The organism is Halobellus sp. MBLA0158 (genome assembly GCF_041477585.1).
GTDB lineage: Archaea > Halobacteriota > Halobacteria > Halobacteriales > Haloferacaceae > Haloquadratum > Haloquadratum rubicundus.
The window spans coordinates 1,109,013-1,219,049 of sequence record NZ_JBGNYA010000001.1; the positions used below are offsets into that span (position 1 = coordinate 1,109,013).

Genomic DNA, 110,037 nt, shown 5'->3' on the forward strand with positions numbered 1-110,037 from the left:
ACGAACGGCGGCTCGTAGACCACCGTCGGCACCGCGTCGTCCTCGATGAGCGAGCGGATCAGCGCCCGATCGTCGCCGAGGACGACGATGCAGTCGAGGGTCGGCCCCAGTTCCTCGACGTACTCGACGGCGGTGTCGCGGCAGCGGACGACGACGTCGACCGAGAGCTCCTCCTCCAGCGTCTCGACCACCACCTCCGTGTTGGCGTCTATCTCGCCGTCCCCGTCGAACTGCCGGCTGTCGCCTCCCGGTTCGACGTCTGTGCCCCCCCTCGTCCATTCCCCTCCGGAGTCGCGTTCGACCTCGTCGGATCCACCGTCGGTCGCATCGCCGGTGGGCCTGACGAGAAGCACGCGTCCGTCCGCGGGGTCCCCCGACATACACTCGAAGGTCGAACGTCAACGCTTTAAGAGGTTCGGTCGGCTGACTGTTCCTCCGGAACGAGACGCGTTCCTACGGCACACCTGCCGTCCCTCGGTCCGAGGCGCCGCTTCGCACGGTCCGAGGTGAAGCGGGCGATTCGTCTGATTTCCGGGAAGTTCCGCGGATCGGACCGTGCTCGTCGCGGGGTTCGATGGCCGTCGTGTGTGCGGGCGCCGGCACTCGACGCCGTCGTCACACGTGCTCGTCGAGGAAGTCGACGACCGCGCCGTAGGCCTCGATGCGGTTCTCCAGTTTCGAGATGCCGTGGCCCTCGTCCTCGAAGATGAGCTCCCGGACGGGGACGTGCTCGCGGGCGGCCTCGACGAGCTGGTGGGCCTCCGAGACCGGCACCCGCGGGTCGTTCGCGCCGTGGAGCACGAACAGCGGCGCGCGGATCTCCTCGATCCGGTTGAGCGGCGAGATGGATTCGAGGAACTCCCGGTCCTCTTCGAGGGAGCCGTACTCGGCCTCGCGGAGCTCGCGCCGCCACTCGCCGGTGTTCTCCAGAAACGTCACGAAGTTCGCGATGCCGACGACGTCGACGCCGGCCGCCCACAGGTCCGGGTACTCGGTCATCGACGCGAGCACCATGAAGCCGCCGTAGGAGCCGCCCATCGCGACGACGCGGTCGGGGTCGATCGCGGGGTGATCCACGAGCCACTCGACGCCCGCCTCGATGTCCCGCACCGAGTCCATCCGCTTTTCGACGTCGTCCAGGTGGCCGTAGGCCTTCCCGTAGCCCGCCGAGCCGCGGACGTTCGGCTCGAAGACGGCGTAGCCGTTGGCGAGGAAATACTGCGTGACCGCGCTGAACGAGGGGCGGCGCTGGGACTCGGGGCCGCCGTGGATGTCGACGATCACCGGCGTCTCGCCCGCGCTCGTGTCGGACTCGGGGAGGGAGAAGAACGCCGGGATGTCGCGGCCGTCGAACGTCGGGTAGTGGACGAGTTCGGGCTCGACGAAGGTGTCCCGCGGGATGCCCGCGGTGGCGGCCCGGGTCCAGCGCTCGGCCGGGAGCCGGGACCCGTCGGCCGCTTCGATCGCCGTTTCCGCCCCCGCGTCGATCACGTAGACGTTCGCCGGATCGCCCCGACGGGTCACCGTCACGGCGAATCGCTCGCCGCCCTCGTCGAAAGCGACGCCGCCCACGACGCCCTCGGGGAGGTCCGGCGCCGGGCGCTCGTCGATCTCGGGGGCCGGCTCCGATCCCGCGGGCGCGACGAGGTCGCCGACGGTGAGTTCGGTGTAGCCGTCGACGTTCGTCGAGTAGACGACTCTTCCAGTCCGGTCGTCGACGGCGACGCCGTCGATCTCCCAGTCGGGGTCGCTCGCGACGAGCGCGAACTCGCCCGTCTCGACGTCGACGGACCACAGATCGAGGGTGTCGCTGTCGCGGTCGGAGACGAGGTAGAGCCGCTCGCCGTCGGGGCCCCACTCGGCGCTCTGAAAGCGGACGGTCCCCTCGTGGGGCGTCAGGTGGGTCAGCTCGCCCGTCCGGAGATCACAGACGGAGACGTCCTGATCGAAGTTCGAGTACGCCTCCGCGACGATGAGCCGCGAGTCGTCGGGCGAGAAGCCGCCGACGGTCAGCCAGCCGTCGCCCTCGGCGACCAGTTCGGCGCCGTCGCCGACCTCGTCGCGGCCCTGCACGTAGACGTCGAAGACGGACTCGTCGCGGCGGTTCGACGCGAACGCGAAGCGCTCGCCGTCGTGGCTCCACCCGCCCCAGCGGTGCTTCGCGTCCGGGTGGGCGGTGAGGTTCGTGATCGACCCGTCGTGGAGGTCGTACCGGAACAGCTGCGCCCGTTCGTTGCCGCCCTCGTCCATCCCGAAGACGAACTCCTCGCGCGTGGGCGACCACGAGACGAAGGTGACGCGCTCGTCGAAGAACGTCCGCTGTTCGGGCCAGCCGCCGGGCTCGGTCGTCGTCCAGACCTGCGGGACGCCCGTCGTGTCCATCAGGAACGCTAAGCGCTCGCCGTCGGGGGCGAACGAGGCGCCGTAGGCGCTCCGGACGTTGAGATACCGCTCGATGTCGTGGGCCATACCGCCGGCTACGCCCCGGGAGACCAAAGCGTTCGGGTCCGCCCTCGACCCGCGCGACGGGTCGGTCGCCGTCGGGCGGTCGGCTCAGATCATCCCTTCGGCCTTGAGCCCCTCGATGACGTCGTCGACGAGCGACTCGACGTCGTTGTAGGGGAAGTCCTGGTGCGAGCCGAGCTTCGCCGCCATCTCCATCGCGGTGAGGGTCACGTCGCCGGCCTCGAACTTCGTCCCGGGGCCGTCCGGGAGCGTCGGGACGAGGTCCATCTGACTGCTGACGGGGAAGTCGGCGCCACTGAACGCGTCTGTGAACTGCTGGCGGAGTTCCGCCTCGACGTCTGCCATAGCCGTGAGGTGCCACAGGACCCGCAAAAACGTTCCGGAACCACCGCAAACGCGTTGAGAGTTGCTTCCCAAATCGGGACAGTCGGCCGTGGTATTCATTTCGGTCGCGGTCCAACGGCGATCGATGCCAGAGGCCGAAGTCGGCGTCGAGATGACAGACGAGGAGATCGCGGCGTTCCTCACGCGGCAGGGACACGGTGTGCTCTCGTTCGCCGGCGAGGAGCCGTACAGCCTCCCGATCTCCTTCGGCTACGACGTCTTAGAGCACCGCTGTATCTTCCAGCTCGTCTTCCACGACGAGAGCACGAAGCGCGAACGGATCGCGTCCTCGTCCCGCGTCACCCTCGTCTCCTACGAGTGGCGCGGCCCCGACGACTGGCGGAGCGTCATCATCGACGGCGACCTCCGCTGGATCGACGACGAGTCGCCGGAGGTCCTCGACGCCTCGGAGGTGTTCGCGGAGTACGCCTCGCTGGCGGGCCTCGCCGTCTTCGACCGCCCGACGCCCGACCTCGACCCCGAGTGGTACGAACTGGAGATCGAATCGATGAGCGGCCGGCACGCGCCGGCGGTGGCGTCGATCGACGCGATCGAGTGACCGCTCGCGGCCGCTGTGGCCGCCGCGCGGGGAGACAAACCAAAGTATTCACTACAGGCGACTCCCAACGCCCGAGTATGACTGACGGCAACGCGGAGATGTCCCGTCGCGCCTTCCTCACGACGGCGGCCGGTACCGCCGCGACAGCCGGCGCCGCGGGGACCGCGGCGGCACAGGAGAGCGGCGGCGGTGGGGGCAGCACGACCACCGTGACGGTCGGGCCGGGAGGCGATCTCGTGTACGAGCCCGGGACGAACGAGCCGCTCCAGATCACGCCGGGGACGACGGTGGAGTTCGTCTGGGACTCGGACAACCACAACATCGTCGTCGACAGCCAGCCCGACGGCGCGAACTGGCAGGGCCACGAGACGATCGAGAATACCGGATTCACCTACACGCACACCTTCGAGACGCTCGGCACCTACGAGTACTACTGCGCGCCGCACCAGAGCGCGGGGATGGTCGCCACCATCGAGGTCGTCGAGTCGATCTCGACGCCCGCGCCGTCGAACGTCCCCGAAGTGCCCGACTCCGCGAAGACCCTCGGCGTCGCGACGACGTTCGCGATGGTCGCCACGCTGGGGCTCGCGTTCTTCTTCCTCAAGTACGGCGGCGACTACGAACTCGACGAGGAGTAGTCGTCCGGTCCCGGGCCGCCAGCGGCCGGGACGATCCGCTCGCTCGCCCGCGCGACCGCGACGTTGCAGCCGGCGGCAATCGCGCCGACCACCGCGCCGACGACGGCGGCGACCACCGAGCCGACGACGCCGACGATCGCGACCGTGATCAGGAACTCCGGATCCCGAAGCGCGGCGACCGCGCCGGCGACGAGCGCGCTCCCCGCCACGAGTCCGACGCCGACGCCCGCGCCCCCGATGCCGCCTCGCCGGAGGAGCGCCCGACGGGAGCCGTCGCGGTCCCGGAGGCTCCGCTCGGCCAGGACCCACCGGACCGCGGCGACGACGAGCGCCCACAGATAGCCGAACGCGGCCAGTCCGGGGACGGTGCCGGCCCCCGCGAGCGCGCCGGCCAGCCCGCCGGAGAGGTGTGCGGCCAGGACGACGACGAGCGAGAGCGCCGCCAAATCGAAGGTCGCCACGGTCCACGCCTCGAACCGACTGGCGCCGTCGGCCCCGGCCCGCTCGTCCCGGTCACCCATGGGCGAGCACCTCCGCGAGTGCGACCGTAAGCCCGAGGCCCCAGCCGGTGACGGCGTACAGGGCGCGGAGCCGATCGCGGGCGGGCGAGGCGAGCCCCGAGGGGGCCGCTTCGAGCCGTTCCACCGCGAGGGAGCGAACCGCGGAGACGACGACGAGGCCAGTCACGACCGCGAGCTTGACGGTCAGGACCGTCCCCCATCGGGTCTCGGGCCCCGGCGGCCCGAGCGCGCCGAGGTTGCCGACGCCGGTGGCGATCATCACGCCGAGGGCGCCCCAGAAGAGCCGTTCGTACCGACGGAGCGCCGGCAGGGGGTCGGCGTCGTCGCCGCGGAGCAGCAGCCACGCGACGCCGACGCCCCCGAGCAGGGCGGCCATCCCGAGGACGTGCGCGAGTCGGACGAGGAGGTGGAGGGCACTCGCCATACCCCGCCGTACACCGACGGGGACCGTAACTCCCCGGGACGGTCACGCCATCGGACTTCCGTCCCTTCGTCTCGGAACTTTCAGAAGTCTCAGAAGTCTCAGAAGAACCCGTAGTCGTCGATCTCGTCCTCGTAGACGCTCTCGTAGCCGTCCAGCACGGTCTCGTGGTCGTACCGCGCGAACGCCTCGTTCACCGTCCGGCGGTCCTGCCCGGCGGCGGCGACGACCTCGTCGGCCAGCTCCTGGGGGCTCGTCACGAGCGCGCCCCGCTCGCGGCTCTCGACCAGTTCGTGGGCGCTTGAGCGCGCCTGGTACTCGACGATGCCGACACAGCCGCAGGCGAGACCCCAGAGCAGTCCCCTGGGGAACGGATCGACGGTCGCGGTCTGGGCGAAGACGTGCGCGCCCTTGAGGATCGGGACGAACTCCTCGGGGTCGAGCGCGCCCAGGAAGGAGACGCGGTCGTCGATCCGGAGTTCCGCGGCGGTCTCCTCGGCGGTCCCGCGCTCGGGGCCGTCGCCGACGACGACCGCGCGCCAGTCGCGGTCCCTGAGCTCTGCGAGCGCCAGCAGGAACGACTCGACGTTCGCGTGCTCGTCGAGGCGGCGCGCGTACACGAGGTCCGCGCGCGTGTCGACCTCGGCGTCGCGGACGAGGTCGAAGTCGATCGACTCGGGCACGATCTCCACCTCGTCGGCGGTCGCGCCGTACTCGCGGACGTCCGTCTTCACGAGCCGGGAGGGCGCCAGTACCCGACTGGCGCTCTTCACCGCGCGCCGGCACATCCGCTCTGTGTCGTCGTCGCGTCGCGCCCACCAGTCGACGACGACCGGGACGCGGAGGACGCGCGCGGCCGTCCGCGCGGCGGCGACCTGCGAGGGCGGGCTGTTGGCAGCGTGGATCACGTCCGGGTCGGCCCGCCGGAGGGCGAACGGCAGTTTCGACGCGAACGCCCGCGCGGAGGGGGTCTCCGTGACCGCGACGTACTGGACGTCGTGCTGTTCGAAGGCGTCGAGCGGTCCCTCCCACCACTGGGCACAGAGGAAGACGACGTCGTGGCCGCGCGCCGCGAGGCGCTCTGCGACCCGCCGCGCCCGCCGCGTCGCGCCGTCCGAGCGGCGTTGATCGGGATACAGCGAGACGAACGCGACGCGCATACCCGAGGGTTTCGTCCGGGCGATAAAAATCCTCGACATTCGGTCGGTCCGTCGCGCGCTAGCCACCGTCGCCGCCGTGCGCCAGCGGACTGGACGCTCACTCGTCCATATAGATCGGCGCGGGCTCTTCGCCCGGTCCCGGCGGGGCGATGTCGGTCCGCTCGACGACGTTGCGGACGACCGAGTCGTCGAGGTCGTCGGCGTCGGGGTAGTTCACTTCGATCATATTGCCTGCGGGGTCGCGGATGTAGAACTGGACCGCGCCGGAGGGGACGACGTAGACCGGCGGCTCGCCGTCGACGAACCCCCGGTCGATCTGCGGCAGGGGCTCGACCGCGGCGCGGCCGTGGTCGCGGACGGCCCGGTAGACGGCCTCGAAGTCGTCGACGTGGAGGGCGTGGTGATTGAACGCCGGGGGCTCGGCGTCGCTCTCGACGATGTGGAGCTGGAGGTCGCCGACCGCGAACCACTGCACCCGCTCTTCGAAATCAGGCGTCGGGATGCGTTCCAGGCCGAAGACCGACTCGTAGAACTCGACTGACTCTTCGAGGTCGTCCGCGACGATGCTGACGTGCGTGTAGCGTGCTTCGACCACGGTGGGGGAGAGACGACAGGGGGGACCAAAACGGTTCGGTCGGTGTCGGAGGCGGGGGACCGGCTGTGGGGATCCGGCCCGCGTCGATCAGCCCACCAGGAGCACGGCCGCGGCGGCGGACTCGACGTACTCCCAGGAGAACGCGTGGTTCAGGAGGAGGTACGTGACGACGCCGAGCGAGAGCGACAGGAGCCACGCGCCGGCGGCGATGCGTCCGACGCGGCGGTGCGGCGTCTCCGCGCGGAGCTCTTCGGGGGTGTGGGTCGCCCCGAGCACGATGGCGTACAGCACCACCGGCACCGAGATGATCGAGAGGACGATGTGGATCGCGAGCATCGCCAGATACGGGTAGTAGACGAAGGCCGGGCCGACGAACTCCTTGGTCCCGCCGCCGCCGATCTTGGTGAGGTACAGCACCAGGAAGACGAGGATCAGGACGAACGACGTCACCATCGCGGCCGCGTGTTTTTGCACCTCGTTCCGACGGATCCACCGCCACCCCGCGGCGATCACGAGGACGTTCACGGCGTTGACGAGGGCGATCGCGTCCGAGAGCGTGTTCACCGCCGAGAGCGACAGGTCGGGGAAGACGCTCTGGGGGACGGCCCCGAGGAACGTCCCGACGACGGCGGCGTATCCGACGATCGAGAGGACGACCGTGACCGCCAGCGGGTGCCGCTTGACCGCGTTGTCGGCGCTCGCAGTTGCCATACTGGAACGTCCGGACTCGGCACTATTCCGTCTTCGGATCCGACTCTGACTGGGGAGTGGTTTCTGAGACAGACAGCGCCGACAAGACCTCGCAACCATCACGGGCTGTGGAGGTCCGGCCGCTGTCGTTCCCGCCTCAGATCACGCCGGTGAACGCCGCGGCCTCGCGCGCGGCGGCGTCGCTGACGCCGTCGCCGAGGATCGTGTACCGGTCGCGGATCGTGTGCGCGGTCGTCACCGCCTCCAGGAAGGTCTCGTCGTCGATGCCGAGTTCGGCGGCCGTCGTCGGCGCGCCGACGTCCTTCAGGGCGTCGCGGATGTCGGCCCACTCCCCGCGCTCGCCGGAGTGGAGGTACTCGGTCACGACGGCGGCGACGCCGACCTGGTGGCCGTGGAGCGCGCGCCCCGGGACCAGGCGGTCGAGCTGGTGGGAGATCAGGTGCTCGGCGCCCGAGGCGGGTCGCGAAGAGCCCGCGATCGACATCGCGACGCCCGAGGAGACGAGCGCCTTCGCGACGAGCCACGCCGACTCCTCGAACTCGGGCTTGATCGCGTCGGAGGACTCGACGAGCATCTCCGCGGTCATCTGCGAGAGTGCGCCGGCGTACTCGCTGTACTCGACGTTCTTGAGCCGGTGGGCGAGCTGCCAGTCCTTTACCGCAGTATAGTTCGAGATGATGTCCGCACAGCCCGCGGTGGTGAGGTCCCAGGGCGCCTCCGCGAGGATCTCGGTGTCGGCGACGACCGCGAGCGGCGGGTCCGCGGCGACCGAGTGCCGGGTGTCGCCCTCCGGGATCGACGACCGCCCCGAGACGATGCCGTCGTGGCTGGCGGCGGTCGGCACGGAGACGAAGCCGCAGCCCAGCCGGTCGGAGGCCATCTTCGCCGTGTCGATCGGCTTGCCGCCGCCGAGCCCGACGAGGTAGCCCGCGTCTTCGGCCTCCGCGACGTCGATGACGCGCTCGACGGCGTCGAAGCTCGCCTGGTCGACGGTGACCGTCGCGGAGTCGTCGAACTGGGCCCGGACCCGGTCGCCGGCCAGCTCGTTCGGCGTCGGGCTCGTCACGACGAGCGGCCGACCCGAGAGATACAGCTCCGCCAGCGCAGCCGAGAGGTCGTCGAGGACGCCGTGTCCGACGAGCACGTTCCGCGGGAGCTTGATCCACGTCGTCTTCTCGAACATAGCTCACGTATTCTGCGGCGCGGCTTAGAAGATACTGGTCCGCGCTCGAAATTCATCCGCCGCTCAGTGAATCTCCGAGCGCCGGCGGCCGATCAGAGGAACGTCCCGGCGCTCTCGGCTAAGAACAGCAGGCCGAATCCGGCGAGGACGACCGCGCTCAGCCCCGCGACGATCGGCGCGAACGCCTCAACGCGCCGCTCGGCGCCGACGAGCGCCGCCGGGAAGCCGGTGATCCAGAGGACGATCCCGCCGAAGAAGCCCGCGATGAGCGCGGGCGAGCCCGTACTGACCACGAGAGTCCCCGCCAGCGCGTCCCCGACGTAGGGGGTCTGCGCCAGCACGTCGACCGTGCCCGGCTGGAGCAGCCCCACGCCGATCGTGAGCCAAAAGAGGATCTGGTAGGGGTTCGTCAGCGCCAGCACGAACGCCTTCCGGAAGCCGGTCCCGACCCGCGGGTCAGACTCGTCGGCGGCGCCCGCGCCGGGACGGAACGACGATCGGACGTCGCGTGCGGCGCCGTACGCGAAGTACAGCATCAGGAATCCCCCGACGCCGACCATCGCCGCGCGCAAGAGCGGGAACTGCTCGACGAACGTGACGACGCCGAGCGCGGCGAGTACGAAGAAGATCGCGTCCGCGCTCATCGCGCCGAGGCCGGCCTTGAACCCCGCGAGCCAGCCGCGCACGACGCTCTCTTCGGCGATGATCGCGTTCATCGGTCCGGGCGGGGCCGCGAGCGCGACCCCGAAGACCGCGCCCGCAGAGAGGGTCGCGAGGAGACTCGTCATTGCGCCAAGGGACGACCGGAATCGAGAAAAGAGGTCCGAAGCGGCTCCGTGAGGGCCGTATGCCACCCTGGCTCACACGAGCGCGAGGACGGCCGTGCTGATCGTGCTGACGACGGTCTCCCAGACGGAGAAGCCGGTCACGATCGAGAGCGCGGTGTCGAGGCCGAAGAAGGCAAAGAGCGCCGCCGAGGCGAAGTGGGCCTTCCGCATATCGACCCGGTGGGCGAAGGTGTGGAAGAAGTACGCGTTGGCGAGGCTGACGGGGATGATCGCGAGCATCTCGCCGACCCAGATCGCGGAGGTCGCGCCGTACTGGACGGCGAGTCCGATCGTGACGAGCTGGGTCTTGTCGCCGAACTCGCCGGTCACCATCATCACGAAGATCGGGACGAATCCGCCGAAGGAGCCCGACAGGCGGTCGATCGGCGCGGGGAGGTCGAGCGCCGCCAGGTCGGCGAAGCCGCCGTCGGTTTCGGTCGCCCCACTCTGTGGATTCGGCCCCGACGGCGCCGAGCGGTACAGGAGGACCGCGAACGTCAGGAAGAGCCCCGCGGTAATGGCGTCGAGGACGACCGGCGGGAGCGCCGACTGGAGCGCGCGCCCGAACAGGATCTCGAGGGCGGTCCACCCGGCGAACGCCGAGCCGGCGGCCGCGACCACGACGAGCGGATTGTACCGCGTCGAGAGCCCCGCGATGATGAACTGGACCTTCTCGCCGGGCAGCACCGCAAGCTGTGCGATGAACGCGACGACCAGGATCTCGGCGTAGGTCGTCACGCGTCGGTCACCTCAGCTGGATCGGTCGGGGCCGCCGCGTCGGCGACGGGTCGCACGTAGATCGCGTCCGCGACGGACTCCGGCAGGCTCTGTTCGCCCTCGGTTTCGGTCCGGACGGTGAGCATCCCGAACGGGGCGACGTCGACGATCTCCAGCTCCGTGCCGGGGGTCACGCCGGCGTCTTCGAGATACTCCAGTTCCTCCCTGTCGCGGTCGCTTACGCGGGAGACGACCACCCGATCGCCGACTTCGTGCGCCGAAAGCGCGGAGGCGCCGTCGTCCTCTATCGGTGCCAGGTCGGCCGAGGGAATGGGGTCGCCGTGGGGGTCGACTACCGGGTCGTCGAGCGCCTCGGCGACGCGCCGCTCGAACTCCTCGCTGATGTGGTGTTCGAGGGCGTCGGCCTCGTCGTGGACCTCGCTCCAGGAGTAATCGAGGTGTTCGGCGAGGTACGCCTCCAGCAGCCGGTGGTGGCGGAGCACCTCCAGCGCCACGGTCTCGCCCTCTGGCGTCAGTTCGGCGCCCTTGTACTTCTCGCGGGCGACGAGGCCGCGCTCCTCCAGTTTGTCGAGCATGCTCGTCACCGTCGCCGGCGTCTTCTCCAGCGCGTCGGCGACGGCGGAGGTGGAGACCGGCGGCCCCGACCGGGTCTGAATCTGATAGATCGTCTTGAGATAGTCCTCCATCACGTCGCTCAGCATACTCCGATTTAGACGACTCTAAAAATATTAGTCTATCGGTCGAAACAATATCTTATGTCGAGTAGATACGATAGATGACGGACGCTCGATCAGCGTTGACGCGAGAAAGTTAGATTCCTTTCCCCATCAGGTGGCTCCGGAGTACGTCTGCGGTTTTCGTCCCGGATTCGGTGTTGACGACGACGACGTCGTCGCCGGAGCCGAGCGCGCCGTCGTCGGCGAGCGTCCCGGCGCCCGCGAGCGCGACGCCGCCGGCCGCGCCGACCTCCACGCCGGCCTCCTGGGCCGCGACGACCGCGCTCTCCAGGCTGTCGTCGTCGTCGACGGCGACGAACCCGCCGCCGGTCGCCTCGACGGCCGCGAGCGCCGCGGCCGCGCCCTTCGGCTCCGGAATCTCCAGCTCGCCGACGATCGTGTCCGGCGACTCCCAGGGCTCTACCGTCTCGTCTCCCCGCTCCGCGGCGGCGACGAGCGGCGCGCAGCCCGACGGCTGGACGGCGTAGACCGGCGGTAGCGCGTCGATCAGGCCGATCTCTCGGAGCTCGCGGAAGCCCTTCGCGACGCCCGCGACGACCTCGCCGGTCCCCGCGGGGACGACGACCGCGTCGGGGAGGTCCCACGACGCGGACTCCGCGATCTCGAAGGCGACCGTCTTGAGCCCGTCGTGGCGGTGGGGGTTGTCGAACTCCTGGAGCGTGTACCACTTCGACTGCAACTGCTCGTGGAGGGCGGCCTCGGCGTCCGGGTAGCGGCCGCCCGCGATGCGCATCTCGCCGCCGTGGACGTTGACCATCGCCTTGTTGGAGAACGGCGCGCGCGAGGGGACGAACGCGTACGAGCGGATCCCGGCCATCCCCGCGTAGGAGGCCGCCGACTGCCCCGCGTTCCCGGGCGTCGCGAGCGCTGCGAGGTCCGCGCCGGCCTCACGGGCCGCCGTCACGGCCGGCGCGAGGCCGCGGTCTAAGACCGTCCCCGTCGGGTTCCGGCTCTCGTCTTTGATCGACAGGCTCCCGAGGCCGGCGTCGTCGGCCAGCGTCGGCGCCGAGACCAGCGGCGTACCGCCCTCGCCGGCCGTGACCGGATTCGAGAAGGCGAGCAGGTCGGCGTACCGCCACATCGACCGCGGCGCGTCGGCGAGCGCGCCGCCGGTCCAGTCGACGGCGTCGTAGTCGTAACGCGCTTCCAGCCGCGCGTCGGCGTCGCTCTCGCCGGTCGCCGTCGCGTCGTACCGCTCGCCGGTCTCCACACAGAACAGACCGCGAAACGCCTCGCTCGTTCCCATACCGGTGCTACTGAACGGACGGCCAAATCCCTATTCATCCGGTCATCTGGGTGCAGCGGGAGTGCGGCCGCTCGACCCCTGCGCCGTTCGACGGCCCCCGGCGACGGCCCCACTCGCAGTCCCTATGTGGGTGCCGACCGAAGGACCGCGTATGACTCAGGATTCCGTCGCGGTCGTCGGGGGCGGACTGGCGGGCCTCGTCGCGGCGCGGCGCCTCGCCCTGTCGGGCGCCGAGGTGACGCTGTTCGATCGCCGGTCGTCGGTGGGCGGTCGCGTCCGCACGGAGCACCGGGAGGGATTCACGCTCGACCGGGGCTTTCAGGTCCTCTTCACGGCCTATCCGGCCGTCCAGCGCGAACTCGACCTCGGCGCGCTCAACCTCCGGTACTTCACCCCCGGCGCGGTCATCGCCCGCCCCGGATCGCGGTCGGTCCTCTCGGACCCCCTCCGGGACCTCCGGGCGCTCCCTGCGTCGGTTCGGAACGACGAGGTGACCCAGACCGACAAGGCGCGGACGCTGCTGCTCAGACAGCACGTCGGCACCCGGACCGAATCGGAAATCTTCCGGAGCGCCGACCGGTCGATCCGCTCGTACCTCCGCGAGTGGGGCTTCTCCGAGTCGTACATCGAGCACTTCGTCGCGCCCTTCTACGGTGGGATCACGCTCGATCGGTCGCTGTCGACCTCGAAACGCGTCTTCGAGTACACGTTCAAGGCGCTCTCCGATGGCCGGATCGCCGTGCCTGCCGCGGGGATGCAGGCGATCCCGGCGCAGTTGGCCGAGCGGGCGGAAGCGGCGGGCGCGACGATCCGCCGCGACGCCCGCGTTCGCGCGGTGACCGACCACGGCGACGGCGCCACGGTCGAGACCGAATCGGAGGCGCTCGACGTCGACGCGGTCGTGGTCGCCACCGATCCGAAGGAGGCGCGGCGGCTCACGGGCGTCGACGACGTGCCCACCGACGCCCGCAGTTGCGTGACGCAGCACTACCGGCTGCCCGAAGGCGTCGCCCCGACGACGCGGCGGAAGCTGCTTCTCAACGCCGCCGATCCGTCGCCGAACACGATCGTGCCGATGTCCGAGGTCGCGCCCGAGTACGTGCCCGAGGGCGAGGCGCTGGTCAACGCGACGTTCCTCGGCGAGGCGGCGCTCGACCGCGACGCCGACGCCCTCGCCGAGGAGACGCGGCTGACGCTGGAGGCGTGGTACCCCGACCACGACTTCTCCGAGCTGGAGCCGGTCCGGACCCACTGGATCGAGTTCGCGCAGTTCGACCAGCCGCCGGGCGTCCACGAGACGCTGCCCGGGACGCGGGCGCCCGGCGGGCGGACGTACCTGGCGGGCGACTACACCGCCTGGTCGTCGATCCAGGGGGCGATGCGGAGCGGCCGCGAGGCGGCGCGGGCGGTCGAGCGCGACCTCTGAGCGCCTCGGCCGCGACGGGGACGCGCGGCTCGCGGCCGAGGAGACCGCGGGCGAGCTTCTCAGAGCAGTTGCCGGAACTCCCGCAGCGGCGGGAACGCGAGCGCTTCCCCGGCGTCGGCGTCGTAGACGATCGGTCGGGCGCCGTCCAGCCGATCGAGGAGCGGCGACTGGAGGTCCGACCCGCGCGCGTCGTTGACCTCGACGCCCGCGGCGGCGCGGGAGAACGCCGGCAGCATCAGCACGTCGGCGCCGTGGTGGGCGTCCGGCGCGTCGAGGAAGCAGGGTCGGCGGTGTCCCTCGATCGCGATCGCCGGGTGGTCGTGGCCGATCACGTATCGGTCGGCGTCGGTCTCCGGCCGCTCGTGCCCGTGACAGACGACGACCCGCGGGTCCTCGGAGACGACGTAGGCGTCACGGACGTCGTCGCGGACGCGGTCGAGCGCGGCGTCGTGATTCCCGCGGACGAACACCGGCTCGCTCCCCGCGTCGCGGCAGGCCCCAGCGAGCTCGGCGACCGTCTCGCGGCTCCGCTCGGTGACGGTCCCGAACCGGTGGAGCACGTCGCCGGCGAACACGACGGTCCCCGGGTCGAACGCCGCGAGGCGCGCGTCGAGCCGGTCCCGCAGGTCCCGCCGCTCGCCGAGGGGGAACGCGACGTCCGAAGCCGACGCGCGGCCCACGTGGAGGTCCGCGACGACGAGCGCGTCCGCGTCCGGGAGGAAGACGCTTCGCTCCCGGTACTCGATCGTGTCCACGGCCGGTCTTGGGCGCCCGTCAGCAAGTCAGTACCGGCACGTCGCGGACGCTATGCTCTCGGCGTCGCGGCGGCTATCGGTGTGGCGAACAGGCGACACGGACCGGACTGAGGCCCGGTGGGGCCGCGCGGCGCGGTGTGTCGCACACCCGCTGACGCGCCGCGGCCGCGACTACGTCACGGGCGGTCTGGCCGCCTCTCGGTATAAAAACGTCAGTCGCTGGCGTGTTCCCTGGCGGTCGCGTACGCCTCTTGCAGCCGCTTGAACTCGGCCTCCGAGCCGCCGTGGTCGGGGTGGACGGACAGCACGCGGTCGCGGTAGGCGTCTCGGACCTCCTCGACCGTCGCCGGCCGCGAGACGCCGAGGTGCTCGAAGGCGTCCTGGACCGGGTTCGATCGGTCTGATTCCGACTCGACGCCGACGGTCGGCACCTCGAAGGGGAGCCGCCGGCCGAGCGCGCGGACCGGCATCTCGTGTTCGCAGAGTACCGTGTAGGTCCCGGCGCGTTCGAGCCGGAAGTACGCCTGCGCGTCGAAGGTGAGCGCGACGTCCCGCTGGGGCAGGTAGAACTCGACGGTCTCGCCGCCGATCTCGTAGTCCTCCGCGAACGGCTCGTCGATGTCGCGGAGGTACCGCTGGATCTCCGCGCGGCGGCGGGCCGACCCGTCGATGCGTTCGGCCCTGGGCGCCGGCTCGTCGGGGAACAGGCGGCCGCCGACGAGGAACACGCCCGCGGCGATCACGGAGGCCACGCCGCCGCCGAGCAGCCCGAAGACGAGCCACGGCGGCAGCAGCGAAACCCACTCCGGAAGCACAGTCGGATCGTGGGGTGCGGTCCTAAAGAACTTCTCGCCTGTGCCATCCGTCACGGGGGCTTCGGGTCGTCTCGGGGACCGATCGAGCCGCCCGGCGGGAATTGAGTACTCGGAGCCGAGTTTGTTTAATTCACCGTTGCACGCTTCGGAAAGTACTTTAGGGATATCTGCGGAATTGCACACACTGATGGCTGTAGCTTGGCTGGACGACGTGCGGTCCACCGACGTCGATAGCGTCGGCGGGAAGGGGGCTTCGCTGGGCGAACTCACCGCCGCGGGGCTGCCCGTCCCGTCGGGGTTCGTCGTGACCGCCGGTACCTATCGGGAGTTCATCGAGGACGCCGGCATCGACGAGGAGCTGTTTTCCGCCGTCGACGTCGACCACGAGGACACCGAGGCGCTGCGCGAGGCACACGAGCGCGCACACGAACTGATTATGGAGACCCCGGTGCCGGACGACGTCCGCGAGGAGATCATCGCGGCGTACCGGGACCTCGGTGACGGCGAGCGGTTCGTCGCCGTCCGCTCGTCGGCGACCGCCGAGGACCTCCCGGACGCCTCCTTCGCGGGCCAACAGGAGACGTTCCTGAACGTCCGGGAGGACGCGCTGGTCGAGCGCGTCAAGGAGTGCTGGGCGTCGCTCTTCTCCCAGCGCGCGATCTACTACCGGAACCGCCAGGGCTTCCCCCACGAGAAGGTCGACATCGCGGTCGTCGTCCAGGAGATGGTCGACGCCGAGAAGTCCGGCGTCCTCTTCACCTCTCACCCCTCGACGGGCGACCCCCAGATCATCATCGAGGCCGCCTGGGGCCTCGGCGAGGCCGTCGTCTCCGGATCGGTCTCTCCCGACAACTACGTGATCGACCGCGAGACGGGCGAGGTGGAGACGATCACCGTCGCCGACAAGAAGACGATGATGATCAAAGACGAGGAGACCGGCGAGACCATCGAGACCGAGGTCCCCGACGACAAGCGGAGCGTCCGCGTCCTCGAAGACGGAGAGATCGACGAGCTCATCGAGCTCGGCGAGCGCGTCGAGGACCACTACGGCACGCCCCAGGACGTCGAGTGGGCGGTCCACGAGGGCGAGATCTATATGCTCCAGTCGCGCCCGATCACCACCATCGACGACGAGGACGAGGCGGCCGCCGACGTCGAGGCCGCGGGCGCGGACGGCGGCACCGAGGCCGACAGCGCGGACTCCGGCGACGTGCTCCTCCGCGGGCTCGGCTCCAGCCCCGGAATCGCCTCCGGCGAGGTCCGGATCGTCACGAAGCTCGACCACCTCGACCAGGTCGGCGAGGGCGACATCATCGTCACGGAGATGACGATGCCCGACATGGTGCCCGCGATGAAGCGCGCGGCCGGGATCGTCACCGACGAGGGCGGGATGACCTCCCACGCCGCCATCGTCTCCCGCGAGCTCGGCGTCCCCGCGGTCGTCGGCGCCGGCTCGGCGACCCGCGACCTCGAAGACGGCCAGCTCATCACCATCGACGGCGACAAGGGGACCATCCGTGAAGGCACAGAGCCCGAGGAAGAAGAGACCGAGCCGATCGAGGACGCGCGCCCGAAGACGCCCGTGAAGCCGATGACCGCCACCGAAGTGAAGGTGAACGTCTCGATCCCCGAGGCCGCAGAGCGCGCGGCCGCGACGGGCGCCGACGGGGTCGGCCTCCTCCGGACGGAGCACATGGTGCTGTCGCTCGGCAAGACGCCGACGAAGTACATCGCCGACAACGGCGAGCGCGCCTACGTCGACGAGCTCGTCGACGGCATCCGCACCGCCGCCGAGGAGTTCTACCCGCGGCCGGTCCGCGTCCGGACGCTCGATGCGCCCACCGACGAGTTCCGGCAGCTGGAGGGCGGCGACGACGAGCCCAGAGAGCACAACCCGATGCTCGGCTACCGCGGCATCCGGCGCTCGCTGGACAACCCCGACCTCTTCAAGCACGAACTGGAGGCGTTCCGCCGGATCTTCGATATGGGCTACGACAACGTCGAGGTGATGTTCCCCTTGGTCAACGACGCCGAGGACGTCGCCCGCGCCCGGAACCTGATGAAACAGGCCGGCGTCGACCCCGAAAAGCGGACCTGGGGCGTGATGGTCGAGACGCCCGCCGCCGCGCTCGAAGTCGAGTCGATGGCCCAGGAGGGCATCGACTTCGTCTCCTTCGGGACGAACGACCTCACGCAGTACACCCTCGCGGTCGACCGCAACAACGAGCGCGTCGCCGACCGCTTCGACGAGCTTCATCCCGCGGTCCTGTCGCTCATCGGCGACACCATCGAGACGTGCCGCGAGCTCGGCGTGAAGACGAGCATCTGCGGGCAGGCCGGCTCGAAGCCGCAGATGGTCCAGTTCCTCGTCGAGAAGGGCGTCTCCTCGGTGTCGGCCAACATCGACGCCGTCCGCGACGTCCAACACGAGGTAAAGCGGGTCGAACAGCGGCTCATCCTCGATTCGGTCCGCTGAGCCGCCGCGCCGACGTCCGGCGCTGACACAGCCATCCTCACCTTTTCCGGCCGCTCGGGGTCCAATCGCGGATCCGCCACCCGGGGTTCCCGTAACAGAATACCTAAACGCGGCGGGGCCGTACCCGTCGCTATGCAGCGGGCGGCCCCGCAGGAGTTCGACCGCGTTCTCTCGTCGATGTGTACGGAACCACACCCCGACGCGAGGGCGGCCGCAGAGCGGTTTCTCGCGACGAATCCCGGCGACCCGGCCACGTACAACGAGGTCGCGCGCTTGGAGGCCCGCGCGGTGACCGAACTCGGCCGGCTCGCCGGCCTCGACGTGCCGCCCCAGACCGCGCCCGCCGAGCGGCCGCACGACGCCGACGACTCCCAGACCGTCGACGGCGGCGCGGAGTCGGTGCCGACGCGCTCGGGCGGGGACGGAAGCGGCGTCCGCGACCCCGACGCGGCGCCCCACGGCTACGTCACGAGCGGCGGCACCGAGGCCAACATCCAGGCCGTGCGGTCGGCGCGGGAGCGACGTGGCGTCGCGAACCCGAACCTCGTCGTCCCCGAGAGCGCGCACTTCTCGTTCACGAAAGCGGCGGACCTTCTGGAGGTCGAACTGCGGTCGGTGCCGACCGACGCGGACCACCGCGCGGACGTCGAGGCGGTCGCCGCGGCCGTCGACGAGGAGACGGTCCTCGTCGTCGGCGTCGCCGGCAGCACCGAGTACGGCCGGGTCGATCCGATCCCCGAGATCGCGGCCGTCGCCCACGACGCCGGCGCGTACTGCCACGTCGACGCCGCCTGGGGGGGCTTCCTCCTCCCCTTCACGGACCACGAGTGGAACTTCGCCCACGCGGGGATCGACTCGCTGACGATCGACCCCCACAAGTGCGGCCAGGCGGCGATTCCCGCCGGCGGGCTCCTTTTCCGCGAGGCCGCGGGGATGGACGCGCTCGCGGTCGACACGCCGTATCTGGAATCCACCTCGCAGGCGTCGCTGACGGGCACCAGGAGCGGTGCGGGCGTCGCCAGCGCCGTCGCCGCCATCGACGCGCTGTGGCCCGACGGCTACCGCCGCGAGTACGAGCGCGCCGACCGGCTGGCGCGCTGGCTCGCCGGCGAACTCCGCGACCGCGGCTACGACGTCCCCGAGGTCGAACTCCCGATCGTCGTCGCCGACCTGCGCGGGAGCACCTTCGAGGCGCTCCGGGAGCGCGAGTGGCGCCTCTCGCGGACGGGCTCGGGGCTCGCGCGGATCGTGATGATGCCGCACGTCACACAGAGCAGCCTCCGGGCGTTCCTCGACGACCTCGACGCCGTCCGGTAGCCTGATCCACGCCGCCGCGGTTCCGCGATCGTTCCGAAACTCAAGACTTACCTCCCCGTGCGTCTCACTCCCCGACACACGTGTCAGTCCCCGCCACGGCATCCCTCCTCGGACCGGTCGCGCAGACGGCCAGCGCTGTCGGCGTCGCGGTGGCGGGCGACCTCCTGCCGGAGTTCGGCTGGCTCACCCAGGCGGTCGAGACCGCCACGGGGTGGCCCGGCGTCGGCATCATCTTCGTCTACTCGTTCCTGATCGCGTTCGCGCTCCCGGGCGTGAGCGAGGTCGTCCTCCTGGCGCCGCTGGACCTCGGCCTCGGCGAAGGGGGACGCCTCACGGTCATCATCCTGACGAGCGCGGTCGGCAAGGCCGCGGGCAGCGTCTTCGCCTTCCACATCGGCCAGGAGGTCAAGGAGGCCGGGCCGGTCATCCGCTTTCTCCGCAACTCCCGGTTCGACGTGATCGAGTGGTCCGAGCGCCGCACCGTCGAGATCGCCCAGCGGTGGGGCTACGCGGGGCTCGCGGCCGCGCTGTCGGTCCCCTTCTTCCCCGACACGCTGTCGATCTACGCGTTCGCCGTCCTCGAAGAGGACTACGCGAAGTTCGCGGCCGCGACCTTCGCCGGAAGCGTGGGGCGGCTCGTCGTCACCCTCGTCGGCGTCGGGACGGTCCTGTCGATCGTCTAGACGGCGCCGGGACGGACCGCCGCGCCGACCGGCCGCGACTTCGAACCAGCGGGATTTTGGTCCCGCCCCGTTCATCACCGTGTATGAGCCACGAGGACTTCCCCACCGACGAGCCGACGGTGGTGACCTGCGGCCTGCCGTACGCCAACGGCGACCTCCACATCGGTCACCTCCGCACGTACGTCGGCGGCGACATCTACAGCCGTGCGCTGAAGCGACTCGGACAGGACACCGCCTTCGTCTCCGGGTCGGACATGCACGGCACGCCCGTCGCGGTCAACGCCGAGGAGGAGGGCGTCACGCCCGAGGAGTTCGCGCTCCGGCACCACGAGCAGTACGAGGCGACCTTCCCGAAGTTCGACGTCGAGTTCGACAACTACGGCCACACCCACGACGAGACGAACCTCGAAACGACACGGGAGATCGTCCGCACGCTGGAGGAAGAGGGCTACGTCTACGAGAAGGAGATCCCCGTCGCCTACGACCCCGGGGCCGACCAGTGGCTCCCCGACCGCTTCGTCGAGGGCACCTGTCCGTACTGCGGCGAGCACGCCCGCGGCGACGAGTGCGACGAGGGCTGCGGCCGCCACCTCGAACCCGGCGAGATCGAAGACCCCGTCTCGGCGATCACGGGCAACCCCGCCGAGTACCACGAGCGCGAGCACAAATTCTTCGCCGTCTCGGACCTCCAGGAGTATCTCTCTGGCTTCCTCGACCGACTGGAGGGCACCTCGAACGCGCAGAATCAGCCCCGCGAGTGGATCGAGGGCGAACTCCAGGACTGGTGTATCACCCGCGATATGGACTGGGGCGTCGACTACCCCGGCGACGAGGACCTCGTCCTCTACGTCTGGGTCGACGCGCCGATCGAGTACATCTCCTCGACCAAGCAGTACACAGACCGCGTCGGCAGCGACGTCTTCGACTGGGAGGAGGCGTGGCGCGACGAAGGGGAAATCGTCCACATCATCGGCCGCGACATCATCCAACATCACACCGTCTTCTGGCCGGCGATGCTCCACGCCGCGGGCTACACCGAGCCCCGCGCGGTGATGGCCTCGGGGTTCATCACCCTCGAAGGCAAGGGCTTTTCGACCTCCAGAAACCGCGCCGTCTGGGCCGACGAATATCTGGAAGAGGGCTTCCGCCCGGACCTCCTCCGCTACTACCTCGCGACAAACGGCGGCTTCCAGCAGGACGTCGACTTCTCGTGGGCGAAGTTCCGCGAGCGCGTGAACAACGAACTCGTCGGGACGGTCGGCAACTTCGCGTACCGCTCGATGCTCTTCGCCGCCCGGGAGTTCGGCGGCACGCCCGACGCCGACCTATCGGACGACGTCCGCGAGCGCATCGAGGCGGCGATCGATGACTTCCGCGCGGGCGTCAACGACTACTCCGTCCGCGACATCGGCGAGAGCGCGGTCCGCCTCGCGCAGTTCGGCAACGAGTACATCCAGAAGCACGAGCCCTGGAAGCTCGACGACGACGATCCCGAGAAGGCCCGGGTCATCCGCGACTGCGTCCAGATCGCGACCGCCGTGGCCGTCCTGTTCGAGCCGGTCACGCCCGAGGCCGCAGAGCACCTCTGGGAGGACCTCAACGCCGACGGCGACGTCCACGCGGTCGGCGTCGAGGCCGCACTCGACGCCCCCGGCGAGGAGTTCGACGAGCCCACGGAGCTCTTCGAGAAGATCCCCGAAGAGCGCGTCGAGGAGCTCAACGAGAAGCTCGAAGCGCGCGTCGCGGAGGCGACGGCCGACGAAGACGACGAGAGCGGCGAGGAGGACGAGGATTCCGACGACGCCGCGGCCGACCTCGAACCGATCGCCGACGAGCGGATCGGCTTCGAGGACTTCCAGGACCTGGACATCCGCGTCGGCGAGATTCTCGACGCCGAGGGCGTCGAGGGCGCGGACAAGCTCGCGAAGCTGACCGTCGACATCGGCGTCGAGGAGCGCCAGATCGTCGCCGGTATCAAGCAGCTCCACGACCTCGATTCCCTCCCCGGGACCAAGATCGTCGTCGTCGCAAACCTGGAGAAGGCCGAACTGTTCGGCGTCGAGTCCAACGGAATGCTGCTCGCGGCGGGCGAGCAGGCCGATCTGCTGACGACCCACGGCGATGCCGAGCCCGGCACGAAGATCCGGTAAGACCCCCCTGACCGCAACGAATTTCTCCCCGGGGCCGGATGTGCGGACGATGTACTTCGGTCTCACGGGCGCAGACGTGGCGCTCGAACGCGGCCCCCCGATCCGGCTCTCGCCGGGGCTGGCCGTCGCCCGGTTCCGCTTCGCCGGGGACGCGCCGCCCGGAATCCGCGCCGGCATCGAGCGGGTCGCCGTCCACGAACAGGGCGACGACTCCTTCGAGGTCCGCTTCACCGGCTGGACCGACGGGGCGTACGTCGTCGACCGCGACGTGCTCGGAGAGATCGTCGCGTCGCTCGAAGCCGAGGACGACTACGGCGAGTGGCGGGCCGACTGGGACAGCGCCCGTCCGGACTGGATCCCGCCGTCGATGGCCGAGCAGTGAGGCGCCGTCGGATCGCGAGCGATCCGTCGAACATTTTTACCACGAGCGTACTCATTTTGTCGAGTTTTTATTAGGCGGTCGACTGTACGGGACGCTATGCGAAAAGCGAAGATCGTCTGTACGCTCGGCCCGGCGTCCGACGAGGAGCCGACGATCCAGGCCCTCGCGGAGGCGGGGATGAGCGTCGCGCGGCTCAACGCGAGCCACGGGACGCCCGACCACCGCCGGGAGGTGATCCGGCGGATCCGCGCGGTCGACGACCGGACGGAGCGCCCCCTGGCGGCGATGGTCGACCTCCAGGGGCCCGAGGTCAGGACCGCGCCGCTGGAGGAGCCGATCCAGCTCGAAACGGACTCGGAGGTCCGGTTCGTCGAGGGCACGGACGCGACGCCCGAGACCGTCGGGCTCTCGTACTCGATCGCCGCCGCGGAGCCGGGCGATACGGTCCTCCTCGACGACGGCCGCATCGAGACCACGGTGCTCCGCGTCGAGGACGACGCCGTCGTCGCCCGCGTCGACTCCGGCGGGAAGCTCGCCGGCCGCAAGGGCGTGAACCTCCCAGGCGTCGACCTCGACATCGACCTCATCACGGAGCGCGACCGCGAGGAACTCCGCGTCGCCGCCGAGACCGAGGCCGACTTCGTCGCGGCCTCGTTCGTCCGCTCGGCGGCCGACGTCTACACCATCAGCGACGCGCTTGACGAACTCGGCGCGGACATCCCCGTCGTCGCGAAGGTCGAGCGGGCCGGCGCGGTCGAGAACTTAGAGGAAATCGTCGACGCCGCCTACGGCGTGATGGTCGCCCGCGGCGACCTCGGCGTCGAGATGCCGCTCGAAGACGTCCCGATCATCCAAAAGCGGATCATCCGCCGGTGCCACGAGACGGGAACGCCCGTCATCACCGCGACGGAGATGCTTGATTCGATGATCCACGCCCGGCGGCCGACCCGCGCGGAGGCCTCCGACGTCGCCAACGCCGTCCTCGACGGCACCGACGCGGTGATGCTCTCGGGCGAGACCGCCATCGGCGACGACCCCGTCCGCGTCGTCGAGACGATGGACCGGATCGTCCGCCAGGTCGAATCCAGCGACGAGTACGCCGAGGGCCGCGAGGGGCGGATCCCGACGCCCGACGGCGACTCCCGCACGGAGGCGCTGGCCCGCTCGGCGCGCTACCTCGCCCGCGACGTCGGCGCGAGCGCCATCGTCGCCGCCTCCGAATCGGGCTATACGGCCCGGAAGACCGCGAAGTTCCGCCCGGCCGTCCCGGTGGTCGCGACGACGCCGACCGATCGGGTCCGCCGCCAGCTCGCGCTCTCGTGGGGGGTCATCCCGACCTACTCGCCGTACCGCGACGGCATCGACCAGATGATGGACGACGCGGTCGACGCCGCGCTCGACGTCGACGCCGCCGCCTCCGGCGACACGCTCGTCGTCCTCTCGGGGATGATGACCGAACTGGAGGGCACGAACACGACGAACATGTTGAAGCTCCACGTCGCCGCCGAGGCCGTCGCCACGGGCCGGAAGGTCGTCGGCGGCCGGATCGCGGGGCCGCTCGCGGTCTCCTCGGACGGCGACCTCTCCGGGGTCCCCGAGGGCGCGATCCTCGCGCTGCCGGCGGACTTCGACGGCGAGTTCGACGGCGACGCGGCGAAGCTCGGCGGGATCGTCGACGCGCGGCCGGGGATGACCGGCTACCCCGCGCTCGTCGCCCGCGAGCTCGATCTGCCGATGATCTCGGGCGCGCCGCTGCCGGAGCGGCTCTCGCCGGGCACGACCCTGACGCTGCACGCCGAACGCGGCATCGTCTACGAGGGCGACGTGATCAGACACCGCCGCGAGCCCGACCGCGGGCGTCGCGGGCGGTAGGGATTTCCGGGCGCGGCACCTACCTCGGGTGATGAGCGATCACGACCCGGACCGCGACCGGACCGCCGAGGACGACCCCGTTCGGAGTCCGGTCGGCTTCGACCCCGATTCCGATTCCGATTCCGGTTCCGACCCCGACGCGGCTTCGACGATCGGCACCCAACTCGACGAGGGGCTGACGTTCGAGCGTCCGCCGATCGAACCCGAGCGCCCGAAGCCGGAGAACGCGCTGTTCGTCGTGCTCGGCGTGCTCGGCACCGTCGTCCTCCTGGCGTCGGCGTTCGCGCCGGGCCTCATCTGACGGCAGAGAATTATCACTTCTGATGCTGTGACCGTAGCGCTTTATGTGGTATGCGGGGTAGCAGAGAGAGACAACCGACCCGCCGATGTCCCACGCTATGCTTCCCCTCACCATCGTTTGCTGCCTCCTCGTCGGTGCGGTAGCCCCGGTTTCGGGGCTCGCCGCAGTGCCGGCGGCGCCGGCGCCCACGCCCACGCCGGTCGCAGCGATCGACGCGGGTCCACTGCGCGCACAGACCGAGGACGCCTCGGGCTCGTTCGGCCAGGACAATCTGACGGTGACCCGCGGCAACGAGGTCACGATCTCGGTCTCGCACTCGGGCCCCGCGAACCTCACGATCGGCGGGTCCGAGTACGGCTTCGATGTCACCGTCCAGCTCGGCGGTAGCGGCTCGACCGAAGTCGTCCTCGACACCCGCGCGACGACCGCCGCGGACCCGAACGAGTTCATCGAGGGCGGCTCGCCGACGATGCACTCGGATCCCCTCGAGGAAGCGATCGAGCCCGAAGACTACCTCCTGCGGCTCGAAGTCGACGGCGTCGAACAGGACCTCGCCACGCTCACCGTCGAACCCCGCGGCGAGACGACTGCGGCGTCCTACCGCGCCCCGGCGTCGTTCACCCCCGAGGAGTACACCGGCGGCGGCGAGGACGGCGACGCCGACGTGGGGACGCTGACGAGCCAGATGAGCGCGGGCGAGACCGTCGCCCGCGGCGACTACGCCGTCGTCCGGTTCGAAGAGAGCGGCCTCGAAACCGCGCTGAACGCGAGTGATCTCACCGGAAGCGCGGCCGCGAACGGCCTGAAGGTCAACTTCACGCAGACCGACCCCGGCCCGAACCACGCGGCCCGCGAGTACGTCGCGACGGCGGGCGCAAACGTCTCTGTGCTCCCGAACTTCGAGAACGACCGGATCTACGTGCTCTGGAACACGAGCGGCGTCCCGATCGAGGACCGGTCCGGGCGCAACCGCTACCGCGCGGCGCTCACGCTCACCGACGAGAGCGGCCTCGTCGCCTCGGAGACGACGCTCGCGACGACGGCGTTCGCCCTCGAAGCGCCGTCGGTGTCGCTGTCGCCGGAGGGCGATGCGACCCACTACCCGTGGGAGAACGACACCTTCACCGTTACGGGCCGGACGAACCGCGCGCCCAACACGACCCTCGAAGTCCGACTGCGCTCGGACGACCCGAACGCCTTCCTCCAACTCCGAGACGCGACTGTCGGCGGCGACGGCCGCTTCGCGGCCGACTTCGACCTCGGCTCGGTCTCCCGCGGCACGAACGCGACGCTGTGGGTCCGGGAGTACTTCCTCCAGACCGCCCAGGACGTCTACCTGGTCGCGCCCGATCCGAGCGTCCGGATCGACGACCAGACCGCCAACGGCACGTCGCTGACCGTCGCGAGCGCGGAGATCCCCTCCGGCGGCTTCGTCCGGCTCGAAGACGTCGACGGCGAGTCGGTCGGCCGGAGCGACTACCTCGAACCCGGCCGTCACGAGAACCTCGCCGCGGAACTGAGCACGCCCCTGTTCGAGTCTCAGCGGCTCCGCGCGGAGCTGGTCCGGGCGGACGCGAACGGCTCCTACCGGGCGAACGCCGAGGCGTACGCCGACGACGGCGTCGTCGTCAACGACACCGCGGTGATCGACTTCCCGCCGGCGCCGACCGAGACGCCGGCGGCGACACAGACCGCGACGGCGACGGCGACGCCCACGCCGACCGAGACGCCGTACCCCGTCGTGACGCGGACGCCGCTCGCGCCCGCCGGCGCGACGCAGTCGAGCCTCCCGCTGTCGCCGGGCGTCGCCGTCGCCGCGGTGCTCGCGCTCGGCGCGCTCTTGGCCCGCCGCGGCCGCGGAGGTGAGTCGTCGTGATCCCCGAACTGGAGCCCGATGAGTTCGTCTCGTTCCTCGGCGACCTGTGGCGCGAGCGCGGCTGGAACGTTTCGATGAAGGAGCGCGCCGACGAGACCCACTTCGTGATCGGCAAGCGCGGCGACGGCAAGCGCGGCGTCATCTACGTCTTCCCGACGACGACCGCGACCGTCACCGAGCGGCACCTCAAGCAGTTCGTCACGTTCTGTCGGAAGCGCGGCATCGACGTCGCCGTCGTCGCCACCCAGGGCGCCTTCGCGGAGGGCGCCCAGCGCATCGCCGGCCAGCGCGGGGTCCACCTCCTCGACCGCGAGACGCTCGAAACCACCGTCTCGGAGGGCGGCTTCGACGACCTCCTCGCCCAGTACACCGAGACGACCGGTCTCGCGGCCGTCTTCGAGCGCCTCCGCGACGTCGGCGTGCCCGTGCCGGAGGGGCTCGAAGACCGCCTGCCGGACGTCGGCGCCGCGGTCGCGGGACTCCGGGCGAAGGTCGGCCTCACCGCGGAGGGATCGGGCGACGAATCGGACGGTGGCGACGGTGGCGGGACCGACGGAGACCCCGGGGACAGGTCCAGACTCGACCAGGTGACGGACCGGCTCGGCGGGATCGCCTCGGGATCGGTGCCGGCGGGCGTCGTCCCCGTCGTGCTCGTCGTCGCGTTCCTGATCGGCGCGACCATCGGCCCGGCGGTCGGCCTCGGCGGCGGGCTCTTGGGCTCGGGCGGCGATGCGGGCCCCGGCGTGTCCGCGATGTCGACCGCGGGCGCGAACGCGACGGTCGACGCACGGTGGAACGCCGAGACGCGCGACGGCCTGAGTGTCAACGGAACCTCCTTCGAGCCGCCCGACGGGCAGACGTTCCTGCTCGTTCGCCTGAACGTCACCAACGGCGGCGACAGCCCGATCCAGCTCCAGCAGTCGGCGTTCGCGGTCGAAGTCGCCGGCCAGCGCTACGGCCGGCAACCGCTCGATGGCGTGACGGGCTTCCCGAGCGCCGGGCTCTTCGAGCCCGACGAGAGCCGCGAGGTGTGGCTCGTGTTCAGCGTCCCGGCCGACGCAGAGAGCGCGACGCTCGTCTACGACGGCGAACTGATGCTCCGGTTCGAGCGCGACTCGGCGATCACGCCCGAGGCGACCGTCCCGGACGACGGCTGATACTGTTCCGCAGACGACGCGGGCTCGTCGATCGACACCCGCGGTCCGAGCGCTTCACTGACGTCGCTTACGATCGTAGCGTTTGCAAGTCTTCACTCACTCGATCGCACGCTGTCGTGCGATCGGACGTGTGATCAGTTGCAAACGCTACGATAGCGTGATCCCACCTCGCGTCCCGTGATAACGCTTAATCGTGCGCCATCCCAAGCCCGCGTATGTTCGACCGAGCGCTCGCGGTCGCCCTCCAGCTCTCGATCCCGCCCGAGACGCTGCCGCTCCTCCTCGTGGCGGCCGGCCTCGGCGTCAGCTTCCTCGAAGCGTTCGCGCCGGGAGCGCACTTCATCGTCCTCGGGATCGCCCTGCTGGCGGCCGGACTGGTGGGGCTCGTGCTCGGGCCGCTGGCCTCACCCGTCGTGCTCGCGGTGCTCGTGCTCGTCTTCGGCGGCCTGGCGCTCTACGGCTACCGCGAACTCGACATCTACGGCGGCAAGGGCACGGCCCAGACGAGCGACTCGACGAGTCTCCGGGGGCGGACCGGCAGAGTGACAGAGCGCGTCACGCCCACCGAGGGCGAGGTGAAGCTCGACGAGGGCGGCTTCAATCCCTACTACGCCGCGCGCTCGGTCGACGGCGAACTCGACGTCGGGACCGAGGTCGTCGTCGTCGATCCCGGCGGCGGCAACGTCGTCACCGTCGAGTCCGTCGCCGCGGAGTACGACGAGATCGACCGCGCGCTCGAACGCGGGCGTCGCGAGGGCGCGGCGGACGCGGCCGGCGGCGACGGCGGCGGCTCCGGTGAGATCGACGCCGACGCCGGCGCTGGCGCCGACGCGAACGAGAGCGCGGGGTCGGAGTCGGAGCCGACGGATGCCGAAGATCCGGACGTCGAGACCGAGCGGAACTGACGGTCCGGGCGTCCCGTCCCGCCATCGCCGGGGTCGCGCCCCGCGCCCCTCGCGCCGGCCCGCGAATCCCGGAGCGGCGGTATTTAATTGCCCGCGCTACCAGCACGCAGACGACCCTGGTCCCCACCCCGTATGACCGACAGCGCCCTCCCGATCGACCGACGGACGCTCGCCGCGCTCCTGCTGCTCGCCGTCGCCCTCTCCGCCTTCGTGTGGGCGTCGGGGGCGTCGGTGACGGACGGCGAGCCGCGAGTCAGCGAGAACGTGAGCGAGCGGTACCGCTCGATCGACTCCCTCGAAGCGACCCGATCGATCGTCGTCGAGCGCAATCGGAGCGTCTCCCGCACGGTCGCCGACGTGACCCTCGTTCCGGGCACCGACCGCGAGCGGGTCCGGTTCCGCGGCGATGGCCCGCGTCGGTACGAGCACCGGCTCTCCAACGGGTCGGTCCTGTGGCTCTACGATGCCGACCGGCGAAACGTCACCGTCATCAATATCACCGGCCCGCCGGAGCGCACGACGCGGGCCGCCCGGATTCAGCAGTACGTGGCGGCGGCCGGGCTGACGGACGCGGCCGGCCGGCCGCAGCAGCCGACGGTCGCGCCGCTGCCGGTCGTGCCGCGCGACCGCGGGGCCCGACCGCAACCCAGGGCCGCCGACACCTACACCGTCGACTACGTCGAGACCGACTCGGTCGACGGCCGGGAGGCGTACGTCCTCAGCGTCGCGCCCTCGACGAACCGCAGCGACGTCGGCTACCGGCAGCGGCTCTGGCTCGACGCGGAGCGGTTCTATCCGCTCCGGACGCGGACCGTCTGGACCGCCGACGGGGCCCGGCGGTCGGTGACGACCACCTACACGAACGTGACGTTCGACGCGCCGGTCTCGGCGGACGCCTTCTCGCCGGACTTCGGACCGAACGCGACGGTCGAGCGGCTGGAGACGCCGGAGACCGAGTGGTACCGGAGCGTCGCCGACCTCTCGGCGCGGAGTTCGATCGCGGTCCCCGAACCGTCGGTGCCGGCGGACTTCTCGCTCACGTACGCGACGCGCACCACCGGCCGCGTGCGGGGCGTGGGGCTCCGGTACGCCGCGGACGGCCGCCAGCTCACGGTCGCCAAGTACAACTTCACCTACGCGCCCGACGAGGGCGAGACGGACCTCGTCGTCGACGGTCGGCCGGCGACGCTCGACCGCGGCCCGACGACCTCGCTGTCCTGGTCGTGCGAGCAGTACCGGTACACGGTCCGCGGGACGGGCGTCGAGACCGAGCGGCTGATCGCCGTGTCCCGGTCGATCGGGTGTCCGAGCGGGTGAACGCTTTCGGGCCGTCGCCCCCGCGGCGCCCGGCGCGCGACGGCGTTTTCTGACCCGGAAACTGCGGCTGCCGTTATATTATCTCTCGGGCTCTTCCGTCGAACGCGATGGACACGCGCTGCGGGCGCGAGGTGCCGCCCCGCTCACGTCCCCGCCGCCGTCCGTCGTCGCCGCCGCGGTCGCTACCGCGGCCCCGCTGACGTGCTCTCGATCCCTCCGCCGGGCTCCCTCCGTGCCCCGGCACCGACGCTCGACTCCCGGCCCGCCGTCTGCGCGGGCAGCCCTCCCCAAATCGGCCCGCCGCGGGTGGCTCCGACGACTGCGTGGTGGAACTTCAGAGTCGGAAGTCCGGGGCGGTATTTATTCGGGCGGCGGTCCTCCGGTCGACGCGTGAGCGAGGACCCGGACCCCGGCGACATTCTCGACATCCTCAGCGACGACTACGCCCGGGCGATCCTCGCCGCAACGAGTGTCAAACCAATGTCCGCACAGCAGCTCGCCGACGAATGTGAGATGTCCGAACCGACGGTGTACCGGCGGGTCGAGCGGCTCAGAGAGCACGACCTCCTCGAAGAGCGCACGGAGGTCCGAAGCGACGGGAACCACTACGGCGTCTACGCGGCCACGCTCTCGGAGCTCTCGATCGAACTGGAGGAGGGGCGCTTCGAGGCCGACGTGACCCGACGCGAGCCGGCGTCGTTCCCCGGCGAACGGGAGTCAGACACCGCGGACCGATTCAGGAAAATGTGGGAGAACCTCTGATATGCTCGGGCTGTCCGCGCTCGTCGACTGGCTGATCGTCGCGCTCGCGCTCGGGTCCACGCTCGTCGGCGGCTACGTGGGCTATCAGGCCTACCGCGGGTATCGCCGCCACGACAGCCGGACGATGCGAGCGCTCTCGCTGGGGCTGCTCCTGCTCACGACCGTCGCGTTCAGCATCGCCTTCGTCGGCTCCGTGCTCCTCCGGGAGGGCTATCTCGACCTCCGGTACCAGCGTCCACTGACACTCGTGACGCGGACCCTGCAGTTCCTCGGCGTCCTCCTCATCGCCTACTCGCTCCACGCTCGGAAGTGACGCGCCGCGCCCGCGATTCCCGGGCCGGCACCGTCGGCGGCCCGGACCGACGATCACGGTACCTCCGCTAGTCGGGGGTAACTTCAGACTGAGAAACTCCGCGCTGGGTCTCTTTGTGGTCCGATACGCAGTGGGGTGTACGATGGATTCGATTCGAGACCCGAACGACGTGCCGCGCGGCTCTCGGAACCGACAGCTTGCCCCCAGCGTGAGGTCGAGACGCGACCGACGGACCGAGCGCCGCGAGACGCCGGCGTCGGTAGCGTGAGGCGATGTCAAGCCTGTTACCTGCCCACGGCTCGGTCGAGCGCCCCGCGCCGGACCGCACCGAGGTCGTCGTCGACGGGACCGGCTCGGGTGCGGTGCTTTCGGTCCTGGCCTCGGAGACGGCGCAGGCGGTCCTCTGTGCCCTCGACGCGGGGCCGAAGCCGGTCTCCGAGATCGCCGAGGCGGCCGACACGTCGCTCCAGAACGCGCGCTACCACGTCGGGCGCCTCCGCGAGGCCGGGTTCGTCGAGCCCGTCGACACGTGGTACTCCGAGAAGGGCCGCGAGATGACGGTCTACGGCCTGCTGGTCGATCGGCTCGTGCTCCGGTTCGAGTCCCGGTAGTCGACCGGATCGAGACCTACGGCCCCCAAAACGACCGGCGACGGCTGTTCGGACGGCCGCCGTCGGCCGGCGACCGGCCCGGGCCAACGCTTATCACCGCCACCTCCCAAGTTCGGCTATGGCACTCGGTCCCGCGTTACTCCAACTCGGCATCGGGATCCCGACGATCGGGATCCTCGTGCTCCTCCTCGCGATCGTCACCGTCTACCAGATGGTCGAGATCGTCGACGCCTACGAGAAGAAGGCGCTGACGGTCTTCGGCGAGTACCGGAAACTCCTGGAACCGGGGATCAACTTCATCCCGCCGTTCGTCTCGCGGACGTACGCCTTCGATATGCGGACCCAGACGCTCGACGTCCCGCGTCAGGAGGCGATCACCCGCGACAACTCCCCCGTGACCGCCGACGCCGTGGTCTACATCAAGGTGATGGACGCCAAGAAGGCGTTCCTCGAAGTCGACGACTACAAGCGCGCGGTCTCGAACCTCGCCCAGACCACGCTGCGGGCGGTCATCGGCGACATGGAGCTCGACGACACGCTCAACAAGCGCCAGGAGATCAACGGCCGGATCCGCCGCGAGCTCGACGAGCCCACAGACGAGTGGGGCGTCCGCGTCGAGAGCGTCGAGGTCCGCGAGGTGAACCCCTCCCAGGACGTCCAGCAGGCGATGGAACAGCAGACGTCGGCCGAGCGTCGCCGCCGCGCGATGATCCTCGAAGCCCAGGGCGAACGGCGCTCCGCCGTCGAGCAGGCCGAGGGTGAAAAGCAGTCGAACATCATCCGGGCGCAGGGCGAAAAGCAGAGCCAGATCCTCGAAGCACAGGGCGACGCCATCTCGACGGTCCTCCGCGCGAAGTCCGCCGAATCGATGGGCGAGCGCGCGATCATCGAGAAGGGAATGGAGAGCCTGGAGACGATCGGCCAGGGCGAGTCGACGACGTTCGTCCTGCCGCAGGAGCTCACCAGCCTCCTGGGCCGCTACGGCCGGCAGCTGACCGACTCCGACGTCCAGGAACAGGCGGGCCTCGACAGCCTCGACTTCGACGAGGAGACGCGCGAACTGCTCGGGCTGGACGACATCGAGGAGATCCTCGGCCAGATCGACCAGGCGACCGAGATGGACGTCGAAGAGCTCGAACAGGAGGCCGAGGCGATCAAGCAGGGCGCCGGGACCGACTTCAAGGACGCCGATGCGGTGATCCAGGAGGCCGGCACCGTCGAGGAGCCGTCGATCAAGGACCCCGACGAGGTCGTCGCCGAGGCCGACGCCGAGGCCGCGGAGTCGGGGTCGCCCTCGGCGGAGCCCGACGACGCGGCGGACGAGTCGTCCGAGGAGCCGGCCGTCGAGCGCGAGACGGAGTAGCCGGACCGGCGATCCCGTCGCTATCGCCCCGAACGAAGCGCTTTTGTCCGCATCTCCCCTTCATCAACCGACTCGATGCCCAACCGGGAGGTCGACGAGGAAAAGCGGGCGACGCTCAGGCGCTTTGCGGCGCTCGGAGCGGCCTCGCCGCTCGCCGGGCTGGCATCCGGCACCGCGGCCGCGGACTCGGAGACCACGAGCGACGCCCGCGACGCCATCGTCGGCTTCGTCGCCTCCGCGCCCGGCGCCCACTTCTCGAAGATCCGCGACGACCTCCAGCTGGGAACGGGCGAGACCCAACACCACCTCCGGAATCTGGTCGAAGAGGGGGTCCTCGACTCCCGCCGCGACGGCGACTACAAGCGCTTCTTCCCCGCCGGTCGCTTCTCGGCGTTCGAACAGACCGCGCTCGGGTACCTCCGGCGGCGGACCCCCCGCGGGATGCTCATCGAACTCCTCCGGAACCCGGACGCCACGGGCGCGGACCTGGCGGCCCACCTCGACGTCTCGCGGGCGACCGTGAGTGGCTACGCCCGCGAACTCGACGAGGCCGGATTGCTCTCCCGGGAGGACGGCTACGCCGTCGAGCGCCCGGAGACGCTGCTCGTGCTCGTCGTCAGGTACGCCGACTCGTTCGGCGCCGACGCGGTCGCGCTGGCGGGCGAGACCGACTCGCTCGTGCGGTACGACCCCTGACGTCGGCGCCGCTCACCGTGTCACCTTCCAGGTCGTCCCCGAGGAGTAGCCCCACTTCTCGATCGTCAGGCCGACGTCGCTGTCGAGGATCGCCCGCATATTCGCGCCGACCTCCTTCGCGGAGAGCTCTAGGTCCTCGGCGATCAGGCGCGATTTGAAGTAGGTCCGCTCGTCCACGTTCGCTCGCAGGTATCCGAGGATCCGATCCTGCTTTTCGTTGAGGTTCGCGGCCGGGCTCGCGGCGGCTGTCGCGCTCATACCCACCAGTACACCCGCTCGGCCTATGAGGGGTTTGGTACGGTCGCTTAACCCCGCGCTGTGATGCGGTTTCGACGGATCGGTCGCCCGTTTCGTTCCGCCTTCGGGCGCCCGTCGGTACGGTCGCCTAACACGGATTCGGAGCCGATCCGAGGCAGAAAGTTCATACCCGCTGCACGGCCAGAAGCCACCAATGGACGGTCCCCGCGACGGCTCCGGACGCGACTCAGCTCCGCGGCCTCACGCCACAGAGAGCGGCGTGCGCGCCGACGGAGGCGATGCCGCGGACGGCGATGTCGCGGCCGATCGCGGCGGGCCGGAAGCGGTCTCGGTGAGCGTCGTCCTGCCGGCGTACAACGAGGCCGACACGATCGAGGCCACGGTCGAGACGACCCTGCGGACGCTCGCGTCGTTCCTGGCGCCGGGGTCGTTCGAGGTCATCGTCGCCGAAGACGGCTGTGCGGACCGCACGCCCGAGATCGCCGACCGCCTCGCCGCCGAGGACGACCGCGTCCGCCACTTCCACAGCGACGAGCGACTGGGGCGCGGCGGCGCGCTCGAACGCGCCTTCGAGGCGGCCGACGGCGACGTGTTGGTGTACTTCGACACCGACCTCGCGACCGATATGCGCCACCTCGAAGAGCTGATCGAGCGCGTCCGCTCGGACGAGGCCGACGTCGCGACCGGCTCGCGCTGGATCCCCGGCAACGTCGCCGACCGGCCGCCGAAGCGCGGGGTCCCGAGTCGGGTGTACAACGGCCTCGTGCGGACGCTGCTCCGGTCGGACCTCCGCGACCACCAGTGCGGCTTCAAGGCCTTCAGCCGGGAGGCGTTCGACGACCTCAAGACCGAGGTCGAAGACGACCACTGGTTCTGGGACACCGAGATGCTCGTCCGCGCCCAGCGCCGCGGGTTCGCGGTCGCGGAGTTCCCCGTCGAGTGGACGCCGAAGGGCGACACGAAGGTCGACCTCGTCCGCGACGTCTTCGGGATGGGCAGCCAGATCGTCCGCACGTTCTGGCAGCTGTCGGTCCGCCCGCGGCTCTCCCGCCGCGTCGGCATCGTCGCGGGCGCGGTCTTGGCCCTCGTCGCGCTGGTGTTGATGACGCAGTACATCGACTTCGAGACCGTGCTCACCGAGGTGGGCGACGCCGACCTCGCGCTCGTCGGCGCCGCTGCGGTGATCTACGTCCTCTCGTGGCCGCTCCGGGGCTACCGCTACCGCGACATCCTCGCGGAGTTGGGCTACCACGAGCGGGTGGGGTTCCTGACCGGCGCGGTGTTCATCAGCCAGACCGGGAACCTCGTGTTCCCGGCGCGGGCGGGCGACCTCATCCGGGCGTACGTGGTGAAGGCGCGCCGCGGGATCCCGTACCCCTCGGGGTTCGCGTCGCTGGCGGCCGAACGCGTCTTCGACCTGCTGACGATCACCTCGATGGCGGGCGTCGTCCTCATCGGCTACACCGCGACCGGCCAGACCGCGGAGCTCGCCCGGACGATCACGGGCGCGGAGGGCGCCGGCCGCGTCGCCGTCATCGTCGCGCTCGGCGTCGGTCTCGTCGCGCTGGCGGCCGTCGTCGGGATCGCGCTCTCGGCGCGGAGCGACCGCGACTTCGTCCGCGCGCTCGTCTACCGGGTGAGCACGGACTCCTACGCGGACTTCGTCGCGGGCGTGGTCGGCCGGTTCGTCGACGACCTCCAGACCGTCGCGGGGACGCGCCGCGGCTTCTCGCGGGTCGGCGCGGCGAGCGTGGCCGTCTGGACGCTCGACGTCGTGACCGCGCTCCTCGTGCTCGCGGCGTTTCAGCCGGAGCTCCCGCTCGTCGAGCTCGTCGCGGTGAGCTTCTTCGCGGTCAGCGTCGGCAACCTCGCGAAGGTGCTGCCCCTCTCGCCCGGCGGCGTCGGGCTCTACGAGGGCGCCTTCACCCTCCTCGTCGTCGGACTGACGCCGCTGTCGGCCGAGCTGGCGCTCGGGGCGGCCGTGCTCGATCACGCGGTGAAGAACCTCGTCACCGTGATCGGCGGCTACGCCTCGATGCTCGGGCTCAACGTCTCGCTGACGACCGCGGTCGAAGAGACCCGCGAGGTCCGCGAGCACGGCGAGGAGGCGCCCGAACTCGATTAGGTTAGTACAGGTCGCTCAGGAACGGGCTCGCGGCCGCGGTGACGGCCGACGCCAGCGCGTCGGTCCGGGTCATCGCGCCGCCGGTGAACGCGCCCGCGGCGCCCTGCTTCCTCGCGACGTCGGACTCGCCGAGGACGTCGTCCATCACCGGTCCCAGTTCCTCGCCCGCGCGGACGCGCTCGGCGATCGAGTCCGGGAGCGGGAGACTCGGACCCGCACCGATGCCCCGCCGGTCGCCGTCGTCGATGACGGCCCTCATCACGAGGAACGCGGGCTCGCCGTCTCCCTCTTCTACGCCGGCCACGCCGCCTTCGATCCCCACGCCGAGGTCGTAGCCGCCGGCGTCGAGGACCGCCGCGGCTCGGTTCTCCGCACCCCGGCGGGTCTCCTCGCGGCCCGTCGGCTGCTCGGAGACGCCGGAGGGGACCGGCTCCGCCTCGACGGTCGCGTCCGGGAAGACCCGGGCCGTCGCGTCGCGCTTCACGGGGTTCCCGCTGCCGACTCCGATTCGCATACCGACGGGTGGTGCGGCGTGGAGTATACGCGTGTCGCTTTCGCAGTCCGGCGGGCTGCTGGCCTCCCTTTGCTCGCCCTCAGCCGTCGCCGTGGAGCACCGTCGCGAGCCGCTCGATGCCGTCGACGAGGGCGGGGCTCGGCTGATTCAGGAGGTCGTCGTCGAACACGTGGACCGGCGCGTCGACGTCCCAGCCGCGCTCAGCGAGGACGTCAGGGTCGACCCGATCGCCGTGGCCGCAGTGGTGGACGACGACGTGGTCGGGATCGGCGCCCGCGACCCGCGCTCTCGTCACTTCTTGTGACCGTTCTCCCGGCTCGCAGAAGGGGTAGCGGCCGCCCGCGGCCGCGACCGCGTCGGGGACCCAATTGCCGGCGGCCATCGGCGGGTCGCCCCACTCTTCACAGTAGACCACGGGCCAGGCGTCGCTCCCGCGTTCGGGGACGCGGCTCCGGACGGCGTCGATCCGGTCGCGCAGTTCCGTCGCGAGCGCGCTCCCCGCCTCGGGCCGGCCGACCGCCCGCCCGAGCGCCTCGACGGAGTCGACCACCGCCGCGAGCGTGTCGGGCTCGACGTGGCAGACGTCGTAGCCGCGGTCCTGGAGTTCGTCGCGGACCTCGCGCTGGAGCCCGTCGGCGGTGCAGACGACGTCGGGATCGAGATCGGCCAGCCGGTCGTAGTCGGGGTTCAGCCACCCCCCGACGACCGGGCGGTCGAGGTCGCAGTGGGCGGTCACGCCGACGACCGCCTCGTCGGCGCCCATCGCCGTCAGGGACGCCGTCGTGCTGGGCGCGAGCGAGACGATGCGCTCGGGTGCGCCGACGGCATCCGTGTGCGCCTCTCTTCGGCCGGCCGCTTCGGACGGCACCATATCCGTTCGAGCGGGGCCGACGCGCAAGTGCGTTGCGGACGGCCGCGGGGCCGGGAGCCCGCTCCGGTCCCGGTGGTATATAAATTATCATGGTCGTTTTTCTGGGATGCCTCGGGAGGGGCTGTGCGCGCCGTTCGGGCAGACGATTCCGAACGCTTTTTATAATCTCCGTCGGTGGAGTTGGTACGGACCGCTCCGGGCCTTCGTACTGATCCCTGGCACGGGGCATTCGTCGCGACACCGATGAGCGAGCAGAGTACCTACACTCGCGTGAACGCGAGAACGAGAGACGAATCGCGAACGAACGAGGGACGAGACGGCAGCTCGGCCGGCCAGCGCTGGGTCCGTCCCGACGAGGAAGAAGAGGTCGAAGAGGAATCCGAAGACGAAGAGCTCACCTGCCCGGAGTGCGGCGGCAACGTCGTCGCCGACGACGAACACGGCGAGACCGTCTGTGACGACTGCGGCCTCGTGATCACCGAGGACTCGGTCGACCGCGGCCCCGAGTGGCGCGCCTTCGACGCCAAGGAGAAAGACCAGAAGTCCCGCGTCGGCGCGCCGACGACGAACACGATGCACGACAAGGGGCTGTCGACCAACATCGACTGGCGCGACAAGGACGCCTACGGCAACTCCCTGTCGTCGAATCAGCGCCAGAAGATGCAGCGGCTCCGCAAGTGGAACGAGCGGTTCCGCACCCGCGACTCGAAGGAGCGAAACCTCAAGCAGGCGCTCGGCGAGATCGACCGGATGGCCTCGGCACTGGGTCTCCCCGAGAACGTTCGGGAGACCGCGTCGGTCATCTACCGCCGCGCGCTCGACGAGGACCTGCTGCCCGGCCGCTCCATCGAGGGCGTCGCCACCTCGTGTGTCTATGCCGCGGCCCGGATGGCGGGCGTTCCCCGCTCGCTCGACGAAATCGCGGAGGTCTCCCGCGTCCCCAAGAGCGAGGTCGCCCGGACCTACCGCTACATCGCCCGGGAACTCTCCTTAGAGGTCAAGCCCGCCGACCCCGAGCAGTACGTCCCGCGGTTCGCCTCCGAACTGGGCCTCTCCGACGAGGCGAAGCTCCGCGCGCGCCAGCTCCTGAAGAACGCCAAGGAGAAGGGCGTCCACTCCGGCAAGTCGCCGGTCGGCCTCGCCGCCGCCGCCGTCTACGCCGCGGCCCTGCTGACGAACGAGAAGACGACCCAGGCCGCCGTCAGCGACGTCGCCGACATCTCCGAGGTCACGATCCGCAACCGCTACCACGAGCTTCTGGAAGCCGAAGAGAGCATCGGCCTGGCCTGATCGACGGCCGCGAGTTCGCAGCGCCGCCGACGTACCCGACTTCGGATCCGGACCGGATCCGGACGTTCACTTTTAAGACCTCCCACCTCGTCGCCCACTGATATGACGCACACGCGACGCCGTGCCCTGATCGCGACGCTCGTCGCCGTCCTCGGCGCCAGCGTCGGCGTCGCGGGCGCCGGCCACCTCTACCTCCGGCAGTGGCGCCGCGCCGCCGCCTGGTTCTCGGTCGTCGTGGGCGCGACGATCGTGCTGCTCTCGGTGTTCGTCGACCCGGCGACGCTCAGCCTCTCGGATCCCGCGGCCGTCGCGAACGTCGAGCCGGCCTCGCTGCCGACGGCGGTCACCGCGCCGGTGTTCGCGCTCCTGCTGTTGAACGCGCTCGATGCCTACCGCCTCGCCGCCCGCGGCCCGCAGACCGCGGACGCGCCGCAGTGTCCCGCCTGCGGCGGCGAACTCGACCCCGAACTCGACTTCTGTCCGTGGTGTACGACGCGGCTCGAATGGGAAGCGGAGTAGTTACTTCTCGATGATGCTCTCTTCGACGGCCTCGCCGAAGTGTCGCGCGGTCTGCTCGTAGTAGAGCCGCACCTCGTCGCCCGCTTCCAGGTCGGTGACTGCCTTCCGCCCCTCGCGGGTGTGGACCTTGATCGTCTCGGCGTTCTGCAGGAGGGTCTCGACGCGGTCGCCGTCGACCTCGGCCTCGATCCGGAACATCGGGCGCTTTTCGATCTTCACGCGGCCGACGACGGCCTCGCGGGTCTTCCCCTCGCTGTCGACGACCTGGACCTCGTCGCCGCTCTTCAGCTCGGAGAGGTACTTCGTGCCGCCGTCGGGTGTCCGGACGTAGGCGTGGACCGCGCCGGCGTTGACGCGGAACGGCCGCGAGGCGACGTAGGGCGACTCGGCGGTCTCGGCGTGGACGAAGAACAGCCCGCGGCTCATGCTGCCGACGAGCATCCCTTCGTCGTGTTCCATCAGGTTCCCGGTGTCCACACAGACCCGGTCGGCCATCCCGGTGCGCTCGACGGCGGTCACCTCGGCCCACTGGAGGTCGAGCGTCTCGCGCTCGGCCTCGTCGCGGATCTCGACGGTCTTTCTGATCTCGTCGGGATCGTCCGAGTCCAAGAGCACCCCGTCGGCGCCGAGTTCGAGCGTCTCGAAGGCGGTCTTTGCCTCCTCGGCGGTCGTCACGCCCGCGATGAGGTCGGTCTCCTCGCCGATGCGCGCGATCAGATTTTCGAGGGGGATGATCGTCCAGTCCTCGCCGACGACGATGGTGTACTCCGCGTCCTGGGCGGCCTCCTCGGCGAAGGCCTCGTAGTCCTCCGAGAAGATCCGGACGTAGGCGCCCTGCGCGCGGTCGTCCTCGCGGCGGAGCGTCGTGAGGTCCGCCGACCCGGCGAAGTCCGGCGGCAGGTCCGCCGTGCCGTCGCCCTCGCCCTTCTTGCCCACGATGTAGGCGTCGGCCTCGCCCTCGGCGTCGACGTCGTCGATGGGGGTCTCGTCGGCGTCTGTGTCCTCCTCGACATCGTCGATCAGCGCGGTGCCCGAGTCGGTGCGGAACGCCGCCACCGAGACGTCGCCGAGCGAGCGGACGCGGTCGACGTCGGCCTCGTCGACGAGCACCCAGTCCACGCCGGCTTCGAGGCCGGCCGTGATCCGTCGCTTGCGTGTCTCCCAGTCGCCGACGGTGTCGTCGGCCTTGAGCCAGACGCTGCGTGTCATTACCGGCCCAACTCGGCCGGCGCGCTTGAACGTGGCGACTCTGCGGAGGCTTGCCGCGGCGTCAGTCGCGGAACGCCCCGTCGACAGCCGAGACCGGTCGCGGTTCGGCCGGCTCGCCCTCGGGCTCCCGGAGCCGGCGGTGGTACCAGACGACGTCGTGCCAGCCGTCCAGCTTGAACCCCGCGGCCGGGAAGCGGCCGACGCGCTCGAAGCCGCGGCGCTCGTGGAACGCCTCGCTCTCGGGGTTCGGCATCCCCAGCGCGGCGTAGGCCGCGCAGTAGCCCTGTCGCCGGAGCGTGTCGAGCAGGCGGTCGTAGAGCCGCGTCCCGATCCCGGAGCGGTGGGCCTCGCGGTCGACGTAGACCGACGTCTCGACGGCCCACCGGTAGGCCGGGCGCTCGCGGAGCTGGCTGCCGTAGGCGTAGCCGACGATCCTCGACTCGGCCTCGCTGTCGCCCGTCCCGTCGCGCGGGTCGTTTTCGTCATCTTCCGCGTCACTCTCTGCGTCGTCATCGTCGACGGCGACGTACCACGGATACTCGTCGGCGTCGCGCTTCTCGCGGATCTTCGCTCGCACCTCTGCGACCGCAGGCACCTCGGTCCGGAACGTCGCCGGCGAGTCGCGGACGTAGGGCGCGTAGATCCGCCGGACCGCGGCCGCGTCGTCGGGGGTCGCGGGGCGGAGGCGAACGTGCCCATCAGCGTCGTCGCGCATACTGTTCCGAGGGCGGCCGAGCGTAACCGCTCTTGCGGTTCGCGATTCTCGCCTCCCGCGCTTCCCGATCGCTCACCGACCGCGGGACGTCAGAGCGCGTACAGCGACGGGAGGAGCGAGAGTCCGACCAGCAGTTCGAGGAGGTTGTTCAGCGCGTGGAACAGCCAGGCGCCGACGAGGTTGTCGAAGCGGAGGCGGAGCCACGTGAGCAGCGATCCGAGGAGCGCGGCGTTGAGGACGCCGGCGATTCCGGCGGTGAAGACGTGGACGACGGCGAACACCGTGAGCGACGCGGCCCCGACGACGAGCGGTCGGTATCCCCGCTCGATCCCGACGCCGACGAGGAGGCCGCGGTACAGCAGTTCCTCCGCGACGGGCGCGACCACGACCGCGCCGAAGCCCACGGCGAGCGCTCCCGCGGCTGTGGTCACCGTCGCCGGCGCGTACCGCGCGACGCCGAGCGCGTCCGCAAGCATCGTCGTCGCGGGCCACCCGACGAAGACGCCGAGGGCGGTCGCCACCGCTCCGGCGGCGATCTCGCGGCGGGACGGCGTCCGGAAGAGCGCGGCCGCCGCGAACGGCGCCGAGTCCAACGCGACGAACAGGCCGCCGACGACCGCGAGGTTCGCGACGCCGTACACGAGCGTCGGGAAGTGCGGCGGAAACCCCGGATCGGCGCCGCCGGCCGCGACGTAGCCCGCCGTGATGACGAGCGCCGTCAGCGCGATCGGCGCCACCGCGGCGAGCGCCCACGCGGAGCCGACGGTCTCGAAGGCGCCGGCCGTCCGTCGGAGTCGATCCCCCGGAATCCGTAGCGAGGCGAGGGTCGGAGGGCTCATTCGGGCGTGGCTGTATCTACGATGGTCCCTGAATCTATCGGTTGGCTATCACGTCCATATTGACTCCGGACCGCGCGGGCGCCGGCGGTCCCGGAGAGTGAGCGTTTTACCGCTCGGTCGTCTTTGCTCTGCTATGACCGATCCGGCCGACATCTCCGTGACGCTCGTCGACGGCTACGTCGACGAGCCGGCGCACTTCGGCGTGCCGCCGTACATCTCCACGTATCCGCGCTATGCGGCCGGGGCGCTCGTCGACGCCGGCGTCCGCCGGGAGCGCGTCACCTACCACACGATCGACGAGCTCCGCGAGGACCGGGGCAAGTGGGCCGACGTCGCCGACGCCGACCTCTTCGTCTACATCGGGGGGATGACCGTCCCCGGAAAGTACGTCGGGGGGACGCCCGCCGAGCCCGACGAAGTCCGGGAACTGGCCTGGACCGCCGAGGGCGTCTCGGTGATGGGCGGGCCGATCCGCTTCGGCGTCGGCGAGGAGAACGCCGGCGCCCAGGAGATGGAGCGCCAGGACCTCGACTACGACTTCCTCGCGATGGCCGATGTCGAGGCCGCGCTCTACGACCTCGTCCGAAACGACTTGGAGGGCTTCGAGAACCGCTACCGCGACACCGACGAACTGGACCGCTGGGCCGAGAAGGGCGCGTTCGTCGTCGAACAGCACCCCAATCACCCGGACTACCTGATCTGCGAACTGGAGACCTCCAGAGGGTGTGCCTACCGCTGTTCGTTCTGCACCGAGCCGATGTACGGCGACCCCTCGTTCCGCCAGCCCGAGTCGGTCGTCGGCGAGGTGGGGAACCTCTACGACCGCGGCGTCCGGCACTTCCGGCTCGGCCGCCAGGCCGACATCCTCGCGTACGGCGGCGACGGCGAGGCGCCCAATCCCGAGGCGTTGCGGGAGCTGTACGGCGGCATCCGGGAGGTCGCGCCCGACCTCGGGACGCTCCACCTCGACAATATGAACCCGATCACGGTGGTGAAGTGGCCCGAGAAGGCGCGGGAGGGCATCCGGATCATCGCCGAGCACAACACCCCCGGCGACACCGCCGCCTTCGGCTTGGAATCGGCCGATCCCGTCGTCCAAGAGAAGAACCACCTGAACGTCACCGCCGACGAGTGCTTCCGGGCGATCGAGATCGTCAACGAGGAGGCCGGCTGGCGTCCCGGCGACGACCCCGACGACGCGCCCACCCACGGCGACGGCGCCGCGAACCGCCTGCCCAAACTGCTGCCCGGCATCAATCTCCTGCACGGGCTGAAGGGCGAGCGCGCGGAGACCTTCGAGCACAACAAGCAGTTCCTGGAGCGCGTCTACGACGCGGGCCTGATGGTCCGCCGGATCAACATCCGGCAGGTGATGGCCTTCGAGGGGACCGAGATGGCCGACGAGGGCGCCGACATCGCCCGCGAACACAAGAAACGCTTCAAGCAGTACAAGCGCGAGGTCCGCGAGGAGATCGACCGGCCGATGCTGCGCCGCCTCGCGCCCGTGGGTACCGTCCTCCCCGACGTCCACCTCGAATACCACCAGGACGGCCGGACGTTCGGCCGGCAGCTGGGGACGTATCCGCTCTTGGTCGGGGTTCCGGGCGAGCGCGAATTAGGACAGACGATCGACGCCGCGGTCGTCGACCACGGCTATCGGTCGGTGACGGCCGTTCCCTACCCGCTGGATCCGAACGCGGCCTCGATGGACGAACTCACGGCGATTCCGGGGATCGGCGACAGCACGGCGGGCGACATCGTGGTCAATCGGCCCTACGAGTCGGCCGCAGAGGTTCCGTCCCCCGAAATCGACTTCGCGACGTTCACCGGCGGCTATCCGGTCGATCGACGGGCGGACTGACGAGTCGGCGTCGTCCGCGCCGTATCTCGCCGAAGCCCTACCCGCGGTTCGTCTCGACCGCGGTCCCCCGAGATCGCTCCGCGTGTTCGACCCCGGCCGACGGGTCGTCGACGGTGCCGTTCTCGGTCCGGACGAGCGTGTCGAGCCGCCGCTCGAACTCCTCGTCGGAGATCTCTCCCGCGGCGTACCGCTGCTTGAGCGCCTCCACGGCGTCGTTTCCGGCGGATCTCGTTTTCGTTTCCCGGCCGGATGGCGGCGCGAGGAGCGACGCCGCAGCGACGGCCGGGAGGGTCAGCGCGAGGATTCCGAACAGCGCGATGAGGGCGTTGTACACGAGCCCCGTTTTTACGCCCGAGATGATTGCCACCGCGGCGTAGGCACAGAGGGGAGCGGCGACGCCGGCGACCGCGGCGACCCGACGCCGCCACCGACGGCTGTCGGGCGTGTATCTGGCGAGCGTGCTCGACGGCGTTGCGTCGCGTGGAGGGCGCATATTCGGTGCAGTGTCGACACTCGCACAAAACTGTTTTCCGGCCGAGAGCGGCGTTCGCGACGCACGAGGCCGGACGCAGTGGCGCCGTTACAGTTCCTCTTCGATCACTTCGCCGACCGCGAAGTTCGACTTCACTTCCGTGACCTCGATCTTCACGCGGTCGCCGACTTCGGTGTCGGGGACGATGATGACGTAGCCGCGCTCGACGCGGGCGATGCCGTCGCCCTGCTTGCCGATGTCCTCGATCTCGACGTAGCGCAGTTCGCCGGGCTCGACGGGGGGCTGGGGCTCCGACGAGGGGCGCTCGGTCTCTGTCGTCTCCGGCGTGGACTCGGTCGAGCGAGAGATGAGAGCGACGCGGTAGGTCTCGCCGGGATCGATCGACCCGGTCTCGACCTCGCGCTTCGGTACTTCGACCACGTATCGGTCCTCTTCGGCGCGAACGTCCGCGTTGAACAGACACAGGAGCTTATCTGAGATTTCCACCGTATAGACCTCCGGTCGTACATTCCCGTGAATCGTTAAAGTAGTACCGCCCGTCACACCGGCCCCGCAGGTCGGTTTTCGGCCGCGTGGCTCAGCCGCCGCCGAAGTCGCCGAAGGTCGTCTGGAGCCCGGCCGCCATCGTCGACTTCCGCCGGAGGGTGCCCAGCGAGATCGGCAGGTGCTCTCCGACGCCACGGACCGCCCCGCCGAAGGTCTCTGCGGTCCCGTACTCCTCGCCGAAGGCGTCGCGGACGGCCTCCCGCACCTGCCAGACGCCGACCGGGCCCCAGTAGTCCTCGGAGACGTGCCGGAGGACGAGCGCCTTGGCCTGTCGCCCCCGATCGTCGAGGTGTTCGAGGACGCCCAGGCGGGCGGCGTGGTACGCGCCCGCGGTCTCCTCGACGTAGCCCGTCCGCCCCTCGCGGCCCTCGCTGTCGGCGGCGAGGTACATCCCCGCCTCGGGGTCGGGGTTCCAGACGCTGCCGGGCGCCTTCATCTCGACGAGCTCGTACTCCCACTTGCCGGGCGCGAGGATCACCCAGAAGGCGTTGCCGAGGAACTCGTTGCGGTGGACCTCCACGCTCCCGATCTCGGGGTTCGTCCGGATCCGGCCACGGAGGTACTGGCCGACGGTGTCGTCGACGGCGGTGATCGACCACCGCGTGGGGACGAGTCGGCGCTGTTGGGTCTGGCCGAGCGCGCCCGCCGAGAGGATCGTGTTGATGTCGTAGACGTCGAAGCCGCGCCGGTAGAGGTAGGTCATCGCGCCCTGGGCGTTCCAGTCGTCGTCCTCCAGGGTCTTCTCGACGAGTCGCGGCACGTGGGGGTTCTCCGCCAGCTCCGCGGACTGGGCTCGCGCGCGCGGCCCCACGGGCGTCGCGACGTCCTCGACGCCGACGTCGAGGTCGACGTCGGGCTTCTCGTCGAGACCGATCTCGACGGTCACGGGGCGGTCCGCGATCGCGACCTCGCGCTGTGTCCCCAGAAATCCGTTCCAGGAGTCGGCGACGTTCGTCACCTCCTGGGCGCGGTTGGAGTTCAAAAGCGAGGTCCGCCGCGCGAAGACGTCCGAGATGGAGACGCCCTCGTCGTACCACGCCCCCGAGGTCTCGAAGCGCTCGGCGTCGTCGTCGTGGCCGACCGGCGAGAGCAGCCCCGTCGACACCTTCGGATAATTGGAGGTGCCGACGAAGATCGACGGCGAGACGCCGCCGTACAGCGAGTCGCCCTGGACGGTCTCCTCGAAGCGGTCCTGGAAGGTCTCGAGGTGGTCGAGGATGTCGTAGGACTTCTCCTCGGCGAGCCGTCGACGCTCCGCCCGCTCGTTGCGCTCGATGTCGACGTACTCCTCCAGGTCCATTACCTGACCGTGAGCCGGCGACGAATATGAAGCTTCGGCGTGGCGATCGCTCGCGAGCGTCGGTGCCGGGGTCGCTTTCCCGACCGTGAACCGAAAGGTATCTTGCACAGAATATGAATTACTAAGCAAGATGGACGACGCACGCGACCTCACGCAGGGCATCCGCGAACATCTCGGGCAGTTCTCGCTGCACGTCCTGCTCGTGTTCGCGACGGGGCTGACGATCGGATCCGAGCGCGCGGTCGTGCCCGTTCTCGGCCGCGACGCACTCGGCGTCGAGTCGCTGTTCGTGATCGGTTCGTTCGTGGTCTCCTTCGGGTTCGTGAAGTCCGTGCTCAATCTCTACGCCGGCAAGTGGGGCGAGGAATACGGCCGCAAGCCCGTGCTCGTGGCCGGCTGGCTGACCGCGCTGCCGCTTCCGGCGATCCTGATCTACGCGCCGAACTGGGCGTGGATCACCGTCGGCAACGTCCTCCTGGGGATCAATCAGGCGCTGACCTGGAGTATGGCCATCAACGCCAAGATCGACCTCGCGGGCCCCGACCAGCGCGGCCTCGCCGTGGGGATCGACGAGGCGTTCGGGTACACCGGCGTCGCCGTCGGCGCCTGGGTCACCGGCGTGATCGCCGCGCAGGCGGGTCTCCGGCCGGCGCCGTTCTACTTCCTCGCGGCGGTCGTCGTGGTCGCGCTCCTCGTCTCGGTCGTCCTGATTCGGGAGACCGTCCAGTACGCCCGAGCCGAGGGCGACGACGACCACCACGACGCGAACCTCCCGTTCCTCGCGGTCCTGAAGCGCGCCACCTACGGCGACCGGACGCTGTTCGCGGCGGCGCAGGCCGGTCACGTCGAGAACTTCGTCGACACGCTGTTCTGGATCGCCGTCCCGCTGTACCTCACGAGCCGCGGGCTCGGCCTCGACGCCGTCGGCGTCGTCGTCGGCGTCCACAGCGCGATGTACTTCCTCCAGATCGGAACGGGCGGCCTGGCCGACCGCATCGGGCGCCGCTGGCCCGTCATCGTCGGGATGTTCGTCGCCGGCGCGGGCGTGCTCGGGATGCCGCTCGTCGAGGGCTACCTCCCGTGGGCGCTCCTCGCGGGCCTTTCGGGCCTCGGAATGGCGCTCCTGTATCCGAACCTGATGACGGTCCCGGGCGACGCCGCGCACCCGACGTGGCGCTCGGCCGGGATGGGCGTCTACCGGATGTGGCGCGATTCCGGGTACGGCGTCGGCGCGATCCTGATCGGGCTCTCGATGGAGTTCCTGTACGTCGAGGCCGCGTTCTACCTGACGGCGGGACTGATGTTCCTCTCGGGCGCGGTCGTCCTCCTGTGGATGGAAGAGACCCACCCGGAGTTCGGGACCCACGAGCCGCCGGCTCCCGCACCGGAGTCGGGTTCGCCGACGAGCGACTGAGATTCTTCTCCTGTGGCCGTCGGCTCGTAGGTGGAAAAACCGCGACAGAACGGGCGCCTAACTGTGGATGCCCATCGCTTCGATCTGCTCTTGGTACCGATTTCGGATCGTGACCTCGGTGACCTGAGCGACGTCGGCGACCTCGCGCTGGGTCTTCTTCTCGTTACACAACAGCGAGGCCGCGTAGATGGCCGCGGCGGCGAAGCCCGTCGGCGACTTCCCCGACAGCAGGCCCTTCTCGGAGGTCGTCTCGATGATCTCGTTGGCCTTCGACTGGACCTCCTTCGAGAGGTCGAGCTCCGAGCAGAATCTGGGCACGTACTTCTTCGGGTCGACCGGCTTCATCTCCAGGCCGAGCTCCTGGGAGATGTAGCGGTAGGTCCGGCCGATCTCCTTGCGCTCGACGCGGGAGACCTCGGAGATCTCTTCCAGGGAGCGGGGAATACCCTCCTTGCGGCAGGCGGCATACAGCGCGGAGGTGGCGACGCCCTCGATCGAGCGACCCCGGATCAGGTCCTCGTTGAGGGCGCGTCGGTAGATCACCGAGGCGACCTCCCGTACCGATCGCGGCACGCCCAGGGCGGAGGCCATCCGGTCGATCTCGGAGAGCGCGAACTGGAGATTGCGCTCGCCCGCGTCCTTCGTGCGAATGCGCTCCTGCCACTTCCGCAGGCGGTGCATCTGCGAGCGCTTCCGCGAGGAGATCGAGCGGCCGTAGGCGTCTTTGTCCTTCCAGTCGATCGTCGTCGTCAGCCCCTTGTCGTGCATCGTCTGGGTCGTCGGCGCGCCGACGCGGGACTTTTCCTGCCGCTCGGAGTGATTGAACGCCCGCCACTCCGGCCCGGGGTCGATCTGCTCTTCCTCGACGACGATCCCCGTGGGCTCGTGGATCAACTCGCCGTCGCCCGTCCGGACGAGGTCTTCCTCGTCCATGTCCTCGATGTCGATGTCGTCTTCCGCTTCGTCCGCCTCGTCTTCACGTTCGCCCTGCCATCGCGTCCTGTCTGCGTCCTGTTCCCGCTGGCGGGTGGGCCGTGTCATCGCATTTTTATATTCGCTATCTCGATACAGTTAAACCCTCGGCTGATTCGGACCGAACGCTTCTTTCATCCCTGCCGAGTTCGTCCGGTATGCCGAGCGTCAATCTCGATCCCGACGTCGCCCGCGAGCGGCTGGAAGCCGCCGGCGTCGAGGTCGAACCGGGCAACACCGACCACGAGCGGTGGCGCGCCGAGCGCGGCGACGCCAACGCTGTCGCCTACGACGACACGGTCGTCGTGCAGGGGTCGCGGCCGACAGATCTCCTCGCCGTGCTCCGCGAGGATCGGGGCGGCCGCGCGCACGTGTACTTCGACGGCGCCAGCCGGGGGAATCCCGGTCCGGCGGCGGTCGGCTGGGTGCTCGTCACGAGCGACGGTATCGTCGCCGAGGGGGGCGAGCGGATCGGCGAGACGACGAACAACCGCGCCGAATACGAGGCCCTGGAGCGCGCGCTCGAAGCCGCGCGGGAGTACGGTTTCGACGAGATCGACGTCCGCGGCGACGCCCAGCTGATCGTCCGGCAGGTCAGGGGCGAGTACGACACCAACAACCCCGAACTGCGGGAGCGGCGGGTCCGCGTGCGCGAACTGCTGGAGACCTTCGACCGGTGGTCGATCGAGCACGTACCGAGAGCGGTAAACGACCGCGCCGACTCACTAGCGAACGAGGCGCTCGACGATGGCTGAACGAAGCGACGGCGACACCGGACGGCACAGCGCGGACGGCGAGCGGAGCGAGGGCGACGGCGACGCCGAGGTCCCCGACGACGTCGTCGAAGAGGCCGAGCGACTGACGCGGCTCGCCGACGAGGCCGCCGTGGAGGACGCCGCGGAGGCCTACCGCGACCGCCGGGACGATCTGGTGGCCGACCACGACTTTACGGCGCGCGTCCGCGACGAGGACGACACTCTCGTCCTCTACCCCGAGGAGTGGGTCGAGGACGGAACGGTGCAGTTCGACCGGATCGACGACACCGACCGCGCGGTCGAGGTGTCGCTGTCGGGGCCCGACCACGGGGCCGAGTGGGACGCCATCGAAGAGCGGAACGAGGCCATCGTCGACGCGATCGAGGCGGCACACGGCCCCGACCACGCCGCCAACGTCCGCGCGTTCGCGGACTTTATGGGCAATCACTATCTGAAAGCGGTGGACGACGCGACCCGCGACGAGCGCGAGGAGTTCCTCACGGAGTACTACCCACGCAACGCGTGGCCGTCGAAAAAACAGGAATCCATCGTCGCCGAGAGCGTCCGTCTCGCGACCGAGACCGACCTCGACGACGTGCCCGGAGCCTGAGTTCGATTACCGGTACGACTCGACGAGTTCGACGAGTTCGTCCGCGCGTTCGTCGTCGGCGACGAACTTCGCGAACATCCAGTCGAACTGATCGACGAGCGCGTCGTGGCCCTCCTCGGTGAGTTCGTACTGGTTCGTCCGCTTGTCGAGTTCGCTCTTTTCGACCAGCCCCATCTCGACGAGGTCGTCGAGGTTGGGGTAGAGCCGCCCGTGGTTCACCTCGGTCCCGTAGTAGGTCTCGAGCTGCCGTTTGATGGCCAGGCCGTACATCGGTTCCTCGGCCAGGATCACGAGGATGTTCTGCTGGAACGCCGTGAGGTCGCGCACCACACTTTCGGTGTCAGTAACTGCTTGTGCCTCTGACATACTACCAGAAATGCCGTCGGGATATTTAACACTTCTTAACTCACCATTTAGCCGCCACTAATCCACCTCCTGTACCCCTCAAACCGCCCGATATCGGGCGATATGTCGAATTCGAACAACCGCCTTGGTCGGACTCCCGTCCACCAGCAAGATTCTCTGAGTATTCCCCAGAGAATAATTAATGTCGCCGTATGTCGCTCAACGGCCGTGAGAGGCCGTCACAAGGCGCTCGCCCGGCGGCGATGCGAAAGGACTTTTTGTTCGTTCGGTGACGCAGTAGGTATGACGAACCTCTGGGAAGACCTCGAAACGGGACCGGACGCGCCGGACGTCGTGTACGCCGTCGTCGAGTGCCTGAAGGGAGAGCGGAACAAGTACGAGTACGACAAGGACGTCCCCGGCGTCGTCCTCGACCGCGTGCTCCACTCGAACGTCCACTACCCCTCGGACTACGGCTTCCTCCCGCAGACGTACTACGACGACGAGGACCCCTTCGACATCCTCGTCCTCGTCGAGGACCAAACGTTCCCCGGCTGCGTCATCGAGGCCCGCCCCGTCGCCCTTATGCGGATGGACGACGACGGCGAACAGGACGACAAGGTCATCGCCGTCCCCGACGAGGACCCCCGCTACGACGAGGTCCAGGACGTCGAGGACCTCTCGGATCAGCAGAAGGCCGAGATCTCCGAATTCTTCGAGACGTACAAGAACCTCGAGGAGGGCAAAGAGACCGAGACCCTGGGCTGGGAGGACGCCGCGGCGGCCAAGGACGCCATCGAGCACTCGATGGACCTCTACGAAGAGCACTTCGGGTAGTCTGGCCCGACATCGACTCGGACTCCGAGTCCGACACCGATTTCGACCCCCGTTCTTTCGCTACTCGTCGACGCCGAGCCATAACTGCTGAGAATACCGCCCGATCACCGCGATGTGTTATGCGTATGGGTAATCTTTTGGGTGCGTGCGCACAAGATACGGACGTGATGTCAGCCGAAACCACGCGCCTCGGCGTCGCGCACCCGACGGTCGTCCCCGGCAACCATCCGGGCGCCGGCGACGCGGACGAGGCTCCGGCCGACGAGGACACAGAGCGCGCCGCCGACCAGTCGTCCTGACGCCCCGGTTCAGAGTACTCACTACGAGTCGATCCGCGACAGCGCGAGTTCCTTCGCCGTGTCCCCGTCGCTCGGCTCCGACTCGCGGAGCTCGATTTCTGCGACCCACTTGATCTGCTCCCAGCAGTCCGTGCCGGACTCGGTGGGGACGAGCCGCGCCGGTCCGCCGTGTTCGACCGGCAGCGCCTCGCCGTCGAGTTCGGTCGCGAGCACGGCCGTCGCGAGCCTCTCGATCGGGAAGGAACACGCGTACTCACCGTCCATCGCCCGGACGAGCGCGTGGCTCGCCGCCGACGTCGGACCGGCTCGATCGATGAGGGTTCCGACGCGGACGCCCCGCCAGGTGAGGTTGGCCGCGGTCCAGCCCTCCACGCACGCGAAGTCCTCCTCGAACGTCTCGGCCGGCAGCGCCGCCACGTCCGCCCTGTCGAGGTCGAGCGGGCGGTCGACCGCCCCGGTGACTCGGAGCGTCCACCCCTCGGGATCGACCTCCTCGGGCACCTCGTGTGATTCGAGTCCCGTCATGCGCACCCGTCGGTTCCCCGCGGCCAAAACCGTTGCCGCGAACGGGTTCGGGACGGCCCGGTGGCGGCCGGCGGACGGGCCGAGGGGAACCGCTTTTACTTGCGCCGGGACTACGAGGAGTGATGGCTACCTGCGACGAGTGCGGGAAGCACGAGAATATGCCGTACCAGTGCCGCCGGTGCGGGGACACGTTCTGTGCTGAACACCGCCTCCCGGAGAACCACGACTGTCCGGGCCTCAACGACTGGAACGACCCCTCCGGCGTCTTCGACAGCGGCTTCGACGACTCCGTCCAGAACCGCGGCGGTCGGTCCTCGTCTGCGGGGCTCAGAGAGCGGCTGTTCGGCACCGGCGGCCCGCTCGGGTACTTCCGCGGGAATATGAGCTACGTCTTCCTCGGCGCGATGTGGATCACCTTCGCGCTCCAGTACTTCGTCTTCCCCTTCCTCCTGGGCGCGGGACCGCGGAGCGCGCTCTGGCAGGCTACGTTCGTCCTCTCGCCGGGCCACGTCGAGTACGTCTGGACGTGGCTCACCTCGATCTTCGCCCACGGCGGCTTCACCCACATCGCGTTCAACAGCATCGCGCTGTACTTCTTCGGCCCCGTCGTCGAGCAGTACCTCGACACCAGGCGCTTCACGGCGCTCTTCTTCGGCGCGGGGATCGTCGCCGGACTCGCCCAGGTGTTTTCGACGCTCCTCACCGTCGGCCCGTTCGGCGCGGGCGTCGTCGGCGCCTCGGGCGCGATTATGGGCGTGCTCGGCGTGCTCACGGTGCTGAATCCGAACCTCAAGGTGTACCTCTACTTTATCATCCCGATGCCGCTGTGGGTGCTCACCTTCGGCTTCGCGGCGTTCAGCATCGTCGCGGGCTTCGGCGCCGCCAGCGGCGTCGGCGTCGTCGGCGGCAACGTCGCCCACCTCGCTCACCTCGGGGGGCTGATCGTCGGCCTCGCGTACGGCGCCCGCGTGAAGGGCCGCGTCGGCGTCCCGAACTCCCTCCAGTTCGGTGGCGGCGGCGGTCCCGGTGGCCCGGGTGGCCCCGGCGGTCCGGGCGGCCCCGGACGGCGACCCTGAGATGGAGCCCGTCCGACCCGAGTTCGTCCCCGATCCCGACGCGAGCCGCGCGGAGATGGAGGCGCTCCAGCGCGAGGTCGCCGCGGCCGCCGTCTGGGAGGACGACTTCGACTTCGCCGCCGAACGGGTCTCCGCGCGCGGCGACAGCACGCTCGCCGAGGCCGCAGACGACTCGACGGAGCGCCCGCTCGTCGCCGGCGTCGACCAGGCGTTCCTGGAGGACCGCGCCGTGAGCGTCGTGGTCGTCCGCCGCGGCGACGAGGTGGTCGAACGCGCCCACGCGGTGACGGACCTCGAAATCCCGTACATTCCGGGCCTGCTCTCCTTCCGCGAGGGCGGACCGATCCTCGCCGCGTTCGCCGAACTGGACGCCGACCCCGACCTCGTCGTCTTCGACGGCAGCGGTCGCATCCACTTCCGACAGGCGGGCTTGGCGACGCACCTCGGCGCGACGCTCGACGTTCCGAGCGTCGGCGTCGCGAAGGGCCTGCTCTGTGGCGCGCCCGACGACGACCTCGACGAGCGGCCGGAGGGCTGGCGGACGCCGATCCGCGCGGACGACTCGGTGGAGAACGCCGCGGACGGCACCGTCATCGGCCACGCGCTCCAGTCGCGGCAGTACGACACCCGGCCGGTCGTCAATCCGATCTACGTCAGCCCCGGCCACCGCGTCGCGGTCGGGACCGCCGCCGACCTGGTGGAGCGGCTCTGTGACGGCTACAAGCTCCCGGAGCCGACGCGGCTGGCGGACGCCTACGCCGACGACGTGAAGGCCGAGTACGCGTAGGGCGGTACGGCGATCGTTTGAGTCTCCACAAGGGCCTTTCCGTCCTGCCGCGTGTGTCCGCGTATGCGACGCGCCAGTGCCGTTGCGGCGACCCTCGCGCTCCTGTTGCTCACCGCCGGCTGTCTGGGCGGCGCGCCGTCGTCCGGCACCGACTCGGCCACGCCGACCGACGCCGCGCCGTCGGGAAGCCCGACGCCGACGCCCGATCCGACGCCGGGCGCGACGCCCACCGACGAGTGGACCTCGACCGAGCGGGCCTCGGAGATCCCCGACGCCGACAAGGCCGTCCACGTCGAGAACAGGTGGAACCGCTCGGTCGAACTCCGGATCCGCGTCGTCCGCGAGGCCACGAACGAGACCGTCTACGACGAGACGGCGACGTTCGAGCCGGGGGCCGACCGGGACGTCTACAACGTCAGGGAAGCGAACCCCGACGGCATCGAGTCCTTCAGGGTGACCGCGACCGGGCTGAACGCGACGGGGAGCGTCACGATCGAGACGAGCGCCTGCTACACCGGCGCCTACGTCGAGGTAACAGACGAGGGCGAACTCTACCCCTTCCACGGCATCTGCTGATCGGCGGCGACAGCGACTCGAAAACACTTATTCGTGCGCTCGCACTCCCAACGCGTATGAGCGAAATCGTTGTCAGCCTCCCCGACGGGTCCGAACTCTCCGTCGCGGAGGACGCGACCGTCGAGGACGTCGCCTACGAGATCGGCCCCGGGCTGGGGCGGGACACGGTCGCGGGCGTCGTCGACGGCGAACTCGTCGACAAGGCCGACCCCGTCCACGACGGCGCGGAGGTCGTCATCGTGACGGACCAGAGCGACGAGTACCTCCGCGTGCTCCGCCACTCCGCGGCGCACGTCTTCGCCCAGGCGCTCCAGCGCCTCTACCCCGAGGCCAAGCTCGCGATCGGGCCGCCGACCGACGAGGGCTTCTACTACGACGTTACCAACGTCGATCTCGACGCCGACGACCTCGCGGAGATCGAAGACGAGATGGAGGCGATCATCGACGAGGACCTCCCGATCGAGCGGGAGCTCCGCGACCGCGAGGCGGCCTTCTCGACGTACGCCGACAACCCCTACAAGCGCGACATCTTGGAGACCGAGGCCAAAGACGAGGACCCCGTCTCCTTCTACGTCCAGGGCGACTTCGAGGACCTCTGTCAGGGCCCGCACGTCGACTCGACCGGCGAGATCGGCGCCGTGACGCTGCTCAACATCTCCTCGGCGTACTGGCGCGGCGACGAGGACAACGACACGCTGACCCGCGTCTACGGGACGGCCTTCGAGTCCGAATCCGACCTTGAATCGTACCTCGAACGCCGCGAGGAGGCCAAAGAGCGCGACCACCGCAAGCTCGGCCAGGAGCTCGACCTCTTTTCGATCCCGGACATCACGGGCCCCGGGCTCCCGCTCTATCACCCGAACGGCAAGCGGATCCTCGACGAGCTCTCCGAGTACGCCCGCAGTCTGAACCTCGACGCCGGCTACGACCCCGTCGAGACGCCGCACCTGTTCCGGACGGAGCTGTGGAAGGAGTCGGGCCACTACGACAACTACGTCGACGACATGTTCCTGCTCGACGTCAACGACGAGGAGTACGGATTGAAGCCGATGAACTGTCCGGGCCACGCGACCATCTTCGATCAGAAGTCGTGGTCGTATCGGGACCTCCCCGTGCGGTACTTCGAGGACGGGAAGGTGTACCGGAAGGAACAGCGCGGCGAGCTCTCGGGGCTCTCGCGGGTGTGGTCGTTCACCATCGACGACGGCCACCTGTTCTGCCGGCCCGAGCAGATCGAGGCGGAGGTCAATCAGGTGATGGACCACATCTACGAGGTGCTGGAGACCTTCGACCTCGACGCCCACGTCGCGCTCGCGACGCGCCCGGAGAAGTCCGTCGGCGGCGACGAGATCTGGGAGCAGGCCGAGTCCCAGCTCCGGTCCGTACTGGAGAATCAGAACATCGACTACGACCTCGAACCCGGCGACGGCGCCTTCTACGGCCCGAAGATCGACTTCGCCTTCGAGGACGCCCTGGGCCGGAAGTGGGACGGCCCGACGGTCCAACTGGACTTCAACATGCCCGAGCGCTTCGAGCTCTCCTACACGGGCGAGGACAACGCCGAGCACCGGCCGGTGATGATCCACCGCGCGCTGTACGGCTCCTACGAGCGCTTCTTCATGGTCCTCATCGAGCACTTCGACGGGAAGTTCCCGCTCTGGCTCGCGCCCGAGCAGGTCCGGATCCTCCCGATCAGCGACGATCAGTTGGGCTACGCCCACAGGGTCAAAAACGAACTCGGCGACTTCCGCGTGGAGGTCGAGGACCGCTCGTGGACGCTCGGCCGGAAGATCCGCGAGGCCCAGGAGGACCGCGTCCCGTATATGATCATCGTCGGCGACGACGAACAGGAGGCGGGGACCATCTCGGTCCGCGACCGGAAGGAACGCGAGCGGGGCGACGTCGACGTCGAGACGTTCCGCGCGCACCTCGAAGACGAGTACGCGGAAAAGCGCGTCGAGCCCGACTTCATCGGGGAGTGACGATAGGCATTTGACGGTCAGTCGGCGTCGTGGCCGAACTCGGCGACGACGCTCGCGCTCCGGCACTGGTACTGCAGCCCGAAGATCCGATTGACACCGCAGCCGAGCGATCGCGGGAGCCGCCGCACGAGTCGGTGACGGAGGCTGTCCGGGTGGAAGCCGACCCGGCCCATCCGGCCGCCGAGGCGGTGGTGGATCGTCCGGTGTTGGACCAGCGCGAACCCGGCGAAGATGCCGAGGAAGCCGAGGACGGTCGTCCCGCTCACCGCCTGCCCGAGGAGCGCCCAGCCGCCGAGGGCGGCGACGACGGGCTGGAAGTAGCCGACGAGGTTGGTCTCGCTCGGGCCGATCCGCGCGTGGAGCGCGAAGTAGAGCAGGAAGCCGATCACGCCGGAGGCGACCGTCAGGTACGCGAGCGCCGCGAGCGCGGTCGGCGTCCAGGCCACGTCGGCGGGCGACTCGCCGGTCGCGACCGATCCCGCCAGGAGCGCGAGCGAGCCGACGAGCATCGCCCATCCCTGCATCGACACGTCCGCGAGCGTCGTTCGGAGCGGCGTCGACAGCACCGATCCGAGCGCGAAGCTCGCGGCCGCGACCAGCAGGAGGCCGATGCCGAGCACGTCGGCCCCGAGCAGATTCGCGGGGTCGAGATCGGCGACGATGGCGACGCCGACGAGTCCGAGGAGGAAGCCGCCGGCCGTGACCGCGTCCAGCGAGTCGTCGAGGACGAGCGCCGCGAAGACGGCGGTCAGGACCGGCGAGAGGCTGACGATCACGGCGGCGACAGAGCCCGGCACCGCGGTCTGGCCGAGGTACAGGAGGGCGTGGTACGCCGCGACGAGGAACCCCCCGACGACGGCGACGTTCAGCCATTCGGTCCGGCCGCGGGGGCGGATCCGCTCCCGCGTGACCGCCGCGTAGCCGAGGACCAACACCCCGGCCAGCGCGTACCGCGCCCCCGCGAAGAACAGCGGCGGCACGGCTTCCAGTCCGGCTTCGATGGCGACGAACGACAGCCCCCAGATGGTCGCGAGCGCGCCAAAGAGGAGGGCATTCGGTGAGAGATATCGGGAACCACTGCGTCGAATCATAGAGATATCTCTTCTAAATGGCGTAGATATTTGAATTTTACTACAAAATAGGAGTGATAAATAGTTTCAAATTTCAAATATTGCCATTTTCTCGTGTGAATCGGTGTCTCGGCTGTCGCGGGCGCCGCGGCCTCCCGCGGGTAGCGTTCAAGTGCGTCGACCGTCTACGGGACGTAGACAGTGCAGGTGACAGACACCGAGGTCGCTCCGGCGGTGAACGCATGACCCGAGACAGCCGCGTCGTCGTTGCGAAGCGGGTCGACGGCGGCGACGACGCCGACCTGAGCGAGATCACAGAGCTCGCGCGCGCCGCGGGCTACGAGGTCGTCGGCACGCTCTCGCAGTCGCGCGACGAGGACGCCGCCTACCACTTCGGCGAGGGCAAGGTCGACGAGCTCGCGGCGCTGGTCGCCGAGACGAACGCCGAGGCCGTCATCGTCGACAACCGCCTGGGTCCGTACCAGACCTACAACATCGGCGGCAAGCTCCCCGAGGGCGTCGAGGTGATCGACCGCTTCACGCTCATCCTGGAGATCTTCGGCCAGCGCGCGAACACCCGCAAGGCCCAGCTGCAGGTCGAACTCGCGGAGCTCCGCTACGAGCTTCCGCGGGCGGAGGCCAAGACGTCGCTGGCCAAGCGCGACGAGCGCCCCGGGTTTATGGGGCTCGGCGAGTACGACGAGAGCCGCGAACAGGACATCAAGGCCCAGATCTCGCGGATCAAACAGGAGCTCGACGCCATCGCCGACAAGGAGGAGACCCGCCGCGAGCAGCGCCGGGAGTCGGGCTTCGACCTCGTGGCGCTGGCGGGCTACACCAACGCGGGCAAGTCGACGCTGATGCGCCGGCTGGCCGACGACCTCGACGTCGGCGAGAACGAGGGGCTCCACCCCGATCTCGATCCGACCGCCGAGTCCGAAAACCGCCTGTTCACCACGCTCGGGACGACGACGCGGCGCGCCGACACCGGGACGCGGGACGTCCTCCTGACCGACACGGTCGGCTTCATCTCGGACCTGCCGCACTGGCTCGTCGAATCCTTCGAGTCGACGCTCGATTCGGTCTATCGCGCCGATCTCGTCCTGCTCGTCGTCGACGCCTCCGAGTCGATCGAGGAGATGCGCGAGAAGCTCGTCACCTGCCACGACACCCTCTACGAGCGGAACGAAGCTCCGATCGTGACCGTCCTCAACAAGATCGACCGCGTCGACGACGATGAACTGCTGGAAAAGCGCGAGGCGCTGTCCGCGCTCGCGCCGAACCCCGTCGCCGTCTCGGGGCTCACCGGCGAGAACGTCGACGAACTCACAGACCGGATCGAGGCCGAACTCCCCGACTGGCGCGAGGAGCGGCTCCTTCTGCCGCTGTCGGACGACGCGATGAGCCTCGTCTCGTGGCTCTACGACCACGGGCACGTGCGGGAGGAGGAGTACACCGGCGAGGAGGTCCTCGTCGAGTTCTCGGCGCGGCCCGCCATCGTCGAACAGGCCCGCGCGAAGGCGGGCGAGATCAGGCGCGCCGACGCGCCGGACGCGGAGACCGAAGCCGCTCCCGTCGCGGACGGCGATGGCTCCGAGTCCGAGGCGAGCCTCGACGGCCGGTAGGCAAAGTGATCAGTCGTCGGCCGACTCGCCGAGCCGCTGTTTCTCCTTCCTGACGACGTGGACGTCGTCGATCCGGGTGTCGGGGTACTGGCCGTCTTCGTCCTTTTCGGCCGCTTTGACCATGTCCCAGACGACGTTGAGCCCCGTCGTGACGCCCTCTAAGGCCTCCATCTCACAGCCCGTCTTCCCCGTGGTCTCGACGGCGACGGTGAGGACCACCCGCTCGTCGCGGACGTCGAAGTCGGTGTCGACGTTCGTGATCGGGATCTGGTGGCACATCGGGATCGTCTCCCAGGTGTGTTTGACCGCCTGGACCGCGCCGATCCGCGCCGTCGCGAGGACGTCGCCCTTTCCGATCTCGTCGTCGCGGATGGCGCCGATCGTCGACTCGGTCAGATGGATGGTCCCGCGGGCGACCGCGCGACGCTCCGTGTCGGGCTTCGAGCCGACGTCGACCATCTGGACGTCGCCGGTCTCGTCGACGTGGGTGAGCTCCGGTTCCTCGTCCCCGTCGCCGGCGTCCGATCGCTCGTCGCTCATTCGTCGTCCCCCCACAGCGCCGCGGGCAGCCGATCGATCAGGTCGGTCGCGACCAGCCCGTAGCCGTTCTCCTCGACCGCCGCGTCCCCCGCTCGGCCGTTCGCGTACGCCGCGACGGCGGCCGCCTCGAACGGCGGCAGGACGCAGGCCAGCGCGCCGGCCGCGCCCGCGAGGACGTCGCCGGTGCCCCCGACGGTCATCCCCGGGTTCCCCGTCCGATTCACCCGCCGGTCCCCGCCGTCGGCGATCACGTCGTAGGCGCCCTTCACGAGCAGGACGTGGCCGAGGTCGGCCGCGAAGTCCGCGACGAGGTCCGCGCGCGTCCGCCAGTCTTCGTCGGTCTCGCCCCCCATTTTCCGCAGTTCCCCCTGGTGAGGCGTACAGAGAAGCGTCGCGTCCGTGTCGACGGTCGGGACGATTTCGAGGGCGTCGGCGTCGACGACGGCGGTTTCTTCGTAGGCGTCGAGGAAGTCGCGGACGGCCGCCAGCGTCTCCTCGTCGCTGCCGAGTCCGGGACCGAGCACCGTGACGTCGTGTGCCGACGCGAGGGTGAGAAGTTCGCCGACGTGCGCCGGGGAGAGCCGTTCGCCGTCGTACGGCCGGAGGATGAGGCTCTCGCTGTACCCCTGGATCTCGCGGGCGACCGACGCGGGGCAGGCGACCCTGACGAGGTCCGCGCCCGCCCGGAGCGCGGCCTGGGCGGCGAGCGCCGGCGCGCCGGTGTAGGGCCCGCCGCCGACGACGAGCACCTCGCCGAAGTCGCCCTTGTGGCTCCGGTCGGGCCGGCCGAGCGCGAGCAGGTCGCCCGGACCGGTGAACAGCTCTGCGGCCTCGGGGATGCCGATGTCCGCGACCGTGACCGCCGCATCGACGGCGTCGAGGCCGGGCTTGCGGTCGTGGAACGTCACCACCCGGTCGGCGTCGACGGCGATGCCCGCGGCCTCGCCCGTGTCGGCGTCGACGCCGGAGGGCACGTCGACCGCCACGACGGTCGCGTCGGCGTCGTTGATCGCGCTCGCCGCCGTCGCTTCGGGTTCGCGGAGCGCGCCGGTCACGCCCGTCCCGAGCATCGCGTCGACGACGACGTCGGGGTCGCCGAGGTCGAGATCGGCCGAGTCGGTCACCGCGCGGGCGTCGTACTCGGCGGCCCGGAGCGCCTCCCAGTTCTCGCGGGCGATTCCGGTCGCGATCGTCTCGGGCCGGCCGAGCAGGTGGACCGCGACGTCGTAGTCGTCGAGGAAGCGGGCCGCGACGAGCGCGTCGCCGCCGTTGTTGCCGCGCCCCGCGACGATCGCGACCCTCGCGCCGGGATCGGCCGATCGACGGACCGCGCGCGCCACCGCGTTGCCGCTCGACTCCATCAACTGCTTCCGGGGGACGCCGAGGGCCTCGGCGTTCCGATCCACCGCGGCCATCCGCTGGCTCGTGATCATTGCCCGACCCTCCGAGCGAGAGCGGCTAAAAAGCCGCGGGTGGGGGCGCGGCCGGCTTCGCTTCAGCGTGATCGGATCGATCACGCGTGATCGGATGTGTGTCGGAAATCCGAAACGTTTAGGGTAGCGAGGTCGGTATCGCGTGGTATGTCGGGGCTACTGCCGTCAGAGACCGACAGGCGTGCCGGCGAGGACGACGGCGACGTCCGCGTCCTCCCGCTGGAGGACGACGAGGCCGCACGCCTCATCAACTGTCTCTCCTCCGACACGGCCCGCGCGACGCTCTCGGCCCTCCAGGATCGTTCGGCCACCGCCTCCGAGCTCGCCGACTCGGTCGGAACGTCGCTCCAGAACGTCCGCCACCACCTGGAGAACCTCCGCGACGCCGATCTCGTCCGCATCGTCGGCACCCGGTACTCCGTGAAAGGACGCGAGATGAAGGTCTACGCGCCCGCGCGCGAGTCGTTCGTCGTCTGCGTCGGTGATCCGTCCGAAGACGATCCGGGATACGAGTAGGCCCCCGCCGCGTTTCGGCCCTCACCCGCACCCTCAAATAGGGTGACAGATCCACTCACCGACACCGATATGAGCGCGGCCCAGCGAGTCCCCGACGTGAGTTGGCAGGCGGTCTTCGGTCACGACGAGCCCTACCCGGAACAAGCCGACGGCATCGACGCCGCGATCGACGCGGCCGACGACGACGGCTTCCTGGTCGTCGAGGGCGCCTGCGGGACCGGCAAGACGATGCTCGCGCTCACCGCGGGGATCGACCGCGTGCGCGACCCCGACTCGAAGTACGAGCGCGTCCTCGTCCTGACGAGCGTCAAGCAGCAGCTCCGCCAGTTCGAGGCCGACCTGGAGACGATCAACGCGAACCTCCCGACCGACTGGCGCCCCGTCTCGGGGCTGACGCTCGTCGGCAAGGCCGACGTCTGCCCGTACAGTCGCGAAAGCGTCGCCGGAATCGACGACGAGACGGTCTACGACCGCTGCGAGGGGCTCCGCGAGCGGACCCGCAACCTCGTCGGTGAGGACGGCCAGACGTCGACGGGGACGCTCGTCTCCGAGGCGAAGGCGACCCAGACCGGCCTGTTGGACTCGGGGGCCACCCAGGGCCCCGAGTACTTGTCGACGGCCGGCGAGCCGACGCCGTTCCTCCCGGAGACCGCCGAGTACGCCGACACCGAGTACTGCCCGTTCTACGCGACGTTCCTCGACGACCTCCCGGAGGACGGCGACCCGGTCGAGGCGGTCCCCTTCGACCTGACCGACTGCGGCCACATCGACACCGACGAGCTGGTCCGGCTGAGCGCCGGCTACGGGACGTGCCCGCACTCGGTGATGGGCGCGGTCCTCCCGCACGTCGAGGTCGTCCTCGGGAACTACTACCACGCGTTCGACCCGCAGACGGTGGGCTCGTTCACCGGGGCGCTCGTCGACGACGCGACGTTCGTCGTCTGCGACGAGGCGCACATGCTCGAACCGCGCGTCCGCGACCTCGTCAGCGACGGGGTCGGTCTGACGACGCTCCGGGACGCCGAACAGGAACTGACGCGCGTGATCCAGCCCGTCGAGTTCGACGACGCGGGGAAGGACGCCGCGGGCGGGAGCGGAAGCGACACCGGGAGCGCCGACGCCGACCTCGTCCGGGGCGAACTCGCGGACTCGGACGTGACGCTGCGCGAACTCCGGGAGGTCAGGGCGTTCGTCTCGGACCTGCGCTCGGAGGTCGACCGCCGCGTGAAGGCCCACCTCGACCGCTCGCTCCCGGACTGGCGGGCGGACGTCTCGCGGCTGGAGGACGACGAGATCCCCCTCCGCGACCCCGAGGCGCCCGCGGTCGACGACCTGACGGAGTGGGCCGACGACGCCGGCTACGACGGGGGGACGTGGGTCCGCGCCGAGTCGGTCGGCGCCGTGGTCGCGCGGATCCTGAACGAGGCCGAAGACGAGGACGTCCGCCGGGCCGCGCCCGCGGCCGGCCGCGCGCTGGCGAACTGGAAGCGGTGCGATCACGTCTCGTACTTCCGGGAGATCGAACTGGAGCGGACGTGGGACGAGACCGAATCTCAGAACTCCTGGCGCCGCGCCTACAACGCCCGGCTCGCGCTCCACAACTGCGTCCCCGGCGAGACGATCGCCGAACGGCTCGGGGAGTTCGGCGGCGGCGTGTTGATGTCGGCGACGCTCGAACCGATGGACGTCTTCCGGGAGGTCACCGGCCTCGACGCGCTCGCCGAGCGGGGCCGACCGGTCGAAGAGCGGACCTACGGGCTCTCTTTCCCGGCGGCGAACCGCGCGTCCTTCGCCGTCGACGTCCCGAAGTTCACCCACGAGAACCGCGGGCGGCGGGGCGAGTCGAACCCGACGCGGCGGGCGCACGTCGACGCCGTCGCCGAGATCGCGCGCTCGCCGGGGAACGTCCTCGTCGGGATGCCGAACTACGGGGAGGCGTCGTGGATGGCCGAGGCCCTCGCCGATCGGCTCGACCGGCCGGTCCTGCTCGACGAGTCCTCCGGCGACGACGCGACGGAGGCGCTCAAGGCGGAGTTCTTCGGTGGCGAGCCGAAGGTGCTCGTGACGAGCCTCCGCGGGACGCTCACCGAGGGCGTCGACTACCGCGGGGACCGGCTCGCGGCCGCCGCCGTCTGCGGCGTCCCGCTGATCGACACCTCAAGCCCCCGGACGCGAGCGCTCCGGACGGCGTACGACCGACGGTTCGGCGGCGGAGGGTCGGACGGCCGGCGCGGACGGAGCGGTTTCGAGACGGCGCTCACCGTCCCGGCGGTCCGGAAGGCGCGGCAGGCGATCGGCCGCGTGATCCGCGGCCCCGAGGAGGTCGGCATCCGCGCGCTGATCGACGCGCGCTACGCTCGCGCGTCGTGGGACAGCGTCCGGGAGTACTTACCCGAGACAGAGCGCGAGGAGTTCGATCCGGTGAGTCCGGATATGCTCGGGTACGGCGTCGATCGCTTCTGGTCGCGCGCCGGCGAGGAGTAGCGACGTCAGACCCGCTATCCGTCGTACTCGGCCTTGCACTCGGGAGAACAGAAGTGGCGGGAGGCGACGCGGCCGTCCTCGACCCAGGTGACGACGCGGTGGGTCGGCGACTGGATGATCTTCTCTCCGCAGGCCGCACACTCCGGTGCGTCGGCTTCGTCGACGTCTTCTCCGAGTTCGGAAGTCGGGTCTACCATTCTCTCCGAGTCGTTGGCGCTCCGGCCCACTTGATACTGTCGAACGGCCGGGAGCGCGCCGTCGCGCGCCGGCCGCCGCGCGGGTCTGCGGTGCCCGCCGAGGGTTTCTCGCCGACAGTAGTAGTTTAATACGTCCGAAGCCTGGCTACGAGTGTGGACTGAGATGTCCGATCCTTCCGGCCCCCCAGAGAGTCGCAGTTCGGCGCCGCACGCAGAGCACTCCGCGGTACGGACGCCGGACGGCCGATTCGAGCTTCGCTGCGTCGTCGTCCGCTACGAGCGGCGACCGGACCGGTGTACGGTCTATCCGCGGCGCGAGAGCTGCTGTGAACACGTCGACGCGTGGTTCTCGGCAGACGCCGACGCGTTCGTCCCGCTCGACGAAATTCGCTGAGAGGGCGGTCGGCACACGGACGTTTTTCGCCGTTCAGACGTTGATGTCCTCGAACTCCTCGTTGACGATGAACCGCCCCTGCGGGGTGAGGTCGACCGGCGGCTCCTCGTCGGTGATGAGGTCGTCCTCGTGGAGCGATTCGAGCCTGGCGTCGAGTTCGGCCTCGCCGATGTCGAGCAGCGACGCCAGATCGATGTCTTCGCTGGTGGAGTAGAGGCCGACGAGCACCTCCAGTTCCTGTTCTTCGATCTCGACGTCGCGGACGTCGCTTTTGATCCAGTGGTAGATCAAGCGGAGGTACCGCCCGAGGATGTTCATCTTCCGCCGCGAGGTCATCGAGATCTCGGAGGTGACAGTCTGGCCGTTCTCGACGTGTTGGACCGAGAGGACGAGCAACGTCTCGTCGTCGTCGGTCGTTCGCTCCATCACCTCGAAGAAGATGACCGAAGCGAGGTCGATCGAGAACGGTTCGTCCTGATCGGTCTTGATGTCGCCGCCGGTGAACGAGACCGATTCGTAATCGAGGTGCAGCCCGGTCTTTCGGGTCGGGGTGTCCATCACGCGACCGCCGACCTTGGCCGGGTGGGTGACGAGCGCCGTCGAGCCGTTGAGCGTCGCTCGGAAGAGCAACAGGGAGAACTTCTCGATCAGCTCGCGGTCCCCGCCGATGACGGTCGTCCGGCGGTAGTCGCCGTCGATGTAGCCGACCATCACGGTGTAGTCGAAGAACTCCTCGACTTCCGGGGGCACCTGCCCGACCGCGATGTCGAAGATCGAGGTGATCGGCACCGTCGTCTTCGTCTCCGAGGTCGCGAGGACGAGCCGCCGCCCGCTCATCAGGACGCGTCCCTTCACGGGGTCGAAGGCGGCGTCGCCGCCCGCGACGAAGTTCGCGACGAAGTCGACGACGATCGACTCCCCGTCGGGCGTCTTGGGGCGGCTTCTGCCCGTCGATTCGGATTTGGATTTCGCCTTGGATTTGGCGTTCCCGCCCGCGTCGCCGCCGGACGCCGATTCGTCCTCGCCGCTCTGCTTCCGGTAGGCTTCGAGCAGTTCCGACCGGCCCTGCGCCGCCTCGCCGTGCTCGGCGCGCTGGTCCGTTCCCTCGTCGGATCCCGTCGCCGTCATACGCTGATCAGCCCCCCGGCGAGCGACGACGTCAGGACGGCGCTCCCACAGCCGATCCACACGAGGATGACGAAGTGGAGGTACGCGTTCGTCTTGTGGCCCCCGTCGACCATCCGGATCATCAGCGACGAGAGGACGGCGTTGAAGAGGATGATGAGCGAGAGGAGGTACTCGATGATGGGGATGTCGTAGACGCCCGCGTAGATCAGCTGGCCGAACTCGAACTGCGCGAGGTTCATACTCGACGAGAACGTCGCGAGAATCTCGACGATCTCCAGCCCGATGAAGAAGGCGAACGCCGCCGACGCGGTGATGCCGTACAGCACGCCGATAAGCGTCGTGGTCTTCTGTTGTCGCTGCCGGCGGAGCTTGATGACCTCGTTCATATTGTTCGAGATGAGTTCGCCCAACTGCTTCGGCGTCCCGCCCATCTGCCTGCCGACGAGGTACATCTCGGAGAACTTCTGGATGAGGTACGAACTCGTCTCGGCGGTGAAGAGGAACCACGACCGGTCGGGTTCGACGCGCATATTCAGCCGGACGTAGAGCCGGTCGATCTCCCGCGACAGCACGCCGAAGTCCTTCTCGCGGAGCGTCTCCAACACGGCGCGGGTGGTCGACTGCTTCGCGCTCTCGGAGGCGCCCAGCGCCCGGATGAAGCCCGGGTACTCCTCGTCGCGCTCTTTGATCCCGTTTTCGTGGTGTCGCGCCACGAGCCCGGGCACCGCCAGCGGCGTCACCGGCGCGGCGATCAGCACCGGGACGGGCGTATCGAGCATCACCCGCTGGACCGCCTGTCCCACCGGCGTCCAGCCCATCGTTCCGACGCCCAGGATCGTGATGAAAAGGAGGCTCAACGCGACCGCGCCGTAGAGCGCGATGTCGATCTGGCGGTCGATCTTCGTCCGGTACTCGTCCTGCTGGTACCACAGCGGGTCGTACGGCGACATCGTCCGGATGACGAAGTAGAACCCCAGCTGGACGAAGACGAAGAGCACGATGACGGCCGCGATCGTCATCGTGGCGTCGGTCCCCGTGAGGATCGGGAGCACGATCGCGTTGATGATCGCGAACGTCATCGACAGAATCATCGAGAGATAGAGGTCCTTCATCACTTCGAGGTTCCCGAGCGCGCCCTCGTAGACGGTGATGTACTTCTGGATCATCGTCTGCTGTTCGCCGAGCAGGAAGTCGTCGAGGCTCTGGCCGGCGTTCAGCGAGTACGCCAGCCGGTCGAGGAAGTCGCCGAGCTCCTTCGAGGGAACGACCCGCGCCCGCCGCTGGAGCGCGTCGTCGAGCGACTGATTCCAGGTGTCGACGAGTTCCGTGATCCGCCGCATCTCGACGGCGAGCTCGCCGTACTCCTCCTCGCGGCCGAGCTGTCTGAACACGGCCACGCGGTCGATGTTCGTCGTCGAGAGGACCGTCAGGTGCGTGATGACGAGGTGGAGTTGGTTTTCGAGCCCGCGACGCTGCTGCTCTACGAGGAGCCGCGGGTACAGGAGCCCCGCCAGCAGCATCAACAGCCCGAGCAGGAAGATCGGGATCCGAACGAGTACCGGCAGCGGCAGCAGCACCGCGCCGGCGACGCTGACGACGAAGAGGACCGCCGTCGGCAGGAGGACCGTGAGCGCGTACTTCCGGTTCTCCATCGGCATCCGCTCGTAGGAGTCGATGACAGACGAGAAGAAGCGCTCTAGCTGCTCCCGCTGGGCGCTGAGACCGACGTTCGTGTCGGTGCCGCCGGAGCCCGAGCCGGCTTCGGTCTCGCTCATCGGTTCGCCTCCGTCGCGGTCGATTCCTGCTCGGCGCGTCTCATCCTTCGATCCTCGTCATATCGAACGGGAGCCCTTCCGTGCCGTCCCGCTGGAAGTCCTGAATGAGTTCGTTGACCTCGTGGTAGCCGACGATGTTCTCCTGGATCGCCCGCCGGATGATCTCGGTCCGGAACTCGATGTCCTCGTAGATCTTCCGGGTGTCGTCGTACCCGAGCAGCGTGGCGATCTTCTCCTCCATGATGAAGGAGTTGTTCCGCCCCTGGAAGACGATCTCGTCTTCGACGGGGTCCCAGTAGAACGCCTCGCGGGTGACGACGCCGCCCATCTCCTTGGAGTACCCCTCGATCTCCTGGACCGAAGTCACCCGGCGGAGCGTCTCGTTGCCCCGCTTCACCCGGTTCTGGAACAGCGCGATGTCACAGTTCGACATGAACGTCTCGGGGACGTTGATCGGGTCCCCGGTGAACCGCTGGATCATCGAGACGATGTCGGACGCGTGGAAGGTCAGCATCACCGGGTGGCCGGTCTGGGCCGCCTGGAACGCCATCCGACCCTCCTCGCCACGGACCTCCCCCACGATGATGTAGTCGGGGCGGGAACGGAGCGCGGCCGCGACCAGGTCGAACATGTCGACCTCCGAATCGGCGCCGCGTCCCTCACGCGTCAGGAGCTGCTGCCAGGTGTCGTGCGGCGGCAGCACCTCGGCGGTGTCCTCCGCCGTGTAGATCTTGGAGTCCCGCGGGATGAACGACGTGATGGCGTTGAGCGTCGTCGTCTTCCCCGAGGCGGTCTCGCCGACGACGAACACCGTCCGCTCGTTTTCGAGCGCGATCCAGAGGTACGCCGCCAGCTCCGGGGAGAGCGTTCCCCACTTCGCGATCTGGAACACCGACAGCGGGACGTCGTCGCCCTGACGGATCGTGAGCGAGGAGCCCTTCAGCGAGACGTCGTCGGAGTAGATGATGTTGATACGCGACCCGTCCGGGAGCGTCGAGTCGACGATGGGGTGTGCGTCGGAGACGGGGTCGCCGATCCGCTCGCCCATGTTCCGGAGCCAGTTGTCGAACTGCTCCGAGGAGTCGAACTCCACGGTCGTCTCCAGCAGCCCGAACTCCCCGTGGTCGACGTCGACCTGGCGGGGCCCGATGACGTGAATGTCCTCGTTCGCCGGGTCGCGCATAATCGGTTCGAGCGGTCCGAGCCCGACGATGTCGCGGACGAGCCGGTAGCGGACCTTCTCGTAGGTCTCCTCGGTTACTTCGAGCGGCCCGAGTTCGAGCCGCTGGACCAGCTCGGCCAGCCGCCCGTGGTCTTCGGTCTCTAAGGTGACGATCTCTTCGAGCAGTTCCTGGATCCGCTCTTCGTATTCTGTGTCCTCCGTCGGCGCGGGCTTTGCGACCGACCGTTCGAGGAGCTTGTCCTTGACCTGGCCGAAGAGGTCCTGTTCGTTGTCGTCGAGTTCCGGCTCGATGGTGTAGTACTTCGTCGTCTCCCCGAAGTTGCCGTACACCTGGCAGTAGACGGGGCCGCCGAGGTGGTAGATGATGTTCGGCCGCCGCGACTCGTAGCCGTCCGGCTCGTCGACGAGCATCGGGAACTCGCCGGTGATCTGCCGGAAGCGCTTGAGGTGGTCGCGGAGGTGCCCCCACTGTTGTGCGTGCCGCTTCAACTCGCTGTCGATGCTCGCAGAGCCGTGTTCCGTCGCCATTAGGCAACACTCCTGGACTCGATGACGATGCCGATGCCCGAACGGACCGAGAAGCCGACGCGGTCGCCGACCTGCTGGCCCATCCCGGCGAAGCGCTTCACGAAGATGTTCCGTCGGACGTCGTTACCGACCTCGACCATCTCCAGTTCCAGGTAGACGTCCGCGATCGACCGGAACGGGCCGATCGCCTCCTCGTCGACCGTCGAGGGGTCGACCGTGAGCACGATCGTCTTGCCCTTCGTGGTCAGATCGCGGAAGAAGGAGATGATCTCTAGGGCGGCCTGCCGCTCTTCGTTCTGGCGGACCAGCGCCTCGAACTTCGGGTCGTTCCGGAGGATGGCGTCGAAGGTGTCGACGATGATGACGTCGCCCTCCCAGAGCGTGTCCGCCTCCATCATCCGTTTGAGGAACTGCTTGCGCTCGTCGTCGCTCTCGCCGCCGGTGAGCGCCCCGCGGGCGTCGATCTCGGCGGGAATGAAGAGGATCTGCTCGTCCAGCAGGGGCTTGACGACGTCGTAGGTGAGAGAGTGCATCTGGTCGAGGAAGCCCCGGACACCCAGCTCGGTCGAGATGAGCGTCGTCACCACGCCCTCCTGGGTGAATCCGTAGGTGAACCGCTGTGAGAGGACGCTCTTTCCGGCCCCGTAGTCGCCCTCGATGAGGACGATCGAGCCCTTGGGGATGCCGCCGCCGAGTTCCTTTTCGAGCCGGTCGTGGTCTTTCAGTCCGAGCGAGTATTGGTTCGATGCCATAGATTAGACGTTGAATCTGAAGGTCTCCTCGTCTCCGTCGACGACGAGCGTGGCCTGGTGGTCGCCGGTGCCCTCCAAGCCGCTGAGTCCACCGATCTCCACCTCGACGACGCCGTGGGGCGTCCACTCCGGGCCGCCGTCGACGACGCTGACGGTGACGTTCGTCCGGTACTCCGCGTCGAAGATCACATCGAAGGTCTGGTTCGTCGCCGGTAAGGTCCGTCTCCCGGTGTTCTTGACGTACAGCGTGACCGTGTCGTTGTCCTGGTCGTACACCGTGCTGTCTGAGTTGCTGATTATCTCGACGTCCGTCCGGATGTTCTCTGCGACGTCGGCGCCGCGGTCGTCGAGTGCGCCGCTGATGCCGGTGACGGTGTCGATGAGGACGCCCGCGACGCCCGCCGCGATGACGATGCTCGCGATGAAGAGGATCAGGCTCGGGACGGAGACGTCGGCCATCTAACTCCCCTCCACCGTGGTGTTGGTCGACGAGACGCCGTTCTGTGCGACGACTGTGACGCCGTCGGGCTGTGCGACGTTCCTGACGGTCAGCGTGAGCGTCTGACCGGCGGCCCAGACGTCGGTGTCGCCGTCGCCGTCGACGGAGGTCTCGTCCGGGACCGCGTACTCGTTGTCGACGAGGAGGCTCGTGTCCGCGACCGACAGGGTCGTCGTCCCGTCGTTCGTCGCGTTGACGACGAGGTCGTTGTTGCCGCTCGCGTTGTAGACGACGCTCGTCACGTCGATCGCCGTATTCCGGCGGTCGAGCAGGTCTTCGGACTTCTCGTCGCGGGCCTCCGAGAGCTGCTCTGCGCTGCCCGCGGCCGCCGTGTAGAGCGTGCCCGAGGCGATCAGGACGCCGAGGAAGATGACGGCAGTCGACCCGCTAACGCCGAATCCCACGGGACCCACCTCCGAGCGCCGACAGCTCCTCGAGGAGCCGCGCCTCGTTGACATCGCCGGCGAGTCGGCTGATGTACGTCAGACTCTCCCTGTGGTGTTCGACCCGCAGGTCGCGCGGGCGTTCGGTCTCCCCGGCGGTGGCGGCGTTGCGGACGTGCTCGCACATCGTCCGCTCGACCTCCTTCGTGATCCAGTCCTGGGACCGGTACTGTCGCAGCGCCCGCGCCGCGCCGATCGCTCCGCCGACGTCGACGAGGAACCGCGTCCACTCCAGGACGACCGATTCCGCCGTGTACCGCGCCGGCAGTTCGGTGAGGTACGCGTCGGATTCGGCGGCCGCCTGCTGGGTCGTTCCGTTCGTCGCCGGCGTCTGTGACGACGCCGCTTCGGTCGGTTCGGGCTGCGTCGATGCTGCCGATTCCATCGTTCCGTTTTGTGCTGCGTCCGCCGCGGACTCGGTCTCGGCCTCCGCCCCGGCGTCGCCTTCGGCCTCGAAGAGCGACTCGTCGGGATCGACCTCCTCAGGTTCGTCGTCCGCTTCGGCCTCGAATCCGTCGCCGTTTTCGAGTTCGTCGCCGACGTGGTTCTGCATCCCCTCGAACTCGTCTTCGTCTTCCTCTTCTTCGGCGTCTCCCTCGGCGAGTTCGTCCTCGGCCTCGGCATCCTCTTCGTCTTCGAGGTCGTCCCAGCCCTCGTTCTCTTCGTACTCCTCTTTCAGATCGTCGAAGCTGGCGCCGCCGCCGGCGCCGCCATCGTCGCCCTCGTCGGCGCCGTCGTCGTCGAGCGCTTCGGCGGGATCGGCCCGCTCTTCCTCGGCGAGTTCGTCCTCGGCGGCGAGTTCCGCTTCGTCCTCTTCGGCGTCGAGGTCGCCGAAGTCCTCGTCGAAGAACGACTCGGCGTCGGCGTTGGCGACCTCGGTGTCGAGGTCCTCTTCGCTCTCTTCTTCCATCTCGAAGAGGCCGAACGCGCCGTCGCCTTCGAGGCCGCCCATCTCGCGGGCGTCGTCGACGAAGGGATTGATCCCGCGGGTGACCATCTCGTAGATGTCGAGCAGCTTCCGGATGGTCTCGTCGAGCTCTTCGACGGTCTCGCCGATCTGTTTGTTCTCCTCGCGGACCGTGTTCATCCCCGAGGAGATGGAACTGACCTCGTTTTCGAGCTCGGAGATGCGGTCTTCCATCTCGGCGATGGTGTCGGCGTCGACCTCCGAGCCGCCGAAGTCGTCGCCGCCTCCGCCGCCACCGTCGAAGCCGCCCATCTCGCCGTCGAGGCCGTCCATCCCGCCGTCGTCGAAGCCGCCCATCTCGCCGTCGAGGCCGTCCATCCCGCCGTCGTCGAAGCCGTCTCCCATCCCGTCGCCGAGGTCGTCGCCTCCGCCGTCGAGGTCGCCCATATCGCCGTCGAGGTCGCCCATATCGCCCATCTCGCCGTCGAAATCGTCCAGGTCCTCGTCGAAGCCGAGCCCGTCTGTGGCGAGCGTGTCGGACTCCTCGTCGTCGCCGTCCATCCAGTCCATCACGCCCATTCCGATCCCTCCCGGTCGCCGAATTCGGCCGGTATCCGACACGACTGTCGCGGCGGATCACAGCCTCCTACGGACCGAATCGGGCCGCCCGTCCGCCCGGTCCGGTCGTCCGGTCTCGATGGAACAGGTAGCATTGCCCTGAATGTCCCAGCATCGGTACAAGAAGGTTCGCTCCAAATTATCGCTCGTGATAGAACCGGTGTGGCTGGGTGTCGGTGTCGCCGCTCTGTGACGGAATCCAGGGGCGAAGAATTATCCGGGTGCGGGACCGACGCATCACCTAACACCTACCAGGGAGTGATCTCACGTATGCCAGAATTCGTCAAGACCGGCGTGGAGGGGCTCGACTCGATCCTCAACGGGGGTATCATCGAGAACGCGGCCGTCCTCGTCAGCGGAAACCCCGGTACCGGAAAGAGCCTGCTCGGCCTCCAGTTCCTCTACAACGGCGTTGATATGTTCGACGAAGGCGGTATCTACCTCACCTTCGAGGAGACGAAAGACGACATCAGCCAGGCCGCCGAATCGATCGGCTTCGAGAAGTGGGACGAGTTCATCGAGGAGGGGCGTATCAAGATCTACGACAAGCGGACGCTGCTGCGGAGCGGCGACTTCTCAGACACCCTCGATACGATCCTCGACGACCTCCAGGACACCCAGTACGACCGGCTCGTGTTGGACTCGCTGACGATGTTCCAGCTCTTCTTCGAAGACGAGAAGGAACAGCGCCAGTACCTCCTGAAGTTCATCGACATCCTGAAAGACAGCGGGCTCACCTCCATTCTGACGATGGAACAGTCGGCGGTGTTCCCCGAGACCGAGATCGGCCTTGAGAACTTCCTGACCGACGGCAACATCTACCTGATCCAATCGCCTGCCGGCTCGACCTCGAACCGGTACGTCTGGGTGGCGAAGATGCGCAAGCAGGCGATCAAGAACTCGATGTTCCCCCTCGAAATCGAGGAGGGCGGGCTCAAGGTGTACGAGCAGGCCGCCGGGTTCTCGATGGTCGGCGAGTCGGCGCCGATGTTCGGTGACGGTGACGCGGGCGGCGGTGGCGGATTGGAGTAATTCGAGAACTGCTCGTTCGAAGAGAGCGTTTAGTCTGTTCAGCTGATATTCGTTTTCTCGGAATACGGCAGCGCTGCCGCTCCTCGTATCCTATTTCGAGAAAATGATGAGAATTCGTTCGTCGTCGACGCGAAGCTAGCTCTGGGTTTAGAGCTTGACGGGTTCGCCGGGGTTCTTGCCAGCGAGTTGCTGGGGCATCGTGAGGATGACCTGGGTCGTCCCACCAGTTCGGCTGGTAATCTCTAACTGGACCTGCTCACCAGTCGAGAGCCCTTCTCCAGTTTCACTAGTAGTTTCAATAGCTGACGTGTCGATCGTCACCTCGTAGCGATCAGAGGGACTGTTAAGCACTCCGAACGACCCATCGTCGTCTGTAACTTTCGACAGGGCAAACATCGTACCAGTCCCGTCTGCGTCACCGTCAGACTCGGTCGTACTTGGAGTCTTATTTGTTAGAGTTTGTACATTATCTGCGCTGAGGTATTTGATAGAGGTAGTGTTCATATCGACACTACTGGAGCCGGCAGCGAGACGCACGGTCATCGTAATGTTGGCGATATCTTCATTGTTGCCAACGGTCCCGTGCGTGTTGATCACATCGACGCGATTCGTGACCTTGTTCACACTCTCTTGACCAGCGTCCTCGGCAGTAGCTTGGAGGAAGCCAGCGGTGTTCACCAGGACGCCGGCCGCGATCGCAGCGACTAGCACCATCGCGATAAACACGATGAGCGTACCGATACCGACTTGACCGCGTTCATCTTTGTTGAATATTTCAAACATTTGTATCACCTAGAGGGGAACCGGATCGTTGTTCTGCTTGCCGGCGAGTTGCTGGGGCATCGTGAGGATGACCTGCGTCGAGCCACCGGAGCGACTCGTCAGTTCGAGTTCGACCGAGTCGCCAGTCGAGAGGCCACCGGTACCACCTTCGACGAGCGAGGTGTTGATGACGATCTCGTATCGGTCCGCCTGACTATTCAGTACGGGATACGATGCATCGTCGTCATCCTCAAGCGCATATGCCGTGAATTCGGTCGAATTCAGACCGTAAGGATCGCTTGCCGTCCACTTGGATACGTTTCCGAGATCCTTGCCACCGTTCGTCGTCGCATTCTTGTATACGAGATTTTCGGCAGTCCCTCCACTCACGTAGTTTATGGTGGAACTTTCGAGTGAGACGCTCCCGGACCCGGCGGCGAGCCGAACCGTGAGATTCAGGCTGTCAACTGCGAACCCGTCTCCGGTATCGTTAACGATTCCGTGTGTGCTTACGACGTCCATACGATTTGTGACCTTGTCGACGCTCTCTTGGCCAGCATCCTCGGCGGTAGCTTGGAGGAAGCCAGCGGTGTTCACCAGGACGCCGGCCGCGATTGCGGCGACCAGGACCATCGCGATGAACACGATGAGCGTTCCGATCCCGACCTGACCACGGTCGGTGTCGATGTTTTCGAACATAGTGTGTTGTCTCCAGTCTGGCCCCCGCGCCTCCTCCCCGGAGGTGAGGACCGTCACTCTGCCAGAATCTCGATCCATACATAATGGTATGGGGCCAGATATCAAATTTGATTCTACCTCCGTCACTCAGGCTGATCGATAATATTAGCACAAAAATGAAAATCAGTTAAACACAAATCCTCAGCGCGGTCTGTCCTGGGTTTAGAGCTTGACGGGCTCGCCGGGGCTCTTGCCAGCGAGCTGCTGGGGCATCGTGAGGATGACCTGGGTCGTCCCGCCTGTCCGGCTGGTAATCTCTAACTGGACCTGCTCGCCGGTTGAGAGCCCTTCACCATCTTCACTGCCACTTTCAATAGCTGACGTGTCGATCGTCACTTCGTAGCGGTCTGATGCGCTGTTGAGGACACCGAAGGAGTCGTCATCGTCCGCCACGTTCGTGAGGCTGAACGCGGTGCTAGTTCCGTCTCCATCGGTATCAGTTGCACCTGAAGTTTTATTTGTTAGGGTTTGTACATTATCTGCGCTGAGATATTTGATGGAGGTAGTGTTCATATCGACACTACTGGAGCCGGCAGCGAGACGCACGGTCATCGTAATGTTGGCGATATCTTCATTGGTGCCAACGGTCCCGTGCGTGTTGATCACATCGACTCGGTTCGTGACCTTGTTCACACTCTCTTGACCAGCGTCCTCAGCAGTCGCTTGGAGGAAGCCAGCAGTATTCACTAGCACGCCGGCCGCAATCGCGGCGACGAGGACCATCGCGATGAACACGATGAGCGTACCGATACCGACCTGACCGCGTTCGTCTTTGTTGAATAGTTCAAACATGTGTATCACCTAGAGGGGGACCGGATCGTTGTTCTGCTTGCCGGCGAGTTGCTGGGGCATCGTGAGGATGACCTGGGTCGAACCCCCAGAGCGGCTCGTGAGTTCCAGTTCGACCGAATCGCCAGTGGAGAGGCCACCGGTGGTTTCCTCAACTACAGATGTATTAATGACAATCTCGTACCGATCGGCTTGGCTGTTCAACACCGGGAATGATGCGTCGTTATCGTCTTCTAGCGGGTACGCGGTAAATTCGGTCGAATTGAGACCTCGCGCACTTCCTGTCTGGCTCTCGCTCACGTTGAGGAGCGTGCCATCCGGTGCAGTCTCGTTATTATAGACGAGGTTTCTGGCGGTGGACCCACTCACGTAGTTTATTGTGGAACTTTCGAGTGAGACACTCCCGGACCCGGCAGCGAGCCGAACCGTGAGATTCAGGCTGTCAACAGTTAGCTCGCTCCCGGCATCGCTAACGATTCCGTGTGTGCTTACGACGTCCATACGATTCGTGACCTTGTCGACGCTCTCTTGGCCAGCGTCCTCAGCAGTCGCTTGGAGGAAGCCAGCAGTGTTCACCAGGACGCCGGCCGCGATTGCGGCGACCAGGACCATCGCGATGAACACGATGAGCGTTCCGATCCCGACCTGACCACGGTCGGTGTCGATGTTTTCGAACATAGTGTGTTGTCTCCAGTCTGGCCCCCGCGCCTCCTCCCCGGAGGTGAGGACCGTCACTCTGCCAGAATCTCGATCCATACATAATGGTATGGTCTTAGAAATCAGATCTGATATTGGTGTCTTATCGACTGAAACGGCAGAACTGACCACTTAGATGCAGAAAACAGAACTCCTCAACAGTTCACCACCGACAATATTAGCTGCATCTCGGCCTGTAGCTACATCCGCATCAACCTCGGCCGTTCTATTGTTCCCCAACAGACGGTTGATCTCCGATATTACGCGTTGCTCTCGCCACTCACGTGGGCGAATTTACTCGCTGGAGATTTGCCGCCAGACGTCGTCGAGCTTGTTCTTCACTTCGGGTCGGTCCGTGACCTCGATGTTGAGTTCGTTCTCGTTGAACTCGATTATGATTTCGTCGACCTCCCGCCGGTAGACGTTGGTCCGTCGGTGTTCGTCCGAGAGAACGCGGTCGTGCAGTTCCAGCAGTCCCGCCCCAGTGAGTTCCTCGATCCGACGATAGCAGGTCGCGATCGGGATATCGAGCATATCGCTGAATTCCTGGGCGGAGTGGGCTTCGTCGGCAGCGCGCAGGATATCGGGATTGTACTCGTTCCCGAGCGCTGACAGCGTCCTATCGGACTCCATAGATACTCCCCTATTCTACGTGGAATTACCTCAATGTGACGGTCGGTGAAATATCGGTATTGATACTGAAAACTGACGGCGAGAGCGTCAGTATCGTTCATTTACGGGTGAGTCGTTCGTTCACGATCGGCGCGAAGGGCTCGATTCGGTTTCGCACAGCGCAAATCGAGTCTGTTCCGCCGACCGAGCTGAGTTTTACGCCTGCGATGGGCTTATTATCGCGCCGACGACACCACGAGGTATGGCCCCGGCGGACCCCACAGACGACGCGCATCCACACGCGCGTGAAGATGAGGGTGTCGTCAGGCCCGACGAACTCGACTACACCGCCTCCGAGCGGGTCGCAGAACTCGACGAGGGGCGATACGTCGTCGCGACCGACAACGACGAGACGCCCTCGGTCGACGATGGCGACGAGGAGGCGGTCGAGGACCGGGGCAGCCTCGCCCGCCAGCAGATGGCCCGTTACGTCTCCGAACAGGACGCGGACTACGGGTTCGCCCTCACCGCGGCGTTCGACGGCGAGGTCGCTCACCACGAGCACTTCTCGGACGACGTCGCGACCGCGTTCGGCGAACTGACCTCGTGGTACGTCGACCAGATCGACACCGACGCCTCGACGCGAAAGGCGCTCGCGATCCTCCTCTTGGCGTCGGACACGCAGGTCTCCTACCCCACGAAAGCGCTGGCGTCGGTGCTCAACCGACACGGCCTCAGCCTCGACGATTCGATCGCGGACCTCGTCAGCGCGCTCCGCGGCGAGGGGCTCCAGATCCCGTCGGACCCGCCCGAGGAGTGAGCCAGACCGCTCCGTTCGGCCGTCGCTCTCCCGTATCATCACTGATAATGGGGGCGATGCGTTTATACAGCGTTTCTCGGAAGGAGGGATATGGCACGCAGCGTACTGGTGGTCGACGACTCGGCGTTTATGCGGAACCTGCTGAAGCAGTTGCTGGAAGACGACCACGAGGTCGTGGGAGAAGCCGAGAACGGCGTCGAGGCGGTCGAGCTGTATCGGGAACTCGATCCCGACGTCGTCACGATGGACGTGGTGATGCCGATCCGCAACGGGATCGAAGCCACCTCCGAGATCAAGTCGATCGACCCCAACTCATCGGTGATTATGTGTACGTCCGTCGGACAGGAAGAGAAGATGCGGGAGGCCGTCGAAGCGGGCGCTGACGGCTACATCACGAAGCCGTTCCAGAAGCCCAACGTCCTCCAGGCCATCGACGACGTGGTGGGCGTCGAAGCATGAACCTCGACATCCAGTCGCTTCGCACGTTCAGCGACCTCGCGCACTCGGGCGCCGAGGAGGCGGCCGGCTCGCTCACGACGCTGACTGGGTTCGACGCGCGCGTCGCCGTCACAAAGATCGAGATGGCGACCAGAGACGACGTCGAGCGGGAGTTCCGCGAGCGCGACCTCGTCACCGTCCACATCGGCTTCTCCGGGGCGATCGCGGGCCACACGATCCTGGCGTTCGACCGCGACCGCGCGGTCGAACTCGTCGACGCGCTCGTTCCAGGGGCGTCCGACGATCCCGACAGCGAGCTCGCTACGAGCGGGCTGAAGGAACTGGGCAACATTATGCTCGGCGGGTTCATCGACGGCTGGGCGGACTTCCTCGGCGAGGGGATCGACATCACCACGCCGACCTACGTCGAACTGGACGCCAATCGCTCGCTCCAGGACGTCGTCGACGGACCCGCAGCTGGCGACGGCGGGGTCGCCGCCACGAACGGGACCGGCGGCGCCACCTCGTTCGAGACCGAACTCGACACGGGCCACGTGCTGGCGTTCCGGAACCACCTCGAGACGGTGAACGAGGAGGCGGGCTTCTACATCTACATGCTTCCCACCCACGACTCCGTCGAGACCATCGTCGACGCCGCCGGCGAGGACAACGACGCGATCCCCGTCGAGACGTTCACCTCCTTCTCCCGGATGATCACCGAAGGCGCCGGGCAGGCCTCCGAGGACCTGACCGCGATGACCGGCATCGACACCTCTGTCGACGTCAGCCGGCTGAGCTTCGTCCCGGTCGAGGGGGTACCGATGGAGCTGACAGACGAGGCCCGGCGCGGGGTCGTCCTCGAATTTATGGGGACGCCCTCCGGGTACATCGCGATCCTGTTCGACCACGACTCCGCCGAGAGCGTCGCCGACGCGCTGATGCCGGGGATGGACGCCGACCCGGCGATGCGGCAGAGCGCGATCCAGGAGATCGGCAACATCGTCACCTCCGGGTTCTTGGACGGCTGGGCGAACGCCCTGGAGACGACGATCGACATCTCGCCGCCGACCTACGTCGACGACATCGCCTCGGCGATCGTGGACCCGCTCGTGACCGAACTCGCGCGGACCCAAGACTACGCGTTCCTCATCGACTCCGCGATCGTGACGCCCGACGAGACGTTCACCTGCGACATCTACGCGCTGCCGGACGAGCGGGAACTGCGCGCGGCGTTTGACCAACTCGCGCCCGAACCCGAACCGAACTGAGGCCGCGATCCGGTCTCCCTGTGGCCCGGCCGGGCCATCTCCCTCCGAACAAATCAATGAAGGTATACACGACTGACCGATCGACCGATCGATCACGCAGCGAGCGCGTCAAGGTCGGCGTCGCCGACTACGCCGTCGCCGAGACGGGCTCGGAGCTGGTGACGAGCGGCCTCGGCTCCTGTGTCGGGATCGCGCTCGTCGACCCCGAGGCCGGCGTCGCGGGCCTCGCCCACGCGATGCTCCCCAAGGCCAGCGACGGCCGACACGAGACCGACGGCGGAAACCGCGCGTCGTCGGACGGCCCCACGCCGCCGTCCGAGACCCCGAACGAAGCGAAGTACGTCGATACGGCCGTCCGCGGCCTCCTGCGCTCGATGGTCGACGCCGGCGCCGACCGCTCGCGCGTCGAGGCCCGCGTCGCCGGCGGGAGCGCGATGTTCGATTTCGACTCCGGCGACGGCGGGATCGGCGAGCGCAACGTCGCCGCCGTCGAGGAGGTCCTCGCGGACCACGACATCCCGATCGTCGCGACCGACGTCGGGGGCGACCACGGCCGGTCGCTGTCGCTGGACGCTGCGACCGGCGCGCTGTCCGTCCGTCGGGCGCACGACGACACGCGCGTCCTCTGAACCGTTCTCGCCACTGAGTCACGGGGTCGAATCCCGCCTCCAGAAATCGAATCTGATAATTTCGCAGGTACGTTTATGAACGCGCCACGAAATCGTCGAGTGAGACCACAGCGGCGGGCGCGCCGCGACAACCCAGGCTATGACCATCGATCCCGACGACTACGACCTCCGAGAACTCAGGCGTATCGCGGACGAGCGGCGGAACGACCGCCGATCGGACGACTCCGACGACGCGGGCGGCTCCCGTTCGCGGTCCGAGGACCGCCGGCAGTCCAACGGCCGCGACTCGCTCGATCGCCCGGACCGGCGACGGCGCGATCGCCGCCGCAACGGCCACCACCGCGGTAACGGCACGGCCGACCGGCGCCGCAACGGCCGCAACGGCCGCGACGACGCCGAGCGCCGCAACGGCACCGAGGGCGACGTCTCGGTCCGGCCGCGCGAGGACGTCACGCCGCCGCGGCGCGGCGACTCCGACCACGCCGACGGCCACGACGAGGTCGTCCGGGCCGACCAGATCGCTCGGGACCTCGGCTTCGGCCGCAACGGCGAGACGCGTGATGGTCGATTCGACTACGGGCGCCGGGACCGCGGGCGTTCGAACGGCGTCTCGCGTCCACGGTCCGGTCGCGGCGACTTCGACCGCCACGACGACGTCGGGCGGTTCCAGTTCGACACCGAGATCCGCGAGCGGCCGCGCGGCCGCGCCGGCGAGGCGCTCCGCCAGAATCAGCTCGAACAGCTCCTCGTCCACGAGACGGCCGCCGCCGAGCGGCTCTCGAAACCGTATCTCACGTCCCTGCCGGACGCCTACGCGGCCGAGCGGATCGTCTTCGACTGGCTGGAGTTCCTCGTCCTCAAGGGCGGCTTCAAGCGGACGATGGACGCCATCCGGTATTACCACACCGTCGACTGGCTCACCGAAGACGTCGAGGCCGAACTCCAGGACTACCTCGTCGGGTTCTCTGGCGAGGTCACGGACACCTCCGAGTTCGACGTCGACGACCACCACCTGAGTCTCGTCTACATCGCGCGCCTCTCGTCGATGCAGTAGGGTCGACGCCCGCCGATTCTGTCATTCTCCTGACCAACAGGGTTTTTAATCCGTTGGCGCTCGGTTCCGGTATGGCCGACGAACAAGACGCGCCGTCCGAGGACGAGACGGACGACAGCGCAGCGGAGCCCGAAGGGCCGACGCCGGTAGGCGTCAAGCTCGGTAGCACACGAACCGTTCTCCAGTACGTCCGCGACGGCGAGGTCACCACCGTCCGGACGCTGACCTGCCTCGCCACGTTCGAGGACGCCCTCACGGGCGAGGAACAGGTCCTCTTCGGCGAACAGGCCGCCCAGGAGTACCCCGACAAGGTGGAGTATATGCTCCGTTCGGGCCTCCCCGAGGACGACGAGCGCGCGGAGCTCGCCGCGAAGTTCTTCAACGAGGTCGTCGCGAGCGAGGGCCTCGACGCCGACAGCGCCGTCGTCTACGCGATCCCGACGATCGACAACGAGCCCGGCCTGGAGAACCTCAACCGCGTGATCGAAGAGAGCCCCGTCGGCGACGCCCTCGTCCGGAGCTTCCCCGAGTCGCTCTGCGGCGCGATCCCGGCCTTCGGCGACGACCTGGAGGCGATCGACGAGGTCTTCGCCGCGGTCAATATGGGCTCGACGAACCTCGAAGCCTCGGCGTACCGCCACGGCGAACAGCTCTCGCCGTTCGTCTCCGGCGCGGTCACGGGCAACGAGGTCGACCGCCGGATCGCCAATGCCGTCGAGGAAGAAACCCAGGGCCGGGTCAACATCGACCTGACGACCGCCCGCGAGTACAAGGAAGAACACGCCGACTTCGACGACTTCCAGCCGTTCACGGACGTCATCCAGCAGCCCGGCGGCGGCGCCCACGAGTTCACGATCGAGCGCTCGGTGATGGAGCCGCTCTCGGACTACGTCGACGACGCCGTCGACGAGGTCGCGAACAACTTCCTCGCCCAGCTCGCGAACGACCACATGAAGCCCTACCAGCTCGCGCTCTCGAAGCCGATCGTCCTCACCGGCGGGATGGCCTGCATCCCCGGCATCGTCGACGTCTTCGAAGAGCGCCTCTCGGCCGAACTCGACCGCGACGTCGACTGCATCGCCGCCGACCGGCCGGACCTCGCGCCCGCCGAGGGCGCCCGCCGGATCGCCGAGCGGCTGATCGACTGATCGACTGATCGATAGACCGACTGACCGGCTGATCGACCACGGCTGACGCCCGGCGGACGGACTCCGTCGGTCGATTCTCACTCCCTGGCAGTCACCCAAACGACTACCCCGCGGGTCGGCGTACCCTCGCGTATGTACGAACGCATCCTCGTTCCGACCGACGGCAGCGACTGCGCCGACTACGCGGTCGAGCACGCGATCGACATCGCCGAGCAGTACGGCGCCGAGCTCCACGTCCTCTCGGTCGTCGACTCCCGCGACGTGAGCCACAGCGCACCCGCGATCAGCCCCCAGCAGGTCGAAGAGACGCTCCGCGAGCGCGCGGAGTCCGTCGTCGAGGCCATCGCCGACCGCGCCGCCGACGCCGGCGTCGAGGCGGTCACCGTTGTCGAACCCGGCATCCCGGACGATGTCGTCGTCGACTACGCCGTCGACAACGACTGCGACCTGATCGTGATGGGGACTCACGGTCGGACCGGCCTGGAGCGGTACCTCCTCGGGAGCGTCACCGAGCGGACGGTCCGCCGTTCCGCGGTCCCGGTGCTCACCGTCCGCGCGAGCGACGAGTAGCGCGGCGTCGGGGTCGCGTCGCTCGATGAGCGGCCGCGGCGCCCCGAGGGCGATATATATACGCCCCGAGGTCTATCTCGGGGTATGGAGCTCCGTCGCCTCCTGCGCGGGCGCGTCGAGTGGTCCCGCCTGGAGGAGGTCGCCCGCGAGATCCGCGACCGCTACGGCCGCGAGGAGGTCCGCGTGCGGTTTCTCGACGCCGACAACTGGCTGTCGACGCCGATGGTCGTCGACGACCGATGGTTCGTGAAGGTCATCTCCCAGCAGAACTCCATCGTCCACGCGCTCTTCACCACGGGTCGGAACCTCGGGGCGTTCTCCTCGGGGACGGAGGGCTTCTTCGAGCACTTCGCGACCCCGGTCGAGATGGCCCGCCACGAACTCGAAGCGACGGAGCGGATGCGCGAGGTCGGCCTCAACGCCCCCGAGCCGGTCGAGGCCTTCGAGGTCGACGGCCTCGGCGTCCTGGTGCTCGAATACCTCCCCGACTTCCGGACGCTCGACGAACTCGACGAGGAGGCGGAGGCCGATCTCGCGCCGGCGCTCTTCGAGGCGCTCGCGACGATGCACGACCACGAGCTCCTCCACGGCGACCTCCGGGCGGAGAACGTCCTCATATTGGACGGCGAGATCTACTTCATCGACGCCACGAACGTCCGCGAGGAGGGCGCGCCCGACGCCAAGGCCTACGACCTGGCGTGCGCCCTCGGCGCGCTCGAACCGCTGATCGGCGGCAAGCGCACCGTCGACGCCGCGGAGTCGGCCTTCTCGACCGAAGACCTCCTCGCCGCCGCGCGCTTTCTGGACTTCGTCAACATCCGGCCCGACCACGACTTCGACGCCGCCGTCCTGAAAGGCGAGATCGACAAACGCGCGTCGTCGCCGTAGCGGTCGCTCCGGCCGGTCGAAGTCGAAGTCGAATGGATTGGCGTGGCCGGAGCGCGGAAGGGAGGTGGCGGGAGTGGGCGCACAGTCTCCCTCTCCGGGAGGAGGGAGCTGAACGCGTGGCCACAGCGGACCCCGAACACTGTGGCGGATGCGGCGGGTGTGTGCCGACTTCGACGAGAAAAGCGTCGGTCGTCGGCGATGGGAGATAGCGCGGCGACGTCAATAAACCCACCGGGATGGGCCGACGCTCCGAGCCGCCCTCACGCGTCGCGATTGGCCTCACGCGTCGGCTTCGACCGCCCGGCGAAGCGCGCGTTCGAGGTTCTCCAGTTCGGCGTCGAGGTTGCGCTTGAAGAAGCCCTCGACGCCGGGGACGCGGCCGTCGACGACGAACTCGTTGACGAGCTTCGTGCCGCCCTCCGTGGGCTCGATCGTGTGCTCGCCGGTCACGCGCAGCACCGAGGACTTCCCGACGAACTTGACGTACTTCGGGGGGTCGCGGGTGACGTCTTCGGTCTCGACCCTCGCGGTCGAGTTCACGAGCGGGATCGGGAGCCGGACGTGCCACGTCGCGGTTCCGGCGTCCGGGTCGACCTCGTAGCGCTCGACGACGCTTATCGCGTCCGCTCGCTTGCTGGGGTCGGCGATGAAGTCCCACACGGCCTCGGGATCGGCGTCGAACTCGAAGACCCGCCGGACGCGTACCGTCATACACGCTCCTCGGCGGCGGAGACAAAAAAGGCCCTGAATCGCGGCGGTTTCACCCGTTGTCAGCTCTGGGTGACGCGCCACGTCGTCGAGCGGGCCCGGCCCCACTTTTCGATCTCGACGTCGTCGGACTTCTCCGCGAGCCGCGGGAGGCGAGCGCCGACCTGCTTGGCCGAGAGGCCGATGGCGTCGGCGATGTTCTTCGCGCGGAAGTAGCGCTCACCGGCGGCGACGCTCTCGCGGAGGTAGGCGACGATCCGTCGCTCCTCTTCGGTGAAGTCGCTCATCTCGCCCCCTCTAGGGACGGTCCGGTCTTAAGCTTCTCGTCCGTTCGGACGCTCGCCGGCGCTCACCCGAAGAGGTGCGTCGCCGAGACCGCCAGCGACGCGGCGACGACGGCGACGGCGAACCCGACGGCCGCGAGCAGCTGCGCCCCGGTCAGCCCCGCGGCGAACATCCCGGCGACGCCGAACAGGGCGACGATAGAAAAGAGGACGGTCAGGCCGAATCCCTTGTCCGTGGTAGCGGAAGCAGTCTCCATACTGCGTGGGTCGACCGGTCGCGACTTAGTTCATACGACTCCGGCCGCCGCCCCCGCGGGCGGCCTCTCCGACAGCATCTTTAGGGCCGGTCCGCTCCGGAGAGACGATGCCATCGCTCCTGGTCTTCGGCCGGCTCCGGACCGTCGTCGGCGCGCTGCTCGTCGTGGCGCTCCTCGTCGGCGGCGCGTTCGCGGCCGGAGTCGTGGGCGTCCCCTCCGTCGCGGGCGTCGAGAACCGCTTCGGCCCCGTGAACGAGACGACCACGGTCGTCGAGACCGACCTCGTCGTGTCGAATCCGAATCCGATCGGCGTCTCGCTCGGCGGCCTCACCGTCGACTACGACGTGCGCCTGAACGACGTCTCGCTGGCCAGCGGCGTCAAGGAGGGGCTCCAGGTCGGCACCGGCAACACCACCGTCCCGTTCCGGACGGCCGCGCGGAACGAGCGGATCCCGCCGTGGTGGGTCTCACACGTCCGCAACGGCGAGCGGACGACCGTGACTGTCGATACCACGGTGGAGTCGTCGACGCTCGGCAGCACGGTCGACCCGCCGAACGTCACCCGGCAGGTGGAGACGGACCTGCTCTCGCAGTTCAACTCCTCGGAGACCAGGCCCGTGAACGCGAACCGGCCCTTCGTCTCGGATCCGGTCCTCTACGTGAACGAGACGCGCGCGCAGTGGGGGACCGTCACCGACGCCGAGACGCCGATGCGGCTGGACTTCGTCGTCTACAACCCCAAGCCGTACCCGATCGGCGTCTCCCAGCTCGGCTACGACATCACGATGAACGACGTCGCCGTCGGCAACGGCACGACCGACTCCGAGTACGTGATCCCCCCGAAGTCGTCGCGGACCGTCGAGGCGACGGTGTCGATCCGCAACGACCGGATCGACGAGTGGTGGGTGACCCACCTCGAACGGAATCAGGTGACGGACCTCAGGATCGAGTTCGCCGCGCGCCTGGAGTTGTCGACCACGGCGATTCGGGTCCCGCTGGACTCGCTGACCTACACGCGGACGATCGAGACCGACATCTTCGGCACGAAACCGACGGGCGAGAACGGGACGGCGACGTCGGAGACCGCGACCGCGACGCTATCCGAGGGGACGAGTGACGACGCGGCGACCGAGACCGCGTCGCCGACGCCGACCGCCGCGCCGACGCCCGATTCGACCGAGACGGCGACTCCGAGTCCGACCGCGACGAGCGGCGATTCGGGGACTACGACGACCGACGGCGGGCTGATCGAGATCGGGTAGGTATCTCAGCCGATCGTGACGTGTTCGGACTCCTCGTTCAGCGCGAGGTTCGCGGCGATCTCGGCGTTCCGCATCGCGTATTGGGCGGTCTGCTGGAGGCTGACGAGGACTTCCCGGACCTGCAACAGCTCGTTGTTCTCCATCTCCGGGAGATCGTCGAGGATCTCCTGTTCGCGGTCCCGCAGCTGGCGGAACAGCGTCCGGCACTCGACGGTCTTGTCGTAGTCGCGCTCGACGACCGACTGCACCGCCGTCCTGGTGAGTTCGTCGACCTGGTCTGTGAACTCCCGGATCCGCCGCATCGTCCCGGAGTCGATGTCGAGGGTGTGGCCGTCGGCGTCCATTACGATGTTGGCGATGTCCTCGGCGTTGTCGGCGGTGAGTTCGAGGTTCTTCGCCACCGAGCGGTAGCCGATGAGGGGAAAGCCCGATTCGAGGCCGACCGCCCGCGCGAGGTTGGGGTTCTGGTAGGCGGTGAAGATCAGGCGCAGGAGGAGGACGAAGATCTTGTTCGCCTGCCGCTCGCGGTTCAGCGCGCGCTGGGCGAGGTCGGTGTTGCCGTGCGCCAGCGCCTTGACCGCCTCGCCGCGCATCGTGCTGCCGGTGTTCTCCAGCCGTTCGAGGAGGTTGTTCAGCGTGAAGTCCTCGGGATCGACGGAACACCGGATGGCGATCCGGTCGGGCGTCTCCTCGATGACGCCGAGGCCCATCAGCTGGGTCTCGGCCTTGTAGACGGCGTTGATGTGCTCGGAGTCGAGCGCGCCGTCGCTCTTTTCGATGTGGATCACCCGCCGCCCGAGGACGTACTGGGCGACGATCGCGCGTTCGAGCGAGTCGGCGTCGAGGCCGTCGGCGCGGATCGTCGCCGAGGAATCTTCCTGGCTCGCGGACTCGGGAAGGACCGTCAGCGTGCCCTTGCCCCCCATCCGGAGCGAGACCTCGTCGCCCTTCTCGACGTTGTGCTCTTTGGCCCACTCCGCTGGAAGGGTCATCGCCAGCGTCGAGGGGCCCAACCGCTGGACCTTACGTGTCTCCATACGTCTCTACTGGCTTCGACTGACCTTAATTCTCACTATATGCTACTTATATCTATACAAATCTACCGTGGGTGTTAAATGCCGTTGGAAGCGTGTGGACCCTCGGGTCGTCCGGGCGTCCGTCGCTCACGCGATCCGCATCATCCGCCGTTCCACCCGGCCGACGCGGACCTTCGTCCACCCGCGGAGTTCCGCGTCGAGGTCGGGGTCGTCGGTGTCGACCCGGAGTTCGCCCACGGTGTCGAGCTTGGACCTGGAGGCGACGATTTCGAGGTCACAGCGGCGGATCACCGCGGGCGACAGCTGGGGGTTGCCGCGGCCGAACACGAACCCCTGGCCGCCGATCGGCGAGACGACGATGACGTTCTCCTCGCCGAGCGCGTCCAGAATCTCCGACTCGGTGGCATCGAGCGCGAGCACCTCGCCGCCGCGCCACACGTCGACGCCGAGCGGCGAGCCGTCGAAGCCGAGTGCGTCCTTGATCGCGCCGACGGTGCTTCCCGGCCCGAGGACGAAGGTCTTGTCGCTCGCGCGGATGTCGTCGGCGACGCCCTCGGCCAGCGCCTCCACGTTGCCGCCGCCCAGCTGCTTCGAGGACTGCAACTCCTCGGCGACGGGCACGAGCGGGACCGCCCGGAGTTCGGGGTGGACCTCTCCCTCCCGGTAGTCGTCCTCGTCGATGTCCATCACCTCGCGGTGCTCGGTCCGCTCGAACGTCCGGACGACGTGGGCGGCGTCCTCGGGCGAGACCGCGAACACCGACGAGTACACCTTCACGCCCGCGGGCACGCCGAGCATCGGCGTCTCGGTTTCCTCCAGCGCCTCGGCGACGTCCGCGGCGGTCCCGTCGCCGCCGACGAACAGCACGAGGTCGACGCCGGCGTCGACGAACGCGCGCACCGCTCGCTCCGTGTCGGCGGCCGTGGTGTCGTCGCCCTCGGGCGCACCGAGGACCTGCGGGTCGAAGCCGGCCTCGCGGGCGACGTCTCCGCCCATCCCGCCGCCCCAGGTGAGCAGGTCGACGTCGTCGCGGTCGGCGAGCTCCGAGAGCGCCCGCCGCGCCCGGTCGGGGGCCCGCGGCTCGGCGCCGCGGCGGCGGGCCTCCGCGACCTTCCCGTCGGTGCCCTTCAGGCCGACGCGGCCGCCCATCCCGGCGATCGGATTGACGACGAGCCCGATTCGCATACCCGAAGCGAGTGGCGAAGCGCGGAAAAGGCCGCCGGTCGGCGATCGGTCGCGGACCGCCGACCGCGACGCCGGATACTGAACGCTTAAGAACGCCGCCCCGGAAGCGTGTGGTATGCTCCCGCTCGCAATCACCGGCGAACCGTTCCCGATCGCGGAGACCGGTGCGGTCGTGCTGCTCTTGAGCCTCGCGATGGTCGTCGTCTGGATCAGACTGCTCGGCCGCTGATCCCGTCTCGCCGCGTCTCTTCGCCGCCTACTCTTCGTCCGCGGTCAGTTCCACGCGCGCTTCCAGCCACGCCGCCGCGTCCTCGACCTCGTCGGCGTCGGTCGAAGTGAGCTTGATCCGGACCGACTCGCCGGGGTAGCTGCCGACCGTCACCTCGAAGCGCTCGCGGAGCTCGCCGAGGCGGTCGATGAGCTCGCTCTCGGGCTCGTCGACGTCGACGACCGTCGAGTGGGTGCGCTCGCCGGAGAACTCCTCGGCGACGCGCTCGAACATCGCCTTCATCTCGTCGGGGACGCCCGGAAGCACGTAGATCCCCTCGACGACGGCGCCGGGGGCGACGCCCTCGTCGTTCGGGAGCATCCGCGCTCGTGCGGGCAGTTCCGTCGTCCCGTCGACGAGATCGCCCGCGGCGTAGCCGCCCTCCTCCCGCAGCCACCGCTCGGCCTCCTCGTGGGGTTCGACGTCGCGGCCGACGGCGGCGGCGACGGCCTCCATCGTCACGTCGTCGTGGGTCGGCCCGAGCCCGCCGGTCACGACGACCGCGTCGTACTCCGCGCGGTACTCGTTGACGACGCGGGCGATGTCGGCGACGACGTCGGGGACGGTGGTGATCCGCTCGACGCTGACGCCGCGGGCTGTCAGCTGTTCGCACAGCCACGCGGCGTTCGTATTTACGGTGTCGCCGGCGAGGATCTCGTCGCCGACGGTGACGATTGCGACGCGCATACCGACTCCTGGGCCGAGGCGGACAAAAGGAGCGCGGCTCGGTCGAGAGCGCGTGGCCCGGCCGAGAGAGCGCGGCCCGCGCGGCCTCAGCGCATCCCCGGCGGCGGGCCGTCGTCGTCGTCGATCTCGGTCTCGACGTCGATTCCCATCTCCTTGCGCTGCTCCCGCAGCACCTGGATCTGCCGGCGGTAGTACAGCAGGCCGCCGACGCCGACGAGCGCGACGAGGGCGACGATCCCGCCGAAGATGTAGAGGTCCCGCTGGAGGTAGAACTGCACCGAGACCGTCTCGCGGGTCACCGGCTCGTCCCAGACCACGTGGACCCGGCTCTCCTCGTCGATCGACGTCTCGTAGTTCCCGGGCCTGACCTGCCCGAAGACGGGGAAGTCGAGCCGGCGGTCCGGCGGCAACACGACCTCGTAGGTCCCCTCGACGTACGTCGGGAGGGTGAACCGCTTTGGCGTCCCGCCGCTTGTGAACGCCAGCGCCCCGCCGCGCGGCGGCGCGTCCGAGGGCAGCGTGACGATCGTCTCGTCGCGGGTCGTTCTGATCTCGCCGCCCTGGGCGCGGATCTCGCTGCCGGTCACGACGGTCCCGTTCGGATACCGATAGCGGACCGCCTGCACCGAGAGGGGGTTCGTCCCCCCGAAGCCGTCGCGGCGGAACAGTTCGAGGGTCGTGCCGTTCGTCTGCAACACCGCGCGGAACTGCGTGTTCGGCTGGATGGTGACGTGGGCCGTGCGGTTGGACTCCCACGTGTAGTTGGCCGCGGGGTCGCTGTCGATTCGGTCCTGGGGGACGGGGCCGGTCCCGATCCCGAGACAGCCGCTGGTGGCGGCCAGGAGGGCGAGGCAAGCGGTCGCGAGCAGGAGTCGGCGGTTCATAGTAGCCTTCCGTAGTCGATGTGCGTCGTCGGAGCGGTCAGGTCAGGACGCACTTCAGCTCCGAGCGGAGGTACGAGCCGATGCTGGCGAGCAGCCCCGGCGGGTCGGTGTCCGCCGGACAGACGATGCTCTGTTCTAGGAGTCCCAGGCGCTCGACCGTAACGATGTCGGCCGCGTGGCCCGCGCGGTTGACCGTCGCGCGGACCTCGCCCCGCGTGGCGCTGTTGACGTTGACGCGGCCGCTTCCCTCCTCGCGGGTCCACTCGTAGAGGCGGTCGCGCTCGGCGTCGGCGAGGCGCGAGGGCTCGCCGTAGACGAACCGGAGCGGGAGGTGCTGGACGACGCCGAAGCGGTCGCGCACCTGGACGGGCGTGCCCGCGCCGAGCCCCAGTTCCTCGGCGGGGATCCGGATCTCGGTCCCGTTGCCGGCGTCGAGGGTCCAGCCCTCCTCGTCCCAGGATTCGAGCGTGCCGACGTAGGTCTCGCCGGCCTCGAACTCGGGGGTGATCTCGCCCCACGTCTCCGCGAGGGCGTTGGCGGCGACGGTCGCGTCCTCGCCGGAGAGCGCGACGTCGAGGAAGTCGTCCTCGCGGACCTCGACCGTCCAGTCTACGTCGAGGTCGCCGACCTCGTTGTCTATCAGAGAGCCGAAACTGTCGAGCGCGCGCTCGCGGGCGTCGCCGCTCACGTAGCACTTGGTCGCGAGGACGACCATCAGTCGCTGTGGACCTCGACGTTGAGTTCGTCTCTGAGCTCTTCGATGCGGCGCTCCATCGCCTCGACCATGTCGTCGTTGTCCATCGGCTCAAGCGGCGCGCCGGTCTCGGGACACTGGAAGCCCTGCTCCATCGCCTCGGAGAACTCGAAGCGGATGCCAGCGGGCTCGGAGAGGTAGAACTCGTGGGTGCGCTCGTACTCCAGCCGCTCTTCGAGCGCATCGAGCAGCCGCTCCATCTCCTCGCGGAGGTTCTCGGGGATGTTCTCGTAGTGGAACGTCCAGAGGTAGGTGAGCCACCCGGAGTCCTCGTCGCGGACCCGGCGGTACTCCGCCAGGTCGTTCTCGTAGAGAATAAAGAGCGCGCGGCGGACGTCGTTGAGCTCGAGACCCAGCTCCTCGGCGAGCTCCTCGTCTGTCACCTCGCCGTCGGGGGGCGCCGCGGCGACCGGCATCCCCGTCGGCCCGACCAGCTCGTGGAGGTACTTCTGGATGACCGGGTCGTTCAGCAGCTCCTCAAAAGCCATTACGCACAGTTGCGCCGCTCAGTCGTTTTAAAGTTGCGGATGGCGGGGTCGGCGGGCACTCACTCGTCGCCGGCGTCTAGAGCCGCCTCCTCTCCATCCACGTCGACGACGCGCTTGCCCCGCGCCTGCGGGAGCACGCGGCGGTCGGCGCCGGGCCACTCCTGGTCCAGTTCCCGCCCCTCGAACAGCCGGTCGAGAAAGACCGCGAGCCCCGCGACCTCCGAGTGCGGTTGGTTGGTGACGCCGACGTTCCAGTCGGCGTGTTCGTACACCTCGAAGGGCACCTTCTCGCCGCCGACGACCACGAGCAGCGGCCCCTCTCGGTGGGCCGCTCGCACCTCTTCCGCGACGTCCTGGATCCGCTCGCCGTACATCGTCAGGTGGACGACCGCGCCGGGCCACTCCCGGATGGTCGCGTCCAGCTCCGCGGTCAGTTCGACCTCGAAGGGGCCGCCGAACCGCCCCGTGATGTCCGCGACCGTCTCCTCGGACTGCCCGGCGTTGTCCGGGAGGATCACGCGGTCGGCGCCGAGGGCCCGCGCGGTGAGCCCCACGTGGGTCGTCATCCGGTCGTCGCGGCCGGGCCGGTGGCCGTACCGGAGGACGGCCACCTCCGATTCGCCTTGCATACCCCCACCGAGACGGCGTGGGGCTAAGGGGCTTCGGATGGCTCGCTCCCGGTCCCGGTCTCGGTCTCGGACTCGGTCTCGGTCGGCCGTCGGCTCGGCGACCCAAATTCAAACGATCGTTTGAGCCACCACGAAACACTTTGTGTCGGTGTCGAATCGTCGCGTATGCCACGACGCGCACTCGCCGCAGTCGGCGTGGTCGCATTGGTCCTGCTCGCGGGCTGTTCGGGCGCCCTCTCGGGCTCCGCCGCGGACGCTCCGCAGTCCCAGTCCCAGGCTGGAAGCACGATCGAGGTCTCCGGCGTCGGCAGCGCCAGCGGACAGCCGAACCGCGCGGTCGTCCGCGTCGGCGTGGTCGCGACCGCAGACGACGCCGTGACCGCCCGGCAGCGACTCGCCGAGAACGTCTCGCGGATGCGAGACGCCCTCTCGGGGATGGGCCTCACCGACGACCAGGTCACGACCCAGTACTACGACATCGGCCGCGACTACCGGCCGCCGCGGCGCGAGGGCGCGGAGCCGCGGGTCCAGTACCGCGCGACCCACGAGTTCGAGATCACGCTCTCGGACGTCGACCGGGTCGGCGCGGTCATCGACACCGCGGTCGGGAACGGCGCCACGAACGTCGACGACGTCTCCTTCACGCTCGCCGCCGACCGCCGCAAGCAACTCGAACACAGCGCGCGCCAGTCGGCGATGGCCGACGCGCGGCAGAAGGCCGAAACGGTGGCCGAAGCGGCCAACCTCACGATCACCGGCGTCCACGTCGTCCGCGTCGAGGGCGACTCGCCGCGCCCGGTCGACCTCGAATACGCCGCGACGTCGACGCCCGCCGGGAACGTCGGCAGCGACGTCGAGAGCGGTCCGGTCGACGTCGTCGCGACCGTGCAGGTCGTCTACAACGCGACGGCCGCCTGATCGGCGTCGACGGTCGACGGCCGCCGGTCGCACGGTTCCGCCGTCCGAACGGTACGGCTTTTACCCGCCCGCCGCGTAGCCGCGGGCGTGCAGTTCGTCGGCTACGACACGGGCGGTCCGGGGCTCCTCCTCAGCGACGCCTCCTCGGACGATACCGAAACCGATCCCGGGGCGTCCGCCGACGTCGAGTTCGTTTCCTTAGAGTCGGGCACCGAACTCGCCTACTCCCTCGGCGAGCGCCACTGCGCGGGGGCGGTCACCGACGACGGCCACGTCCCCTGTCCGGAGCCGACCGCGCCTCACTGTCCGCAACACGCCTCCACGTGGGTCTGCGCCAAGTGTACGGGCATCTGCCTGAAAGACGAGATGGACTGCGTCGAGCCGCACGCGATCTATCTCGCGGCGTTCGCGCCCGACGCGTTCAAGGTGGGCGTGACGAAGGAGTGGCGCCTCGAAACCCGGCTCCGCGAGCAGGGCGCCGACCGCGGGGCCCTCCTCGCGGTCGTCCCGGACGGCCGCATCGCCCGCGAGCGGGAGGCCGAGATCGCCGAGGAGATCCCCGATCGCATCCGCGTCCCCACGAAGCGCGCCGGCCTCCACCGCGACGTCGACGAGGCGGCCTGGGACGCGCTCTGTTCCGAGTTCGGCGTCGACGAGGACGACCGCTTTCGCTTCTCCTACGGCCTGGACCTCCGGGACCGACCGGTCGCCGAGACGATCGCCACCGGCGTCGTCCGGGGCGTCCAGGGTCGCCTCCTGGTCCTCGATCACGCGGGGAGCACCTACGCCGTCGACCTTCGAGACTTGGTCGGTTACGAGGCCGCGCCGGAGGCGACCACCCGCGACGTGCAGGCCAGCCTGGGCGCGTGGGGATGAGAACGCCGTTAACGGGGCGTTACCGGACCGGGATCTGCTGTACCCGAATTAAACGGCCTAAATCCGACTGAATCCGGTGCCACGACCGTCTGTATAAATGATCGTTCGGCTCCTCCCTCCGAGCGCAATGAACCGCAACGCAATCGCGACCGTCCTCGTCGCGGCGCTGGTGCTCGTCGCCGGCTGTTCGGCCGGCACCACCGGCTCCGGCGGGGACGTCGCGACCGACGGCACCGCCACGGCGATGGAGTCGACGAGCAGCTCCGGCAGCGGCGGCACGGTGAACCTCTACATCAGCGACCAGCGGAACGACATCGACGACTTCGAGCACCTGAACGTCACCATCACGCGCGTCGGCTTGCTTCCGGCGGGCGAGGATGACGCCGACGAGTCCGACGACGCCGACGAATCCGACGAGTCCGAGGACGGTGACGACACCGAAACCGAGACCGAGGTCGACGACGACGCGAACGAGACCGAGACGGAAGTGACCGTCACGTCGGCCGCGTCCACCGAGGAGATGGACGACGGCGAGGACGCCGACGACGAGGGCGAGTCCGAGTGGATCGAATACGAGGTCGACAACCGCACGGTCGACCTGACGCGGCTCAAGGGCGCGAACGCGACGCAGCTGTCGTCGTTCGACGTCCCGAACGGCACCTACGAGAAGGTGTTCGTCTACGTCTCCGGCGTCGAGGGGACGCTCAAGGATGGGAGCGACCAGCGCGTGAAGCTCCCGAGCGGCAAGCTCCAACTGAACTCGGAGTTCACCGTCGGTGCCGGCGAGGAGGTCGACTTCGTGTTCGACATCACCGCGATCAAGGCCGGCCAGAGCGGGAAGTACATCCTGAAGCCGGTGATCTCCGAGTCCGGGACGGACGTCGAGATCGACCGGGTCGACGAGGACGAAGACGACGATGACGACGAGCGCGGCGAGCAGGCGGCCGATCGCCCCGACGGCGAGAGCCGGGCGCTCGACGCCAGCTTCGTCGGGAACGTCACCCGCGGCGAGAACGCGACGCTCAGCGTGACGCGGAACGGGAGCGCGGTCGCGAACGCTTCCGTGTCGGTCAACGACGAGGCGGTCGGGACGACCGACGCGGACGGCACGATCACGTTCCCCGTCCCCGAGGACGCCGAGGAGCTCTCCGTGAGCGTGACGAAAGGCGAGATGGAAGGCGAAGTCGAAATCGAGTTCGAGTCGGAGTCCGATTCGGATTCGGACTCGGAGGCCGGATCCGACCAGGGACAATCGAACGGCCAGCAGACCGCGACGGCCTGACCGCGGACAGTCTGATCGCGGGCGGCCTCAGCCGCCCGACCCGTCCTCCCTTTCTTCTTCGGTCTCCCCGGTAGCGTCGGCGTCGGTGCCGGCGCCTTCCGCGTTTTCTGCGCCGTTGCCGTCGTCTGAACCCTCGCCATCGCCCGCGTCGTCCGCCTCGTCCGCAGATTCGAGCTCCGCGTTCGGCGCGTTCCGCTTGACGCTCTCGACGCCCTCGCGGGCGTTCCGCCGCTCGGCGTAGCCCTGGCCCGAGTCAGCGAGGATGTTCCCGTTGCGGTGGCGGAGTCGCCAGCGGTACTCGCCGCCGCGGTCCTCGTAGATCTCGAAGGCGGCCTCGCCGACGTCGAGCACCCGCGCCTCGGGCGCGTACTCCCGGACGCGGTCGACGGCCTCGTCGGCGCCGCGGGCGTCGGCGTATCCCTGCCCGGAGTCCCCGAGAATCTGGCCGTTCGCCGACTTGAGCCGCCAGCGGTACTCGCCGGCCGCGTCCTCGTACCGCTCGAACGACAGGTCGTCGATCCCCTCGCGGATCCGGTCGATCGCCCGCTTCGCGTCGCGCCGTCGGGTGTAGCCCTCCCCGGAGTCCGCGAGGACGTTCCCGTTCCGGTGGACGAGCCGCCACCGCCAGGCGCCGGCGGCGTCGCGGTAGGTCTCGAACGCCGTCGGGTCGAACCGGAGGTAGTCCGCGCCGCCGACGTACTCGCGGACGCGGTCCATCGCGCGCTTGGCGTCGCGCCGCCGGGTGTAGCCCTCGCTGCTCTCGGCGATCAGATTGCCGTTCTCGTGGCGGAGTCGCCAGCGGTACTCGCCGCCGCGGTCCTCGTAGAGCTCGAACTCGGCCTGGCTTTCGGCCTCCTCGACCGGGTCGAACTCCTCGTCGGCCTCGGGGAGTTCGGACTCGTCTTCGAGGAACAGCACGGTCGCGCCGAGGGCGTTCCGGCGGACGCTCTGCATCCCCTTCTGGGCGTTGTGGCGCGCCGTGTACCCCTCGCCGCTGCTCGCGATGACGTTGCCGTTGCGGTGGCGGAGCCGCCAGCGGTACTCGCCGCCCTGATCCTCGTAGAGCTCGAACTGGGCGCTGCTGGACCGCAGCGACCGCAGCCGCGCCGCGAGGTCGGCCTCGTCGGCCTCGACGCCCGCGACGTCCTCGCGGAGTTGTTCGACCGTTGCCGACAGATCGGCCTCGCGCTCGCGGAGCCGCTCGATCGTCTCCGCCGCCTCGGCCTCCTCGACACCCGCGTCTTCGAGCGCGGTGCGGAGGTCGTCGACCTCCTCACGCAGCGCTTCCCGCTCGGACTCGGCGGCCGCCGTCGCACTCGGGGTCACGAGCGGGACGAACACCCCGGCGGCCGCGATCACGATCGCCCCGAGCGCGTACAGGCCGATGATCCACACCCACCTGGACCGCGTCCACCCGTCGGGGAACGCGATCAGGAACCAGACCACGGCGACGAAACAGACGGCCAGCCCGACGTACGTCAGGCGGGTGGCTCGCTCTCGCAACGGGAGTCGGATGATGGGGCCCGCCAGCACCAGTGCGAGCCCCACCCCGGCGAAGACGATCGCCCACTCCCGGAGCGGGCTCGCCACCCGGCTCGGGAGGAACAACACCAGGCCGAGCACGCCAAGGACGGCCCCGAGAGCGAACAGCCAGTAGCCGCGGACTTCGTCGGTCGTCTCGGGTCGTCCGATTCCCCGTCGATACCACCGCGGAAGCGTGCCGTCGTCCGAATCACTCATTATCGACCACGAGGGATACATCGCCGAGCGAGTAGTTATAGTTCGGGGACAGGTCAGACCGTCGCGGCCGCGGCGCTCGGCGGGCGTTCGACGGAGCCGCGGCTCGGGAGTCGATGCCGAATGAATGGTGGACAGCGGGATTGCCCGGCGTTCCGGCACGGGGAATCCCGGTCGCCTCCTCCACCCCGCGATCCTCCGAGCGACGAACGTCCGTCGGTCCGCTGCTCGCTTCCGCGCCTGACGGGGTACCGACGACGAACCGCGGGAGACCGACCCTGCGGCCGGCGTCCGCTGACCGCCGTCCCCGAAGGACGAGGCTTCGACGTTGGCTTCCGGGGCCCGCGCCGGTCTGACCGGACGCCCCCGGGTTCGGTCCCCGCTGAAGGCCAAAGTCGCGGGTGGAGAGCAGGGCCTAGCTGCCCGACCTAGTCCATCCCGAGGTACGCCGGGGCCACATAAGGGGCTTTCGACTCCTCGATCACCCGATCGACGGACGGCGTGCGGGTGCGGATGGTCAGCTCAGGACCCGTCGGGCGTAGCTGGCGGCCGCGATGGCGGCGACGGCGGCGCCCGTGACGACGACCCACCGGTGGGTCTCCAGCCACGCGTACTCCGCGGGGAAACTGAAGAGGAGCGTCGGGTCGATCGCCAGCGCCCAGAGGAGCGAGAAGAGCACCATCGCGAGCCCGGAGACGAGCGCGACGCCCGAGAGGGTCGCGGGGTCCGACCGCTCCTGGGCGCCCGCGAGGAAGACGACGACGTCGAGCAGCGCGAGCACGCCGACGATCGAGACGCCGATCGGGCCGGCGGCGTAGTACTCCGCGACGCCCGAGCCGGGCGCCGATACCACGAGCGCGGGCGCGAAGACGACCCCCGCGAGCAGGAGGCAGACGACCGCGCCGACCTTCGGCGCGAGGGAGTCGAGGCCGAGGTTCATATCGGCAGTGGGACGGGCGGCGGTGTAAGCGCTTCGAGAGGCGCTCGCGGACCCGAGCGGAACCGACCGAAAGGGAAACGAGTAAGCCGTCGCCCTCTCGTGTCCGACTATGGAGCGCGTAGCGATCATCGGCGCGTCGATGACCCAGTTCGGGCAACGCGAGGAGTGGATCCGCGGGTTGCTCGCGGAGGCCGGAGGCGCCTGCCTCCGGGACGCTGGGGTGTCGGCCGACGCCGTCGACCACCTGTACGTCTCGAATATGGCGAGCGGCGAGTTCGAGGGCCAGACCGGCGTTCCGAACGCCCTCGCACACGACCTCTCGGCGGTCCCCGCCTACACGGCGCGGATCGATCAGACCTCCTCGTCCGGCGGCGCGGGCGTCTACGCCGCCTGGCAGTCGGTCGCGTCGGGCGCCTCCGAGATGACGCTGCTCGTCGGCGGCGAGAAGATGACCCACCGCTCGACGGCCGAGGCGACCGACGTCATCGCCTCGCTCACCCACCCCGTCGAGTACAAACACGGGATCACGCTCCCCTCCTTCGCGGGGCTCACCGCGCGGCACTACCTGAACGAGTACGACGCGCCCCGCGAGGCCCTGGGGAAGGTCGCGGTGAAGAACCACAAGAACGGCGTCGACAACCCTCACGCCCAATTTCAGAAGGAGGTCGACCTCGATACGGTGCTTGAGTCGCCGATCGTGGCCGACCCGCTCCGGCTCTATGACTTCTGTCCCATCACCGACGGCTCGGCGGCGCTCCTCCTCTGTCCCGAGTCGGTCGCGAGGGAGTACACCGACGAGTACGCGGTCGTCTCGGGCATCGGCGGCGCGACAGACACCCACGTCGTCCACGAGCGCGCCGACCCGACGACGATGGGCGGCGTCGTCAACTCCGCCGAGCAGGCCTACGAGATGGCAGATGCCTCTCCGGACGACGTCGACGTGGCCGAACTCCACGACATGTTCACCATCCTGGAGTTCCTCCAGTCCGAGGACCTGGGCTTCTTCGAGAAGGGCGAGGGCTGGAAGGCCGTCGAGGAGGGCGTCACCGACCGCGACGGCGACCTCCCGATCAACACCTCCGGAGGTCTCAAGTCGAAGGGCCACCCGCTCGGCGCCTCCGGCGTCGCGCAGGTCTACGAGATCTACAAGCAGGTCGTCGGCGAGGCCGGCCCCCGCCAGGTCGACGCCGAGACGGGACTGGCCTGCAACGTCGGCGGCTTCGGGAACTGCGTGACGACCACGATTCTGGAGGGACAGGTATGAGCCAGGAGACCGAGGACGCGAGCGACGGACCGACGATGGAGGCGTACCGCTACCCCGACGGGAGCATCACCTACCCGGGCCACCCGTACGGCCCCGGCGGCGAGGAGCCGACCGGGACGGTCGACCTCAGCGAGTACACCGCCGAGGTCGTCACCTGGACGACGTCGACCGCGACGCCGCCGGGCGTCCGCGAGCCGAACACGATCGCCATCGTCGAGTTCGACGTCGACGGCGAGCCCGTTCGGGCGATCGGTCAGGTCACGACCGACGAGGTCGACGTCGGCGACGCGGTCGAGCCGGTGTACTGCGAGGAGCTCCGCGACCCCGAGGCGGGCATCCGCGAGCCCGAGAGCCAGGAGTGGGACGGCTTCCGGTTCGAGCCCGTCGAGTAGGTCGCCGGGACTCCGGCACGCACGCTTTTCACGTCCCCGCGCGTCGGTTCGCGTATGAGTGATCTCTCCTACCGGCGGCTCGGCTCGACCGGCACGAAGGTCTCGGAGCTCTGCTTCGGGACGTGGCGCTTCGGCCGCGAGACCGACGGCGTCGTCGAGACGACGAAGGGCGAGGCCCACGACCTGCTGGACGCCTTTGCGGACCGCGGCGGCAACTTCATCGACACCGCGAACGTCTACGGCACGCCTAGCGGCCGCAGTGAGGAGTGGATCGGCGACTGGCTCGCCGGCCGGGACCGCTCGAAGTACGTCGTCGCCTCGAAGGTCTACTTCGACTTCGATCCCGACGACCCCAACGGCTCGGGGCTGTCGCGGACGCACATCCGAGAACAGATCGAGGGCACCCTCGACCGGCTCGGCACCGACTACCTCGACCTCTACTACATCCACCGCTGGGACGAGGAGACGCCGATCGAGGAGACGCTGTCGACGCTGGACCGCCTCGTCGAGGAGGGAAAAGTGAACTACCTCGGCGCCTCGACGATGGCGGCCTGGCAGCTCACGAAGGCGCTGTGGAAGTCCGAGGTCAACGGCTGGGAGCGCTTCGAGGTCACCCAGCCGCTGTTCCACGCCGGCTACTACGAGGACGTGAAGGAGTACCTCGACGTCTGCGGCGACCAGGGGCTGGCGGTCTGCCCGTACTCGCCGCTGGCCGGCGGCTTCCTCACCGGCAAGTACGAGCGCGCGGACTCCGGCGATCCCACGGACGTGATCGCCCCGGACGGGTCGCGGGCGTCCCTCGACGACCGCTTCAGCGACTACTACCTCTCCGAGCGCGGCTGGCACGTCCTCGATGCGGTCCGCGCGGTCGCCGACGAGGAGGGCGTCTCGCCCGCGCAGGTGGCGCTCCGGTGGCTGATGGACTACCCCGACGCGACCGTGATTCCGATCGTCGGCGCCCGGACCGTCGAACAACTGGAGGAGAACCTCGGCGCCGCTGACGTCGACCTCTCCGACGCCCAGTGGGACCGCATCTTCGAGGCCCGCTACGACGAGGAGGGCCGCCGCTGGGGTCACCGCTGAGGAGCCGCGCTGCCGCTCGCACCCGACCCCGTCAGATCTCGTCGCGCACGCGACGCGTGATCGCGTCGACGTCGTAGTCGTCGTCGGCCTTGTCCCAGACGACGTCGCCGTCGACGGCGACCGTCAGCACGCCGTGGTCGCCGGTCACGAGCGCGACCCGGTCCAGCCGGTCGCCGAACTGTTCGAGCAGGGCGTGCTGGATCTCCTCGGCGCGGTCGAGGAAGCCGCAAGGCACGCAGTATTCGATCTCGATCGCCGTCATACTCGGATTCTCGACGCCGCGGCCTGTTAAGCGCGTCGCGCGTCCCAGGGTCAAGCTTTTGTTAGTCGATACCGTAGCACAAGATTGGTATGTGTTACCACTCCCAGCGGCGGGCCGCGCTGGCCGAGCAGGAGCACGACGCCGAGGTGGTGGCCGACCGAGACCGCACCGCATCCAGAACAGCGGACGACCGCGACGCCCCCGCGGACCCGGACGACTTCGTCGAGATCGACGAGGTCGCAGAGCGCGTCGACGACGCGGCCGACGATCCGGGAGGCGTCGAGACGGAGCCGAAGCCGGTGGGATTCGCCTGAGAGCCTCCCGCCGGCTCTCACCGACCCCTTTTCACCGACGGAACCGGTCGCCGACGACCGGCCGCCAGTACAGGAGCGCGACCGTCGCGAGGAAGACGACCGTCGAGACGTCGTAGGAGAAGTCGAACGCCGCGGCGGCGACCGCCGAACCCCCGCCGAAGACGCCCGACAGGAGCGACGCCACGATCGGCCACGAGCACGACACGCACGAAAAGAGCCCGACGATCCCGGAGACGGCCGCGCCCGCGGCGTCGATCACCGTCGCGTACACGAGGTACGCGAGCGCGAGGTAGCCGACGACGCGCGCGGGCATCAACACGAGGGCGGCCCACGGCGTCGAGACGACTGGCGCGGGGCCCCACCCCGGCGCGAGCGTCGCGATCCGGACGCCGAACTCGCCCGCGCCGGGCCGCATCGCGGTGACGACGACGCCGCCGACGACCGCGAGCACGACGAAGTAAGCGGCGGCGACCGCGACGGCTCGGCGGCGGATCCCCGCGTCGGTCGGCGCGGGCTCGGTCTTCCAGACGGCGAGGACGCCGACGACGATCCACAGCAGGCCGTAGAGCGTGTATCGGGGCTGGACGATCGTGATGCCCGCCGTCAGGAGGTACGCCAGCGCCAGGGCCACGACCGTGTTGGCGACGAGCGCGGCGTGGAGGGCGTCTCGGCCCCGGATTCCGACGCGCGAGGCGGTGTCGGCGAGCGCCATCGTCAGACTGCCAGGGCGTCGACGACCACGGCGAGGAGCAAGGCGCCGAGGTACGCGTTCGAGGCGTGGAACGAGCGGAGCGCCGCGGCCTCGGTCTGTTCGTAGTGGAGCCGCACGGCGAAGTACAGGAACGCCGCGCCGAAGGCGACGCTCGTGAGCGCATAGAGCAGACCCAGCGCGTCCATCATCGCCATCGCGCCCGCGGCGACGAGCGTCGCGGCGAGGTAGAAGAGCACGTGCTTTCGCGTCTCGGTCTCGCCGCGGACGACGGGCATCATCGGGAAGCCGCCGCGCTCGTAGTCGTCCTTGTACGCCAGCGCGAGGTTGTAGAAGTGCGCGGGCGTCCACAGGAAGATGATCGTCGCGAGCGCCACGCCCCCGAGTCCGACCTCGCCGGTGACGGCGACCCAGCCGATGAGCGCGGGCAGCGCGCCCGCGGCGCCGCCGATCACGGTGTTCTGGACTGTGTTCGGTTTCAGGAGCAGCGTGTAGACGACGCTGTAAAACAGGATCGCCGCGACCCCGAGGACCGCGGCGAGGACGTTCACCCACGCGAACAGCGCGACGGAGGCGACCGCGAGGGCGACGCCGAACGCCAGGGCGTTGCGGACGGGGACTAAGTCCGTCGCGAGCGGCCGGTCGCTCGTCCGCTGCATCCGCCTGTCGATGTCGCGTTCGAGGACGTGATTGAACGTCCCCGAGGCGCCGATCGAGAGCACGCCGCCGCCCAGCGTCGCGAGGACGATCCCGACCGTCAGGTCGCCGCCGGTGGTCGCCGCCAGCGCCATCCCCGCGGCGGCGACGAGACACAGCAGCCACATCAGCCGGGGCTTCGTCAGCCTGAGGTACGCCTTCGCGGTCGCGAGCAGTCGCTCTCGGGGGTCTGTCGGAATCGTCGGCTCGTAGCCGTCGTCGACGGGCGGATCGAGGTCGACGCTGTCGACCAGATCCTCGTTCGGGTCGCCGGTCTCGCGCTCCAGCGACCACGCCAGCGCAGCGACGAGCGAGCCGAAGATGCCCATCCCGACGGTCAGATGGAGCGCCGAGAGCGCGCCGGTCGCGCCGCCGACCGCGACCACCGCGCCGAGGCCGGCCTGGATCGGGTAGAGGACGCCGGCGAGCACCGTCGCCGCCAGCACGCGCCGCTCGACGCCGGCGCGAAGCCCCGTCACCATCGTCACGACGCCGAGCGCGCCGACGAGCACGGCCGCGATCCGGTGGCCGACGGCGAGCCAGCCGGCCGCCGCCGTCGGCGTCGTCCACCCGTCGCCGCAGATCGGCCAGGCGGTACACGCCGCGGCCGCGTCGGTCAGGGCCGTCGTCGCGCCGACGAGCAGTAGCAGATAGACGCCGATGGCCGTCGCCGCGAGCAGGCCGTGGAATCTGTCGTGGGATGCGGTCGGCGCCACGGGAATCACCTACTCGGAGTTGGGAATCCCCGTACTTAGGGGCCGCGCTTTTCGCGTCGCGTCGGTCCCGGAGTGGCGAAAGTCAGCAACTATTTACGTGGTAGTTCCTAAGCCCGTACCGATGCGAAAGACGCGTTTGGCACTCGTTTCACTGCTCACGGTGGTGGTGGCGGGCCTGGTCGCGGACCCGGTCGCCGCGCAGACGTCCGCCAGCGCGGAGCTCATCCACGGGCTGAACGGGAAGCTGCTGACGATCGCGATTCCCGTCACCATCCTCGTGGAGGCGATCCTCATCTACACGGTGGTGAAGTTCCGGAACAACGACGAGCCGAGTCCGACGAAGGAGAACCGTCGCCTGGAGATCACCTGGACGATCGCCACGGCGATCATCCTCCTGTTCGTGGGGGTCGCCTCCTACGGCGTGTTGGCGAACGAGAACGTCTCCGGCCAGCCGCAGGTGCAGAACGCCGCCGGCGACGCGGTCGACGGGGACCCGGTCGTCGTCCGCGCGGAGGCCTACCAGTGGGGCTGGGAGATGTCCTACCCCGAGGCGGGCAACTTCTCGACCGGTACGAACATCGTCGTCCCGGTCGATCGCCCGGTCCACATACGGGTCACGTCGCGCGACGTGATACACGGCTTCCACGCTCCGGACCTGGCGCTCAAGGTGGACGCGATGCCCGGCCAGGTGAACACGATCAAGACCGTGCCCTACGAGACCGGCGAGTTCCAGGGCTACTGCACGGAGTACTGCGGGGTCGCCCACTCACAGATGTACTTCACGATCGAGGTCGTCTCCCAAGAGGAGTACCAGCAGTGGCTCGACGAGCAGCAGAACAGTAACGAGTAGTCGCGCGTTCTCGTTTTTCCAGTTTCCAGTTTTCAGTTTCGAGTTCCCGTTCTTCGACTAACGCAGAATCGAGCGACCGCCAGCCACCAGCCCGCGGCTACGCGTCGCCCTCGTCCGCCCGCGACGCCACGATCCGATCGATGATCCGGCCGGTCGAGAGCAGTTCCTCCTCGTACCGCGGTTCGCGAGCGGACGCGCGGTCGACCGCGCAGTCGATCCCGCGGGCCGCGAGCGCGTCGCGGATGGCGTCGGCGTCGTGGTGCTGGTCGTGACCGAGGACGATCACGTCGGGATCGATCCGCTCGATCGGCACGAAGATGTCCTCGCGGTGGCCGAGGTGGGCCTCGCTCACGACGTCGAGCGCGTCGACGACGTCCCGCCGCTGGCGGTCGGGGAGGATCGGCGGCTCCTTGTGGGTCACGTTCTCCCGGCGGGCGACGATGACGTGGAGCTCGTCGCCCATCGCGGCCGCCTCCGAGAGGTAGTGGACGTGACCGGGATGGATGAGGTCGAAGGTGCCCTGGGCGACGACCCGTCGCGTCACCGGAAGAACCCTCCGTCGTCCCGCCCGCCGCGGTCCTCGCGACGGGTCGATTCCGCCTCGACCGCGCCGTAATCGAGGTCCAGGTCTGATTCGGTGAAGTCGAAGAACTCTTCGGGATCGGGGAGGTCGACGTCGAGGACGTCCAGGTCGCGCGGGTCGCCGTTCTGATCGAACGCCCGCCAGTCGTCGGGGCCGTAGGGGTGGCCCAGGATGATGTGGACCCGGCCCTGGCCGAAGGTGTCGAGGTCGGCGTCGCTCGGGCGGAGCACGCCGTTCGGGTGCGAGTGGATCGAGCCGACGGCGCGGCGGTCGTTCGGGATCATATTGTTGTCGACGGTCGCGCTCGTCTCGTCCGAGCGGGTCCCCGGAACGATCAGGACCTCCGTGATCACCGTGCCCGAACGGTCGAGATCGAAGTTCCGCGCCGGCTCGCCGCGGAGGAACCCCATATACTCGTTCGGGTGGGTCTCCCGTGAGGCCTCCAGCGCGAAGTCGAGCGCGTCGGCGGCGATGCCGAGGATCTCGCTCGACCGGAAGAGTCGCATACGCGATGCTGAGAAGCGTCGCCTTCTAAGGATTCCGGTCGCTCTACGCGGCGACCGCGGGCTCCACTCGCCGTGGCCCGAAGGGCCGTCTGCGGCCGATTTCGCGGCCGTTTCCGCTCGGGGCCGATTGTAAAGTCTTAACCACGGCGCACCACTGTTCGACAGTATGAACGCCGACAACGCCGGGGATTCCGGCGGCGAGTCCGCTCCGGATTCGGAGGGCGACTCGCGTCCTGTCGTCTACGATCTCGCACCGAACTGCACGCTCGAAGACGTCTCAGAGGGTGACCACTACCACGCCGTCGTCAACGGCGTCGTCGAGTACGGCGTCTTCGTCGACGTCTCCGACGAGGTCTCGGGGCTGGTCCACGAGTCGAACCTCGATCGCTCCTACGAGGTCGGCGATCGCCTGACCGTCACGCTCGAAGAAGTCAAGGAGAACGGCGACGTCGCCTTCGACGTCTTCCGCGAGTCCTCGTATCAGACCGTCGTCGTCGACCACGAGCCCGACCTGACGCCGATCGCGGGGCTCTCGGCCGGCGACGAGGTCCACATCGAGGGCCAGGTCGCCCAGATCAAACAGACCGGCGGCCCCACCGTCTTCCGCATCGCCGACGAGACGGGCATCGTCTCGGCGGCGGCCTTCCGCGAGGCGGGCGTCCGCGCCTTCCCGGCGATCGACCTCGACGACGTGGTTCGGGTCGGCGGCACCGTCGAGTCCCACGACGGCTCCCTCCAGCTTGAAGTCGAGTCGATGACGCGCCTCGACGACGAGGCGATGGCGGAGGCCCGCGAGCGCCTCGATACGGCCTTCGAGGAGCGAGCCGCGCCCGAAGACGTCGAGCCGCTCGTCGAGTGGCCCGCCTTCGAGAAGCTCCGCGACGACCTGCGGGACCTCGCGCGCCTGCTCCGGCGGACCGTCCTCGAAGGCCGACCCATCCGGGTGCGCCACCACGCCGACGGCGACGGGATGTGCGCCTCCGTTCCGGTCCAGCTGGCGCTGGAGAACTTCATCGAGGCCGTCCACGACGACGCCGACGCCTCGCGGCACCTGATCAAGCGCCTCCCCTCGAAGGCCCCCTTCTACGAGATGGAAGACGTCACGCGCGACCTCAACTTCGCGCTTGAGGGCCGCTCCCGCCACGGCCAGCGGCTCCCCTTCCTCCTGATGCTCGACAACGGCTCGACCGAGGAGGACGTCCCCGCCTACGAGAACCTCGCGCACTACGACGTCCCGATCGCGGTCGTCGACCACCACCACCCCGACCCCGAGGCCGTCGAGGACCTGCTCGACGCCCACGTCAATCCGTACCTCTACGACGAGGACTACCGGATCACCACGGGGATGATGTGCGTCGAGCTCGCCCGGATGATCGACCCCGACATCACCGACGACCTCCGGCACGTCCCCGCGGTCGCCGGGCTCGCCGACCGCTCGAAGGCCGAGGTGATGGACGACTTCGTCGACCTCGCCGAGGCCGAGGGCTACGACCGCGAGCGCCTGCTCGACGTCGGCGAGGCCCTCGACTACGCGGCCCACTGGCTCCGCTACAGCGACGGCCAGTCGCTCGTCAACGACGTCCTCAACGTCGGCTGCGACGACGAGGAGCGCCACCGGGAACTGGTGGACTTCCTCGCGACCCGCGCCGAGCGCGACGTCGAGCGGCAGATGGACGCCGCCGAGCCGCACCTCGACCACGAGCGGTTGGAGTCGGGAGCGCACCTCTACACGGTCGACCTCGACGAGTGGGCCCACCGCTTCACCTACCCCGCGCCGGGGAAGACCACCGGCAAGCTCCACGACCGGAAGGTCAACGAGCACCGCGAGCCGGTGATCACGATCGGATACGGCCCCGACTTCGCCGTCCTCCGCTCGGACGGCGTCCGGCTGGACATCCCGCGGATGGTCGCCGAACTGAACGAGGAGGTCGTCGGCGGCGGCGTCTCCGGCGGCGGCCACCTCGTCGTCGGCTCGATCAAGTTCGTGAAGGGGATGCGCGAGGCGGTCATCGACAGCCTCGTCGAGAAGATGGCCGACGCCGAACTCGACGAGGAGCTCTCCTCGCAGGCGATCGTCGAGACCGACGACTGAGACGGCGGTCTCGCTGTCACGGGTCCTCCCGGTTCTCGAACTCTACCGTCCGACGCAGCGCGAACGCCGCCAGCAGCAGCGCCGCGAGCGATCCGAGCGCCATCGTCAGCCGGGTTCGGAGATCCGAAGACGCCCACGCGGGCCCCGACGAACCGGCGCCGGCGGCCGCCCGCCAGTCGGCCTCGAACGCCGACCGGAAGTAGGCCGCGGGCTCGGAGCCGGCGAGCGCGATCAGGACCTCTCGGTTCTCGCGCGCGGAGTGCGCGTTGAAGTTGAGGCTCCCGACGATCACCGCGTCGTCGGCGACGACGCCCTTCGCGTGAACCTTCCCGAACCTGTCTCCCGGATCGGCGATCCGCGCCTCGATCGGCAGCCCGCGCTCGCGGAGATCGGCGGCGCGGTCGACCACGGCGCGGTTCGAGTCCTCGTCGTACCACGCGTTCGACAGCAGGATCCGCACGCGAACGCCCCGCTCCGCGGCGGCGACGAGCGCGGCGAAGTAGGGGCCGTCGACGTCCAGCCGCGGCGCCAGGAGCGCGACGCTGTCGTCCGCCGCTGCGATCGTCTCCCGGACGGCGGCGCCCGCGTTCCCCGGCGCGGTGAGCACGCGGACTCGATCGACGGCGACGGATTCGGGTTCGATCTTGGCCTCGAACGACCCCGACGCGGGCGCGACGTCGACGAACGAGGCATTGCGCCGAACCGCTCGCCAGGGCACCGCGTCGAGGCCGTCGGCGTCGTGTGCGAACACGGCAGCGAGCTCGTCGGCCGTTCGGGCTGAGTCGACGCGGACGCCCCACCCGCGGCTGTCGCGGCCGCCCGTCCCCGCCGGCTTCCAGTTCTCGGTCAACACGAGCGCCCGGTCGTCGACGACGGCGTACTTGGGGTGGTGGTAGGCATACCGCGAGTGCGGGCCGTCGATCAGGCGGACGTCGACGCCGCCCGCCGCCAGGCGGTCGAGCTGCTCGCGCTGGGCCGTCGTCATCCCGCCGATCGGGCCGCCGTCCAGGAGGACGCGGACGCGCACGCCGCGCCGTTGGGCCGCCAGCAGCGCGTCGGTCGCGCGCGGCGAGGCGAAGGTGTAGCCCGCGACCAGGATTCGCCGGTCCGCGTCCCGGAGCGTCTCGATCGGGACGTCGGGCGCGTCCGGGAGCACGAACGCCGTCGCCGTCGCGGCCCCGGTGGCGACGACCGGCCGGGGTCGCAGTCCACGCGGCGTCCACCGCCCGGTAGTGGCGTTGAGCCGTTCGCCCTCGTTCGAGCGGTCGTATCCGACTTCGTCAACCACGCGGCCGTCCCGTTCGAGCACGAGCCGTTCCCCGGCGTTCGAGAGCTCCAGTCCGGGCGCGACGACTCGTATCTCCGTCCCGACGAGCGCCCGTGTCGCGTTCGGCGCCGACGAGAGCGCGACGCGGCCGCCGGGCGGCACGCCGACGGTCGACTCGCCGTCGCCGATGGTGAGGTTCCGCGTTCCGTCGGCGTCGACGACGACGTACTCGCCCCGGTCCCCGTCGGCCACCGGGTCCGGGAAGACGGCGACGATTTCCGGCGCGGCTCCCCCTTCCGTGGTCGCCGTGTGGTTCGCCGGCGGGGAGCTATCGGCGGCGACCGGTCCGGCGAGCGCGGCGGCTGACAGCACGCAGAGCCCGACCGCGACTGCGACCGCGACGAGCCGCGCGGCCCTGCCCGATGGATGCCACACGGACGACTCGTCGGCGTCGAAACGGGGCGATCGACGGGTGGGGTGACGGCCGCGCGCTCGTGGGGGCACGGCGCGTCTGGCCGCCCAATCCTATATAAAAGGTCCGAGGGGACCGCGAATCAGGCCGGCGCGGCTTCCGCGTCGGCGTCGTCGAGCGTCTCGGCGGCGAGTTCGGCCTCGTGCTGGACGAGGTACGACTGCTCGTCGGCGTACTCGGCGACGGTCTCCAGCGCCGCCTCGGTGCCGATCTGGCGGAGCGCCCAGGCCGCCGCCGCGCGGACGGTGTCGCTCTCGTCGTCGGCGAGGGCGTCCCCGAGCGGATCGATCGCGCGCGTGTCGCCGATGAGTCCGAGCGCGCGAGCGGCGTAGGGCCGGACGTTGTCGTTGTCCATTTCGAGCTTGTCGGCGATGGCCTGGGTGGCCTCCGTCGAGCCGATCTCGCCGAGCGCGCGGAACGTCACCTTCTGGAGCGCGGGGTCGGAGTCGGTGTCGATGTACTCGACGAGCGTCTCGACGGCGCCCTCGGCGTCGCCGCCCATCCGGCCGAGCGCCTTGATCGCCTTCTTCTCGCGGCGCTGGGCGAGCTGGTGCATCTCGTCGAACGCCTCGGCGTTGGCCATCCGGACGAGCGCGTCCATACAGTGCTCCTGCATAAACTCCGACTGGAGCTTCTCCTTCGCCAAGAGGACCATATCGACGCGGCCCTGCTCCTCCCACTGCTTGAGCGCCGACAGCTCCGGCGGGTAGTCCTTGTAGTGTCCGAGGACGTCGTAGAACCCCTCGGCCATCAGCTGCTCGTTCGTTTCCAGGTCGTCCCACTCCTGGGCGTCCTCCAGCCCGGCTTCGAGGTCGTCTGTGGCCTCCAGGAGCGCCGCGATGGTCTCGGCGTCCTCGTCGGCGTCGAGGTCGGCGTCCTCGACCGCCGCGACGACGTCGTCGAGCGCCGCCGCGACGGCGTCGGTGTCGATCCCATCGCCGGCGGCCGCGTCGGCCTCGAAGGCCAGGCCCGCATCGAGCGTCTCCTCGGCGGCGTCGACGAACGCCGAGACGGCCTC

Annotated in this window: 117 protein-coding genes and 1 other RNA gene (2 of these 118 running past the window's edge); 55 read left to right on the plus strand and 63 right to left on the minus strand. The window is 68.9% G+C overall.

The genetic code is table 11. From position 1 onward, the window contains the following. The 3 genes from OS889_RS05755 to OS889_RS05765 form a co-directional block, all read right to left on the minus strand. On the minus strand, positions 1-380 hold the start of the coding sequence (locus OS889_RS05755) for a GAF domain-containing protein (protein WP_372388105.1). The gene continues 934 nt to the left of window position 1, outside the view; 380 of the gene's 1,314 nt are visible here — the first part of the coding sequence; the start codon lies at positions 378-380; the stop codon falls past the left edge of the window. Positions 381-615: 235 nt separating this feature from the next. After that, entirely contained in the window at positions 616-2,469 is a 1,854-nt protein-coding gene (locus OS889_RS05760) for a S9 family peptidase (RefSeq protein WP_372388107.1), read from the minus strand. A gap of 84 nt (positions 2,470-2,553) precedes the next feature. Then, positions 2,554-2,811: an MTH865 family protein gene (locus tag OS889_RS05765; RefSeq protein WP_372388109.1), complete on the minus strand. Its 258-nt coding sequence runs from the start codon at positions 2,809-2,811 to the stop codon at positions 2,554-2,556. A 124-nt stretch (positions 2,812-2,935) separates the two neighbouring features. Here OS889_RS05765 and OS889_RS05770 point away from each other — a divergent pair, with 124 nt between their 5' ends. Continuing rightward, positions 2,936-3,409, plus strand: coding sequence for a pyridoxamine 5'-phosphate oxidase family protein (locus tag OS889_RS05770; RefSeq protein ID WP_372388112.1), 474 nt, complete (start codon positions 2,936-2,938; stop codon positions 3,407-3,409). A 77-nt stretch (positions 3,410-3,486) separates the two neighbouring features. Continuing rightward, the gene (locus OS889_RS05775) at positions 3,487-4,047 is read left to right on the plus strand and encodes a plastocyanin/azurin family copper-binding protein (RefSeq protein WP_372388113.1); all 561 of its coding nucleotides are present in this window, start codon (positions 3,487-3,489) and stop codon (positions 4,045-4,047) included. Here OS889_RS05775 and OS889_RS05780 read toward each other — a convergent pair. The 10 genes from OS889_RS05780 to OS889_RS05825 all read right to left on the minus strand — a co-directional run bounded on the left by OS889_RS05780 (position 4,026) and on the right by OS889_RS05825 (position 12,186). Next, positions 4,026-4,568 carry a DUF7965 family protein gene (locus OS889_RS05780; RefSeq protein ID WP_372388115.1) on the minus strand — a complete coding sequence of 181 codons (543 nt, stop codon included), beginning with the start codon at positions 4,566-4,568 and terminating at the stop codon, positions 4,026-4,028. The genes OS889_RS05775 and OS889_RS05780 overlap by 22 nt on opposite strands. Next, positions 4,561-4,992: a CopD family protein gene (locus tag OS889_RS05785; RefSeq protein ID WP_372388117.1), complete on the minus strand. Its 432-nt coding sequence runs from the start codon at positions 4,990-4,992 to the stop codon at positions 4,561-4,563. The genes OS889_RS05780 and OS889_RS05785 overlap by 8 nt, the downstream gene beginning before the upstream one ends. 98 nt (positions 4,993-5,090) lie before the next feature. Further along, entirely contained in the window at positions 5,091-6,149 is a 1,059-nt protein-coding gene (locus OS889_RS05790; RefSeq protein ID WP_372388119.1) for a glycosyltransferase, read from the minus strand. A gap of 97 nt (positions 6,150-6,246) precedes the next feature. Then, on the minus strand, positions 6,247-6,744 hold the full coding sequence (locus OS889_RS05795; RefSeq protein ID WP_372388121.1) for a VOC family protein: 498 nt from the start codon (positions 6,742-6,744) through the stop codon (positions 6,247-6,249). Positions 6,745-6,831: 87 nt separating this feature from the next. After that, a complete protein-coding gene (locus tag OS889_RS05800) occupies positions 6,832-7,455 on the minus strand; it encodes a DUF420 domain-containing protein (protein ID WP_372388122.1) in 624 nt (207 codons plus the stop codon). A 136-nt stretch (positions 7,456-7,591) separates the two neighbouring features. Next, positions 7,592-8,638 (minus strand): NAD(P)-dependent glycerol-1-phosphate dehydrogenase, encoded by a 1,047-nt coding sequence (locus tag OS889_RS05805; protein ID WP_372388124.1) that lies wholly within the window; start codon positions 8,636-8,638, stop codon positions 7,592-7,594. Positions 8,639-8,730: 92 nt separating this feature from the next. After that, positions 8,731-9,426 (minus strand): LysE family translocator, encoded by a 696-nt coding sequence (locus OS889_RS05810; RefSeq protein WP_372388126.1) that lies wholly within the window; start codon positions 9,424-9,426, stop codon positions 8,731-8,733. A gap of 72 nt (positions 9,427-9,498) precedes the next feature. Beyond that, positions 9,499-10,203 carry a TMEM165/GDT1 family protein gene (locus OS889_RS05815; RefSeq protein ID WP_372388128.1) on the minus strand — a complete coding sequence of 235 codons (705 nt, stop codon included), beginning with the start codon at positions 10,201-10,203 and terminating at the stop codon, positions 9,499-9,501. Continuing rightward, a complete protein-coding gene (locus OS889_RS05820) occupies positions 10,200-10,904 on the minus strand; it encodes a metal-dependent transcriptional regulator (RefSeq protein WP_372388129.1) in 705 nt (234 codons plus the stop codon). The genes OS889_RS05815 and OS889_RS05820 overlap by 4 nt, the downstream gene beginning before the upstream one ends. A 109-nt stretch (positions 10,905-11,013) precedes the next feature. Then, a complete protein-coding gene (locus OS889_RS05825) occupies positions 11,014-12,186 on the minus strand; it encodes a pyridoxal-phosphate dependent enzyme (RefSeq protein ID WP_372388131.1) in 1,173 nt (390 codons plus the stop codon). Positions 12,187-12,337: 151 nt separating this feature from the next. Between OS889_RS05825 and OS889_RS05830 the strand changes: the two genes are divergently transcribed. After that, on the plus strand, positions 12,338-13,612 hold the full coding sequence (locus tag OS889_RS05830; RefSeq protein ID WP_372388133.1) for an NAD(P)/FAD-dependent oxidoreductase: 1,275 nt from the start codon (positions 12,338-12,340) through the stop codon (positions 13,610-13,612). 59 nt (positions 13,613-13,671) lie between these two features. Here OS889_RS05830 and OS889_RS05835 read toward each other — a convergent pair whose 3' ends face one another. Together OS889_RS05835 and OS889_RS05840 are read right to left on the minus strand one after the other, a co-directional pair. After that, entirely contained in the window at positions 13,672-14,367 is a 696-nt protein-coding gene (locus tag OS889_RS05835) for a metallophosphoesterase (RefSeq protein WP_372388135.1), read from the minus strand. A gap of 212 nt (positions 14,368-14,579) precedes the next feature. Beyond that, a complete protein-coding gene (locus OS889_RS05840; protein WP_372388137.1) occupies positions 14,580-15,182 on the minus strand; it encodes a J domain-containing protein in 603 nt (200 codons plus the stop codon). A gap of 187 nt (positions 15,183-15,369) precedes the next feature. On the opposite strand from OS889_RS05840, the gene ppsA reads away from it, so the two are divergent. From ppsA to OS889_RS05920, 16 genes are all read left to right on the plus strand, one after another. After that, the gene (ppsA, locus tag OS889_RS05845) at positions 15,370-17,658 is read left to right on the plus strand and encodes a phosphoenolpyruvate synthase (RefSeq protein WP_372388138.1); all 2,289 of its coding nucleotides are present in this window, start codon (positions 15,370-15,372) and stop codon (positions 17,656-17,658) included. A 132-nt stretch (positions 17,659-17,790) separates the two neighbouring features. Then, complete coding sequence (mfnA, locus tag OS889_RS05850; protein WP_372388139.1) at positions 17,791-18,975, plus strand: tyrosine decarboxylase MfnA; 1,185 nt, start codon at positions 17,791-17,793, stop codon at positions 18,973-18,975. A gap of 149 nt (positions 18,976-19,124) precedes the next feature. Then, the gene (locus OS889_RS05855; protein ID WP_372391562.1) at positions 19,125-19,658 is read left to right on the plus strand and encodes a YqaA family protein; all 534 of its coding nucleotides are present in this window, start codon (positions 19,125-19,127) and stop codon (positions 19,656-19,658) included. Positions 19,659-19,741: 83 nt separating this feature from the next. Continuing rightward, a complete protein-coding gene (gene metG / locus OS889_RS05860) occupies positions 19,742-21,808 on the plus strand; it encodes a methionine--tRNA ligase (RefSeq protein ID WP_372388140.1) in 2,067 nt (688 codons plus the stop codon). A 49-nt stretch (positions 21,809-21,857) separates the two neighbouring features. After that, positions 21,858-22,190, plus strand: a complete 333-nt coding sequence (locus OS889_RS05865) for a hypothetical protein (RefSeq protein ID WP_372388141.1) — start codon at positions 21,858-21,860, stop codon at positions 22,188-22,190. Between the two features lie 96 nt (positions 22,191-22,286). Next, complete coding sequence (gene pyk, locus OS889_RS05870) at positions 22,287-24,062, plus strand: pyruvate kinase (protein WP_372388142.1); 1,776 nt, start codon at positions 22,287-22,289, stop codon at positions 24,060-24,062. Between the two features lie 31 nt (positions 24,063-24,093). After that, entirely contained in the window at positions 24,094-24,363 is a 270-nt protein-coding gene (locus OS889_RS05875) for a DUF7312 domain-containing protein (RefSeq protein WP_372388143.1), read from the plus strand. Between the two features lie 97 nt (positions 24,364-24,460). Then, positions 24,461-26,239 carry a DUF7282 domain-containing protein gene (locus tag OS889_RS05880; RefSeq protein ID WP_372388145.1) on the plus strand — a complete coding sequence of 593 codons (1,779 nt, stop codon included), beginning with the start codon at positions 24,461-24,463 and terminating at the stop codon, positions 26,237-26,239. After that, the gene (locus OS889_RS05885) at positions 26,236-27,396 is read left to right on the plus strand and encodes a restriction endonuclease (RefSeq protein WP_372388146.1); all 1,161 of its coding nucleotides are present in this window, start codon (positions 26,236-26,238) and stop codon (positions 27,394-27,396) included. Before OS889_RS05880 ends, OS889_RS05885 begins: the two co-directional genes overlap by 4 nt. 215 nt (positions 27,397-27,611) lie before the next feature. Continuing rightward, positions 27,612-28,301 (plus strand): NfeD family protein, encoded by a 690-nt coding sequence (locus OS889_RS05890; protein ID WP_372388148.1) that lies wholly within the window; start codon positions 27,612-27,614, stop codon positions 28,299-28,301. 132 nt (positions 28,302-28,433) lie between these two features. After that, positions 28,434-29,618, plus strand: a complete 1,185-nt coding sequence (locus OS889_RS05895; RefSeq protein ID WP_372388149.1) for a LolA family protein — start codon at positions 28,434-28,436, stop codon at positions 29,616-29,618. A gap of 390 nt (positions 29,619-30,008) precedes the next feature. After that, entirely contained in the window at positions 30,009-30,380 is a 372-nt protein-coding gene (locus OS889_RS05900) for an ArsR/SmtB family transcription factor (RefSeq protein WP_372388151.1), read from the plus strand. Between the two features lies 1 nt (position 30,381). Beyond that, a complete protein-coding gene (locus OS889_RS05905) occupies positions 30,382-30,693 on the plus strand; it encodes a DUF7521 family protein (protein ID WP_372388153.1) in 312 nt (103 codons plus the stop codon). Positions 30,694-30,965: 272 nt separating this feature from the next. After that, a complete protein-coding gene (locus tag OS889_RS05910; RefSeq protein WP_372388155.1) occupies positions 30,966-31,304 on the plus strand; it encodes an ArsR/SmtB family transcription factor in 339 nt (112 codons plus the stop codon). 118 nt (positions 31,305-31,422) lie between these two features. After that, positions 31,423-32,667 carry an SPFH domain-containing protein gene (locus tag OS889_RS05915; RefSeq protein ID WP_372388157.1) on the plus strand — a complete coding sequence of 415 codons (1,245 nt, stop codon included), beginning with the start codon at positions 31,423-31,425 and terminating at the stop codon, positions 32,665-32,667. Between the two features lie 75 nt (positions 32,668-32,742). Next, entirely contained in the window at positions 32,743-33,363 is a 621-nt protein-coding gene (locus OS889_RS05920) for a winged helix-turn-helix transcriptional regulator (protein ID WP_372388159.1), read from the plus strand. 12 nt (positions 33,364-33,375) lie between these two features. Here the strand turns inward: OS889_RS05920 and OS889_RS05925 are convergent, their stop codons facing one another. Then, a complete protein-coding gene (locus OS889_RS05925; RefSeq protein ID WP_372388160.1) occupies positions 33,376-33,621 on the minus strand; it encodes a DUF7123 family protein in 246 nt (81 codons plus the stop codon). Positions 33,622-33,814: 193 nt separating this feature from the next. Here OS889_RS05925 and OS889_RS05930 point away from each other — a divergent pair, with 193 nt between their 5' ends. Beyond that, the gene (locus OS889_RS05930) at positions 33,815-35,746 is read left to right on the plus strand and encodes a flippase-like domain-containing protein (protein WP_372388162.1); all 1,932 of its coding nucleotides are present in this window, start codon (positions 33,815-33,817) and stop codon (positions 35,744-35,746) included. Between the two features lies 1 nt (position 35,747). On the opposite strand, the gene yjjX is transcribed toward OS889_RS05930, so the two are convergent. Beyond that, positions 35,748-36,260, minus strand: coding sequence for an inosine/xanthosine triphosphatase (yjjX, locus tag OS889_RS05935; RefSeq protein ID WP_372388164.1), 513 nt, complete (start codon positions 36,258-36,260; stop codon positions 35,748-35,750). Between the two features lie 79 nt (positions 36,261-36,339). After that, positions 36,340-37,131, minus strand: a complete 792-nt coding sequence (locus OS889_RS05940) for a helical backbone metal receptor (protein ID WP_372388166.1) — start codon at positions 37,129-37,131, stop codon at positions 36,340-36,342. Positions 37,132-37,374: 243 nt separating this feature from the next. Between OS889_RS05940 and OS889_RS05945 the strand changes: the two genes are divergently transcribed. Together OS889_RS05945 and OS889_RS05950 are read left to right on the plus strand one after the other, a co-directional pair. Next, on the plus strand, positions 37,375-38,421 hold the full coding sequence (locus OS889_RS05945; RefSeq protein ID WP_372388168.1) for a transcription initiation factor IIB: 1,047 nt from the start codon (positions 37,375-37,377) through the stop codon (positions 38,419-38,421). A 102-nt stretch (positions 38,422-38,523) separates the two neighbouring features. Further along, entirely contained in the window at positions 38,524-38,940 is a 417-nt protein-coding gene (locus OS889_RS05950; protein ID WP_372388170.1) for a DUF7575 domain-containing protein, read from the plus strand. Here OS889_RS05950 and OS889_RS05955 read toward each other — a convergent pair whose 3' ends face one another. The 3 genes from OS889_RS05955 to OS889_RS05965 all read right to left on the minus strand — a co-directional run bounded on the left by OS889_RS05955 (position 38,941) and on the right by OS889_RS05965 (position 41,703). Further along, positions 38,941-40,149, minus strand: a complete 1,209-nt coding sequence (locus tag OS889_RS05955; protein ID WP_372388172.1) for a 3-dehydroquinate synthase II — start codon at positions 40,147-40,149, stop codon at positions 38,941-38,943. A 61-nt stretch (positions 40,150-40,210) separates the two neighbouring features. Next, entirely contained in the window at positions 40,211-40,864 is a 654-nt protein-coding gene (locus OS889_RS05960; protein ID WP_372388174.1) for a GNAT family N-acetyltransferase, read from the minus strand. 89 nt (positions 40,865-40,953) lie between these two features. After that, on the minus strand, positions 40,954-41,703 hold the full coding sequence (locus tag OS889_RS05965) for a CPBP family intramembrane glutamic endopeptidase (RefSeq protein WP_372388176.1): 750 nt from the start codon (positions 41,701-41,703) through the stop codon (positions 40,954-40,956). 133 nt (positions 41,704-41,836) lie between these two features. Between OS889_RS05965 and OS889_RS05970 the strand changes: the two genes are divergently transcribed. Next, positions 41,837-43,564, plus strand: coding sequence for a radical SAM protein (locus OS889_RS05970; RefSeq protein ID WP_372388178.1), 1,728 nt, complete (start codon positions 41,837-41,839; stop codon positions 43,562-43,564). Positions 43,565-43,601: 37 nt separating this feature from the next. Here OS889_RS05970 and OS889_RS05975 read toward each other — a convergent pair whose 3' ends face one another. From OS889_RS05975 to nreA, 3 genes are all read right to left on the minus strand, one after another. Further along, on the minus strand, positions 43,602-44,057 hold the full coding sequence (locus OS889_RS05975) for an SHOCT domain-containing protein (RefSeq protein WP_372388180.1): 456 nt from the start codon (positions 44,055-44,057) through the stop codon (positions 43,602-43,604). 87 nt (positions 44,058-44,144) lie between these two features. Next, complete coding sequence (locus OS889_RS05980; protein ID WP_372388181.1) at positions 44,145-44,543, minus strand: TRAM domain-containing protein; 399 nt, start codon at positions 44,541-44,543, stop codon at positions 44,145-44,147. A gap of 91 nt (positions 44,544-44,634) precedes the next feature. Continuing rightward, positions 44,635-45,903, minus strand: a complete 1,269-nt coding sequence (gene nreA / locus OS889_RS05985; RefSeq protein ID WP_372388183.1) for a DNA repair protein NreA — start codon at positions 45,901-45,903, stop codon at positions 44,635-44,637. A gap of 130 nt (positions 45,904-46,033) precedes the next feature. Here nreA and OS889_RS05990 point away from each other — a divergent pair, with 130 nt between their 5' ends. Further along, positions 46,034-47,317, plus strand: a complete 1,284-nt coding sequence (locus OS889_RS05990; protein WP_372388185.1) for an MFS transporter — start codon at positions 46,034-46,036, stop codon at positions 47,315-47,317. A 57-nt stretch (positions 47,318-47,374) separates the two neighbouring features. Here the strand turns inward: OS889_RS05990 and OS889_RS05995 are convergent, their stop codons facing one another. Continuing rightward, the gene (locus tag OS889_RS05995; protein ID WP_372388186.1) at positions 47,375-48,358 is read right to left on the minus strand and encodes a transcription initiation factor IIB; all 984 of its coding nucleotides are present in this window, start codon (positions 48,356-48,358) and stop codon (positions 47,375-47,377) included. Positions 48,359-48,447: 89 nt separating this feature from the next. Between OS889_RS05995 and rnhA the strand changes: the two genes are divergently transcribed. After that, entirely contained in the window at positions 48,448-49,044 is a 597-nt protein-coding gene (rnhA, locus tag OS889_RS06000) for a ribonuclease HI (RefSeq protein ID WP_372388188.1), read from the plus strand. After that, entirely contained in the window at positions 49,037-49,654 is a 618-nt protein-coding gene (locus OS889_RS06005) for a DUF7108 domain-containing protein (protein WP_372388190.1), read from the plus strand. Before rnhA ends, OS889_RS06005 begins: the two co-directional genes overlap by 8 nt. Before the next feature lie 6 nt (positions 49,655-49,660). On the opposite strand, the gene OS889_RS06010 is transcribed toward OS889_RS06005, so the two are convergent. Then, positions 49,661-50,020: a PadR family transcriptional regulator gene (locus OS889_RS06010; protein WP_372388191.1), complete on the minus strand. Its 360-nt coding sequence runs from the start codon at positions 50,018-50,020 to the stop codon at positions 49,661-49,663. A 282-nt stretch (positions 50,021-50,302) separates the two neighbouring features. On the opposite strand from OS889_RS06010, the gene OS889_RS06015 reads away from it, so the two are divergent. Both OS889_RS06015 and OS889_RS06020 read left to right on the plus strand, forming a co-directional pair. Beyond that, entirely contained in the window at positions 50,303-50,836 is a 534-nt protein-coding gene (locus tag OS889_RS06015; RefSeq protein ID WP_372388194.1) for an inorganic diphosphatase, read from the plus strand. Between the two features lie 167 nt (positions 50,837-51,003). Beyond that, positions 51,004-51,135 carry a hypothetical protein gene (locus OS889_RS06020; RefSeq protein WP_372388196.1) on the plus strand — a complete coding sequence of 44 codons (132 nt, stop codon included), beginning with the start codon at positions 51,004-51,006 and terminating at the stop codon, positions 51,133-51,135. Between the two features lie 21 nt (positions 51,136-51,156). Here OS889_RS06020 and OS889_RS06025 read toward each other — a convergent pair whose 3' ends face one another. Further along, on the minus strand, positions 51,157-51,660 hold the full coding sequence (locus OS889_RS06025) for a molybdopterin-dependent oxidoreductase (protein ID WP_372388198.1): 504 nt from the start codon (positions 51,658-51,660) through the stop codon (positions 51,157-51,159). A 122-nt stretch (positions 51,661-51,782) separates the two neighbouring features. Here OS889_RS06025 and OS889_RS06030 point away from each other — a divergent pair, with 122 nt between their 5' ends. The 4 genes from OS889_RS06030 (at position 51,783) to thrS (ending at position 56,081) form a co-directional block, all read left to right on the plus strand. Then, positions 51,783-52,736 carry a rhomboid family intramembrane serine protease gene (locus OS889_RS06030; RefSeq protein WP_372388200.1) on the plus strand — a complete coding sequence of 318 codons (954 nt, stop codon included), beginning with the start codon at positions 51,783-51,785 and terminating at the stop codon, positions 52,734-52,736. Position 52,737: 1 nt separating this feature from the next. Further along, positions 52,738-53,523 (plus strand): endonuclease V, encoded by a 786-nt coding sequence (locus OS889_RS06035; protein WP_372388201.1) that lies wholly within the window; start codon positions 52,738-52,740, stop codon positions 53,521-53,523. Positions 53,524-53,586: 63 nt separating this feature from the next. Next, positions 53,587-54,099 (plus strand): hypothetical protein, encoded by a 513-nt coding sequence (locus OS889_RS06040; RefSeq protein WP_372388203.1) that lies wholly within the window; start codon positions 53,587-53,589, stop codon positions 54,097-54,099. A 56-nt stretch (positions 54,100-54,155) separates the two neighbouring features. Beyond that, positions 54,156-56,081: a threonine--tRNA ligase gene (thrS, locus tag OS889_RS06045; RefSeq protein WP_372388205.1), complete on the plus strand. Its 1,926-nt coding sequence runs from the start codon at positions 54,156-54,158 to the stop codon at positions 56,079-56,081. A 17-nt stretch (positions 56,082-56,098) separates the two neighbouring features. Here the strand turns inward: thrS and OS889_RS06050 are convergent, their stop codons facing one another. Further along, positions 56,099-57,172 (minus strand): DMT family transporter, encoded by a 1,074-nt coding sequence (locus OS889_RS06050; protein WP_372388207.1) that lies wholly within the window; start codon positions 57,170-57,172, stop codon positions 56,099-56,101. Positions 57,173-57,393: 221 nt separating this feature from the next. Here OS889_RS06050 and hflX point away from each other — a divergent pair, with 221 nt between their 5' ends. Next, entirely contained in the window at positions 57,394-58,776 is a 1,383-nt protein-coding gene (gene hflX / locus OS889_RS06055) for a GTPase HflX (RefSeq protein ID WP_372388209.1), read from the plus strand. Positions 58,777-58,785: 9 nt separating this feature from the next. On the opposite strand, the gene moaC is transcribed toward hflX, so the two are convergent. Together moaC and OS889_RS06065 are read right to left on the minus strand one after the other, a co-directional pair. Next, positions 58,786-59,316, minus strand: coding sequence for a cyclic pyranopterin monophosphate synthase MoaC (gene moaC, locus OS889_RS06060; RefSeq protein WP_372388211.1), 531 nt, complete (start codon positions 59,314-59,316; stop codon positions 58,786-58,788). Beyond that, positions 59,313-60,749: an NAD(P)H-hydrate dehydratase gene (locus OS889_RS06065; RefSeq protein WP_372388213.1), complete on the minus strand. Its 1,437-nt coding sequence runs from the start codon at positions 60,747-60,749 to the stop codon at positions 59,313-59,315. The genes moaC and OS889_RS06065 overlap by 4 nt, the downstream gene beginning before the upstream one ends. A gap of 147 nt (positions 60,750-60,896) precedes the next feature. On the opposite strand from OS889_RS06065, the gene OS889_RS06070 reads away from it, so the two are divergent. Beyond that, complete coding sequence (locus tag OS889_RS06070) at positions 60,897-61,265, plus strand: ArsR/SmtB family transcription factor (protein ID WP_372388214.1); 369 nt, start codon at positions 60,897-60,899, stop codon at positions 61,263-61,265. A gap of 69 nt (positions 61,266-61,334) precedes the next feature. Further along, positions 61,335-63,749, plus strand: a complete 2,415-nt coding sequence (locus tag OS889_RS06075; RefSeq protein ID WP_372391564.1) for an ATP-dependent DNA helicase — start codon at positions 61,335-61,337, stop codon at positions 63,747-63,749. Between the two features lie 14 nt (positions 63,750-63,763). Here OS889_RS06075 and OS889_RS06080 read toward each other — a convergent pair whose 3' ends face one another. Beyond that, entirely contained in the window at positions 63,764-63,946 is a 183-nt protein-coding gene (locus OS889_RS06080; protein WP_372388216.1) for a DUF7576 family protein, read from the minus strand. Positions 63,947-64,109: 163 nt separating this feature from the next. Between OS889_RS06080 and OS889_RS06085 the strand changes: the two genes are divergently transcribed. Next, the gene (locus tag OS889_RS06085; protein ID WP_372388218.1) at positions 64,110-64,340 is read left to right on the plus strand and encodes a DUF7511 domain-containing protein; all 231 of its coding nucleotides are present in this window, start codon (positions 64,110-64,112) and stop codon (positions 64,338-64,340) included. Between the two features lie 33 nt (positions 64,341-64,373). On the opposite strand, the gene OS889_RS06090 is transcribed toward OS889_RS06085, so the two are convergent. Genes OS889_RS06090 through OS889_RS06120 form a run of 7 tightly spaced genes read right to left on the minus strand, consistent with a single transcriptional unit; the run spans position 64,374 to position 72,134 of the window. Then, a complete protein-coding gene (locus tag OS889_RS06090; protein WP_372388220.1) occupies positions 64,374-65,468 on the minus strand; it encodes a CheF family chemotaxis protein in 1,095 nt (364 codons plus the stop codon). After that, a complete protein-coding gene (gene arlJ, locus OS889_RS06095; RefSeq protein WP_504923074.1) occupies positions 65,465-67,243 on the minus strand; it encodes an archaellar assembly protein ArlJ/FlaJ in 1,779 nt (592 codons plus the stop codon). Before arlJ ends, OS889_RS06090 begins: the two co-directional genes overlap by 4 nt. 40 nt (positions 67,244-67,283) lie before the next feature. Further along, positions 67,284-68,954, minus strand: a complete 1,671-nt coding sequence (gene flaI, locus OS889_RS06100; protein ID WP_372388221.1) for an archaellum flagellar ATPase motor FlaI — start codon at positions 68,952-68,954, stop codon at positions 67,284-67,286. Next, positions 68,954-69,706: an archaellum protein ArlH gene (gene arlH / locus OS889_RS06105; protein ID WP_372388223.1), complete on the minus strand. Its 753-nt coding sequence runs from the start codon at positions 69,704-69,706 to the stop codon at positions 68,954-68,956. Before arlH ends, flaI begins: the two co-directional genes overlap by 1 nt. Positions 69,707-69,709: 3 nt before the next feature. Then, positions 69,710-70,165 (minus strand): archaellum stator protein ArlG, encoded by a 456-nt coding sequence (arlG, locus tag OS889_RS06110; protein WP_372388225.1) that lies wholly within the window; start codon positions 70,163-70,165, stop codon positions 69,710-69,712. Continuing rightward, entirely contained in the window at positions 70,166-70,609 is a 444-nt protein-coding gene (arlF, locus tag OS889_RS06115) for an archaellum stator protein ArlF (protein WP_372388227.1), read from the minus strand. Then, positions 70,593-72,134, minus strand: coding sequence for a flagella accessory protein C (locus tag OS889_RS06120; protein WP_372388228.1), 1,542 nt, complete (start codon positions 72,132-72,134; stop codon positions 70,593-70,595). Before OS889_RS06120 ends, arlF begins: the two co-directional genes overlap by 17 nt. Positions 72,135-72,443: 309 nt before the next feature. On the opposite strand from OS889_RS06120, the gene OS889_RS06125 reads away from it, so the two are divergent. Next, positions 72,444-73,205 (plus strand): RAD55 family ATPase, encoded by a 762-nt coding sequence (locus OS889_RS06125; protein WP_372388230.1) that lies wholly within the window; start codon positions 72,444-72,446, stop codon positions 73,203-73,205. Positions 73,206-73,352: 147 nt separating this feature from the next. Here the strand turns inward: OS889_RS06125 and OS889_RS06130 are convergent, their stop codons facing one another. From OS889_RS06130 to OS889_RS06150, 5 genes are all read right to left on the minus strand, one after another. Next, positions 73,353-73,988 (minus strand): flagellin, encoded by a 636-nt coding sequence (locus OS889_RS06130; protein WP_372388232.1) that lies wholly within the window; start codon positions 73,986-73,988, stop codon positions 73,353-73,355. A 9-nt stretch (positions 73,989-73,997) separates the two neighbouring features. After that, a complete protein-coding gene (locus OS889_RS06135; protein WP_372391568.1) occupies positions 73,998-74,666 on the minus strand; it encodes a flagellin in 669 nt (222 codons plus the stop codon). Between the two features lie 201 nt (positions 74,667-74,867). Further along, positions 74,868-75,497 (minus strand): flagellin, encoded by a 630-nt coding sequence (locus OS889_RS06140; protein WP_372388234.1) that lies wholly within the window; start codon positions 75,495-75,497, stop codon positions 74,868-74,870. A gap of 9 nt (positions 75,498-75,506) precedes the next feature. Next, positions 75,507-76,172, minus strand: a complete 666-nt coding sequence (locus tag OS889_RS06145; RefSeq protein ID WP_372388236.1) for a flagellin — start codon at positions 76,170-76,172, stop codon at positions 75,507-75,509. Positions 76,173-76,484: 312 nt separating this feature from the next. Further along, on the minus strand, positions 76,485-76,823 hold the full coding sequence (locus tag OS889_RS06150) for an ArsR/SmtB family transcription factor (protein ID WP_372388237.1): 339 nt from the start codon (positions 76,821-76,823) through the stop codon (positions 76,485-76,487). Between the two features lie 241 nt (positions 76,824-77,064). Between OS889_RS06150 and OS889_RS06155 the strand changes: the two genes are divergently transcribed. The 8 genes from OS889_RS06155 (at position 77,065) to OS889_RS06190 (ending at position 83,617) form a co-directional block, all read left to right on the plus strand. Next, the gene (locus OS889_RS06155; RefSeq protein WP_372388239.1) at positions 77,065-77,622 is read left to right on the plus strand and encodes a DUF7500 family protein; all 558 of its coding nucleotides are present in this window, start codon (positions 77,065-77,067) and stop codon (positions 77,620-77,622) included. A 90-nt stretch (positions 77,623-77,712) separates the two neighbouring features. Further along, complete coding sequence (gene cheY, locus OS889_RS06160; protein WP_372388241.1) at positions 77,713-78,081, plus strand: chemotaxis protein CheY; 369 nt, start codon at positions 77,713-77,715, stop codon at positions 78,079-78,081. Next, a complete protein-coding gene (locus OS889_RS06165; RefSeq protein WP_372388243.1) occupies positions 78,078-79,328 on the plus strand; it encodes a chemotaxis protein CheC in 1,251 nt (416 codons plus the stop codon). The genes cheY and OS889_RS06165 overlap by 4 nt, the downstream gene beginning before the upstream one ends. 56 nt (positions 79,329-79,384) lie before the next feature. Continuing rightward, entirely contained in the window at positions 79,385-79,957 is a 573-nt protein-coding gene (locus OS889_RS06170) for a chemotaxis protein CheD (RefSeq protein ID WP_372388244.1), read from the plus strand. Positions 79,958-80,474: 517 nt separating this feature from the next. Beyond that, on the plus strand, positions 80,475-81,011 hold the full coding sequence (locus tag OS889_RS06175; RefSeq protein WP_372391570.1) for a FlaD/FlaE family flagellar protein: 537 nt from the start codon (positions 80,475-80,477) through the stop codon (positions 81,009-81,011). A 71-nt stretch (positions 81,012-81,082) separates the two neighbouring features. Continuing rightward, positions 81,083-82,159: an actin-like salactin gene (locus OS889_RS06180; protein WP_372388246.1), complete on the plus strand. Its 1,077-nt coding sequence runs from the start codon at positions 81,083-81,085 to the stop codon at positions 82,157-82,159. Between the two features lie 132 nt (positions 82,160-82,291). Continuing rightward, entirely contained in the window at positions 82,292-82,729 is a 438-nt protein-coding gene (locus OS889_RS06185; protein ID WP_372388247.1) for a universal stress protein, read from the plus strand. An 84-nt stretch (positions 82,730-82,813) separates the two neighbouring features. Next, on the plus strand, positions 82,814-83,617 hold the full coding sequence (locus OS889_RS06190) for an RIO1 family regulatory kinase/ATPase domain-containing protein (RefSeq protein WP_372388249.1): 804 nt from the start codon (positions 82,814-82,816) through the stop codon (positions 83,615-83,617). 279 nt (positions 83,618-83,896) lie between these two features. Here OS889_RS06190 and OS889_RS06195 read toward each other — a convergent pair whose 3' ends face one another. From OS889_RS06195 to OS889_RS06205, 3 genes are all read right to left on the minus strand, one after another. After that, positions 83,897-84,328, minus strand: a complete 432-nt coding sequence (locus OS889_RS06195; RefSeq protein ID WP_372388251.1) for an SRPBCC family protein — start codon at positions 84,326-84,328, stop codon at positions 83,897-83,899. Positions 84,329-84,387: 59 nt separating this feature from the next. Next, positions 84,388-84,612, minus strand: a complete 225-nt coding sequence (locus OS889_RS06200; protein WP_372388253.1) for a DUF7123 family protein — start codon at positions 84,610-84,612, stop codon at positions 84,388-84,390. A gap of 62 nt (positions 84,613-84,674) precedes the next feature. After that, complete coding sequence (locus tag OS889_RS06205) at positions 84,675-84,866, minus strand: DUF7525 family protein (RefSeq protein WP_372388255.1); 192 nt, start codon at positions 84,864-84,866, stop codon at positions 84,675-84,677. A 107-nt stretch (positions 84,867-84,973) separates the two neighbouring features. On the opposite strand from OS889_RS06205, the gene OS889_RS06210 reads away from it, so the two are divergent. Continuing rightward, on the plus strand, positions 84,974-86,128 hold the full coding sequence (locus tag OS889_RS06210) for an LEA/WHy family protein (RefSeq protein ID WP_372388257.1): 1,155 nt from the start codon (positions 84,974-84,976) through the stop codon (positions 86,126-86,128). Positions 86,129-86,133: 5 nt separating this feature from the next. On the opposite strand, the gene OS889_RS06215 is transcribed toward OS889_RS06210, so the two are convergent. From OS889_RS06215 to OS889_RS06245, 7 genes are all read right to left on the minus strand, one after another. Further along, entirely contained in the window at positions 86,134-87,165 is a 1,032-nt protein-coding gene (locus OS889_RS06215) for a PhoU domain-containing protein (protein ID WP_372388259.1), read from the minus strand. Positions 87,166-87,291: 126 nt separating this feature from the next. Beyond that, on the minus strand, positions 87,292-88,350 hold the full coding sequence (locus OS889_RS06220; RefSeq protein WP_372388261.1) for an ATP-NAD kinase family protein: 1,059 nt from the start codon (positions 88,348-88,350) through the stop codon (positions 87,292-87,294). 256 nt (positions 88,351-88,606) lie between these two features. Continuing rightward, complete coding sequence (locus OS889_RS06225; RefSeq protein ID WP_372388263.1) at positions 88,607-89,305, minus strand: competence/damage-inducible protein A; 699 nt, start codon at positions 89,303-89,305, stop codon at positions 88,607-88,609. 86 nt (positions 89,306-89,391) lie between these two features. Next, positions 89,392-90,189, minus strand: coding sequence for a DUF5803 family protein (locus OS889_RS06230; protein WP_372388265.1), 798 nt, complete (start codon positions 90,187-90,189; stop codon positions 89,392-89,394). 37 nt (positions 90,190-90,226) lie between these two features. After that, on the minus strand, positions 90,227-90,904 hold the full coding sequence (locus tag OS889_RS06235) for a DUF2110 family protein (RefSeq protein WP_372388266.1): 678 nt from the start codon (positions 90,902-90,904) through the stop codon (positions 90,227-90,229). Beyond that, the gene (locus tag OS889_RS06240) at positions 90,904-91,431 is read right to left on the minus strand and encodes a transcription factor (protein ID WP_372388268.1); all 528 of its coding nucleotides are present in this window, start codon (positions 91,429-91,431) and stop codon (positions 90,904-90,906) included. Before OS889_RS06240 ends, OS889_RS06235 begins: the two co-directional genes overlap by 1 nt. A 59-nt stretch (positions 91,432-91,490) precedes the next feature. Next, the gene (locus tag OS889_RS06245; protein WP_372388269.1) at positions 91,491-92,060 is read right to left on the minus strand and encodes a tRNA (cytidine(56)-2'-O)-methyltransferase; all 570 of its coding nucleotides are present in this window, start codon (positions 92,058-92,060) and stop codon (positions 91,491-91,493) included. 165 nt (positions 92,061-92,225) lie between these two features. On the opposite strand from OS889_RS06245, the gene OS889_RS06250 reads away from it, so the two are divergent. The 3 genes from OS889_RS06250 (at position 92,226) to OS889_RS06260 (ending at position 95,136) form a co-directional block, all read left to right on the plus strand. Beyond that, positions 92,226-92,978 carry an SIMPL domain-containing protein gene (locus OS889_RS06250; RefSeq protein ID WP_372388271.1) on the plus strand — a complete coding sequence of 251 codons (753 nt, stop codon included), beginning with the start codon at positions 92,226-92,228 and terminating at the stop codon, positions 92,976-92,978. A gap of 87 nt (positions 92,979-93,065) precedes the next feature. Next, a complete protein-coding gene (locus OS889_RS06255) occupies positions 93,066-93,854 on the plus strand; it encodes a DUF2797 domain-containing protein (RefSeq protein ID WP_372388273.1) in 789 nt (262 codons plus the stop codon). A gap of 127 nt (positions 93,855-93,981) precedes the next feature. After that, positions 93,982-95,136: a DUF4382 domain-containing protein gene (locus tag OS889_RS06260; RefSeq protein WP_372388274.1), complete on the plus strand. Its 1,155-nt coding sequence runs from the start codon at positions 93,982-93,984 to the stop codon at positions 95,134-95,136. 27 nt (positions 95,137-95,163) lie between these two features. Here OS889_RS06260 and OS889_RS06265 read toward each other — a convergent pair whose 3' ends face one another. The 3 genes from OS889_RS06265 to OS889_RS06275 form a co-directional block, all read right to left on the minus strand. After that, the gene (locus OS889_RS06265; protein WP_372388276.1) at positions 95,164-96,876 is read right to left on the minus strand and encodes an HVO_2922 family protein; all 1,713 of its coding nucleotides are present in this window, start codon (positions 96,874-96,876) and stop codon (positions 95,164-95,166) included. Positions 96,877-97,001: 125 nt separating this feature from the next. Next, an RNA gene (ffs, locus tag OS889_RS06270) (signal recognition particle sRNA) lies at positions 97,002-97,312 on the minus strand. Positions 97,313-97,390: 78 nt separating this feature from the next. Continuing rightward, positions 97,391-97,813, minus strand: coding sequence for a DUF7548 family protein (locus tag OS889_RS06275; RefSeq protein ID WP_372388277.1), 423 nt, complete (start codon positions 97,811-97,813; stop codon positions 97,391-97,393). A gap of 109 nt (positions 97,814-97,922) precedes the next feature. On the opposite strand from OS889_RS06275, the gene OS889_RS06280 reads away from it, so the two are divergent. Genes OS889_RS06280 through OS889_RS06290 form a run of 3 tightly spaced genes read left to right on the plus strand, consistent with a single transcriptional unit; the run spans position 97,923 to position 100,552 of the window. Beyond that, a complete protein-coding gene (locus OS889_RS06280; protein ID WP_372388279.1) occupies positions 97,923-99,077 on the plus strand; it encodes a thiolase family protein in 1,155 nt (384 codons plus the stop codon). Continuing rightward, entirely contained in the window at positions 99,074-99,469 is a 396-nt protein-coding gene (locus OS889_RS06285; RefSeq protein ID WP_372388280.1) for an OB-fold domain-containing protein, read from the plus strand. Before OS889_RS06280 ends, OS889_RS06285 begins: the two co-directional genes overlap by 4 nt. A gap of 54 nt (positions 99,470-99,523) precedes the next feature. Further along, positions 99,524-100,552 (plus strand): aldo/keto reductase, encoded by a 1,029-nt coding sequence (locus tag OS889_RS06290; RefSeq protein ID WP_372388282.1) that lies wholly within the window; start codon positions 99,524-99,526, stop codon positions 100,550-100,552. Positions 100,553-100,583: 31 nt separating this feature from the next. Here the strand turns inward: OS889_RS06290 and OS889_RS06295 are convergent, their stop codons facing one another. Then, on the minus strand, positions 100,584-100,814 hold the full coding sequence (locus tag OS889_RS06295; protein ID WP_372388284.1) for a SelT/SelW/SelH family protein: 231 nt from the start codon (positions 100,812-100,814) through the stop codon (positions 100,584-100,586). 89 nt (positions 100,815-100,903) lie between these two features. Between OS889_RS06295 and OS889_RS06300 the strand changes: the two genes are divergently transcribed. Beyond that, complete coding sequence (locus tag OS889_RS06300; RefSeq protein ID WP_372388286.1) at positions 100,904-101,128, plus strand: hypothetical protein; 225 nt, start codon at positions 100,904-100,906, stop codon at positions 101,126-101,128. A 31-nt stretch (positions 101,129-101,159) separates the two neighbouring features. Here OS889_RS06300 and OS889_RS06305 read toward each other — a convergent pair whose 3' ends face one another. Both OS889_RS06305 and cyoE read right to left on the minus strand, forming a co-directional pair. Continuing rightward, positions 101,160-101,840, minus strand: a complete 681-nt coding sequence (locus OS889_RS06305; protein WP_372388288.1) for a DUF7546 family protein — start codon at positions 101,838-101,840, stop codon at positions 101,160-101,162. A gap of 2 nt (positions 101,841-101,842) precedes the next feature. Next, the gene (gene cyoE / locus OS889_RS06310) at positions 101,843-103,249 is read right to left on the minus strand and encodes a heme o synthase (protein ID WP_372391572.1); all 1,407 of its coding nucleotides are present in this window, start codon (positions 103,247-103,249) and stop codon (positions 101,843-101,845) included. Between the two features lie 121 nt (positions 103,250-103,370). Here cyoE and coxB point away from each other — a divergent pair, with 121 nt between their 5' ends. After that, positions 103,371-104,099 (plus strand): cytochrome c oxidase subunit II, encoded by a 729-nt coding sequence (gene coxB, locus OS889_RS06315; protein ID WP_372388290.1) that lies wholly within the window; start codon positions 103,371-103,373, stop codon positions 104,097-104,099. 97 nt (positions 104,100-104,196) lie between these two features. On the opposite strand, the gene OS889_RS06320 is transcribed toward coxB, so the two are convergent. Both OS889_RS06320 and OS889_RS06325 read right to left on the minus strand, forming a co-directional pair. Beyond that, entirely contained in the window at positions 104,197-104,643 is a 447-nt protein-coding gene (locus OS889_RS06320) for an FAD synthase family protein (protein ID WP_372388292.1), read from the minus strand. After that, positions 104,640-105,188 (minus strand): Mov34/MPN/PAD-1 family protein, encoded by a 549-nt coding sequence (locus OS889_RS06325; protein ID WP_372388294.1) that lies wholly within the window; start codon positions 105,186-105,188, stop codon positions 104,640-104,642. Before OS889_RS06325 ends, OS889_RS06320 begins: the two co-directional genes overlap by 4 nt. A 166-nt stretch (positions 105,189-105,354) precedes the next feature. Here OS889_RS06325 and han point away from each other — a divergent pair, with 166 nt between their 5' ends. Continuing rightward, a complete protein-coding gene (han, locus tag OS889_RS06330) occupies positions 105,355-107,280 on the plus strand; it encodes a Hef-associated nuclease (protein WP_372388295.1) in 1,926 nt (641 codons plus the stop codon). Between the two features lie 16 nt (positions 107,281-107,296). Here the strand turns inward: han and OS889_RS06335 are convergent, their stop codons facing one another. After that, positions 107,297-108,982 carry a phospholipase D-like domain-containing protein gene (locus OS889_RS06335; protein ID WP_372388297.1) on the minus strand — a complete coding sequence of 562 codons (1,686 nt, stop codon included), beginning with the start codon at positions 108,980-108,982 and terminating at the stop codon, positions 107,297-107,299. A gap of 119 nt (positions 108,983-109,101) precedes the next feature. Further along, positions 109,102-110,037, minus strand: partial view of a HEAT repeat domain-containing protein gene (locus tag OS889_RS06340; RefSeq protein WP_372388299.1) — the 3' portion only. It continues 393 nt past the right edge of the window; 936 of the gene's 1,329 nt are visible here — the last part of the coding sequence; the start codon falls outside the window, past its right edge; its stop codon occupies positions 109,102-109,104.

What these genes read in the sequence shown, in the direction of transcription:
- OS889_RS06180 (WP_372388246.1), top strand. Translation starts at nt 81,083, where the DNA reads ATGGCCGACGAACAAGACGCGCCGTCCGAGGACGAGACGGACGACAGC.
- yjjX (WP_372388164.1), bottom strand. Translation starts at nt 36,260, where the DNA reads ATGCGAATCGGAGTCGGCAGCGGGAACCCCGTGAAGCGCGACGCGACG.
- OS889_RS06285 (WP_372388280.1), top strand. Translation starts at nt 99,074, where the DNA reads ATGAGCCAGGAGACCGAGGACGCGAGCGACGGACCGACGATGGAGGCG.
- OS889_RS05940 (WP_372388166.1), bottom strand. Translation starts at nt 37,131, where the DNA reads ATGGTGCCGTCCGAAGCGGCCGGCCGAAGAGAGGCGCACACGGATGCC.
- OS889_RS05950 (WP_372388170.1), top strand. Translation starts at nt 38,524, where the DNA reads ATGACGCACACGCGACGCCGTGCCCTGATCGCGACGCTCGTCGCCGTC.
- OS889_RS05865 (WP_372388141.1), top strand. Translation starts at nt 21,858, where the DNA reads ATGTACTTCGGTCTCACGGGCGCAGACGTGGCGCTCGAACGCGGCCCC.
- OS889_RS05765 (WP_372388109.1), bottom strand. Translation starts at nt 2,811, where the DNA reads ATGGCAGACGTCGAGGCGGAACTCCGCCAGCAGTTCACAGACGCGTTC.
- OS889_RS06205 (WP_372388255.1), bottom strand. Translation starts at nt 84,866, where the DNA reads ATGGAGACTGCTTCCGCTACCACGGACAAGGGATTCGGCCTGACCGTC.
- OS889_RS06200 (WP_372388253.1), bottom strand. Translation starts at nt 84,612, where the DNA reads ATGAGCGACTTCACCGAAGAGGAGCGACGGATCGTCGCCTACCTCCGC.
- OS889_RS05930 (WP_372388162.1), top strand. Translation starts at nt 33,815, where the DNA reads ATGGACGGTCCCCGCGACGGCTCCGGACGCGACTCAGCTCCGCGGCCT.
- OS889_RS05825 (WP_372388131.1), bottom strand. Translation starts at nt 12,186, where the DNA reads ATGGGAACGAGCGAGGCGTTTCGCGGTCTGTTCTGTGTGGAGACCGGC.
- cheY (WP_372388241.1), top strand. Translation starts at nt 77,713, where the DNA reads ATGGCACGCAGCGTACTGGTGGTCGACGACTCGGCGTTTATGCGGAAC.
- OS889_RS06020 (WP_372388196.1), top strand. Translation starts at nt 51,004, where the DNA reads ATGTCAGCCGAAACCACGCGCCTCGGCGTCGCGCACCCGACGGTCGTC.
- OS889_RS06195 (WP_372388251.1), bottom strand. Translation starts at nt 84,328, where the DNA reads ATGACGGTACGCGTCCGGCGGGTCTTCGAGTTCGACGCCGATCCCGAG.
- OS889_RS05775 (WP_372388113.1), top strand. Translation starts at nt 3,487, where the DNA reads ATGACTGACGGCAACGCGGAGATGTCCCGTCGCGCCTTCCTCACGACG.
- OS889_RS06235 (WP_372388266.1), bottom strand. Translation starts at nt 90,904, where the DNA reads ATGGTCGTCCTCGCGACCAAGTGCTACGTGAGCGGCGACGCCCGCGAG.
- OS889_RS06210 (WP_372388257.1), top strand. Translation starts at nt 84,974, where the DNA reads ATGCCATCGCTCCTGGTCTTCGGCCGGCTCCGGACCGTCGTCGGCGCG.
- OS889_RS06065 (WP_372388213.1), bottom strand. Translation starts at nt 60,749, where the DNA reads ATGATCACGAGCCAGCGGATGGCCGCGGTGGATCGGAACGCCGAGGCC.
- OS889_RS06025 (WP_372388198.1), bottom strand. Translation starts at nt 51,660, where the DNA reads ATGACGGGACTCGAATCACACGAGGTGCCCGAGGAGGTCGATCCCGAG.
- thrS (WP_372388205.1), top strand. Translation starts at nt 54,156, where the DNA reads ATGAGCGAAATCGTTGTCAGCCTCCCCGACGGGTCCGAACTCTCCGTC.
- OS889_RS05965 (WP_372388176.1), bottom strand. Translation starts at nt 41,703, where the DNA reads ATGAGCCCTCCGACCCTCGCCTCGCTACGGATTCCGGGGGATCGACTC.
- flaI (WP_372388221.1), bottom strand. Translation starts at nt 68,954, where the DNA reads ATGGCGACGGAACACGGCTCTGCGAGCATCGACAGCGAGTTGAAGCGG.
- OS889_RS06050 (WP_372388207.1), bottom strand. Translation starts at nt 57,172, where the DNA reads ATGATTCGACGCAGTGGTTCCCGATATCTCTCACCGAATGCCCTCCTC.
- OS889_RS06120 (WP_372388228.1), bottom strand. Translation starts at nt 72,134, where the DNA reads ATGGGCGTGATGGACTGGATGGACGGCGACGACGAGGAGTCCGACACG.
- OS889_RS05990 (WP_372388185.1), top strand. Translation starts at nt 46,034, where the DNA reads ATGGACGACGCACGCGACCTCACGCAGGGCATCCGCGAACATCTCGGG.
- OS889_RS05830 (WP_372388133.1), top strand. Translation starts at nt 12,338, where the DNA reads ATGACTCAGGATTCCGTCGCGGTCGTCGGGGGCGGACTGGCGGGCCTC.
- OS889_RS06030 (WP_372388200.1), top strand. Translation starts at nt 51,783, where the DNA reads ATGGCTACCTGCGACGAGTGCGGGAAGCACGAGAATATGCCGTACCAG.
- OS889_RS05820 (WP_372388129.1), bottom strand. Translation starts at nt 10,904, where the DNA reads ATGCTGAGCGACGTGATGGAGGACTATCTCAAGACGATCTATCAGATT.
- han (WP_372388295.1), top strand. Translation starts at nt 105,355, where the DNA reads ATGAACGCCGACAACGCCGGGGATTCCGGCGGCGAGTCCGCTCCGGAT.
- OS889_RS05905 (WP_372388153.1), top strand. Translation starts at nt 30,382, where the DNA reads ATGCTCGGGCTGTCCGCGCTCGTCGACTGGCTGATCGTCGCGCTCGCG.
- OS889_RS05785 (WP_372388117.1), bottom strand. Translation starts at nt 4,992, where the DNA reads ATGGCGAGTGCCCTCCACCTCCTCGTCCGACTCGCGCACGTCCTCGGG.
- OS889_RS06130 (WP_372388232.1), bottom strand. Translation starts at nt 73,988, where the DNA reads ATGTTTGAAATATTCAACAAAGATGAACGCGGTCAAGTCGGTATCGGT.
- OS889_RS06150 (WP_372388237.1), bottom strand. Translation starts at nt 76,823, where the DNA reads ATGGAGTCCGATAGGACGCTGTCAGCGCTCGGGAACGAGTACAATCCC.
- OS889_RS06300 (WP_372388286.1), top strand. Translation starts at nt 100,904, where the DNA reads ATGTGTTACCACTCCCAGCGGCGGGCCGCGCTGGCCGAGCAGGAGCAC.
- OS889_RS06070 (WP_372388214.1), top strand. Translation starts at nt 60,897, where the DNA reads ATGTCGGGGCTACTGCCGTCAGAGACCGACAGGCGTGCCGGCGAGGAC.
- ppsA (WP_372388138.1), top strand. Translation starts at nt 15,370, where the DNA reads ATGGCTGTAGCTTGGCTGGACGACGTGCGGTCCACCGACGTCGATAGC.
- OS889_RS06010 (WP_372388191.1), bottom strand. Translation starts at nt 50,020, where the DNA reads ATGTCAGAGGCACAAGCAGTTACTGACACCGAAAGTGTGGTGCGCGAC.
- OS889_RS05910 (WP_372388155.1), top strand. Translation starts at nt 30,966, where the DNA reads ATGTCAAGCCTGTTACCTGCCCACGGCTCGGTCGAGCGCCCCGCGCCG.
- OS889_RS06170 (WP_372388244.1), top strand. Translation starts at nt 79,385, where the DNA reads ATGAAGGTATACACGACTGACCGATCGACCGATCGATCACGCAGCGAG.
- OS889_RS06185 (WP_372388247.1), top strand. Translation starts at nt 82,292, where the DNA reads ATGTACGAACGCATCCTCGTTCCGACCGACGGCAGCGACTGCGCCGAC.
- OS889_RS05970 (WP_372388178.1), top strand. Translation starts at nt 41,837, where the DNA reads ATGACCGATCCGGCCGACATCTCCGTGACGCTCGTCGACGGCTACGTC.
- OS889_RS06295 (WP_372388284.1), bottom strand. Translation starts at nt 100,814, where the DNA reads ATGACGGCGATCGAGATCGAATACTGCGTGCCTTGCGGCTTCCTCGAC.
- arlG (WP_372388225.1), bottom strand. Translation starts at nt 70,165, where the DNA reads ATGGCCGACGTCTCCGTCCCGAGCCTGATCCTCTTCATCGCGAGCATC.
- OS889_RS05800 (WP_372388122.1), bottom strand. Translation starts at nt 7,455, where the DNA reads ATGGCAACTGCGAGCGCCGACAACGCGGTCAAGCGGCACCCGCTGGCG.
- OS889_RS06085 (WP_372388218.1), top strand. Translation starts at nt 64,110, where the DNA reads ATGTCCGATCCTTCCGGCCCCCCAGAGAGTCGCAGTTCGGCGCCGCAC.
- OS889_RS05770 (WP_372388112.1), top strand. Translation starts at nt 2,936, where the DNA reads ATGCCAGAGGCCGAAGTCGGCGTCGAGATGACAGACGAGGAGATCGCG.
- arlJ (WP_504923074.1), bottom strand. Translation starts at nt 67,243, where the DNA reads ATGAGCGAGACCGAAGCCGGCTCGGGCTCCGGCGGCACCGACACGAAC.
- OS889_RS06190 (WP_372388249.1), top strand. Translation starts at nt 82,814, where the DNA reads ATGGAGCTCCGTCGCCTCCTGCGCGGGCGCGTCGAGTGGTCCCGCCTG.
- OS889_RS06230 (WP_372388265.1), bottom strand. Translation starts at nt 90,189, where the DNA reads ATGAACCGCCGACTCCTGCTCGCGACCGCTTGCCTCGCCCTCCTGGCC.
- mfnA (WP_372388139.1), top strand. Translation starts at nt 17,791, where the DNA reads ATGCAGCGGGCGGCCCCGCAGGAGTTCGACCGCGTTCTCTCGTCGATG.
- OS889_RS05920 (WP_372388159.1), top strand. Translation starts at nt 32,743, where the DNA reads ATGCCCAACCGGGAGGTCGACGAGGAAAAGCGGGCGACGCTCAGGCGC.
- OS889_RS06140 (WP_372388234.1), bottom strand. Translation starts at nt 75,497, where the DNA reads ATGTTTGAACTATTCAACAAAGACGAACGCGGTCAGGTCGGTATCGGT.
- OS889_RS06325 (WP_372388294.1), bottom strand. Translation starts at nt 105,188, where the DNA reads ATGCGACTCTTCCGGTCGAGCGAGATCCTCGGCATCGCCGCCGACGCG.
- OS889_RS06290 (WP_372388282.1), top strand. Translation starts at nt 99,524, where the DNA reads ATGAGTGATCTCTCCTACCGGCGGCTCGGCTCGACCGGCACGAAGGTC.
- OS889_RS06240 (WP_372388268.1), bottom strand. Translation starts at nt 91,431, where the DNA reads ATGGCTTTTGAGGAGCTGCTGAACGACCCGGTCATCCAGAAGTACCTC.
- OS889_RS05780 (WP_372388115.1), bottom strand. Translation starts at nt 4,568, where the DNA reads ATGGGTGACCGGGACGAGCGGGCCGGGGCCGACGGCGCCAGTCGGTTC.
- OS889_RS05995 (WP_372388186.1), bottom strand. Translation starts at nt 48,358, where the DNA reads ATGACACGGCCCACCCGCCAGCGGGAACAGGACGCAGACAGGACGCGA.
- OS889_RS06225 (WP_372388263.1), bottom strand. Translation starts at nt 89,305, where the DNA reads ATGCGCGTCGCAATCGTCACCGTCGGCGACGAGATCCTCGCCGGCGAC.
- OS889_RS06220 (WP_372388261.1), bottom strand. Translation starts at nt 88,350, where the DNA reads ATGCGAATCGGGCTCGTCGTCAATCCGATCGCCGGGATGGGCGGCCGC.
- OS889_RS05895 (WP_372388149.1), top strand. Translation starts at nt 28,434, where the DNA reads ATGACCGACAGCGCCCTCCCGATCGACCGACGGACGCTCGCCGCGCTC.
- OS889_RS06280 (WP_372388279.1), top strand. Translation starts at nt 97,923, where the DNA reads ATGGAGCGCGTAGCGATCATCGGCGCGTCGATGACCCAGTTCGGGCAA.
- OS889_RS06035 (WP_372388201.1), top strand. Translation starts at nt 52,738, where the DNA reads ATGGAGCCCGTCCGACCCGAGTTCGTCCCCGATCCCGACGCGAGCCGC.
- OS889_RS06125 (WP_372388230.1), top strand. Translation starts at nt 72,444, where the DNA reads ATGCCAGAATTCGTCAAGACCGGCGTGGAGGGGCTCGACTCGATCCTC.
- OS889_RS06155 (WP_372388239.1), top strand. Translation starts at nt 77,065, where the DNA reads ATGGCCCCGGCGGACCCCACAGACGACGCGCATCCACACGCGCGTGAA.
- OS889_RS05805 (WP_372388124.1), bottom strand. Translation starts at nt 8,638, where the DNA reads ATGTTCGAGAAGACGACGTGGATCAAGCTCCCGCGGAACGTGCTCGTC.
- OS889_RS05790 (WP_372388119.1), bottom strand. Translation starts at nt 6,149, where the DNA reads ATGCGCGTCGCGTTCGTCTCGCTGTATCCCGATCAACGCCGCTCGGAC.
- OS889_RS05955 (WP_372388172.1), bottom strand. Translation starts at nt 40,149, where the DNA reads ATGACACGCAGCGTCTGGCTCAAGGCCGACGACACCGTCGGCGACTGG.
- OS889_RS05915 (WP_372388157.1), top strand. Translation starts at nt 31,423, where the DNA reads ATGGCACTCGGTCCCGCGTTACTCCAACTCGGCATCGGGATCCCGACG.
- pyk (WP_372388142.1), top strand. Translation starts at nt 22,287, where the DNA reads ATGCGAAAAGCGAAGATCGTCTGTACGCTCGGCCCGGCGTCCGACGAG.
- moaC (WP_372388211.1), bottom strand. Translation starts at nt 59,316, where the DNA reads ATGAGCGACGAGCGATCGGACGCCGGCGACGGGGACGAGGAACCGGAG.
- OS889_RS06145 (WP_372388236.1), bottom strand. Translation starts at nt 76,172, where the DNA reads ATGTTCGAAAACATCGACACCGACCGTGGTCAGGTCGGGATCGGAACG.
- rnhA (WP_372388188.1), top strand. Translation starts at nt 48,448, where the DNA reads ATGCCGAGCGTCAATCTCGATCCCGACGTCGCCCGCGAGCGGCTGGAA.
- OS889_RS06245 (WP_372388269.1), bottom strand. Translation starts at nt 92,060, where the DNA reads ATGCAAGGCGAATCGGAGGTGGCCGTCCTCCGGTACGGCCACCGGCCC.
- OS889_RS06015 (WP_372388194.1), top strand. Translation starts at nt 50,303, where the DNA reads ATGACGAACCTCTGGGAAGACCTCGAAACGGGACCGGACGCGCCGGAC.
- OS889_RS06275 (WP_372388277.1), bottom strand. Translation starts at nt 97,813, where the DNA reads ATGAACCTCGGCCTCGACTCCCTCGCGCCGAAGGTCGGCGCGGTCGTC.
- OS889_RS06135 (WP_372391568.1), bottom strand. Translation starts at nt 74,666, where the DNA reads ATGTTCGAAAACATCGACACCGACCGTGGTCAGGTCGGGATCGGAACG.
- nreA (WP_372388183.1), bottom strand. Translation starts at nt 45,903, where the DNA reads ATGGACCTGGAGGAGTACGTCGACATCGAGCGCAACGAGCGGGCGGAG.
- OS889_RS05925 (WP_372388160.1), bottom strand. Translation starts at nt 33,621, where the DNA reads ATGAGCGCGACAGCCGCCGCGAGCCCGGCCGCGAACCTCAACGAAAAG.
- metG (WP_372388140.1), top strand. Translation starts at nt 19,742, where the DNA reads ATGAGCCACGAGGACTTCCCCACCGACGAGCCGACGGTGGTGACCTGC.
- OS889_RS06165 (WP_372388243.1), top strand. Translation starts at nt 78,078, where the DNA reads ATGAACCTCGACATCCAGTCGCTTCGCACGTTCAGCGACCTCGCGCAC.
- OS889_RS05810 (WP_372388126.1), bottom strand. Translation starts at nt 9,426, where the DNA reads ATGACGAGTCTCCTCGCGACCCTCTCTGCGGGCGCGGTCTTCGGGGTC.
- OS889_RS06265 (WP_372388276.1), bottom strand. Translation starts at nt 96,876, where the DNA reads ATGAGTGATTCGGACGACGGCACGCTTCCGCGGTGGTATCGACGGGGA.
- OS889_RS06040 (WP_372388203.1), top strand. Translation starts at nt 53,587, where the DNA reads ATGCGACGCGCCAGTGCCGTTGCGGCGACCCTCGCGCTCCTGTTGCTC.
- OS889_RS05760 (WP_372388107.1), bottom strand. Translation starts at nt 2,469, where the DNA reads ATGGCCCACGACATCGAGCGGTATCTCAACGTCCGGAGCGCCTACGGC.
- OS889_RS06090 (WP_372388220.1), bottom strand. Translation starts at nt 65,468, where the DNA reads ATGACGGCGACGGGATCCGACGAGGGAACGGACCAGCGCGCCGAGCAC.
- OS889_RS05945 (WP_372388168.1), top strand. Translation starts at nt 37,375, where the DNA reads ATGAGCGAGCAGAGTACCTACACTCGCGTGAACGCGAGAACGAGAGAC.
- OS889_RS06260 (WP_372388274.1), top strand. Translation starts at nt 93,982, where the DNA reads ATGAACCGCAACGCAATCGCGACCGTCCTCGTCGCGGCGCTGGTGCTC.
- OS889_RS06080 (WP_372388216.1), bottom strand. Translation starts at nt 63,946, where the DNA reads ATGGTAGACCCGACTTCCGAACTCGGAGAAGACGTCGACGAAGCCGAC.
- OS889_RS06250 (WP_372388271.1), top strand. Translation starts at nt 92,226, where the DNA reads ATGCCACGACGCGCACTCGCCGCAGTCGGCGTGGTCGCATTGGTCCTG.
- arlH (WP_372388223.1), bottom strand. Translation starts at nt 69,706, where the DNA reads ATGGCATCGAACCAATACTCGCTCGGACTGAAAGACCACGACCGGCTC.
- OS889_RS05975 (WP_372388180.1), bottom strand. Translation starts at nt 44,057, where the DNA reads ATGCGCCCTCCACGCGACGCAACGCCGTCGAGCACGCTCGCCAGATAC.
- OS889_RS06005 (WP_372388190.1), top strand. Translation starts at nt 49,037, where the DNA reads ATGGCTGAACGAAGCGACGGCGACACCGGACGGCACAGCGCGGACGGC.
- OS889_RS05875 (WP_372388143.1), top strand. Translation starts at nt 24,094, where the DNA reads ATGAGCGATCACGACCCGGACCGCGACCGGACCGCCGAGGACGACCCC.
- OS889_RS05890 (WP_372388148.1), top strand. Translation starts at nt 27,612, where the DNA reads ATGTTCGACCGAGCGCTCGCGGTCGCCCTCCAGCTCTCGATCCCGCCC.
- hflX (WP_372388209.1), top strand. Translation starts at nt 57,394, where the DNA reads ATGACCCGAGACAGCCGCGTCGTCGTTGCGAAGCGGGTCGACGGCGGC.
- OS889_RS06215 (WP_372388259.1), bottom strand. Translation starts at nt 87,165, where the DNA reads ATGGAGACACGTAAGGTCCAGCGGTTGGGCCCCTCGACGCTGGCGATG.
- OS889_RS05880 (WP_372388145.1), top strand. Translation starts at nt 24,461, where the DNA reads ATGCTTCCCCTCACCATCGTTTGCTGCCTCCTCGTCGGTGCGGTAGCC.
- OS889_RS06075 (WP_372391564.1), top strand. Translation starts at nt 61,335, where the DNA reads ATGAGCGCGGCCCAGCGAGTCCCCGACGTGAGTTGGCAGGCGGTCTTC.
- coxB (WP_372388290.1), top strand. Translation starts at nt 103,371, where the DNA reads ATGCGAAAGACGCGTTTGGCACTCGTTTCACTGCTCACGGTGGTGGTG.
- OS889_RS06305 (WP_372388288.1), bottom strand. Translation starts at nt 101,840, where the DNA reads ATGGCGCTCGCCGACACCGCCTCGCGCGTCGGAATCCGGGGCCGAGAC.
- OS889_RS05960 (WP_372388174.1), bottom strand. Translation starts at nt 40,864, where the DNA reads ATGCGCGACGACGCTGATGGGCACGTTCGCCTCCGCCCCGCGACCCCC.